Raw genomic sequence first — 113,735 nt, 5'->3', positions numbered from 1 at the left:
CCGCCGGAAGCCGGCTGTCGAGGTCTCCTTCTTGCGCATGATGGTCAGCTTGTGCTGGACAAGCGGGTGGTCGACGACGGTGACGCCCTGCATGGTGCTCTCCTGGAATTCCGGCAATTCGAAAGACCCTAGCGACAATGCGGCGGGCAAGGAACCGCTTGGCCGCCACCGACCACAGTTTTTGCCGGAAATTTGCCGGTGAAAAGATCAGCGTGAAGCGCCGTTGAGCCGGGCGAGAAGCGCCGTCTTCGTCTTCCTGTCGACGAATGCCGCCTCGATTGCCGTCCTGGTGACAGCCGTGAGCGCCTTGTCGTTCAAGGCGAAATGCTCGGCGGCGATGTCGTATTCGCGCTTCAGCGAGGTCCAGAAATAGGGCGGGTCGTCGGAGTTGAGCGTCACCTTGCAGCCTGCCGCCTTGAGCGCCGGAAAGGGATGGTCGGCGAAACTGTCGAAGACTTTCAGCGCGATATTCGAGCCCGGGCAGCATTCGAGCACCACGCCCTGGTCGGCGATGCGGCGGACAAGGTCGGGATTCTCGATGGCGCGCACGCCGTGGCCGATGCGGGAGGGGCGGATGTGGTCGAGCGCTGCCTTGACGCTCTCCCAGCCCATCAGTTCGCCGGCATGGATGGTGATGCCGAGCCCTGCCTCGCGGGCGATCTCGAAGGCGCGGACATAGTCCTCGAAATCTCCCATGCGCTCGTCGCCGGCGACGCCGAAGCCGGTCACCAGCGGATGCCCGCAGCGGGCGGCAAAGCGTGCCGCCTGCTCGATCGATTCGACGCCGACATGGCGCACGCCGGTGACGATCATGCGGCCCTCGATGCCGGTCTTGGCCTTGGCGCGGGCCATGCCTTCGCCGAGCGCGTCCGTATATGCCTTGGCCGACAGGCCGGCCTTTTTGGCGTGATCCGGTGAAGTGAAGACCTCGGAATAGATGGCGCCGTCGCGGGCAAGGCTGGTCAGGTAGTGGTCGGCGAGGCGCGCATAGTCCTCTTCGGTGCGGAACAGGTCGGACGAGAAATCGTAGGCGGCCAGAAAGGAAGTGAAATCGTGCCAGACGAAGGAGCCGTTCTGGATATAGGGCGACGTGTCCTTGCCGTATTTGCGCGCCTGGCTGATGACGAGTTCGGGCGCCGCTGCCCCTTCTATGTGGCAGTGCAGTTCCGCTTTCAATGGCATTCAATCATCCCGTCACGTCGGTCCAGGTCACATAGGCCCACCACCTGGAAGCGCGGCCGAACACCGCGCCTTAAACAATAGCGCCCGCACAATCGATCGGCTATGGTCCCGCCGGTTTTATGACGGATCAAAATAATGTCAGTTGAGAGAACCACGGCCGCGGGCGGCATGGAAACCTCCTATGGTTTCAAGCGGGTAGGGGCAGACGACAAGCAGTCGCTGGTCAACGACGTTTTCCACAAGGTGGCGAACCGCTACGACCTGATGAATGACCTGATGTCGGCCGGGCTGCACCGGCTGTGGAAGGACGCCATGGTGACATGGCTCAATCCGCCGAAACGGCCTGGCTGGAAGGTGCTCGATGTTGCCGGCGGTACCGGCGACATCGCCTTCCGCATCGTCGAGGCGAGCCACGGCAACGCGCATGCCACGGTGCTCGACATCAACGGCTCGATGCTCGCCGTCGGCCGCGACAAGGCCGAGAAAAAGGGCCTGTCCGACAACACCGATTTCGTCGAAGCCAATGCCGAAGAACTGCCTTTCGCCAATGCCACATTCGATGCCTATTCGATCGCTTTCGGTATCCGCAACGTGCCGCGCATCGATGTGGCGCTGGCTGAGGCCTTTCGTGTGCTGAAGCCTGGCGGGCGCCTGCTCTGCCTGGAGTTTTCCGAAGTCGAAATGCCGCTGCTCGACAAGGTCTACGAAGCCTGGTCGTTCAACGCCATCCCGAAGATCGGCCAGGCGGTCACCGGCGACGGCGAGCCCTATTCCTATCTGGTGGAGTCGATCCGCAAATTCCCCAACCAGGTGAATTTTGCTTCCATGATCACCCGCGCGGGCTTCGACCGCGTCACGTTCCGCAACTATTCCGGTGGCATCGCCGCGCTTCATTCGGGCTGGAAGCTTTGAGGCGAGTGCAGCGATGAGCACAGTCGGCGCCGCTTTCAGGCTCGTACGGGCCGGCTGGGTGCTGGTCCGCGAGGGCGTCATCGCCGCCTTGCCGGGCGAGGAGCTTTCCGGCCTGCCGAAATTCGGCTGGCGCATGGCCAGGCTGTTCACCCGCCGCCGCTCGCTTGCCTACAAGCGCGGCGACCGTCTGGCCAAGGCGGTGGTGCGGCTGGGGCCGTCCTACGTCAAGCTCGGCCAGTTTCTGGCGACGCGGCCGGATGTCGTCGGCAACGACATGGCGCTCGACCTGGCCCTGCTGCAGGACAAGATGCATACGTTCCCGCAGGCCGAGGCGATCGCCGCCATCGAAGCCTCGCTAGGGCGCAAGATCGGTGAACTCTACGCCAGCTTCGACGGTGCCGTCGCCGCCGCATCGATCGCCCAGGTGCACAGCGCCGAGACCATCCATGAGGGCGTTGCCTCCAGGGTGGCGGTGAAGGTCATCCGGCCGGGTGTGCGCCGCCGCTTCTTCCACGACCTCGAGAGCTATTTCCTCGCCGCCCGCCTGCAGGAGAAATACATCCCGTCGTCGCGTCGGCTGCGGCCGGTCGAGGTGACCGAGACGCTGGCGCAGACAACCAAGATCGAGATGGATCTCAGGTTAGAAGCGGCAGCACTTTCGGAACTCGGCGAGAACACCAAGGAGGATCCGGGCTTCCGCGTGCCGTCGGTCGACTGGGAGCGCACCGGCCGCGACGTGCTGACCATGGAATGGGTCGACGGCGTCAAGATGAACGACATTGCCGGCCTCGCCGAGGCCGGGCACGACCTCAAGGCGATTGCCGCCAACCTCATCCAGTCGTTCCTGCGCCATACGTTGCGCGACGGCTTCTTCCATGCCGACATGCATCCGGGAAACCTGTTCGTCGAGGCCGACGGCACCATCGTTGCCGTCGATCTCGGCATTGCCGGCCGACTCGGCAAGAAGGAGCGCCGGTTCCTCGCCGAAATCCTCTACGGCTCCATCACCCGCGACTATCTGCGCGTCGCCGAGGTGCATTTCGAGGCCGGCTATGTGCCGCGCCAGCACAATGTCTCGGCCTTCGCGCAGGCGATCCGCGCCATCGGCGAGCCGATCCATGGCCAGCCGGCCGAGACAATCTCGATGGCCAAGCTGCTGACGCTTTTGTTCGAAGTCACCGAGCTGTTCGACATGGCGACGCGGCCGGAACTGATCCTGTTGCAGAAGACCATGGTGGTGGTCGAAGGCGTCGCCCGCACGCTCGACCCGGCCTTCAACATGTGGAAGACGGCCGAGCCGGTGGTCGGTGACTGGATCGCCGGCAATCTCGGTCCGCGCGGCCTGCTGGTCGATGCACGCGATGGCGCCAGAGCGATGCTGGCGCTGGCCCGCCAGGCGCCAGACCTTGCCGTCCGCACCGAGCGGCTGTCACGCGAGATCGACCTGATGGCCGAGCACGGCCTGCGCTTCGACGAAACGACGGCGCGCGCCATCGGCAAGGCAGAGGCGCGCTACACCCGCTCGGGCCGGCTGGCACTGTGGGTCATCGCGCTGACGCTGCTCTATATTTCGTGGCGGATTTTCTAGCCTCATCCTCGACCGCTTGCTCTCATTTGATAGCATTGCTATCATTGCAGGCAGCATAGCCGAGATGAGTGCAATCATATGGCCAGCATCACCATTCGCAACCTCGATGACGAGGTCAAGGATCTGCTGCGGAAAGTGGCGGCGGAGAACGACCGCTCGATGGAGGAGCAGGCACGGGTTATGATCCGCGCCGCGGTCGAAGGCCAGCTCGGTCCGGCCGGTCGCATCGACCAGATCGAACAGACGCTGCGCGAACTGGCGAGCGCACGCAGCGTGGCGGCGCCGGTCGCTGCCGCGGCGAGCAAGGTCCTGCCGCGCGGCGGCCTCTCCGGCAAGCGCATCCTGCTCATCATCGGCGGTGGTATCGCCGCCTACAAGGCGCTCGACCTGATCCGCCGGCTGCGCGAGCGAGGGGCCGCGGTGCGCGTGGTGATGACATCAGCGGCGCAGGAATTCATCACCACGCTGTCGGTCGGCGCGCTTTCGGCCGACCATGTCTTCACCGATTTGTTCGACCGCAAAGACGAGCACGATGTCGGCCATATCCGCCTGTCGCGCGAGGCCGACCTCTTGGTCGTGGTGCCTGCCACCGCCGATTTGATGGCGAAGCTCGCCAACGGCCATGCCAATGATCTGGCGTCCACCGTTCTTCTCGCCACCGACAAGCCTGTGTTAATGGCGCCGGCCATGAACCCAAAAATGTGGTCGCATCCGGCGACGCGCCGCAATCGCGCGACGCTGGGCAAGGACGGCATTGCCTTGATCGGACCGGCGAAGGGCGAGATGGCCGAGAGCAACGAGGCCGGCGAGGGCCGCATGGCCGAGCCGCTGGAGATCGTTGCCGCCATCGAGGCGTTGCTCGACACCAGGCCGAAGCCGCTTGCCGGCCGCAGGATCATCGTCACCTCCGGGCCGACGCATGAGCCGATCGATCCGGTGCGCTACATCGCCAACCGCTCGTCGGGCAAGCAGGGCCATGCGATTGCGGCGGCGCTGGCAAGGCTCGGCGCCGATGTGCGCCTGGTCTCCGGACCGGTCAATATCGCCGATCCGGCCGGGGTCACGACGGTGCATGTCGAGACCGCGGCCGAGATGAAGGAGGCGGTCGAGCAGCTTTTGCCGGCCGACGCTGGAGTGTTCGTTGCCGCGGTCGCCGATTGGCGCACCGCCAGTGCCGCCGGCGAGAAGATCAAGAAGGTGGCGGGTGAGGGACCGCCGGCCCTGCAGATGATCGAAAATCCTGACATCCTTGCCGGCGTCGGCCATCACAAACAGCGGCCGGGGCTTGTCGTCGGCTTCGCCGCCGAGACGCAGGACCTCGTCAGCAACGCCGAGGCCAAGCTCCGGAAGAAGGGCGCCGATTTCATCGTCGCCAACGACGTCTCGCATGAAAGCGGCGTCGGCCCTTCGGGAGTGATGGGTGGCGACCGCAACAAGGTGCGGATCGTCTCCAAAACCGGCGTCGAGGAATGGCCTGAGATGGATAAGGACGAGGTGGCGGCACGGCTCGCCGCCTTGATCGCCGAACGCCTCAAAACCGTTGTGGTCTGAGGTCCTCGATCAGCCGGCAGTCTTCTCCAGAGGCGTCTCCGGTACCGCAATCCTCAAGGCCGCCACGCATCCGACAATGCCGAGCGGCACGAAGGCGATGAACAGCCAGCTGGCGACACTGGCCGCCGCCTCACGGTTCAACCCTTCCGAAAAGCCACTGGCATTGGCGATGATACCGGCCACGGCAGCGCCCACCGCATAGCCGATGCGCTGCATGGTCGGCACCGCGGCCGACGCGATGGTCTGCTCGTCGTCCCGGGCCGAGGCGACGATGACGCGGGTCAGGAACGGCCAGGCGACACCGAAGCCGCCGCCTTGCAGCAGGGCGCACAGCAGGATCAACGGAATGGAACCCACCGGGATCGTATAGGCGAGGCCGGCAATGCCGCAGGCGATCATCAGCGCGCCGACGACGATGATCGGCCGTTCGCGTTCCTGCGGTGCGTTGGCGACGAGGATCGACAGGATAGACCAGGAGATCGACTCGGCGGCGATGATATAGCCTGTGGTCAGGATCGGTATGTCCTGCAGGCTGGTCAGGAGCAGCGGTCCGTAGACGCCAAAGGAGATGGTGGCCACCGAAAAGGCGGCGACCATGGTCATGCCGCTGCCGACCGGCGAGCGCCATGAGAACAGCTTGGCCGGGAACAGCCGCGATTGCGGCTTCAGCCCGTCGATGCGGAAGAACAGCGCGAGGCCGATCAGGCCGAAGCCAAGCAGCAGGGACGAGCGCAGCAGGGCAATGTCGACGCCCGCCATGGCGATCAGCACGACGCTGACGGCGAGGCAACCGAGCGCGACATAGGGGAAGGGCGGCGCCGTGCCGCCGGTTGCCTGCAGGCGGGTAGCCTCCGGCGTGTTGAGTACGATGAGGCTCGCGAGCGCGAGCGCGATCCCGCCCAGGGTGAAGATGCCGACGGCCCAGCGCCAGGACAAAAGCTCGGTCATGATAGCGCCGATCATCGGCCCGCTGAACGCGGCGATACCCCAGATCGCCGACAGGATGCCAAAAAGCTGCGGCCAGATGTTGCGTGGGAACAACCGCTCGACCGACACGAAGGCCAGCGACACGAGCGCGCCGCCGCCCAATCCTTCGATCAGCCGGCCGGCGAGAAACTGGGGCATGGATGGGGCGATGGCGCTGACCAGGGCGCCCGTCGCGTAGAGCAAGGCGGCGATCACCATGTTGGTGCGCAGCGGAACATAGCTGACGAGCCGGCCGGCGGCGGCTCCGGCGACGATGGCGCCAAGCTCGTAGATCGCCAGCGACCAGCCGACCAGCTGCACGCCGTCCAGTTCGCCGACCATGGCCGGCATCACCGTCGCCACCATCGTCTCGTTGGTGGCGTAGAGCAGGATGCCGAGGTTGATGAAGCAGAAACGCGCCAGATCGCCGCTCGCCCACAGCGCCTGCCAATCGACCCTGTTGCTGGTTTCACTGCTCACATCATTCTCCCGACTTGCCGGCCATTGAAAGGGTCGCAGCATGCGTCGAAAACGATGCGCCGCCCGTCGGGAAGCGCTTGTAGAACGTCAACCGCGGTTGAGCTCAAGCGGTTTTTGAGACGCTTGCGCAGCCAAGCTGCGGACGGTCAGTTCGCGGTACTGCGCAGCTGGAACTGGCTGACGCCGATGGCGATGTTGATGCCGGTCTGCGTCTGCAGACTGAGCGGCTGCAGCGTGAAGGCCTGCGAGGAGCCGCCGACGAGGAGATTGGCGCCGGCGCCGACCGTCGCTGTCACTTCGGCGCTGGCGCCGATGTAATCGCCGGCCAGCGCGCCGGGCGCATAGATGTTCTTCAGCGGCGTCAGCACCAGCCACTGCATCACGCTCTGCTTGGTGGTGCCGATGTCCAGCCCGTATTTGTTGACGGCGCCGAAATAGGCTTCCGGCGCGAAGGTCTTGTCGGCGGGGGTGAAGGTGCAGCTCAGATCCTTGCTCGAGCCGAAAATGAAGCCGGTGCCGCCGCCAATGGCGCATTCCAGTGTGCCGAGTTCGATGCCTTGGTCCCGGGCGTGAGCCTGTCCTGTAAGCGCGGCCGCGATCACGGCGACGGCGATGATGGTTTTGTGCAAGGCGATCCCCCAAAAGCATGCGGCGCGGAAACAGTATCCTGTTCCGCGCCGCGCGTAGAGGGATCAAATGCGCTTATTTAAACGAGTGGATCAGCTGGAGCGAGGCCACGGCTACCGTCAGATTGACGCCGGTCTGCGCCTGGACGCTGAGCGGCTCCAGCATGAAGGCGCCGTCCAGCCCGCCGACCAGGAGATTGGCGCCGCCGCCTGTCACGACGCTGGCCTCGGCATTGACGCCGTAATAGCTGCCGGCGAGGTCGCCCTCGTCATGGCTGCGGGTGGCTGCCAGAACCGCCCATGCCAACTGGCCCTGATGCGTCTGGCCGATATCGACGCCGAGCTTCGAGATCATCCCGGTGTACTGCTCGGACGGCCCGTGATTATAGGGACGGAAGGTGCAGGACACGCCCTTGTTTGACGTGATGACATAGCCGACGCCGCCGTCGATGGTGCAATCGAGCGTGCCGAGCCGGAGCGCGCCGGCGCTGACGGGAGAGGCGAGGACCGTGGTGGCCAGCGCTGAGGCACAAACAAGTATCTTGATCATCGGGAAGGTCCCTTTCGCAAACTTCGCAAGCCTCGATTAACGATCGAGGTGCGCGGAGCGTTCCGCCGAAAACTTGGCGCGAACATGGCAAGAGTTAATGTGCCGTTATCGGGGCGTTGGCGACGCGTGGCGAAACGCTGCCTTGAGCCCGTACGAGCTCAAGGTCGGACTGAACGGCTACGATCTTTTTGTTTTGACGCAATTCCGGACGGAAAACCGCTGCACACTTTTCCTGGAATTGCTCTAGCTAGCTGGCGGTGGCGCTTGAGGTGCGGGACAGACCGTCCTTGGCCGGCTGGTAGGTCGGATCGAGATGGACCGCCTCGCGGTAGGACTTGGCGGCTCTCACCTTGTCGCCGCGCCGCTCGTAGATCAGCGCCTGGTTGGCCCAGGCCTCGGCGTTCTTGCCGTCGAGCTTGATGGCCATGTTGAAGTCGGAGAAGGCGTTGTCCTCGTCGTTCATGGCGAGATAGGAAAGGCCGCGGCCGTTGTAGGGCTCGGCGGCGTCCGGGGCCAGCGAGATGGCGGTCGAAAAATCCTCGATGGCGAATTTGTGCTGGCCCTGGCTCTGATAGATCAGGCCGCGATTGTGATAGGCGCGCGCATCGGTCGTATCGAGCTGGATCGCCTTCTGGAAATCGTTGAAGGCTTCGGTGGTGCGGCCTGCCTTGCGATAGAGGTTGCCGCGGCCGATATAGGCGGCGTCATAGTTCGAATTGATCTGGATCGAACGGTTGTAGTCGGCGAGCGCGGCTTCCTGGTTGCCGAGGAAGCGCTGGATCAAGGCGCGGTTCGAATAGGCCTGGTAGAAATTCGGATTGAGCTGGACGGCGGTGTCGAAATCCTTCAGCGCCGCCTGATACTGGCCGCCACGGCCATAGGCCGAGCCGCGCACATTGTAGGCTTCCGGATCCTGGGGATTGCGCTGGATCACGGCCGAGAGCGAGGAGATGTTCTCGGTCGAGCCTTGCGCCTTGTCGATGTTGTTGAATTCGCCGGTCGGGGCCGTCTGGCAGCCGGCAAGCGCCAAGCCGGAAAGCAGGGCTGCCGTCAGGGCGAAGCCGCGCAATGCGGTTCTGCGCTCCACGGAAATTGCGTTCATGTCTGCTCTGTCCTCACTGCCCGCCGCGCCGTCAGGTCCGTTCCCTCTCCGAACCGGGTCGAAAATTGTCGCAAGTGCTAGAGCGAACTTTGTGCGTCAAGGTGGACGCACGTCACTCTAAATAAAAAGGTGGCGGCGATTCCGCATCGCGCCACCTTGGATATCCTTCGAAAAGGACGAAAAATTGGCGGTATCAGCGCGGCGGACGCGCTGCACCGGCAGCACCGGCCGCAACCGGGCGCGGCGTCATCGGCAGCAGGCCTTCGCGCTGGGCGCGCTTGCGGGCCAGCTTGCGGGCGCGGCGCACGGCCTCGGCCTTTTCACGGGCGCGCTTCTCGGAAGGCTTCTCGTAATGTCCGCGCATCTTCATTTCGCGGAAAATGCCTTCGCGCTGCATCTTTTTCTTCAGCGCGCGAAGCGCCTGATCAACATTGTTGTCGCGAACGAGTACCTGCACGGGCAATCCTGTCTTTCGGGTTTGATATCAACAGGCAAGCGGCCATAGCCACGAGCCTCCGCGGCGAGTTGCACCACGAATTGTGGCGGCTGATAGCAGAATCAGGCCGCGCTGTCCACAGCCGAAATGAGGCTGAGCGGTCAAACCGCGGCCGGTCGCCGTCGGATTGGGTTTTCAACCTAGGCAGTGGCCAGATGGAGCTGCTCGAAACCGTCGAAGAACTCGCCGTAGTCGCAGGTTATCTCCTCACCGGCGGCTATGTCGCGGGTCGCGGTCGCGCCGCCATAGCGCGAGAAATCCGTGTTGGGCCTTTCGGCGTGGTTCATGAAACGGCCGTTGTCGACTTCATAGACCATGAAGCCCGGACGGTCGGGGCTTGGATAGGCATAGCGGTCGAGCAATTCCTTGAGGTGCGCGGGTGCCGCCTCGTATTTCTCTACCGGGATCAGCCGGTCGAAATCCGGATCGAGGCGCCAGATCGAGGCGCCCTTGCGGATCGGCTCGGCGGCGAACACGCCGACGCCTTCGATTGCGCTCTGGGCGACATAGGTTCTGATCAGCAGCATGGGTCCCTGCCTGTTTTCGACAGGGAAACGGAATCGCCAAATCGCGCCGAAAAAGCAAGACCGGGGACCTGCGTTGCGGCGACGAACATGCCTGTTCGCCGCGAAAACCCCTTCACGTCCGGTTGATCGAGACGCCGCCATCGGCAAGCAGCGCGGTTCCGGTGGTGAAGCTCGACGCGTCCGAGGCCAGATAGAGCGCCGAGCGGGCGATCTCCTCGGGCTGCGCCATTCGCTTCAGGGCATGCAGGCCCTCGACGAAAGCCAGCACCTCGGGGCCGGCATCCGGCGCGTTGGTGATGCTTGCAGGCGTGTCCGTGCCGCCCGGCATCAGCGCGTTGACCCGCACGCCCTTCGGGCCGTATTCGGCGGCGAGGACCTGCGTCAATCCGATCAGCCCGGCCTTGCTGGCGGCATAGCTCGTCATGCCGGGCATGCCGACTGTGTGGCCAACGAAGGTGCTGGTGAAAATCAGCGATCCGCCGCCACGTTCGACCATTGCCGGCACCTGATATTTCGCCCCAAGGAAAGCGCTGGTCAGATTGGTGTCGAGCGTCTCTCTCCATCCGTTGAGCGACAATTCCGAGATCGGACCCATCTTGCCGACCGAACCGACATTGTTGAAAGCGATATCGAGCCCGCCGAACCTGCCGACCGCCTGCTCGACAAGGGCCTTTGCATAGGCTTCTTCGGTGACGTCGCCGGCAAGGGCGATCGCCGTACCATCGGCGTCCTCGATTTCGGCGACGAGGTCGTCAAGTTCCGCCTGGCGGCGGGCAGCGACGATGATCTTGGCGCCTTCCTCGGCAAAGAGTTTGGCGGTGGCGCGGCCGATGCCGGAACTGGCGCCGGTGACGATGGCGACCTTGTTGGCGAGTGCGAACATTTTCTTGCATCCTTCTGCATGGCGGCGGTCTTGCCGGCAATTGGGATGCTTGATCGCAGGTCGAGGCGATGCGAGCCACCCGATACCCGCGAAGGCATCCAGATGGGTCTTTTTCCCCACGGCGCAAAACGGCAAGCGCCGTCGCAAACAGCGCAAGGGTGGCAGCGCTGTTTCGCTAGTGATACACCTCGCGCGCCGGAGCCTGAACGAATGCCCGGCCGCAATCTGCGAGACCTTTGGCGCGAGGCTGGAACGTGAAGAAATATTCGGTATTCGCCATCGCCCGCGAGGCCATGCGCGGCCATAAGGGCTGGGACGAGCAATGGTCTTCGCCTGAGCCGAAGAAGGAATACGACGTCATCATCGTCGGCGCCGGCGGCCATGGCCTGGCCACCGCCTATTATCTCGCCACGGTGCACGGCATCACCAATGTCGCGGTGCTGGAAAAGGGCTGGCTCGGCGGCGGCAACACCGGCCGCAACACCACCATCATCCGCTCCAACTACCTCTATGACGAAAGCGCCGGCATCTACGACCATGCGCTGAAGCTGTGGGATGGGCTCAGCCAGGAGCTCAACTACAACGTCATGTATTCGGCGCGCGGCGTCATGATGCTCGCGCACAATGTGCACGACATCCAGGTGCTGAAGCGCCATGTCCACGCCAACCGGTTGAACGGCATCGACAATGAATGGCTGACGCCCGAGCAGGCGAAGGAATTCTGCCCGCCGCTCAACATCTCCAAGCAGGCGCGCTATCCGGTTGTGGGCGCCGCCTTGCAGCGGCGCGGCGGCACGGCGCGCCACGATGCGGTGGCCTGGGGCTATGCGCGCGGCGCTTCGGCGCGCGGTGTCCACATCATCCAGAATTGCGAAGTCACCGGCGTCAAGCGCGCGGCGAACGGCGCCGTCACCGGCGTTGACACGACGCGCGGTTTCATCGGCGCCAAGAAGGTCGGCGTGGTGGCGGCGGGTCATTCCTCCGTCATCATGAACATGGCCGGCGTGCGCATGCCGCTGGAAAGCTATCCGCTGCAGGCGCTGGTCTCGGAGCCGGTCAAGCCGGTGGTGCCGTGCGTAATCATGTCGAACACGGTGCACGCCTATATCTCGCAGTCCGACAAGGGCGAGTTGGTGATCGGTGCCGGTACCGACCAGTATGTCTCCTATTCGCAGACCGGCGGTCTGCACATATTGCAGCACACGCTCGATGCCATCTGCGAGATGTTCCCGATCTTCACGCGCATGAAGATGCTGCGTTCGTGGGGCGGCATCGTCGACGTGACGCCGGACCGCTCGCCGATCTTGGCCAAGACGCCGGTGCCCGGCCTCTATGTCAATTGCGGCTGGGGTACGGGCGGCTTCAAGGCGACTCCGGGTTCGGGCCATGTCTTTGCCCACACCATCGCCAAGGACGACCCGCACCCGATCAACGCGCCCTTCACCATCGAGCGCTTCCGCACCGGCCGGCTGATCGACGAGGCGGCAGCGGCGGCGGTGGCGCACTGATGATGACCGAGATGGCTGTCGCGATGCCGCTGGTGCTCGCCGGCGAGCAGGGGATGTTTCATTTTCCCTCGGTCGAAGAGGTGCGCCTGCAGCCGATCAGCCGCACCGAAAACGAGACCGGATGGCCTTTTTCCGTCGATGCGGGCGTGCTGACCTGCGTCTGGAGCGGCGGCCAGAAGGTGGTCAGCTTCCTGGAGAACAGGCCGGCCGATCTTGAGGACCGTGAGACATTCCAGCCGCGCCACGTCATCGTGACGACCGATCCGGTGCTGCTCACTTTCGGCAACATGGCCGATCGCGAGCTGTTCCGCCCGGCAGCAAGCATCGAGGAACGCATCCGGCAGGTCGCGCCCTTCGCGGCGCTCGGCCAGAAGCTTTGCGACCAACCGGCCGGCGCCCATGTCGGCCACGGCGAATTGTAGGAACCAAGTACAATGCTTCTTATCCGCTGCCCCTATTGCGAGGAAGAGCGCCCGGAACTCGAGTTCCGCAACGCCGGTGAGGCGCACATTGCGCGCTCGGCCAACATGGCCGGCGAAAGCGACGACGATTTCGAGAAGTTCTTCTTCATCCGCTCGAATCCCAAGGGCATCATCTACGAGCGCTGGCGGCACATGAATGGCTGCGCGCGCTTCTTCAACGCCGTGCGCGACACCGTCACCGACAAGTTCATCATGACCTACAAGGCCGGCGAGCCGAAGCCGTCGAAGCTGCCTGGAGTTGCCAAATGAGCGGCGCGTTCCGCATTCCCGGCGCCGGGCGCCTCAAGCAGGCGAAGACGGCGCGCTTCAGCTTCGACGGCCAGGCCTACGCCGGCGTCGAGGGCGACACGCTGGCCTCAGCACTGCTTGCCAACGGCGTCCATCTCGTCGGCCGCTCGTTCAAATACCACCGTCCGCGTGGCTTCCTGTCCGCCGGCGCCGAAGAGCCCAATGCGTTGGTCCAGATCGCGCGCGACGAGGCGCGCAAGACGCCGAATGTGCGGGCAACCGTGCAGGAGCTCTATGATGGGCTCGCCGCGCAGTCGCAGAACCGCTGGCCGTCGCTCGCCTTCGACGTCGGCGCGGTCAACGACATCGCCTCGCCATTCTTTTCGGCCGGCTTCTACTACAAGACCTTCATGTGGCCGAAGGCCGCGTGGAAAAACCTCTACGAACCGAAGATCCGCGCCGCGGCCGGCCTCGGCGTGTCGCCGGACCAGCCTGATCCCGACCATTATTCGGCGCGCTTCGCGCATTGCGATGTGCTGGTGCTGGGCGGCGGTGCCGCCGGCATCGCCGCAGCCCTTGCGGCAGCCGAAACCGGCGCCAGCATCATGCTCGCCGACGAGCAGGCGGAGTTCGGCGGTAGCCTGCGTTTCGAGACTGGCGCCAGGATCGACGGCCAGGACGGTTTTGCCTGGGCTCAAGGTGCAATTGCCAGGCTGAAGGCCATGTCCAACGTCCGCGTGCTCTCGCGCACGACGGCGTTCGGCTACTACGCGCAGAATTTCGTCGGGCTGGTCGAGCGCGTCAGCGATCATCTGCAGAACCCGGGTCGCGAACTGGCCCGCGAGCGGCTGTGGCAGGTTCGCGCCAAGCGCGTCGTGCTGGCGACCGGCGCCATCGAGCGCCACATGGTGTTCGCCGATAACGACCGTCCCGGCATCATGCTGGCTTCCGCCGCGCGCACCTATCTCAACCATTACGGCGTTGCCGTCGGCAAGAATGTCGGCGTCTACACGGCCAATGACTCCGCCTATGCGGCGGCGATCGACCTGAAGAAGGCCGGTGTCAACGTAGCTGCCATCGTCGATTTGCGCGACAACCCGACCGGGCCGGTGATCGACGAGGCGAGGGCGCTCGGTATCGAGATCAATTTCGGCCGCGCGGTGGTCCGCGCCGGCGGCAAATTGCGGGTGACCTCGATGACCGTGCAGCCGAAGAATGGCGGCGGCGAGCGCACCATTCCGGTCGACGCGATCCTGATGTCGGCCGGCTGGACGCCGTCGGTGCATCTGTTTTCGCAGTCGCGCGGCAAGGTCGCCTTCAACGACGAGACCAAGCGCTTCGTGCCCGGCACCTATGCGCAGGATTGCGTCTCGGTCGGCGCCTGCAACGGCACCGACGGGCTGGCGGCGACGGTCGACGAGGCCTATGCGGCCGGCGCCAAGGCGGCGAAGGACGCAGGCGCCAAAGCCGCCAAAGGTACGAAGCCGAAAGTCGACGCCGGCGAGAGCTGGTCGCGCGGCATGCTGGGTGCGGCACCTGGCGCCGGGCCGGATACGACGGTGAAGGCTTTCGTCGATTTCCAGAACGACGTCACCGCCAAGGACATCCGCCAGGCGGTGCATGAAGGCATGCATTCGATCGAGCACGTCAAGCGCTTCACCACCAACGGCATGGCGACCGACCAGGGCAAGACCTCCAACATGCATGGTCTGGCGATTGCCGCCGAGACGCTGGGCAAGCCGATCCCTCAGGTCGGCCTCACCACATTCCGCGCGCCCTATACGCCGGTCACCTTTGGCTCGATCGTCGGACACGCGCGGGGTCCGCTCTTCGATCCGACCCGAAGAACCGCGATCCATCCCTGGGCCGAGACCCAAGGTGCCGTGTTCGAGGATGTCGGCCAGTGGAAGCGCGCGTGGTATTTCCCGAAGGGCGGCGAGGACATGCATGCCGCCGTCGATCGCGAATGCGTCGGCGTGCGCAAGACGGCCGGCCTGTTCGACGCCTCAACGCTGGGCAAGATCGAGGTGGTTGGGCCGGATGCAGCCAAGTTCATGGAACTGCTCTACACCAATCCGTGGGAGAAGCTGGAACCCGGCCGCTGCCGCTACGGCATAATGCTGCGCGAGGACGGCTTCATCTATGATGACGGCGTCGTCGGCAGGCTGGCGCCGGACCGTTTCCATGTGACGACGACGACCGGCGGCGCGCCGCGCGTCATGAACCTTATGGAGGATTACCTCCAGACCGAGTTCACGCATCTCAATGTCTGGCTGAGCTCGATCACCGAGCAATGGGCCGTCATCGCGGTGCAGGGACCGAAGTCGCGCGACATCATCGCGCCGCTGGTCGAGGGCATCGACATGTCGGACGAGGCGCTGCCGCATATGTCGGTACGCGAGGGCAAGATCTGCGGCGTGCCGACCAGGCTGTTCCGCATGTCGTTCACCGGTGAGCGCGGCTTCGAGGTCAACGTGCCGGCCGATTACGGCCAGGCGGTCTGGGAAACGCTGTGGGCCGAGGGCCAGAAGCATGGCGCCGTCGCCTACGGCACCGAGACCATGCACGTGCTGCGCGCCGAAAAGGGCTACATCATCGTCGGCCAGGACACCGACGGCACGGTGACGCCGAACGATGCCGGGCTCGACTGGGCGGTTGGCAAGAAGAAGACCGATTTCGTCGGCATTCGCGGTTTGGCGCGCCCGGACCTGGTCGCCAAGGGCCGCAAGCAACTTGTCGGCCTGAAGACCAAGGACCCGAAAGTGGTGCTGGAAGAAGGCGCGCAGATCGTCGCCGACCCGAAGCAGGCTATCCCGATGAAGATGATCGGCCACGTCACCTCGAGCTACTGGTCGGAGAATTGCGGCCGCTCGATCGCGCTGGCGCTGGTTGCCGGCGGCCGCGACCGCATGGGCGAGACGCTCTACGTGCCGATGCCGAACGGGGTGATCGAAGTGGAGGTCACCGGCATGGTGTTCTTCGACGAGAAAGGGGAGCGCCTCAATGGCTAAGGCTGCCGCGAAAACCAATGCATCCGCGATGTACTCGGCCGAGCGCCGTCCGGCGCTCGCCGGGCGCAGCGTATCGGCGACGGGCGTCAAGCTCGAGGTTATGCCGCCGGCCGAGCGCATCTCGCTGCGCGCGCCGGAGGCTTCCGTGGCAGCGCTTTCGAAGGCGCTCGGCGTGACCTTGCCGACAAAGCCGAAGACCTCGGCGTCCAAAGCCGGCCGCACGGCGCTGTGGCTCGGACCGGACGAATGGCTGATCATCGACGAGGCCGGGAAAGACCCGCTCGCCGATTGCGCCAAGGTCAGCGCGCTGCATTCGGCGGTCGGCATCTCGCACCGCAACGTCGCCTTTTCCGTCACCGGTCCGGCTGCCGCCGCGGCGATCAATGGCGGCTGCCCGCAGGATCTGTCGCTTGAAGTCTTTCCGGTGGGCGCTGCTTCGCGCACCATCCTGGGCAAGTCCGAGATCGTGCTGCTGCGCAGTGCGGCGGATGCCTTCCGGGTCGAATGCTGGCGTTCGTTCTCGGACTATGTCTTTACTTTGCTATCCGAAGCAGCGAGCGACGCGGCAGCGTAGCGCGAGTCAGGAACGTTTGCCGCGCAGGCTCGTTCTGCTTCCGCAGGCCGAGGGAGAATGCCGATGCCGCCGAAATCCGCGCCGAAGTCGGCCAGGAAGACCGCTGCCGTCCGTTCGCTCGAACGCGAACGAGATCACGAGGTGAGCCCGGAAGAGGAACTCGAGGAAGGCCTCGAGGACACGTTCCCAGCCAGCGATCCGATATCGATCACCTCGACCTCCATCTCCGGCGCTCCCGCAAGACCCGGCAAGGCCAAGACTGTGGCCGGGCGAAAACAGCGCAAGAAGTAATTCGGCAGGGCAGCGCCCTGACATGAAAACGGGCGGTCAGATTCTCCTGCCGCCCTTTTCTTCATCCGCATAGAGCTGCCACGGCGTCGTCGACCTTGGGGGGAGAGCGCCGCTGCAGCGGTATCAAACCTTTTGTTTGAGCATGATCTTATCCGAAAACCGGTTCCCACTTTTCGGGATCATGCTTTAGAACGTGCTGGGCACGATCCAGGGGTTGATCTCGATGCCGAGACGCGGGCCCTTGGCTGCGTCGGTCTTGGTCGCGCCGGTCTTTTCGACCGAGCCGGTCGTGCGGCAATCGAGCTTCACATTGGTCTTGGTATGGACGCAGGCCGTAGCCGGCGCTTGCTTGGTCGGCTGGGTGGAGCCGGCGAAGGCCGCACCTGAAAACGCCAGCACCGCTACGAGGGTGAGGATTGTCTTTTTCATGGTTTGTCTCCGGTTCAATTTCTTCGTACATGTACGATACGGCGTACATATACGTCTCGGAGATCGGGACTTCAAGTCAGAAATCGTACACGTACGATCAAATTTTTCCTAAAGGCCAAAATGCCGCATGGCGCGGCAAAAACCTGTTCCATCCGGATGAAATCGGGATGGGCTCTATCTCTCTGTTTAAGCTTGATCTTTTTTCCGAACCGAAGGTTAGCGCAGCAAATCCGGTTCTACTTCGGGATCATGCTCCAGACGCTGGCTGGATCAAACGATGTTGGAACGCAGGCCTGTCAGCAGTTGACCGGAGTCTCGGTCAGCGGCTGCACCTCCTGTGTCGACAGCGTGGCCAGAGTGAAATTGCACATCCGCTTCACGAAAGCCTGCGGGTCGCCGAAGGGGTAGAATGGAAAGGTGATCAGCAGCGAGATCGTGCCGTGGCCCACCGCCCACAGCATGGTGGCGATGGCACGCGGATCGCCCTTGAGCTTGCCGGCGGCGACGCAGGCCTCGACCCTGCTGATCAGCGCCTTCATCGCCGGGTTGCTCTCTTCCATCTCCTCGTAGGACCTGCCTTCCGGCGGCTTGGTCTTTTCGGTCATGAAGACGGTGCGGTATTCGTTGGGATTGCCGAGGCCGAAGGCAGCGTATTCGGTCATGACCGCCTGCAATGCCTCGATTGGATCATCGGACGGATGCTCCTCGATCCGGCGGGCAAGCGTCTCGAACGCATCCTCGGCCAACGCGAAGAGGATGTCCTGCTTGTCGGCGAAATAGGAATAGACCGACATCGGCGCATAGCCGACGCGCTTGGCCAGCTTGCGGATGGTCAGGCCTTCATAGCCTTCTTCCTGCACAAGCTTGTGCGCCGCCTCGACCAGTTCGGAGCGCAACTCGGCTTTCTGTCTTTCGCGGCGGTTCTGAACGCTAAGCGGCAATTCCTGCCTGCCTTTGTTGTTGGTTGCCTGACTAAATTATATACGCTGTACGAAAACCGACAAGGGCGGGTTTGGTTCCCTGGCGCTGCGTCAGATCGCGCCAATGCCGCCATCGACGGCGAGCATATGGCCGGTCATGAACGAGTTGGTCGGGTCAGCGGCGAATAAGATGGCGGTGATGATCTCATCCACCTCCGCGACCCGTTTCATCGGCACGCCGCGCGTCAGCTCTGCCAGCGCCTCGGCCTCCGGCGCGCCGCTGCCGCGGACAAAACCGTCGACCATCGCCGTTCGCGTATGGGCCGGGCAGATGGCGTTGATGCGTATGCCCTTGGTGGCGTACTCGGCGGCCGCAGACCTGGTCAGCCCGACGACGCCATGCTTGGCGGCGGCATAGACCGACAGCTTTGGCGCGCCGCCAAGCCCGGCGACGGAGGCGATATTGACGATCGTGCCGCCCTTGCCGCTCTCTTTGAACTGTCGCTCCATGCACGGGATCTGATGCTTCATCGCGAAGAAAACGCCCAAAAGGTCGATCTCGAGCACGCGGCGGGCCTCGTCCGATGCCACCTGCGGCAGGCGCTCGAAGCTGTGGACGATGCCGGCATTGTTGACGGCGACATCCAGCCGGCCGAACCGTTCCGTTGCCAGCGTCACCAAATCTTCCGACAGTTTTTCCTCGGCGATGTTGCCAGCAAGGATCGTCGTCTCCACTCCAAGCGTCTCGGCAAAGGCGGCCAATGCTTTTTCGTCCAGATCCGAGAGCACCAACCGCGCGCCTTCGGCGGCAAAGCCCTTTGCCGCGCCGCGGCCGAGGCCGCCGGCAGCGCCCGTGATCAGCACCGTCGCCCCGTCGAAACGACCCATCGCTCAGCTCTCCCAATTTTCAAGTATTCTTGTCGATCAATCCCACCGCCAGGCCGGCCAGCAGCTTGACCGCTTCGCCATAGGTTCTCGCCTTTTCCGGATTGGAGGCGTTGCCGTCCAGCGCGCGCCGGTAGACGCCCTGGCAGATTGCCGCCAACCGGAAAAAGGAGAAAGCAAGGAAGAAGCTCCAGTTGCCGATGCCGGCGAGCCCGCGCCGCCGGCAATAGGCGTCGACATAGGCCTCTTCGGACGGCAGGCCGAGCGTCGCGCGGTCGATGCCGCCGAGGCCGCGAAACCCCGAGGCGTGCGGCAGCCGCCACTGCATGCACTGATAGGCGAGGTCGGCGAAGGGGTGGCCGAGCGTCGACAGCTCCCAGTCGAGCACCGCCAGCACCCGCGGCCCGTCTTTGGCGAAGACCATATTGTCCAGCCGGTAGTCGCCATGCACCAGCGAGACACGGCCGTCATCAGCCGGCATATGCGTCTCGAGCCAGGCAATCAGCCGGTCCATGTCGGCCACCTCTCCGGTTTCGGAGGCGCGGTACTGGCTGGTCCAGCGGGCGAACTGGCGTTCGAAATAATTGCCGGGTTTGCCGAAGTCGCCGAGCCCAGTCGTTTCGATATCGACGTCATGCAGGGCGGCAAGCGTGGCGTTCATGGCATCGTAGATGGCGGCGCGCTCCTCGTTGCCAGAGGCTTCCGGCAAGGACGGATCCCAGAAGATGCGGCCGTCCAGGAACTCCATGACATAGAACATGCGGCCGATCGGGGAGCCCTCACCGGACAAATGCAGCATGGCGGGCACCGGCACGGCTGTTCCGGCAAGCGCCTGCATCACCCGGAATTCGCGGTCGACCTGATGCGCGGATTTCAGCAATTGGCCGGGCGGCTTGGCGCGCAGCACATAGCGGCCGCTTGCCGCCGTCAAAAGATAAGTTGGGTTCGATTGTCCGGATTTGAATTTCTCGATCGCGCTCAACCCGGCGAAGCCCGGAATATGCGCTTCGAGATAAGGCGCAAGCGCTGCCTGATCGAGTGCAAGCGCCGACTTGTCGTGCGCGTTGGCGTCGCCGCTCATGCCGTCTCTGGCTGGCGCTCGATCAGCGTCAGGGTCAGCCAGCGCGCGGTCAGCGCCGGCTTCTTCGAACCCTCGATCTCGATGGTCACGTCATGCGCCGTCTGCACCCAGCCCGACGGCCGGACCTTGACGTCGGCCAGCACGAAACGGGTGCGGATGCGCGAGCCGGTCTTCACCGGCGCCAGGAAGCGCAGCGAATCGAAACCGTGGTTGACGCCCATCTTGCTGTTTTCGAGCGGCGGCATGGTCTCGAAGGTCATCGCCGAAAGCAGCGACAGCGACAGGAAACCATGCGCGATGGTGCCGCCGAACGGCGTCTCGCGCTCGGCCCGCTCGGGGTCGCAATGGATGAACTGATGGTCGTCGGTGGCGTCGGCGAACTGGTCGATCATGCGCTGGGTGACGACGCGCCACGGTGACACGCCGACTTCCTTGCCGACGCTGGCCAGAAGCACATCGAGACTGATCGGTTCCACGCTGATGTCCTCCACTTCGCCCGCCGGCTTCTCCGGCCGACATGTCATTCCTTGAACAGTTTCAGCCCATGCTGCACCGACTGCCCGCCGTCGATCGGCAGGATGGCACCGGTAACATAGCTGCCGGCACGGCTGCACAAATAAAGGGTTGCGCCAGCAATGTCATCCGGGGTGCCGATACGCCCGATCGGAACATGGTTGCCGACATGTTTTGCCTGTTCCTCGGTTCCAGTGGCGAAAGCGGTCATCCGGCTCTGGAACGGGCCTGGGGCAAAGGCATTGACGGTGATGCGGCGACCGGCGAGCTCGATCGCCAGCGTGCGCGTCAGATGGTGAACGGCGGCTTTTGAGGCGGTGTAGGAATAGGCGTCGTCGGCCAGCGGCTGCGTGCCCATCACCGAACCCAGATTGATCACCCTTGCCGGATCGTCGTCGCTGGCCGCGGCGTCGAGCAGCGGCAGCAGTTCGCGCGTCAGGTGGAAGACGGCGGTGACGTTGACGCCGAGCACCTTGGCCCAGGCCGAATAAGGAAAACTTTCCAGCGGCGCGCCCCAGGAGACGCCGGCATTGTTGACCAGGATGTGTAGTTTTTCCGCGCGCAACTTCACCTCGGCGACCAGAGCCGCAATGCCTGCTTCGCTGGAGACATCGCCGGCAAAGCCCTCCGCGCGGCCCAATGCGCCGAGACCGTTCAGTTCGGCGGCGACCTTGATGCAATCCTCGCCCTTACGCGAGGCGATCATGACGCTGGCGCCCGCCTTGACCAGGGCGGTTGCCGCCATGCGGCCGATGCCGGTCGCGGCGCCGGTGACCAGCGCGGTCTTGCCGGCGACCGAAAACAGCTCATCCAGATAGCTCATCGCATTTCCTCCGCCTTGCCCCTGTCTCGCGGCCGGGCGAAAGGGCTCGCGTTGACAAGGCTACCCGAAGTACGGTCATCCTTGCCACGGGTAAAGGGGCCTGGATGCGCGTTGGAGGGCCGGAGATCGATGGCGGACATGAATCTGGGCATGACCGAGCGGCTGAAGCCGATCCACGCGCGCGTCGCGGCGATGGTGCGCGACGAGATCATGCCGCTCGGCGAGGAATTTTTGGCCGAGATCGGCAAGGGCGGCGACCGCTGGGTCTACACTGACCGCCAGACCGAAATCCTCGAAGGGCTGAAGAAGACGGCAAAGGAGCGCGGCCTGTGGAATTTCTGGCTGACCGGTTCCGAGCGCGGCTACGGGCTTTCCACGGTCGAATATGCCTATCTGGCCGAAGAGATGGGCAAGGCGCATCTCGGCGCCGAGACCTTCAACTGCTCGGCGCCCGATACCGGCAACATGGAAGTGCTGGAGCGCTACGGCTCGGCCGAGCACAAGCAGCAGTGGCTGGAGCCTCTGCTCGACGGAAGAATTCGCTCGGCCTATCTGATGACCGAGCCGGATGTGGCGTCTTCCGACGCCACCAATATTTCGATGCGCTGCGCGCGGCAGGGCGGCGACTATGTGCTGAACGGCGAGAAGTGGTGGGCATCGGGCGCCGGCGACCCGCGCTGCGCCGTCTACATCGTCATGGTCAGGACCGGCGGCAACGACGAGCCGCAGCACCGCCGGCATTCCATGATCTTGGTGCCGTCGGAGGCGAAAGGCGTGACCAAGGTGCGGCCCATGCAGGTCTATGGCGACGATGATGCGCCGCACGGCCACATGCATCTAAGGTTCGACAACGTGCGCGTACCGGCATCGAATCTGATCCTCGGCGAGGGCAGGGGATTCGAAATCGCGCAGGGGCGGCTCGGGCCGGGCCGCATCCACCACTGCATGCGTGCCATCGGCCAGGCCGAGATGGCGCTGGAGATGCTGTGCCAGCGCTCGGTGCGGCGCGAGGCCTTCGGCCAGCCTCTGGCCAAGCTCGGCGCCAATTTCGACATCATCGCCGAAAGCCGCATGGAGATCGAGATGGCGAGGTTGCTCTGCCTCAAGGCAGCCTGGATGATCGATCAGGGCGATGCCCGCGCCGCCGCGCCTTGGATCAGCCAGATCAAAGTGATCGCGCCGCGTGTGGCACTCAAGGTCACCGATGAGGCGGTGCAGATGTTCGGCGCGCAAGGCATCAGCCAGGACACGCCGCTGGCGCGCTCATGGACGCATCTCAGGACGCTGCGCCTGGCCGACGGGCCGGACGCCGTGCATCGCCGGCAGGTGGCGCGGACCGAATTGAAGAAGTACACGCAGGAAAAGGTCTAAGCAGCGGCTCGGCCAACCACCACTGAAATCCGCCGGCAAGTAAGGAGTTCCCGATGGCCATTCCGTCCGAGATGAAGGCGCTGCTGCTTGTCGGCGACGGCTACACCAGGACGCCTTCCGGCTTCGCGCTGGAAGCGATGGAGCCTTATCTCGAGCCTGGCGAGATCGCCGTGCCGGCGCTCGGACCGACGCAGGTGCTGATCAAGGTCAGCCTCGCCTCGATCAACCCGTCCGACGTCGCCTTCATCAAGGGCCAGTACGGCCAGCCGCGCGCCAAGGGCCAGCCGGCTGGCTTCGAAGGGGTCGGCATCGTCGTCGCTGGCGGTGACGAGCCCTACCCAAAAAGCCTGGTCGGCAAGCGCGTCGCCTTCGCCACCGGCGTCACCAATTGGGGCTCCTGGGCGGACTATGCCGTCGCCGAGGCGGTCGTCTGCATTCCGCTCCTCGACACGGTTCGCGACGAGGATGGTGCGGCGATGATCGTCAACCCGCTCACCGCGCTCGCCATGTTCGATATCGTCAAAGAGGTGGGCGAAAAGGCCTTCATCATGACCGCCGGCGCCTCCCAGCTCTGCAAGCTGATCGCAGGGCTTGCCAAGGAGGAGGGATACAGACCGATCGTCACCGTGCGCCGCGACGAACAGATCCCGCTGTTGAAAGAGATCGGCGCGGCCCATGTCCTCAACGAGAAGGCGGCGGATTTCAAGGCTGCGCTGCGCGAGGTGATCAAGGCCGAGCAGCCGCGCATCTTCCTCGATGCGGTGACCGGGCCACTAGCCTCGACCATCTTCGACGCCATGCCGAAGCGTTCGCGCTGGATCATCTACGGGCGGCTAGATGGCGAGGCGACGGTCATTCGCGAGCCCGGCCAGTTGATCTTCCAGCACAAGCATATCGAAGGCTTCTGGCTGAGCGAATGGATGCGCCAGTTCCGCGACAAGCGCGGCCCGGCGATCCTGGAGGCACAGAAGCGCTTTTCCGACGGGCGCTGGTCGACGGATGTGACGGCGGTGGTGCCATTGGCCGAGGCGATGGCGAAGATTCCGGCGGAGCTGGCCAAGCCGAACGGGAAGGTGTTTATTCGGCCCTAAATCAGAACAGCTCGGGTTAGGTGCATGCGGTTAAAGTGGTTTGTAGGAATCGTCCTGGTGTCGATGACAAGTGCCGTTATCGCCGAGGCTGCAGACGAGTTCCCGCCGGCTTGGCGCAAGTCGATGACCAACGATCCGAGTACAAATTATTTCCTCAAGAAATATTCAACCCCTCTGGATGATCCCGCCGGGACCGCAGTCAGAAGCATAATGCTGGCGCGGGTTATCGGCGCCTCATGTCAGTCGTCCAGGCTCAAGAAAGCCAAGGTCAAAGCCTATCGCGACAGGATAATTGGCCCGCTTACGCCTGAGCAACTCAAGGCAGCCGCATTCGCAGGTGGCAGTGCGCTGCGCAGTTTCGCCTACGAGGATCTCGCTCACCTGTGTGCCGGTATCGACTATATGTTCGGACCTAAAGGAGTGTTGATCGCGGGTGCCGTTTCAACTGGCAAGGGTGAACCGAGCTATCCCTACGATCAGAGGAATCCATATATTCTGCTGCCGGATTTCACAGGCCAGTAACCCCGCACAATCTCAGCAAACAGAGATGACTACTCCGCCGGCTCGACATTGGTGTAGGCGGCTTCTTCCAACTCGCGCTTCAGCCGCGCTTCCTCGTGCGTCTTCGGCGTCACGAAGCGGCCGAGCAGGAGATAGGCGACGGGGGTCAGGAACAGGGTCGAAATGGTGGCGAGGCCAAGCCCGCCGACGATAACCCAGCCGAGCGCGATGCGCGCCTCCGCACCGGCGCCGACGGCCAGCACCAGCGGCACGCCGCCGAGCACGGTGCAGATCATCGTCATCATCACCGGCCGCAGGCGGATGATGGATGCCTGCTCGATTGCCTCGCGCACGCCGAACGCGCGGTCGCGCAGCTGGTTTGCGAACTCGACGATCAGGATGCCGTTCTTGGCCATGACGCCGACCAGCAGCACCAGGCCGATCTGGCTGTAGGCGTTGAGGCTGGTGCCTGAGAGCAGGAGCGCGAAGATGGCGCAGGCAAGGCCAAGCGGCACCGTCGCCATGATGATGATGGCGCTGACGAAGCTTTCGAACTGGGCGGCCAGCACCAGCAGGATGATGACCAGCGCGAAGCCGAAGATGGTGATCATGGCGCTGTTTGTCTCGCCCAGCGTCGCGGCTTCCGCGAGCGGCAGGATGCGGCTGCCCGGCGGCAGCAGCGGCGTTGCGATCTCCTCGGCGCGGCTCAGCGCGTCGCCGAGCGCGAAATTGCCGCCGAGGTTCGAGGTGATAGCCACCGACGGCTGTTGCTGTTCGCGCGTCAGCGACGGTGGCACGGCGCGTTCGGTCAGCGTTGCGATGGTCGACATCGGCACGAAGCGACCGTCGGCCGTCTTGAGGAAGATATTTTCCAGATCAGTCGGGTCGTTGATCGGATTGGTCGTCGAGACCAGCTTCACGCCGTAGCTGCGGTCGGCGATGTAGACGTCGACGACATCATTGCCGTCGAGCATGGCCTGCAAAGTGTTGGCCAGCCCGGTTATGTCGATGCCGAGGTCCGACGCCCGCTCGCGGTCGATGGCGACGGCAAGCTGCGGCTGTGTCGGGTCGACGGAGAGCCGCGGCGACTGGAAGCCCGGATCCTTGCGCATTTCGTCGATGACCTTGACCGCCGCTTCGCCGAGCGCCTTGCGGTCATTGCCGACCAGCGCGAATTGCAGGCCGTTGCCGGCGCCGCGGATGCCCAGGCTGTTGGGCTGCACCGGGAAGACGCGCACGCTCGGCACCTGCCGGGTCAGCTGGCTGATCTCGGCCATGATCTCTCGCTGGCTGCGCGTGCGCTCGTTCCAGGGCGCCAGCGTCATCACCATGAAGCCGTTGTTGTAGGCACCGTTCTGGCCGGCATTCTCGAAGGTGCTGCGGATCTCGCCGGAATCGCGCAGCGGCTGGATCAGTTTCTCGATCTTCTGCATCTGCTGCGTCGTGTAATCGAGGCTGACGCCTTGCGGCGCGCTGATGCGCAACAGCACGACGGCGCGGTCCTCGCTCGGCGTCAGCTCCTGGCGGATGGTGCCGAACAGGCTGAAGGCGGTGCCGGCGAACAAAAGCGCCACCAGGATGACGATCCACGGCGCGTCGAGGCAGGCATGCAGGCAGCGCCGGTAGGTCGTGTTCAGCGCGCCTCCGATGCGGGCGCCGATGCCGTTGCCGCCCTCATGGTGGAGCGCTGCGCTGGACAGCATGCGCGAGGCGAGCATCGGGCAGAGTGTCAGCGCCACCACGCAGGACAAGAGCACCGACATGGCGAGCACGAAGCCGAATTCGCGGAACAAGCCGCCGGTCTGGCCGGGCAGGAAGGAGATCGGCACGAAGACGGCGACCAGCGTCAGCGTGGTGGCGATGACGGCGAAGAACACCTCCTGCGCGCCGAGCACGGCGGCGGCGCGCGGGCCCATGCCTTCATTGCGCCGGCGCACGATGTTTTCGAGCACGACGATGGCGTCGTCGACGACAAGGCCGGTGGCCAGCACCAGAGCGAGCAAGGTCAGGATGTTGACCGAGAAGCCGGCGAGATAGATCGCGGCGATGGTGCCGATCATGGCGACCGGCATCGACAGACCCGGAATGAGCGTCGCGCGCCAGTCGAGCAGGAAGGCATAGATGACGATCAGCACGATCGAGACCGACAGGGCCAGTGCGATCTCGACCTCATGCACGGCGCCGTTGACGAAGACGGCATCGTCGCTGGTGACCTTGATCGCCATGCCCTGAGGCAGGTTCTCCTGCAGCTTGGCGACGGCAGCCCTGACGCCAGTCGAGATGTCCAGCGTGTTCGATTCCGCCTGGCGGATGATGCCGAGGCCGATGCCGGTCTTGCCGTCCGAGCGCAATGTGGTCTGGCCGATGTCGGGGCCGAGCGTGACGGTGGCGACGTCGCGGATGCGCGTCTTGCCGCCGATGATGATGTTCTCGAACTCGTCGGGCGTGGTCACGTCCGCCGTCGTGCGCACGATCAGGTCCTGGTTGGTGGTGGTGATCGAGCCGGCCGGCGAATCGAAGGCGACCGAGGCCAATGCTGTTCTAAGATCGGCGACGGTGAAGCCGTGGCTGGCCAGCTTGTTCTGGTCGACGTCGATGCGGAAGATCTTGTCGCGGTCGCCGGAAACCTGGACATCGGCGACGCCCGGCACCGCGGCAAGCTCGTCCTCGATCTGGTCCTGGACGATCACCGTCATGTCCTGCACCGACATGGTGTCGGAGGTGACGGCCAGCCGCATCACCGGTTCGGAATTGGCGTCGGCCTTGACGATGCGCGGCGGATCGGCGGTGTCCGGCATCTGGTTGGCGACACGGCCGACGGCGTCGCGTACGTCGGAGGCGGCGACATTGAGGTCGACGCCGTCGTTGAACTCGATGGTGACGCGGCTCGAGCCGAAGGAGGAGGTCGACGAGATCGACTTGACGCCGGAGACGCGGGCGACCGCGCCTTCGATCGTATCGGTCAGTTCGCGGTCGACGGTTTCGGCGGCCGCACCCTCGAAGACCGTGCTGACGGTGATGACAGGGCGGTCGACATCCGGCAGTTCGCGGATCTCGACGCCGTAGAAGGCGGCAAGGCCGGCGACAGCGATCAGCGTGTTCAGCACCAGGGCCATGACAGGCCTGCGGATGAACAGCGCAGTGGAGCCGGTTTCGCTGGCGGCGTTGGCGGTGCCGGTCATGAGCCGTCAGCGTCGGCGGCGCGCTGCTCCTCGCCGGCGATGCGGACCTCGCCGCCTTCGCTGACGCTCTGGGTGCCCTCGGTCACCACCATGTCGCCGCTGACGATCGGGGCATCGATCAGCACCGTCTCGGTGTTGCGCTGGATGATGCGTACGGCGACGCGTTTCGTCTTGCCGTCCTGCACTGCCCAGACATAGGCGCCATCAGAGCCCCACTGGATCGCCAGCGGGCTGACGGCCGGATAGGAGTCGCCGGGAAACTTCATGCTGATCTGGAACGACATGCCGGCACGCAACGAATCCGCCGGATTGGCGATCGTTGCCTTGACCAGCAGCGTGCGGCTGTTCTCGTCGATGTGGTTGTCGATGGCCGAAATCGTTCCGGTATAGGCCTGTGCCGGGTTGGCGATCGGCGTCGCCGACAGTTGTGCGCCGACCTTGACGGCGGCGGCGAAGCGCTCCGGCACGAGGAAGTCGACCAGTATCGAGGAGCGGTCGTCCAGCGTGGCGATGGCCGACTCGTTGGTCACATAGTTGCCGGCGGCGATCGGCAGGATGCCGACGGTGCCGGCGATCGGCGCGGCGATCGAGCGGCGCTGCAGGGCGAGTTCGGCATCGCGAAGTACCAGTTTGGCGACCGCCAGCACCACTTCGGCATCGGCGACGGCGACCGGTGTCGCGGCGTTGGAAGCCTGCAGCGATTTCACCCGGTCGAGCTTGTTCTGCGAGTCCTGTAAAACGAGCTTGGCACGATCCTGCGCGATCACCTCGGTCTCGGAATCGAGGGTAGCGATGATTTGCCCCTTTTCGACACGGGTGCCGGATTCGACCAGAAATCCGGTGAGGCGACCGGAACTGTAGGGATTGACCGCCACCGAAGCGTTGGCGCGGCCGGTGCCGATCGCCTGCAGACGGTCGTTGATGGTGGCTGTGCCAGCCGGCAACGCGATGACGGTGGCGCGCTGGCCGGCGCCGTTGCCACCGGTTGCCTGCCTTGTCGTGTCGACCGCACCTGTCGTCACATTGGGCGCCGCGGCATAAGCCCAGTCGATACCCCAGCGCGCCAGCACCTCCGGCGCGCCCGGAAAGAAGCGAACCCAGGCGGCAGCCGCGGCCACCAGGACCACAAGCGCAAAAACGATCTGTTTCCAGGCGGCCATCGGCACTCCGGTTGGCAAACGTCTACCGGTTTCCCCAAGCATAAAACGCAGCAACGCACCCGGTTTGTGCGAAGCGACGAAAATATCATGGCTTTATGGCAATTCTGCCGCTGCCATGCACATTAAATCTGCGTAACGTTTGGCGGGCTCGCGACAGAAATTCTGGACTGTCAACGCAGGCTTTCCAGCTCGCGGATGCGCTTGGCGCCGTCGGTCTCGAGCTGTCTCGTCACCGCGCCGATCAGCGTTTCGGCGACGACGAAAAGCGCCGCCGAGGAATCCCAGGCCGAGGGCACGGCGGTGCGGCCGGCAATGACATGGCGCGCAAAGCGGGCGATCGGCGACAGCCACTGGTCGGTGAACAGCACGATGTGCACGCCGCGCTGATGCGCCGTTTCGGCGAAGCGCACCAGGCTGTCCTGGTAGCGCCGGATGTCGAAGATCACCAGCACGTCGCGCTTGCCCATGTCGATCAGCCGGTCGCGCCAGATGCCTTCCTGGCCGGCGAGGTGGTAGACGTCGGGCTGGACGATGGCGAGGTGGGCGGCCATGTATCGCGCCAGCGGATCGGTGAAGCGGCCGCCGATCAGGAAGGTCTTGCCGCGGCGATGAGCAAGTGTCGCGGCAATGTCGGCAAGCTGCCTTTCGGACAGATGCCTGAATGTCTCGCGCATATTGTCGAGGGTCGCCTCCAGCATCGGCGACACCGCGCCGCCCGATGAGGCCGGGTTGAGCGTCCGCGTTGCCGGCGACTGCAATTGCGCCGCCAGTTCGTCCTGCAGTGCCGACTGGAATTCGGGATAGTTCTGAAAACCCAGCCGCGCGACGAAACGCAGGATCGTCGGCGAGGACACGCCTGCCGCTGTAGAGAACTCGGCGACCGTCTTCAGGCCGATCAGCGGATAGTTGGCGATCAGCGTTTGTGCGGCGCGCCGCTCGCTTGCCGGCATCGCGCCGATGCGGTCCGAGATCAGTTCGGCAATGCTGGAAATCATGTTTTCCCCCGCTCACGGCATGTCGGGCGCCGCGTTCTTGAAATCGCGTTTGACAAAGCCGGTCAAACTGTATGAAATCATCCATAGGGACGCAATGAGACAAAATACGTAACATACGATACAGCGCTCCCCCGGGGACGGCAGACTATGGAGACAGCACGGCCCGCCAGCCTTGCATCGCCTGAAACCGTAAGGGTTACCAACCCCGGCGGATCGAGCCCGTTCGTATTCACCTGCGACCACGCTTCCAATTTCCTGCCCGCCGAATTCGGCACGCTCGGCCTGCCGGCCGAGGACCTTTCGCGCCACATAGCCTGGGATCCCGGCGCGCTGCCGGTCGCCCGGCGCATGGCCGAGGCGCTCGACTCTACGCTGGTCGAGACCGGCATCTCGCGCCTCGTCATCGACTGCAACCGTCCGCTCGACGCACCGGACCTTGTGCCGCCGGTCAGCGAGACCACGATCATCCCCGGCAATGCCGGCCTGTCGGGCAAGCAGCGCGCGGAGCGTGTCGCTTTGTCGTGGCGGCCCTTCCATGACACGATCGCAGAGATCGTCGACAAAAGGCTGGCGCGCGGGCAGGAGACGCGGCTGGTATCGGTGCATTCCTTCACGCCCGTCTACAAGGGCAAGAGCCGGCCTTGGCATATCGGCATCATCCATGACGAGGACCGCCGGCTGGCGGCGCCGCTGATATCAGCGCTGCAGCGGCTGACCGGCGTCACGGTCGGCGTCAACGAACCCTATTCGCCGGCCGACCGCGTCTATTTCACGCTGGAACGCCACGCGCGTTCGCGCGGCCTTGCCTGCGCGATGATCGAAATCCGCAATGATGAAATCTCCGGCGAGACCGGGCAGCGGAAATGGGCGGATCTGCTCACGGGTATTTTTTCGGATCTGGAGCCCGAGGAGGCCAAGGGCTCCCGACAGCGTGCAGTGGGAAAGTCAGTTCAATCGGCCAGCTAAGAACTTAAAAAGGGGACTTCAAATGGCAGCACCGGGTTATACCGAAGTTGATAAGGCGGAGGACGTAAAACACCTCCACAGCATGGGCTACGCCCAGGAACTGGAGCGGCGGCTCAGCCGCTTTTCGAACTTCGCGGTTTCCTTTTCGATCATCTGCATCCTGTCGGGCGGCATCAATTCGCTGGCGCAGGCAACCTCCGGCGCCGGTGGCATCGGCATCGGCATCGGCTGGCTGGTCGGCTGCTTCGTCTCGCTGACCTTCGCGGTCGCCATGTCGCAGATCAGCTCGGCCTATCCGACCGCCGGCGGTCTGTATCACTGGGGTTCGATCCTGGGCAATCGCGGCACCGGCTGGGTGACGGCCTGGCTCAACCTGCTCGGACTGATTACCGTGCTCGGCGCCATCAATGTCGGCACCTGGACGTTCTTCCTGGGCGCCTTCGGTCCGACGCTCGGCATCGAGGGCACGCTGACCAACCAGATGATCTTCCTGGTCATCATCACCGGCGCCCAGGCGCTGATCAACCATCTCGGCATCAAGCTGACGGCCAAGCTCACCGACTTCTCGGGTTACCTGATCTTCTTCGGCTCGATCCTGATCGCGATCGTCTGCCTTGCTGCCGCCGAGACCTGGGATTTCAGCCGCCTGTTCACCTTCCACAACTACTCGGGCGACGCCGGCGCCGGCGTCTGGCCGTCCGTGTCCAATGCCTGGGTGTTCGCGCTCGGCCTGCTGTTGCCGATCTACACGATCACCGGCTACGACGCCTCGGCGCACACGTCGGAGGAAACCATCAAGGCAGCCTCCTCGGTGCCGCGCGCGATGGTCATGTCGGTGATCTGGTCGGCGGTCTTCGGCTACCTGTTCCTGGCAGCCTTCATCCTGATGATCCCGAACATGGACGACGCCGCCAAGCAGGGCTGGAACGTGTTCTTCTGGGCCTTCGACCAGCGCGTCAGCCCCGGCATCAAGGAGTTCGTCTACCTCGTCGTGTTCATCGCTCAGCTGCTTTGCGGCCTGGCAACCGTCACCTCGGCTTCGCGCATGATCTTCGCCTTCTCGCGTGACGGCGGCCTGCCGGGCTCAGCGGCGCTGGCCAAGGTCAGCCCGACCTACCGCACGCCGGTGGCGGCGATCTGGACTGCATCGATCCTGTCGGTGCTTTTCGTCTGGGGTTCGTCGGTGGTTTCGGTCGCCGGCACCTCGGCCTACACCATCGTCGTGTCCTGCACCGTCATCTTCCTGTTCCTGTCCTTCACCGTGCCGATCGTGCTCGGCATGATGGCCTGGGGCACGCCGAAGTGGGACAAGATGGGACCTTGGAACATGGGACGCGGCATCTTCATGCTGTTTGCCGTGCTCTCGATCCTGTCGATGATCCTGATCTTCGTCATCGGCATCCAGCCGCCGAACAACTGGGCGCTCTATATCACCGTCAGCTTCTTCATCCTGACGGCGATCGTGTGGTTTGCCTTCGAGCGCAACCGCTTCCAGGGGCCGCCGCTCGGCGACATCATCGCGGCGCGCCAGGCGGCGATCAAGGCAGCCGAACAGGCGGTCGGCGAGACCGGCCACTAACGTCGTCATCTCAATCATGGCCGGCATCGCGCCGGCCATGGTTTCGTTCACCCCTCTCAATCGACAAGCGCTGGAGTGCCACAAGAATGGCCGGAAATTTCTCGTTCGATCAGTTGAAGAAGGCGGTCTCCAGCGGCGAGATTGACACGGTGCTGGCCTGCATCGTCGATCTGCAGGGCCGGCTCGCGGGGAAACGTTTCCTGGCGCAATATTTCGTCGATTCCGCCCATGACGAGACGCATGGCTGCAACTATCTGCTGGCCGCCGACATCGATATGGAGCCGGTGCCCGGCTACAAGGCGGCAAGCTGGTCGAAGGGCTATGGCGATTTCGTCATGAAGCCGGACCTGGCGACACTACGGCGCATTCCATGGCTGGAAAAGACCGCGCTGGTGATCTGCGACGTGCTTGACCACCACACCCATGACGACCTGCCGCATTCGCCGCGCGCCATCCTGAGGAAGCAAGTCAAGCGGCTGAAGGAACGCGGCTATATCGGCTATTTCGCCTCCGAGCTCGAATTCTATCTGTTCAACGAGACCTATGATTCCGCCCGCAAGAAGCACTGGCAGGGCCTTGACACCGCCTCGCCCTACATCGGCGACTATCAGATCGGCATCACCACCAAGGAAGAAGGCGTCATGCGCCGGCTTCGCAACGAGATGGATGCGGCCGGCATCCCGATCGAGAACTCCAAGGGCGAGTGGGGTCCGGGCCAGGAAGAGATCAATGTGCGCTATGCCGAGGCGCTCGAGATGGCCGACCGCCACGTCATCCTGAAGAACGGCGCCAAGGAAATCGCCGAGTCCGAAGGCAAGGCGATCTCCTTCATGTCCAAGTACAATTACGGGCTCGCCGGCAATTCCAGCCACATCCACAATTCGCTGTGGAGCGCCGACGGCAAGACGCCGCTGTTCTTCGACAAGAAGGCCGACTGGACGCTGTCGACGCTCGGCCAGCAATGGGCGGCGGGCCAGCTTAAATACGCCAAGGAATTCACCTGGTTCCTGGCGCCCTACATCAATTCCTACAAGCGCTTCCAGGCCGGCACCTTCGCGCCGACCAAGATCATGTGGAGCGAAGACAACCGCACCGCCGGCTTCCGCCTCTGCGGCGAGGGCACCAAGGGCATCCGCATGGAATGCCGCATCGGCGGCGCCGACTTGAACCCGTATCTCGCCTTTGCGGCGCTGATCGCGGCCGGCCTTGCCGGCATCGACGAAAAGCTCGAGCTGCAGAAGCCGTTTGTCGGCGACGCTTACCAGGCCTCGCGCCTGCCGGAGATCCCGAAGACACTGCGAGACGCCACCGAGACGCTGGCCAAGTCGAAAATGCTGAAGCAGGCGCTCGGCGAGGACGTGCTCGAACACTATGTCCACACCGCGAAGTGGGAGCAGTTCGAATACGACCGCCGGATCACGGATTGGGAACTGCACAGAGGGTTCGAGCGGTATTAAGGTTGCCGGGAACGCCGGCGCCCCTCACCCTAACCCCGTGAACAATGGGCGGACGGCGTCAGCGCCGGAGCTTCTTCCTTCTCCCCATCACTATACGGGGGAGAAGGTGCCGGCAGGCGGATGAGGGGCACACCAAGCCATATGATTTCGATTGTTAGAACGTGCGAGGACTTAGAAAATGACCGAAACGGTCAAACTCAAATCACCCGTCGATGGTTCGATCTATGCCGAGCGTCCGATCGCCACGGACCAGGCCATCAACGCCGCGGTCGAACGCGCCAAGGCGGCGCAGGAAAAATGGGCTGAGACGCCGATCGTCGAGCGCGGCAAGTACATGCTTGCCATGCTGGAAGCGCTGGTCGCCATGAGCGACGAGATCGTGCCGGAGATCGCTTGGCAGATGGGGCGCCCGGTGCGCTATGGCGGCGAGTTCGGCGGCGTCAAGGACCGCACCAACTACATGGTCGAGATCGCCGAATCGGCGCTGAAGCCGGTCATGGCCTCCAACCCGAAAGATGGTTTCCGCCGCTATGTGAAGAAGGTTCCACTCGGCGTCGTCATGGTGATCGCGCCGTGGAACTATCCCTATCTGACCGCCGTCAACACCATCGTGCCGGCGCTGATGGCGGGCAGCGCGGTCATCCTCAAGCACGCGGCGCAGACGCTGCTGGTCGGCGAGCGTTTCCAACAGGCCTTCGACAAGGCGGGGCTTCCCAAGGGCCTGTTCCAGAACGTCGTGCTGAACCACGCCCAGACCGAGAAGCTGCTCGGCTCCGGCAAGATCGATCATGTCAACTTCACCGGTTCGGTCGGCGGCGGCCGCGCCATCGAGAAGGCGGCGGCCGGCACCTTCATGACGCTCGGCCTCGAACTCGGCGGCAAGGATCCGGCCTATGTGCTGCCGGATGCCAAGATGGACCACGCCGTCGCCAACCTGGTCGACGGTGCCTTCTACAATTCCGGCCAGTGCTGCTGCGGCATCGAACGCGTCTATGTGCATGAGAGGGTCTATGACGAATTCGTCGAAGGCTTCATCGCCGAGACGAAGAACTATGTCGTCGGCAATCCGCTGGAACAGGCGACGACGATGGGGCCGATGGCGCAGGCGCGGTTCGCCGACCTGATCCGCGAGCAGAAGGCCGAGGCGCTGCGCAAGGGTGCTGCAGCGCACATCGACATGAAGGTGGCCGACGACAGAGCCGGCTCGCCCTATCTGGCGCCGGAAGTGCTGACCGGGGTTGACCACCAGATGAGCGTCATGCGCGAGGAAAGCTTTGGCCCGATCGTCGGCATCATGAAGGTGCGCAACGACGAGGAGGCGATCGCGCTCATGAACGACAGCCCCTATGGGCTGACCGCCTCGATCTGGACCGGTGACATCGAGCATGCGGTGGCGATCGGCGACCGCGTCGAGACCGGCACGGTGTTCATGAACCGCTGCGACTATCTCGATCCGGCGCTGGTCTGGACCGGGGTCAAGGACACCGGCAAGGGCGCGGCCCTTTCGGCCATCGGCTACGACAATCTGACCCGGCCGAAATCCTATCATCTGCGTGAAGCCATCTGAATTTCGAAAGACAAAAATGTCCAAGCTCATCTCCAAATGGAACTACCCCACCACCGTTCGCTTCGGCGCCGGGCGCATCAAGGAACTGCCCGATGTACTCGCGGCCACCGGCATCAAGCGGCCGCTCTTCGTCACCGACCCGGGGCTGGCCCAGCTGCCGGTCGTCGCCTCGACCTTGAAGATCCTCGACGATGCCAAGGTGCCCTATGGCGTGTTTTCCGAGGTGAAGCCGAACCCGGTGGATTCGAACCTGATTGCCGGCATCGCCGTCTTCAAAAAGGGCAAGCATGACGGCGTCATCGCCTTCGGCGGCGGCTCGGCACTCGATCTTGGCAAGCTGATCGCTTTCCAGGCCGGCCAGACGCGCCCGGTCTGGGATTTCGAGGATGTCGGCGACTGGTGGACCAGAGCCGATTCCGATGCGATCGCGCCGATCATCGCCGTGCCGACCACCGCCGGCACGGGCTCCGAAGTCGGCCGCGCCGGCGTCATCACCAATGAGGCGACGCACACCAAGAAGGTCATCTTCCATCCGAAACTTTTGCCGGCCATCGTCATTGCCGATCCGGAACTGTCGGTCGGCATGCCGGGCTTCATCACCGCCGGCACCGGCATGGATGCGCTGGCCCACTGCCTCGAGGCCTATTGCGCGCCGGGCTATCACCCGATGGCCGACGGCATCGCAGTGGAAGGCATTCGGCTGGTCTTCGAGAACCTGCCGAAGGCCTATGCCAACGGCAAGGATCTCGTCGCCCGCGCCCATATGATGAGCGCGGCGGCCATGGGCGCCGCCGCCTTCCAGAAGGGGTTAGGGGCCATCCACTCGCTGTCGCATCCGATCGGTGCGCTCTACGACACCCATCACGGCATGACCAACGCCGTGTTCATGCCCTATGTGCTGGCCTTCAATCGCGACGCGATCGATGAGCGCATCGCCAGGCTCGCCGACTATTGCGGCATCAAGGGCGGCTTCGATGGTTTCGCCAGGGCGATCATCAAGCTGCGCAAGGAGCTCAAGGTGCCGCATGCGCTGCCGGGCCTGATCAAGGGGCTCGACATGGACAAGAAGCGCAAGGGGCTGATTGCCGACATGGCGGTGGTCGATCCGACCGCCGGCGGCAACCCGGTCAAGCTGACCAAGAAGGCGGCGCTGACGCTGCTCGAAAACGCCATCGCCGGCGCCGTCTGAGGCGGATTTCGCGTCGGAAGTGATCTGGAAAACGAGGGGAAAGGAAAGGGGAAAGGGCTACAGGCAGGGCAAAAACTAGTTAGCCGGAAAAATAGTCGCGAAGCGATTGCTACAGCCGGTTAAAAAGAGTTTACTTTTTCGTACTGCGGGGTGCCGGTTTCACAAAGCTTTCATCTGGCTGTCACACGAAAACGATACCGCATCGCAGGCGTCCAACGGCGTCAGTTCAACGGAGAGAACACATGTTCAAATTCACGGGGAAAGTGCTTTCCCTTTCGGCCGCGGCGCTTTTCGCGTCGACGGTGATTTCGTCCGCGGATGCGCTGGACGATCTCGTCAAGGCCGCCAAGGCCGAGGGCCAGCTCACGACCATCGCGCTGCCGCACAGCTGGTGCGGCTACGGCGACGTCATCGCCGGCTTCAAGGCGAAGTATCCGGGAATCACCATCAATGAGCTCAATCCCGACGCCGGCTCCGGCGACGAGATCGAAGCGATCAAGGCCAACAAGGACAACAAGGGTCCGCAGGCGCCCGACGTCATCGATGTCGGCCTGTCCTTCGGCCCGTCCGCCAAGGCTGACGGCCTGATCCAGCCCTACAAGGTGTCGACCTGGGACTCGATCCCCGACAGTGCCAAGGACCCTGAAGGCTACTGGTACGGCGATTACTACGGCGTGCTCGCCTTCGGCGTGAACAAGGCCGTCGTCCAGAACGCACCACAGGACTGGGCTGACCTGGAGAAGTCGGAATATGCCAACTCGGTGGCGCTCGCTGGTGATCCGCGCACGTCGAACAACGCCGTCATGTCGGTCTACGCTGCGGGCCTCGCGACTGGCGGCACCGCCGGCCAGGACGCCGCCGCCAAGGGGCTGCAGTTCTTCAAGAAGCTCAACGACGCCGGCAACTTCGTGCCGGTCGACGGTGAAGCGGCGGCTGTCGCCCAGGGCACGACCCCGATCGTGATGAACTGGGACTACAACCTGCTTGCCATGCGCGACAAGATGGCTGGTAATCCGGAAATCGAAATCGTCGTGCCAAAGGGAGCGGTGGTCGCAGGCGTCTACGTACAGGCGATCAGTGCCTATGCGCCGCATCCGAACGCAGCCAAGCTGTGGATGGAGTATCTGTATTCCGACGAAGGCCAGCTCGGCTGGCTGAAGGGCTACTGCCACCCGATCCGCTTCAATGACCTCGCCAAGAAGAACGCGATCCCGAAGGAAATGCTGGACAAGCTACCGGCGGCCGAGAACTACGAAAAGGCGGTCTTCCCTACCTTGGAGGAACAGAACGCTGCCAAGAAGGAAATTAGCACGAACTGGGACGCCATCGTTGGCGCCGTCGTGAAGTAATGCATAGGGCGCCGGCCGGTTCGCTGCCCGGCGCCCTATGCCAAATTTCGGGAATTCCATGGCAGACTCGACAATGCCCCAGACAGCCAGCGTCAGTCCGCGTGCGCCGGAGATCAGCCGCCTTCGGCTGCCACTGTATTGGTTAGGCGTAGCTCCGTTCTTCGTTTTCGCGCTGCTCTTTCTGATCTTGCCGACGGTAGGGCTGATCGCGGGTGCGTTCAAAAATGCAGCCGGCGACTATACGTTCGACAACATCATAGCGTTGTCGCAGCCCAAGCTCGCCGCGGCCTATCTGGTTTCCATTCAGATCAGCTTTGTTTCCGCGGTGCTTGGGGCCTTGATCGGCCTGGCAATGGCAGTGGCAGTCGTTCGCGGAGGCTTGCCGTCGTGGTTACGCTCGGCGACCTTGACCTTCTCTGGCGTCGCCTCGAATTTCGCCGGCGTACCGCTGGCATTCTCGTTCATCGCGACGCTAGGTCGGCTCGGAGTGGCGACGATCCTGTTGCGAGACATTTTCGGCATTAACATCTATTCGCTCGGCTTCAGTATCTTTTCGTTCTGGGGCCTTATCCTCACCTACCTCTATTTCCAGATTCCATTGATGATCGTCATCATCACGCCGGCGGTCGATGGGCTGAAGAAGGAATGGGGCGAAGCCGCCGCCACGCTCGGCGCAACCAATTGGCAATATTGGCGCATGGTGGTCATCCCGGTCTTGTGGCCGAGTTTTCTCGGTACGACGGTCCTCCTCTTTGCCAACGCGTTCGGAGCGGTCGCAACGGCCTATGCACTGACGGGACCGTCACTCAACATCGTGCCAATCCAGCTGTTCGCGCAGATACGCGGCGACGTGCTTTACAATCCCAATCTAGGCTACGCGCTTGCATTCGGCATGATCGTCATCACCGGCCTGGCCAACCTCTTCTATATCTTGTTCCAACGGCGAGCCGAACGGTGGCTGAAATGAAGCAAGGCAGTCGCTTTTGGGCTTGGCTCGTTTTTGGCGTGGGAATCACCTATTTTATCCTGCCGCTTTTGGCGACCTTTGAATTCTCCTTGCGCAAGCGGCGCGGGGAATACTCCTTTGACGCCTACCGCTCAGTCTTCGGAGATCCGAATTTCCAGACGACATTTACCTACTCCGTGGTGGTGGCGGTCTTCACCATTCTTTTGGGCGTGCTTCTCGTTGTCCCGACGGCCTACTGGATTCGGCTACGGCTACCGAACCTGCGGCCGGTTGTAGAGTTCATCACTCTGCTGCCGCTGGTTATTCCCGCTATCGTCATTGTCTTCGGCTATATCAGAATGTTCGGTTCGAATTCGGCGTTGCCTTTTCTGGCGACAGCGCGCGGCACCGATGTTCTGCTGGTCATCGGCTATGCGGTGCTGGCACTGCCTTATATGTACAGGGCGGTCGATACCGGTCTCCGGACCATCGACGTCAGAACGCTCACCGAAGCCGCACAAATCCTCGGCGCCGGCTGGACCACCATTATCGCCCGCATCATCCTGCCGAACGTACTGATCGCCGTCTTGTCCGGCGCGTTCCTGAGTTTTGCCATCGTCATTGGCGAATTCACCATGGCCTCGCTGTTGAATCGCCCGGCCTTCGGCCCCTACCTGCAGAACATCGGCGCCAACAGTGCCTATGAGCCGTCAGCACTGGCGATCATTTCGTTTGCCATTACCTGGGGGTGCATGTCGCTGATCCAGATCCTGTCGCGTTTTGCGCCGAAATCGGCGAACCGTCCGAACTGATCGAAAGAAAATGCCATGGCCGAGCCATTCCTCTCAATCCAGCATGTCCAAAAGTCCTTCGGCGCCACCACCGTGGTGCAGGATTTCAATCTCGACGTGCAGCCGGGCGAATTCGTCTCCTTCCTCGGGCCATCGGGCTGCGGCAAGACGACGGTGCTGCGCATGGTCGCCGGCTTCGAGGAGCCGAGCGCCGGCAAGATCGTCGCGGCCGGCAAGGACATCACAAGGCTCAAGCCCAACCAGCGCAATGTCGGCATGGTGTTCCAGGCCTATGCGCTGTTCCCCAACCTGACGGTCGCGCAGAACATCGCCTTCGGGCTGAAGGTCGCCGGCATGCCGAGGGCCGATGCCGACAGGCGCGTCGCCGAGATGCTGGACCTCATCAAGCTGCCGCAGATGGGCGATCGCTATCCCTACCAGCTCTCCGGCGGCCAGCAGCAGCGCATCGCGCTGGCGCGCGCGATCGCGCCGAAGCCGAAGCTCTTGCTGCTCGACGAGCCGCTGTCGGCGCTCGACGCCAAGGTGCGCGTGTCGCTGCGCGAGGAAATCCGCTCGATCCAGAAGAAGCTCGGCATCACCACCATCTTCGTCACCCACGACCAGGAAGAGGCGCTGTCGATCTCGGACCGCATCGCCGTCATGTATGGTGGCAAGGCCGAGCAGGTCGGCACGCCGTTCGAGATCTACAACCGGCCGGCAACCAAGTTCGTCGCCAACTTCGTCGGCACGCTGAATGTGCTCGAAGGCACGGTGACCGACGCCGCTTCGGGCACGGTGCGCGTCAATTCGCAAGAGGTCGCGCTCAAAGGCAAGCTCAACGGTTCCAAGTCCGGCGACACGCTGTCGCTGGCGCTGCGGCCCGAGGCGATTTCGCTCGGCCGCCAGCCCGGTCGCGATTCCAGCCTTTCGGGCGAAATCGCCGAGGTGCATTTCCTCGGCTCGGTCATCCGGGTTCGCGTCGGCATCGGCGGCAGCACGGTCTCGCTCGACACGTTCAACAGCCCGGCAACACCGCCGCCCGCCGTCGGCGAAAAGGCCGAGATTTCGTTCTCGTCGGGCGATATGCTGGTGCTGCACTAGACAAACAGCGGCGGTGTTCCGAAAGGTCGAGGCTGCAAGCCGACGCGATGAATAGCAGCGGAGAATGCTACGGCAATCACGACTGCCTCTGGCGAAGCCTATGATGAAGCAGACAAGGGCATAGCGTCCCCGACAGACCTGGAAGTCATTACGGCAAAAACAGAAGCTGCCATCAACCGGCAGATCGTCTGGGTCATCGGCATCGCCTTAACCGTCATCGACGTTATGATCGCCCCTGAAAATCTGGGCCTGACGGCCCGCTTGGCCAGCCTTCATTTTGCCTCCACGGTCAGGCCGTTTTTGCTTGGCTCCATCGCGACGGCCGCGTTTGTGCTGCTATTGTGGCTGCGGTCGCTTCCGCGCCTCTCGCGTCGTCACCTTGCTTCACAGTGATCTTTCCAAACGACGGACTACTAAATGCGTTCTTGGTTTTGTCGTAGCCCGCACAGCCTTCCTTCCCCGCCCGAATCTTCTCCCATGTGACACAGAGTTTGTTACCCTTGAGCTTCCAAGTGCCCTTTTGCTTCTCTAGCCCGGAGACGATTTCTGACGTTCCGCCCGCCTTATGACGGGCGCAGACAACTCCCGCTTTCGCGGTTATGCACAGTGTCCTTCCAATCAATTCCTCCTCGATTTGCTTGGCGGTCATCGTTTCCGCGAAAGCGTTCGGCACTAACGCGAAGACGAAACTAGAAATAATAATCAAGCGTTGCATCGTTTTCCTCCCATCGAAAGGACTCATTCTTTACGTTGCGGAGCGTTTTGTCAATTTAGAAGTCTGAACGAGAACTATAGAATACGAAATGTGCCCCCTTTAACCAAGTAACGGATACAGGCGCTTTCGCCAAAATCCCGCCCAAGGCGAAGAGAAAATGCAACGATTGCTTTCACCTTACCTCTACCGGGATCGCAACGCCATCGAGCGCACGTTCTGCGGCGCATCGCCACCGTTGCGATCCTCTCGCGCAGAATTTCTTCGCCGTCTGCATCGGCGTAACCGTCAGCTATTGGTTGTGAGTCCGGACCTAGGGACAATCAACAGCATCTTGCCGCATTGCCACTGCCAACTACCCCGCTTCGCCGCTACGATGGGGATATGGCGCTTTTCGAACTGACCCTCGTCCTGCTCCTGATCGCTGTTGCGCTGACTGCGGTGTCGCGGCGTCTGGAGATACCCTATCCATCCCTGCTGGCTCTGGCAGGCGCCGGGATTGCGTTCGTGCCCGGGGCGCCGACGATCGAGATCGACCCGGAACTGGCGCTTGCGCTGTTCATCGCGCCGGTGCTGCTCGATGCGGCCTATGACACGTCGCTGCGCGATCTCAACCGCTACCGGCTGCCACTCGTGGCGCTGGCGCTCGGCGCCGTCATCTTCACCACCGCAGCCGTTGCCTTCGTCGGCTGGAAAATGGCCGGGCTGCCGATAGCCGCGGCGATAGCGCTTGGCGCCATCGTCGCACCGCCGGACGCGGTGGCGGCGAGCGCCGTGCTCGGGCAATTCAAGGTGCCGCATCGGATCACGGCCATCCTGCAGGGCGAGAGCCTGCTCAACGATGCCACCGCGCTCCTGATCTACCGGCTGGCGGTATCGGCAACGCTCGGCTCGATCATGCTGAGCAACGCCATTCCGACGATCCTGCTGTCGACGATCGGCAGCCTGGTCGCGGGTTATGTGCTTGGCCGCTTCTCGCTGCTCACGCTTACCCGCATCGAAGACGCGGCGAGCAGCACGGTGGTGCAATTCGCCGGGACATTCGGCGTCTGGATCCTGGCAGACAGGCTGGGGCTTTCCGCCATCATCACCATCGTCGTCTACGCCATGACCATCGCACGCACCGCACCGCGCCTGATGTCGGCGAGGAGACGCGTCAGCACCTATTCGGTCTGGGAGTCGGCGGTGTTCGTGCTCAACGTGCTGGCCTTCGTGCTGATGGGCCTGCAGGCACGGTCGATCGTCGGCCGGTTGGCCGGGGAAGGGCAGGCCGAAGCATTCGTCTTCGCCGCAACGGTGCTGGCCGTGGTCATCGTATCGCGTCTCGTCTGGGTTATGAGCTACGGTGTGATCATCAGATGGCTCGCTCGCTTCGGCAGTGCCGAGCGGCGAAGGGAAGCGCCAACTGTTCGCGGCGGCGTGCTTATCGGCTGGTGCGGCATGCGTGGGCTGGTGACATTGGTGGCGGCGTTCGCCTTGCCGGCCGATTTTCCCGGCCGCGATCCGATCGTGCTCGCCGCTTTCGCGGTTGTTCTCGGCACGCTGGTGCTGCAAGGCATCACCCTGAAGCCGCTGCTGCGCTGGCTTGACCTCGATCCGGACAGTACGGTCGATCGCGAGGTGGCGCAGGCACGCGTGGCCATCATGGAGGCGGCGCTTAGTGTATTGAGCGGCAAGACATCGAATGCGGCTGCCGCGGTGCGCGAGCAATATACGGCCCAGCGGACGATCGCGGAAAACCCGGAAAACGCGCAGGCGGCGACGGAGTATGACCGGCTGCGTCTCTATGCCATCAACAGTCAGCGCGACGCTCTCGAAGAATTGCGCCGCAACGGCACGATAGGCGACGAGGCCTATCACCGTCTGGAGGAGGAGATCGACTGGTCCGAACTGGCGGCCTCTCCAGCCGGGCGGTTCCAACCGCTGACAACCTAGATCGGGAAAGAGAAAGCCGAACACTGGTCACATCTGGCCCAGCCCCGGCGTTGGTGCGGTCCATTGCAAGGCCTTCGCCGAACCGCTACTGCCATCACGAAATTGAGCCGGATAAGCAATGAAGCTCGTCAGCTACAACATCCAGTACGGCTTCGGCGGCGATGGCCGCTACGACCTCGCGCGCTGTGCCAAGATCGTTGCCGGCGCCGACATCATCGCCTTGCAGGAGGTGGAGCGGCACTGGCAGCGCACAAACGAGGACGATCAGCCGGAACTTCTTTCCCGGTTGTTGCCCGGCTATCACTGGGTCTATGGCCCGGCCTTCGACATGGATGCGAGCCAGGAACGCGATGGCCGCATGGTCACCCGTCGCCGGCAGTTCGGCACCATGCTGCTGTCCAGGCTGCCGATCGTCTGGTCGCGCCTGCACACGCTGCCGCTGCGCCGCACGCTGCGGCCGCTCAACACCCGCAATGCGGCACTCGAATGCATGATCCGTACCCCAGCCGGGCCGGTTCGGTTCCTCTCGCTGCATCTCGCCCACATCGCCGCTGAGGAGCGGCTGGAGCAGATCGACTATCTGCTCAACGAACATCGCCGGGCGCCGTCCGATGGCGGTCCCTGGAGCGGCGCCGACGATGAGCCCGAGCGCAACTGGAGCAATGGCGAGCCCGAGCCGGAGAACCCGCTCGCCGCGATCTGGCTGGGTGATTTCAATATGGAGCCCGGGAGCGCCGAATACCGGCGCATCGTCGGCAGCACGCCGTATCATCGGGGTGCCGCGTATCTCGACGGCTTTGTCGATGCCACCGCCGTTGCCGCCGAGCCAGTGGCGGATTTCCATACGCATGTGAAGACGATCGACGGCAAAGTGACCAAGCGCCGGCTCGACCATTGCTTCGTCGGCGGCACTTTTGCGGATCGCGTGCGTTCGGTCAGGGCCGACATCGGCGAGATCGCCTCGGACCATTTTCCGCTGCGTGTCGACATCGACCTGGAGACGCCGCTCGCCGCTGCGACAGCCGGAGGCGGATGAGGCAGCAATGACCTTGTTCGTCTTCTTCGCGGTCCTTGCCGCCGCCGCCATGCACGCGATCTGGAACGCGCTGGTCAAGGTGCATCTCGATCGCTTCCTGTCGATTACGCTGATGACGCTCGGCATGGGCGCGGCAGGACTGGTGGTGCTGCCTTTCGTCGAGGTGCCGAAGGCCGAAGTGTGGCCCTACATCATCGCTTCGGTGATCTTCCACATGGGCTACCGAACCTTCCTCATCGGCGCTTACAGGGCCGGCGATTTCGCCCAGACCTATCCGCTGGCGCGCGGCACGGCGCCGCTGCTCGCCGCACTCGGCGGCATGGTGGTGGTCAAGGAGGTGCCGGCACCGCTTGCCATCCTCGGCATTCTGCTGTTGTCGGCCGGCACTGTGGTGATGTCGTTTCGCGGCGGCGCGCATCTGGAGCGGCTCAATCTGCGCGCGGTCGGTTTTGCGCTCGGCACCTCGATCTTCATCGCCAGCTATACGCTGTCCGACGGCAGCGGCGCGCGGCTCGCCGCTACCGCACAGAGCTATGCCGCCTGGCTGTTCATCTGCGATGCCATCGGGGCGCTGGTACTGTGCCTCATCTTCCGTGGACGCCAAGCGCTGCCGGTGCTGGCGCGCGACTGGAAGGCGGGTCTGTTCACCGGCGTGCTCAGCGGTGCCGCCTACTGGATCGTCATGTGGGCGATGACCAAGGCGCCGATCGCCTCGGTCGCCTCGCTGCGCGAGACCTCCATCCTGTTCGCCATGTTGATCTCGGTCTTCGCGCTGGGCGAAAAGATGACGGGCTGGCGGGGTGCCGCCGCGCTCAGCATCGTCGCCGGCGTCGTGGCGCTCAGGCTGGGTTAGCCAAGCACCGTCATCACCTGGCCGCGCCGTTCCGGACTGAAGCGGATGACGACGATGATGCAGACCGCGACCATGCCCGCGAAAAGCGCCAGCGCGTAGCCGTAGCTGCCGCCCGGAGCCTCAGCGATGCCTGCCTGGTAAGGACCGCCATAGGAGGCCGCGAGATTGCCGGCCTGGTAGATGAAGCCGGGCAAGGTCGCGCGCACGGCGCCGGGCGAAAGCTCGTTGAGGTGCACCGGAATGACGCCCCAGGCGCCCTGGACCGCGACCTGCATGATGAAGGCGCCGATGGCCAGCATGAAGGGCGTGGTCGAGTAGGCCCACAGCGGAATCGACGGCAAGGCGATCAAACAGGCGATGGTGATTGCATTGACGCGGCCGATCTTCTCGGACAGCGCGCCGAACGCCAGGCCACCGACGATGGCGCCGATGTTGGCGACGATGGTGATCCAGCTCACCGTATGCGGGTCGAAGCCATGCTGCTTCTTCAGGAAGGTCGGGTAGAGGTCCTGGGTGCCATGGCTGAAGAAGTTGAAGAACATCATCAGCACCACCGCATAGAGCGCGACGCCCCAGTGCTTTTGCAGCGTTTCCAGGAGCCCCGGCCTGGCCGTTTTCTGTGCGTCGACGAAGGCCGGTGATTCCGGCACATGGGAGCGGATGAACAGGACGATCAGTGCCGGCAGGAAGCTGAGCAGGAACATGGCCCGCCAGCCGATCGTATAGCCGCCGATCGTTTGCTGATAGAGCAAGCCATAGACCACTGCCGCCAGCAGGTAGCCGGCCGGATAGCCGCACTGCAGGATGCCCGAGACCATGCCGCGTGCGCTGGGCGGGATGGACTCCATGGCGAGCGAACTCCCGAGCCCCCATTCGCCGCCCATGGCGATGCCGAACAAGGCGCGCAACGCCAGGAAGATGCCGAGATTGGGCGAGAAGGCGGCCAGTGCGCCGATCACCGAATAGCTGACGATGTTGAGCATCAGGATCGGCTTGCGGCCGTATTTGTCGGCGAGCATGCCGAAGAAGAATGCGCCGATGAAGCGCGTCGCCAGTGTCAGGAACAGCGCCTTGGAGACGGCCGGCACGTCAGCATGGAATTCAGTTGCAATATCCGTGAGCAGGAATGTCAGAAGGAAGAAATCAAAGGCGTCCAGGGTCCAGCCCAGAAATGACGCCAGTACGGTTTTCTTCTGCTGCGAATTAAGGGGCAAATTGTTCCTCCTTCCATCTTCACGGATGCGAGGAACTATCGGCCAGTTTGCGTAAGGCCGGTGGTCACTTTTTCGCGCGGCTCATGTGATCGAACGCCGCCTGGAATGACAGGTCCGGGACGCAGCTCGAGGATTGGTTCTAGATTTCCAGATCGAAGACCATCAGCCCGTCGGTGTCACCTTCAAGCGCCGCGACCAGGCGAGCGCCGGCGCGCTGATGCGCTTCGTGCACCAGATAGGCGTCGCGGCAGGCGGCGTCACGGAAGTCGATGGTGAAGCCGTGCTAGAAGCCGCGCGCAAACGGTTCGGGGCTAACATTGGCGCTGAATTTTACCACATCCATGCCATCGATCGCCCAGCGCAGCGCTTCGAGATCGGCGTGGATCGCCGCGCGTTCGGCGTCGGCGACATCGCTGCGGAAGCGGACGAAGACACAGTGCCTGATCATATTTTTGTCCCTCCGATTACGCTGCGCGGTTTCCAGAGAAAACAGCCGGCGGCAGCGGCTCGCGGCCAAGGATCAGGTCGGCGCCCTTTTCGCCGACCATGATGGTCGGCGCGTTGGTGTTGGAGGAGGGGACGCGCGGCATTACCGAAGCATCGCAGACGCGCAGGCCGTCGATGCCGCGCAGCCTGAGGTCGGGTGTCACCACGGCCATCTCGTCATGGCCCATGCGGCAGGTGCCGACCGGATGATGATCGGTCTTGGAACTGCGGCAGGCATAGTCGAACAGTTCGTCGTCGCTCTGCAGGGTAGGGCCGGGCAGCACTTCGCGCAGGACATAGGGTTGCAGCGCCTTCTGGCGCATGATCTCGCGCGCCAGCCGGAGTCCCTTGATCGACATGTCGCGGTCATAGGGATCGGACCAGTAGTTCGGGTCGATCATCGGGTGGTCGGCCGGGTCGGCGCTCTTCAGCCGCACCGTGCCACGCGAGCGTGGGCGCAGGAAGGCCGAGTTCAGCGTCACGCCCGGATTCCTAAGCTTCTCGACGCCGGCCTCGATGCCGGAGCCGAGGCCGAGATGGAACTGGATGTCGGGTGAGGCGGCGGTCGGGTCGGCGTACCAGAAGCCGCCGGTCTCGAACAGGCTGGAGGCCACCGGGCCTTTCTTCAATAGCAGATATTGCAGGCCGGCCCATGCCGTGCGGTGCAGCTTGGCGTAGTTGTCATAGGTGTGGTCGCCGGTGCATTCGGCGATGACGAACAGGTCGAGATGGTCCTGCATGTTGGAGCCGACGCCGGGCAGGTCGTGCACCGGCGTCACGCCGACCGCTTTCAGATGATCGGCCGGGCCGATGCCCGACTGCATGAGAAGCTTGGGCGAGCCGATGGCACCGGAAGAGACGATCACCTCGCGCTCGGCGCGCAGGATTTTTGTCTCGCCGCCGGGCTTATCGACGATCTCGACGCCGATGGCGCGGCCCTTCTCGACGACGATGCGGGTGACCAGCACGTCCGTCCTGACGGTGAGGTTCTTGCGGGCGCGGATCGGCTTCAGATAGGCGACCGAGGCGGAAGATCGTCGCGCGTCCTTCTGGGTGAGCTGATAATAGCCGACGCCTTCCTGGCTGGCGCCGTTGAAGTCGGGATTGAAAGGAATGCCCATCTCCTGGCCGGCGCGGAAATAGGCCTCACAGATCGGCAGCGGCGAAATCGGGTTGGAGACGCCGAGCGGACCCTGTTCGCCATGAAAGTCGTTGGCATAGCGCTGGTTGTTCTCGGCGCGCTTGAAATAGGGCAGCACGTCGCGATAGCCCCAGCCTGCAAGGCCTTCCTCCTTCTCCCAGGCGTCGTAGTCGCGGGCGTTGCCGCGCGTGTAGATCTGGGCGTTGATGGAGGAGCCGCCGCCGACCACCTTGGCCTGCGTATACCAGAAGACGCGGTCCTTCATGTTTTTCTGCGGCACGGTCGACCAGCCCCAGGAGGCGATGCCCTTGGTCATTTTGGCGAAGCCCGCCGGCATGTGGATCAGCGGGTGCCAGTCCTTGCCACCTGCCTCGAGCAGCAGAACCGAATTCGAGGGATCCTCGCTCAGCCGGTTGGCGAGAACGCAACCGGCCGGGCCGGCGCCAACGATTATGTAGTCGGTCATGGTCTCATCCGTTCAGAGCCTCGGCACCGAAAGCGCGCCGTCGACATTGATGATCGAGCCGGTGGAAAAGCCGAGCTTGCCGCCGGCAAGGGCGGCCACCACGGCGCCGATATCGCCTGCTTCGCCCCAGCGCTTGGCCGGCACCAGACCGCCGTCGATCAGCTTGTCGTATTTGGCGGCGACGCCTGCCGTCATGTCGGTGCGGATGATGCCCGGCCGCAGCTCGAACACGCCGATGTTCTCGGCGGCGAGCCTTAGCGCCAGATTCTTCACCCACATCGACAGCCCCGCCTTGGAAATGCAGTAGTCGGAGCGTTCCGGCGAGGCCATTTCGGCGCTGACCGAGGTGACGGTGATGATCGATTTCGGATGGCCGCCAGGTGCTGCCAGCATTGCCTTGGCGACGGCTTGGCTGAGGAAGACCGTGCCGCGCAGATTGATGTCGAGCGTGCGGTCGAAATTCTCCGGCTTCAGGTCCAGCAGGTCGCCACGCACCACGGCGCCGACGCCGGCATTGTTGACCAGGCAGTCGATGCGGCCGAAGGCGTTCGTTGCAGCGTCGACCAATGCGGCGTGGCCGTCGAGATTGGCGATGTCGCAGCGATGATAGGCGAATGCCGCGCCACGCGCGGTGATGTTGGCAGCAAGTCCTTCGTCGGCCTTTTCGGCGAGGTCGGCGACAAGAATATCGAAGCCGGCATCGGCCAGCGCTTCGGCGCAGGCCAGTCCAATGCCGCGCGCGCCGCCGGTGACAATGACTGCCGGGCGGGTCATGCGGCAAGCTCCGTCTTGCGGATATGATCGGCGACGCGCAGTGCCTGGGCGGCGATCGACAATGCCGGGTTGACGGCCGCCGAGTTGGGCAGGAAACCGCCGTCGACGACGAACAGGTTCTGGTGGTCGAAAGCGCGGCAGAACGGGTCGAGCGGCGACGTCGCCGGATCGTTGCCCATCTTCACGGTGCCGCACTGGTGCGACGGCGTGCGCTTGTCGAAAGGGCGCGACAGCACGATCGGATAGCCGCAGGCGCGGAAGTTTTCGCGCATTACCTTGGTCAGGCCTTCTAGCGACTGCATGTTGGAGCGCCGCCACTGCATGACGATGTCCTTGCCGTCGACCATGATGCGGCTTTCGGGATCGGGCAGGTCCTCGCACATCAGATACCAGTCGACGGCGTGGCCGGCCATGAAGTCGAGCGCGAATTTCGGCGCCAGTTTCACGTTCGCCCTGAGCATGTTGCCGTCGATCTTGCCGAGAAGCTGGACGTTGCCCAGCGGCTTGCCGCCCTTGCCGTCCGACAGATAGTAGTCGTTGAGCATCAGCGTCTTCTGGTAGACAGCGTCGTTCCTTCGGCGTGGATCGATCGCCAGCATGGCGCTCGAATTGTGGTTCATGAAGTTGCGGCCGACCTGATCGGAAGAGTTCGCGAGGCCCTTGCCATTGGGGGAGGGCGAGCGCAGCAGGATCACGGCGGAATTGACCGCTCCTGCTGAGAGGATGACCAGCTTCGGCGAGATTTTCTTCAGCGCGCCGTTCTGGCGGTAATGGACGGCGGCGATGGTTTTGCTGTCGGCCGAGGCTTCGAGATGCTCGACGTAGGCGCCGGTCTCGAGCCGGATGTTCTCGTCCGTCAGCGCCGCCGTCAGCGGGCCGGACTGCGCATCGATCTTGCCCTGGCCGGTGTTGGGGAAAGCATCCCAGCCCGTCTTGCCGTCCTTCAGCCAGGCGTCGATGTCGACGCCGAGGGGCAGCGAAGCGGGATGCAGGCCGAGTCCCTTCAGTTCGGCGCGTGCTCGCGCGATCGGCGCCTCATCGGGTACCGGCTTGAAGGCATAAGGGATCGAGTGGAAGGGCTCGGTCGGGTCCTCGCCAAGTGTGCCGCGGACGCGAAACAGCTGCTCGGCTTTCGAATACCAGGGCTCGAGCTCGTCATAAGAAAACGGCCAGGCCGGCGAGATGCCGCCGAAATGCTCCATGGCTGAAAAGTCTTCCTTGCGGTAGCGGATCAGCACCGCGCCATAGAATTTCGAATTGCCGCCGACATAGTAGTAGTTGCCCGGATTGAAGGCAGCACCGCCGGCCTCGCGCCACATCTCCTTCGGCCGATAATGGCCGTCGACGAAGATGGCGCGGGTGTCGCGCGTCTCGGGCGTCGCCGGCAGCTTCTCGCCGCGCTCCAGCATCAGGATCGAAGCACCGCTGCCGGCAAGGCCGGAGGCGATCGTGGCGCCGCCGATGCCGGAGCCGATGATGACGATATCGGGGTTTGCCATGGCCGTCAGAGAATGCGCTTCTCGGTCGCCGGGTCGAAGAACACTGCCTTGGTCAGGTTGAAGGCGAGCGGCGTGATGGTGCCCGGCTGGATCTTGGCATCGGCGCGCAGCCGCGCCACCACGGCCTTGCCGCCGAGATTGGTGACCGCAAACGTGTCGGAACCGGCCGGCTCGATCACTTCGATGTGGCAATCGGCGGTGGCTATGTTCGACGCATTGCGCTCGGCGCCTTCCGGATCGGTCAGCGCTTCCGGGCGGACGCCGAAGATGATCGGCTTGTCCTTGAACGCCGACAGGCCTGTCGGCGCACCGGCGAGCGGCAGCGAGATCGGCTCACGCCCGTCGCGTTGCAGCACCACCGACAAGGCAGAGCCATTGCCGCCGATCGTCGCCGGCACCAGATTCATCGCCGGCGAGCCCATGAAGTCGGCGACGAAGATGTTGGTCGGGTTGTTGTAGATCTCGGCCGGCGTGCCGAACTGCTGCACCTCGCCGTCGCGCATCACAGCGATCTTGGTCGCCAGCGTCATCGCCTCGATTTGGTCGTGGGTGACGTAGACGATGGTGGTCCCGGTAGTGGCATGCAGACGCTTGATCTCGATGCGCATGTCGACGCGTAGCTTGGCGTCGAGGTTCGAGAGCGGCTCGTCGAACAGGAACAGTTTCGGATCGCGCACCAGCGCCCGGCCCATGGCGACGCGCTGGCGCTGGCCGCCGGAAAGCTGGCTCGGCTTGCGCTGCAGCAGGTGGCCGATCTGCAGCACCTTGGCCACCTTGTCGATCGCCTTCTGGCGCTCGTCGGCCGGCACGCCGCGCATCTCCATGCCGAAGGAGATGTTTCCGGCCACGGTCATGTTCGGATAGAGCGCATAGCTTTGGAACACCATGGCGATGTCGCGCTTGGACGGGTGGAGATCGTTGATCGCCCGGCCGTCGACGCGGATCTCGCCCTCGGTGATGGTCTCCAGCCCGGCGATGGTGTTGAGCAGCGTGGACTTGCCGCAGCCCGACGGGCCGACCAGCACCAGGAAGCCGCCTTTTTCGAGCTCGACATCGATGCCCTTCAGGATCTCGACCGTCCCGAAACGCTTCCTCAGCCCATCAATTTCCAGAAAAGCCATCAGATTATCCTTTGACCGCGCCGGCCATCAGCCCGCGCACGAAATAGCGGCCGGCGACGACGTAGACGAGAAGGGTGGGAAGGGCGGCGATCATCGCTGCCGCCATGTTGACGTTGTATTCGACGACACCGGTCGAGGTGTTGACGACGTTGTTCAGAGCCACCGTCATCGGCATCGCGTCACCGGTACCGGCATAGGCGGAGGCGAACAGGAAGTCGTTCCAGATGTTGGTGAACTGATAAATGACGGTGACGACGAAGATCGGCATCGAGTTCGGCAGCATGATGCGCCGGAAGATCTGGAAGAAGGAGGCGCCGTCGACCTGCGCCGCCTTGATCAGTTCGGTTGGGAAGGCCTCGTAGTAGTTGCGGAAGAACAAAGTGGTGAAGCCGAGACCGTAGACGACGTGGACGAAGACGAGGTTGACGGTCGGATTGCCCAGGCCGAAGGAGAACCCGGTCGAATTCTGCAGCGTCACGCCGAAACGGCCGAGGCTGCCGAGAATGGTCGCCATCGGCAACAGCACCGACTGGAACGGGATGAAGCAGGCGAACAGCATCAGTCCGAAGACCAGCGTGTGGCCGCGAAAGCGCCACTTGGTCAGCACATAGCCGTTGAGCGCGCCGAGCAGGGTCGACATCAGAACCGCCGGGACTACCATCTTGATGGAGTTCCAGAAATAGCCCTTGATGCCGGCGCAGGTCAGGCCGACGCAGGTCTCTCCCCAGGCCTTGAACCACGGTTCGAGGGTCGGCGACTGCGGCAGCGCCAGCATGTTGCCGTTCTGGATCTCGTCCATGGTCTTGAACGAGGTGACCAGCATGACGAAGAGCGGCATCAGGTAGAACAGTGCGAACAGCGCCAGCAGCCCGTAGATGACGATGCGGTTGACGGTCCTGGCGCTGATGCCGGTGCTGGCCTCGCGGGCAGGTGAGGTGACGGCGCTCATCGCGGTCTCTCCCTGAGTTCGGAATAGAGATAGGGCACGATGATCGCGGTGATGGTCATCAGCATGATCACGGCGCTGGCCGAACCGACCGCCATCTCGTTGCGCTTGAAGGTGAACTCATACATGAAGTTGGACGGCAGCCAGGCCGAGCCGCCCGGCCCGCCGCTGGTCAGCGCCACCACAAGGTCATAGGACTTGATGGCGAGGTGCGCGAGCACGATGAAGGCCGACAGGAACACCGGCCTGAGCAGCGGAATGACGATGCGGCGATAGAGCTGGAAGGTGGTGGCGCCGTCGATCTGCGCTGCCTTCATGATCTCGCCGTCGATGCCGCGCAGGCCGGCCAGGAACATCGCCATGATGAAGCCGGAGGCCTGCCAGACGCCGGCGATGACCACCGTGTAGATGACGAAATCCTTGTTCTTGATCCAGTCGAAATGGAAGCTCGTCCAGCCCCACTGGTGCAGCGTCTGCTCGAGGCCGAGGCCGGGATCGAGGAACCATTTCCAGGCGACGCCGGTGACGATGAAGGACAGCGCCATCGGATAGAGGTAGATCGGCCTCAGTACGCCTTCGCCGCGGATCTTCTGGTCGAGCAGGATGGCCAGGAACAGGCCGAGCGCCAGGCAGATGAAGATGTAGAGGAAACCGAAAATACCCATATTGGTAATCGAGGTGTACCAGCTCGACGGCGGGTCGCTCTCGAAGGTCCAGCGCCACAGCCGCTGATAGGCGCGTGGTCCGGTGATGGCGTAGGACGGGAAGGTCTTGGAATTGGTGAAGGACAGATAGATCGTCCACAGGATGAAGCCGTAGACGAAGATGACGGTGGCGGCGAAACTGGGCGCCAGCACGATCTTCGGCAAAGCGTCCTGCAGCCGCGAGCGGACGGAGGCGCCTGGGCGCGCATTGTGCTCCGGCGTCAGCTTGATCTTGGTTTCGGCAACCGTGCTCATTGGCTCATCCAGTACCGGTTCGTGCGGAGGCTCGCCGGCGCACGAATGCACCGATCAAAGCAGCCTCAAACCCTGCATCGGGGGCCTTCCCCGCCTGCGCGGGGAAGGCCCTTTCAGGTGGCGAAAGCCTTACTTGGCGTCGTCGATTGCCTTGACCAGCTCGGTCACGGCCTCGTCCGAGGTCTTGATCTGACCGTGGACGAACTTCGAGACGACATCCTTGTAGGCATTGGCGACGGCCGGTGGTGCGCCATAGCCCTGGGCCAGCGAGCCGAACAGCGTGCCGCCATCATTGGCGGCCTTAAGGTCGGCCATGCCCTTCTTGCCGCAAGCGTCGAAGTCGGTGTCCGGCACGTCGGTACGGGCCGGAACCGAACCCTTGACGACGTTGAAGGCCGACTGGAAGCTCTTGGACAGCGTGGCGGTGGCCAACGCGACCTGGGCGGCCTTGCGGTCGTCCGGAACGTTGAACATGCCGAACATGTCGGAGTTGTAGATCACGCTGCCGTCGGTGCCCGGGAAGCGATAGCACAGGAAGTCGGTGCCCGGGGTCTTTTTGGCGGCGTTGAACTCGCCCTTGGCCCAGTCGCCCATGACCTGAACCAGCGCATCGCCCTTGATGACCATGGCGGTGGCGAGGTTCCAGTCACGGCCCGAGAAGTTCGGGTCGACATAGGTGACCAGCTTGGCGAGGTTGTCGAACGACTTCTTCATCGTGTCGGACTTCAGCGATTCCTCATCGAGGTCGTTGAAGGCCTTCTTGTAGAACTCCGGTCCGCCGGTCGACAGTACGACCGAGTCGAACATGGTGGCTTCCTGCCAGTTCTGGCCGCCGAGAGCGAGCGGGATGACGCCGCCTGCCTTGGCCTTGTCGAGTAGCGCAACGAAGTCGTCGAAGGTCTTCGGCTCGGTGCCGCCGATCTTGTCCATCACCGCCTTGTTGATCCACAGCCAGTTGACCGAATGGACGTTGACCGGAGCCGCGACCCATTTGCCGTCATAGACCGAGAATTTCTGCAGGGCCGCCGGAACGGACTTGTCCCAGCCTTCCTTCTTCGCGGTCTCGGTCAGGTCGCCCATGACGCCGGCGGCAGCATAGTCGAGCACGGTGTAGCCGAGCATCTGCGAGGCGGTCGGGTAATTGCCGGCCGCGACCATGGCCTTCAGCGCGGTCATGGCAGCGTCGCCGCCACCACCGGCCACCGGCACGTCCTTCCAGGCAAAGCCTTCCTTGGACAGATCCTCCTTGAGGACGTTCAGAGCAGCCGCTTCGCCGCCCGACGTCCACCAATGCAGCATCTGCACTTCCTTGACGTCCTCGGCATGCGCCGAGAACACAAAGCTCGACGCAAGAGCCGTTCCGATAAGCAGTTTGCGCAACATGTACTTCCTCCCTTGTTGCATGCACATAACCGGCGGATGTCCGCCGGGGTCTCCCAACTCAGCCGACCCACCATCCGGTGCGCTGGCCGCGATGAAACTGGATTGTCTTTTCCTCGGTATAGTCCTCGACGGCGCGCTTGCCGAGTTCGCGTCCGAGACCGGACTGCTTGTAGCCGCCGAAAGGCAGTTCGGGATAACCTTCCATGAACGTGTTCACCCAAACGGTCCCCGAACGCACATTCCGCGCCACCGACATGCAGGTGTCGATGCTGGCACTCCACACGCCTGCCGACAAACCATAGGGCGTGTTGTTGGCGATGTGCAACGCCTTTTCAATCGATTCAAAAGTCAGCACGGAAAGCACCGGGCCGAACACCTCTTCGCGCGCGATCGCCATGTCCTCGGTCACGCCGCGAATGATGGTTGGGTCAAGGTATTGGCCAGCATTGGACGCCAGCTGCTTACCGCCGCTGTAGACGCTGCTGCCGTCGCTTGCCGCCGCCGTTACATAGCCGGCTACCTTGGTGAGATGGTCGGACGAGATCATGGCGCCGACCTTGGTGCGGTCATCGAGCGGATCGCCGACGGTCACCTTGGCGGTGAGCGCCTTGACCGCCAAGAGGAAGTCGTCGGCGATCGCTTCATGGACGATCAACCGGCTGCCGGCGTTGCAGCATTCCCCGGCGTTGAAGAAGCCGCCGAATACGGCTGCGTCGGCGGCCGCATCGAGGTCGGCATCCGGGAAGACGATCTGGCCGTTCTTGCCGCCGAGTTCCATCGATACTTTCTTCAGCGAGTTGGCGGCCGAGGCCATGGTCGTCTTGCCGACGCGGGTGGAGCCGGTGAACGACACCATTTCGACCAATGGATGGCTGACCATCGGCGCGCCGACATCGCCGCCCAGGCCAGCGAGGATGTTGACGACACCATTTGGCAGGCCCGCCTGCATCAGGATATCGCCGAGGACGAAGGTCGAGGCCGAGGTCATCTCGCTCGGCTTGACCACGGCCGTGCAGCCGGCGGCAAGCGCGAAAGGCAATTTCTGGCTGACGATCAGGAAGGGGAAATTCCACGGCGTGATGATCGAGACGACGCCGATCGGCTCGCGCAGCACGACGCCCAGCATGGTATCGCCGAGATTGGCGTAGCTCTCGCCGTGCAGCGTGCGGGCAAGCGCGGCGGCATAGCGCCAGATGTCGACGGCGCCACCGATCTCGCCGCGCGCCTGGGCGATCGGCTTGCCGGATTCCAGCGCATCGAGCCGGGCGATGTCTTCCAGTTGGGCCTCGAACAGGTCGGCGGCCTTGAGCAGGATCGCGGCGCGCTCGGAAGCTTTCATGCGCGGCCATGGGCCGGTCTCGAATGCCTTGTGCGCGGCCTGGACCGCCGCCTCGACTTCCGCCTCGCCGGCCTGCGCATAGCGCGAAACAATGAAGCCGTGGCCGGGGCTGTTGCGCTCAAGCGTGCGGCCGTCGCGAGCTTCGACATGCTTGCCGTCGATCAGCAGCCGGTAGCTCTTCGGCGCGGCGGATGCCTCGGCGGGCATGGCGATGTTGAGGGGCGCGTTCATAGGATTTCCACTCTTATCTAGCATCGGGAAAAGGCTGGCTTCTGCTTGGTTTTGAAGGCGCCGACGCCTGCCTTGAGGTCGCTGGTCAGCGCGATGAAACCGCTGGCCAGCGCTTCGGTCGCGGCAGCGCTTTCCTCACCTTCGGCGACCGCAATCATCAGCTTGGCGGCTTCGGTTGCCAGCGGCCCGCGCTCGGCGATTTTTTCTCCCCAGGCCTTGGCCTCATCGAACGCCTTGCCAGTCTCGACAACCTTATCGACAATGCCCAAAGCGAGTGCGTCAGAGGCGAGAAAAACCTCGCCGCCGAGCGCCATGCGCCGCACCGCCTGCGCGCCGAAGCGGCGCACGGCGCGCTGCGTGCCGGACCAGCCGGGAACGACGCCGATCGAAGTCTCAGGGAAGCCAAGCTTCACCTGCGTTTCCGCTACGCGGAAGTCGCAGGCGACCGCCAGTTCCAGCCCACCGCCCAGCGCATGGCCGGACAGAACCGCGATGGTCGGCTGCCTGAGCCGCGCCAGCCGGTCGAAGACGCGGTGGCCGTAGCGGACCCATTGCACCTGGAAATCGGCGGCGCTCATCTGTGCCCAGGCCTCGACATCGCCGCCGGCACAGAAGCCCTTGCCTTCGCCACGCAGCAACACGACGCGAACGCCGTCGGCCATCTCCGCCTCGTCGATCGCCATTTCCAGCGCCCGCAGCATCGGGATATCGAGTGCGTTGAATTTCTCCGGCCGACGCAGCGTGACGATGCCGATGGCGCCGTCCTGCTCGAAGGTGACAAGATGCTCAGCCATGCGTGCCTCCGAGCGAGGCGCCGCCATTGAGCGACAGGCCGATCGGCCGATCCTGATAGAGTGCGGACGGTGTCACCTTGAGGTCGTTGGCGATGCCGAGCGGGATCTCGGCCTGCGCCAGCACATCGCGTTCCAGGTCGATGCCGGGTGCAAGTTCCGTCACCATCAACCCGTCCGGCGTCAGCTTCATCACGCAGCGCTCGGTGACATAGGTGATGTCCTGTCCCTGCGCGACCGCGCGCTTTCCCGAGAACGAGATATGCTCGACCTCGTCGACCACCTTCTTGACTTTACCCTCCTGGTCGATGCGGATGCCGCCATCGGCCAGCGAGAGTTTGGCCCCGGCATTGAAGAAGCCGGAGAAGACGATCTTTTTCGCGCGGGCAGTAATGTCCACAAAACCGCCGGCGCCGGCGGTGACATGCGGCCTTGCCGAAAGTTTTGAGACGTTGACCGAGCCGTGGCGGTCGATCTGCAGGAAGGACAGCAGCGAGGCATCGAAACCACCGGCCTGGAAATAAATGAACTGGTGCGGCGAGGGCATAATCGCCTCGGCATTGGAGGCGCAGCCGAACTTGAAGTCGAGCAGCGGCACGCCGCCGACCGCGCCCTGTTCGATCACCCAGGTGACCTTGCCATGCTGACCCTCCTCCAGGAGGATGCGCGGCACATTGGCCGAAATGCCGAAGCCGATGTTGACGGCCATGCCGTCGCGCAACTCCATGGCGACACGGCGCGCGATGACCTTCTGGACGTTCATCTCTGCATTGCGGAAGGTCGATAGCGGCCGGAAGATCTCGCCCGAGATCGCAGGGTCGTAAGGTGTCAGCGTCGTCTGCAACTGGTCGGGCGCAACGACGATATGGTCGACAAGCACGCCGGGCACGCGCACGTCATGCGGCTTCAGCGTGCCGTTCTCGACGACGCGCTTGACCTGCGCAATGACGACGCCGCCATTGTTGCGTGCGGCGAGCGCCTGCTCGAGGCCGCCGAGATAGGCGCCCTCATGCTCGTAGGTGAGGTTGCCGCGCTCGTCGGCGGTGGTGGCGCGAATGATCGAGATGTTAGGGACGATCGAGCGGAAATAGAGCCATTCCTCGCCGTCGAATTGCTCGACCGAAACGATCGGCTCGCTGGCGGCTGCGTTCATGGCGCAGCCCTGATGGCGCGGGTCGGCGAAGGTGTCGAGACCGACCTTGGTGAGCACGCCCGGGCGCTTGGCGGCGGCCTCGCGGTGCATGTCGAACAATATGCCTGACGGAACGTTGTAGGCGGCGACCGAGTTGTCGCCGATCATCTTCCAGATCTGTGGCGGTTCGGACGACGAGGGGCCGGACGGATAGGAACCGCACAAGGTGCGCTTCAGCAGGCCGGGCTTGGCCAGATGGTCGATGCCCTTGATGCCGTACATGTCGCCGGCGGCGATCGGGTGCAGCGTGGTGATGTTCTGCGGATGGCCCTCAGTGTCGAAGCGCTCGCCGATCGCGGCAAGCACCGCGTCCGGGCAGCCAAGGCCGCTCGATGACGAGACGGAAACGACCATGCCGTCCTTGATCAGGCTGGCGGCCTGCGCGGCGGAAACGACCTTGCTCACGCGGTGCTCCCAAGTTTCGGGTCGATTGCGACCGCCTTGCCTGATTTCGCGGACTGCAACGCTGCCTCGGCCGACGTCAGCGACCAGACGCCGTCTTCACCCGTCGCGGATGGCTGGTCGTCGCCGTGGATGGCGGCATGGAACTGGCGCAGCGACCTCGTGTAGAGATCCTCGCGGTCGAAGTTCAATTCTTCCTCGCCTTTTGCGGTGCGCAGCAGCACCGAGCCGACCGGCTTCTGGGTCATGACGTTGCTGGCGAAAAGTGAGCCATCCGAGCCATGCACCTCGAAGCCGGTGCCGGCGAATTTGGTCGTGAAGCCCTCATGCGACTGGGCAATGACGCCCGACTTGAAGCGCCAGATGCACATGGCGCCGTCCTCCAGCCCGCCATTGGCCATGCCTGCCGATTGCGTAAAGGCGGAAATCTCGACCGGATCGTCGCCGAGCACGAAGCGCAGCGTGTCGGCGTCGTGCACGGTGATATCGAGCACCACGCCGCCGCCCGCCTCCGGCTTGGTGATGCGCCATCCCTGCAGGTTCTCGGGCAGATAGACCGAGTGAAAGACACGTGCGGCGACCGGCTTGCCGATGCGCCCAGTTGCGATTGCCTCGCGCATGGCCCTATGGGAGCCGGCATTGCGCAGATGGTGGTTGGTGCCGAGTACGACGCCCGCCGCCTTGGCGGCGGCGACCATCTTGCGCGCATCGGCGCTGCTCAGCGCCAGCGGCTTCTCGCACAGCACATGCTTGCCCGCCTTGATCGCTGCCAGCGCCTGTTCGAGGTGCAATTCATTGGTGGTCGAGATGTAGACGGCGTCGATGTCTGAGTTGAGCAAGGCATCGAGCGTTGAGACAGCGAGCGGGATGTTGTTTTCCTGGGCGTAAGAAGTGCCGCGCTCCCGGTTGGAGCTCATCACCGCGGTGATATCGCCATCGGCCTGCGCTCGGATGGCATTGATCATGAATTGCCTGGCGATCGTGCTGGCGCCGATCAGACCCCATCTGACGCTCATGCCGCGTCTCCCATTCCTGCGCGGCGATCGGGACCGCAGCTGTCCCTGATCACCAGATTGACCGCGCCGATATGATCCTCGGCACGTGTGGTGCGCGACTGGATCATCTTCAGCATGACATGGGCGGCGCGCTCGCCGAGGCCCGCCGAGTCGACCGCGACGCTGGTTAGCGCCGGCATGTAATGCTCGGCCTCGGCCACGTCGTCGAAGCCGACGACGGCAAAATCCGCACCCGGCTCAAGCCCGCGCTTGCGCAGCGCCAGCATGGCGCCGAAGGCGACCGCGTCGTTGAAGCAGAGTGCCGCCGTCGGCGGCGCGGCCATCGCAAGGGCGGTTTCCATGCAGGCGATGCCGCCCTTGCGACTGGTCTCGCCTTCGAAGATCAGCCTGTCACCAGCGGCGATGCCCAGCGTTTCACAGGCCTCGCGGAAACCGCCCAATCGTTCGTGATAGACCACCAGATCGGAGGAGCCGCCGAAGAAGGCCAGCCGGCGATGGCCCTTGCCGATCAGATGCTGCGTGGCCAGAAACGCTCCGCGATGATTGTCGGGTGCGATTACCGGGATGCGGCTTTCAGGCAAGCGGCGCATCGCGAAGACGACCGGCAGGCCTGCCGTCTCCAGGCGGCGGAACGCGCCCGGCGTGGTGCCGCGCGCCGGCGACACGATCAGCCCGGCGACGCCCTGTTCCATCAGCGACTTCAGCACTTCCTCCTGGCGCACCGGGTTCTCCGCCGTGTTGGCGATGAACGGCACGATGCCGGCCGACTGGAAGACACGCTCCATGCCGACTGCCAGTTCGGCGAAGAAGGGGTTGGTGAGATCGTTGATGACCATGCCGATGACATTGGAGTGGGCCTTGCGCAGATTGGCGGCGCCGCGGTTGTAGACATAGCCGACATCCTCGATCGCCTTGCGCACCTTGACCGCGGTTTCAGGCCGGATCAGCCCGCTGCCCTGGAGCACGAGCGATACCGTCGATTTGGACACGCCCGCCTCGCGGGCAATGTCGAGTATCGTCGCCTTGGCCCGGCTGGCCATCCAGATACGTCCTCCCGGTATTTTTGGTCGAATTTATTGGAACGTTCTAATCACTGCCGAGAATGGGAGTCAATCCGGATTTTTCCCTGCTGCGAAAAATTGATTGACCTCGCTGAAAGATCTTTCCTGACAAGGGTTCCTGTGTTGCGATGCAGCATCCGGTCGCGCTGGGCGCGAATCATAAAGGTTCTTGATTTATTGGAACGTTCCATTTATAGGCGCGACAAAGGGAGAGTTTCATGGACATCACCTTGCCCGAAGAGGGCGGTCGTCGCGCCAGCTACCGGTTGGTCGGCCAGCCTGTGCAGCCGGTGGCCGGCGCGCGGTTTTCGCGCATCGCCTATGCCGCCGCCCATGTCGTGGCAGATCCCCTGGCCATGACCGATCCGTGGTCCACGCCGGCGGTTGACTGGGACAGGACGATGGCGTTCCGCCATCATCTGTGGGCGCTTGGCTTCCGCATTGCCGAGGCGATGGACACCTCGCAGCGCGGCATGGGTTTCGACTGGGCAAGCGCGAAGGAATTGATCCGGCGTTCGATCGCCGAGGCGCGCACGGTGCCGAGTGCCGACCTCGCTTCGGGCGCCGGCACCGACCATCTGGCACCTGCAACCGCAAAGACGCTCGACGATGTAATCCGCGCCTATGAGGAGCAGTTCGCCTTCATCGAAGGCGAGGGCGGCAAGGCCATCATGATGGCCAGCCGCGCGCTGGCGGCCGTCGCCAACGGACCGGACGACTATGCCCGCGTCTACGACCGCATCCTCTCACAGGCCTCCGGCAGGGTCATCCTGCACTGGCTGGGCGACATGTTCGACCCGGCGCTGAAAGGCTATTGGGGCAGCAACGATTTTGAGGCGGCGCTCGACACGGTCGTCGCCATCATCGAGCGGCATGCCGGCAAGGTCGAGGGCATAAAAATATCGCTGCTCGATGCCGGCAAGGAGGTGTTGCTGCGCGACCGGCTGCCGGAAGGCGTCGTGATGTTCACCGGCGACGATTTCAACTATCCAGAGCTGATCGCCGGCGACGGCAGGAGACATTCACACGCGCTGCTCGGCATCTTCGACGCCATCGCGCCGGTCGCCAATGCAGCACTGGCGAAGCTCGCCGAAGGTGATCGTGTCGGTTATGACGCTCTGATGGCGCCGACCGTGCCGCTGTCGCGAAAAATCTTCGAGGCGCCGACCGAATATTACAAGGCCGGCATCGTCTTCATGGCCTGGCTCAATGGCCATCAGGACCATTTCTCGATGGTCGGCGGCATGCAGTCGGCGCGCGGCGTCCGCCACTATGCCGATGTCTTCCGGCTCGCCGATCAAGCCGGGTTGCTGGCCGACCCGGAACTTGCCGTCGCCAGGATGAAACACCTCTGCGCGGTCGCCGGCGTCTGAGCAGGCAGGCTTCGTCTCCGCCTCGGGCCGATGTTCGGATTTGCCTTGCTTGGGCAAATCTGTATTCGGTATGGCCCATGGGGAGGGACGAGCAGGGCATGACCGACAAAGTAGCTTTGATCACCGGGGTGACGGGCCAGGACGGCGCCTATCTGGCACAGTTGCTGCTGCAGAAGGGCTATGTCGTGCATGGCGTCAAACGCCGTTCTTCTTCCTTCAATACAGAGCGCGTCGACGACATCTATGTCGATCCGCATGAGCATGGCGCCCGTTTCTTCCTGCACTATGGCGATCTGACCGACTCGACCAACCTGATCCGCCTGGTGCAGGAGACGAAGCCGGGTGAAATCTACAATCTCGGCGCCCAGAGCCATGTCCAGGTAAGTTTCGAGACACCGGAATACACGGGCAATGCCGATGCGCTCGGCACGCTCAGGCTGCTGGAGGCGATCCGCATCCTTGGCCTCGAAAAGTCGGTGCGTTTCTATCAGGCGTCGACATCGGAGCTTTACGGCAAGGTTGCTGAAACCCCGCAAAGCGAGACCACGCCCTTCTATCCGCGCTCGCCCTATGCGGTGGCCAAGCTCTACGCCTACTGGATCACGGTCAACTACCGCGAGGCCTATGGCATGTTTGCCGCAAACGGCATCCTGTTCAACCATGAGAGCCCAACACGCGGCGAAACCTTCGTCACCCGCAAGATCACGCGCGCCGTCGCCGCGATCCATCGCGGGCTGCAGGACACGCTCTATCTCGGCAATATCGACGCCAGGCGCGACTGGGGCCATGCGCGCGACTATGTCGAAGGCATGTGGCGCATTCTGCAGCATAGCGAGGCGGATGATTTCGTGCTGGCGACGGGCGAGATGCACTCCGTGCGCGAGTTCGTCGAACTGGCCTTCGCCGAGACCGGACGGACCATTCGCTGGCAAGGCCAAGGCGTCGATGAAGTCGGTATGGATGCCGGTTCGGACGCCGTGCGGGTGCGCATCGACCCGCGCTACTTCAGGCCGACGGAGGTCGAGATCCTTGTCGGCGACGCATCCAAGGCGCGAGCCAGGCTTGGCTGGTCGCACACGATTGGCTTCAAGGAGTTGGTCGCGGAAATGGTGCAGGCCGACCTGGTGCGCTCCGTCGACGACATCCGGCGCAACGGCCACCAGTCATAGGACGCCGCGATGACTTTCGAGCTCCTGGGCAAGCGGGTCTTTGTCGCCGGGCATCGCGGCATGGTCGGTTCGGCAATCGTGCGCCGGCTGGCGGCCGAGGATTGCGAGGTCCTGACCGTGCCGCGTCAGCAGCTAGATCTTCTCGACCAGGCCGGCGTGCGGCGCTGGATGGCCGACCACAGGCCGGACGCGGTGGTGATGGCGGCGGCCAAGGTCGGCGGCATCCTCGCCAATGACAGGTTCCCGGTCGATTTCCTGCATGAAAATCTCGTCCTGCAGACCAACGTCATCGAGGCCGCCTTTCGCAATGGAGTGGAGAAACTCCTGTTTCTCGGCTCGTCCTGCATCTATCCGAAGCTCGCGCCGCAGCCGATCCCCGAAGACGCGCTGCTGACCGGCCCGCTCGAGACGACCAATGAATGGTATGCGGTTGCCAAGATCGCCGGGCTGAAACTCGCCCAGGCCTACCGTCGCCAGTATGGCGTCGATTACATTTCAGCGATGCCGACCAATCTTTATGGTCCGGGCGACAATTTCGACCTTTCCACCAGCCATGTCGTGCCGGCATTGATGCGCAAGGCTCATGAGGCCAAGCGCATCGGCGGCAAGACCCTGGAGGTCTGGGGATCGGGCACGCCGATGCGCGAGTTCCTGCATGTCGACGACGCCGCCGACGCCCTGGTCTGGCTGCTGAAAAATTATGCCGGAGACAGCCATGTCAATGTCGGTTCGGGGCAGGAGGTCAGCATTGCGGATCTGGCCCGCACCATCGTATCCGTCGTCGGCGTGGAGGCAGCGATCACGTTCGATCCGACGAAGCCTGATGGCACGCCGCGCAAGCTGTTGGATGTGTCGCGCCTGTTGGCCACGGGCTGGCGTCCGGGCTACCCGCTTCGCAGTGGATTGGAACAGACCTATGCGTGGTTTCTCCAGCATATTGAGAAAGGTGATGTCCGCCTCGGCGCGGTCTGAACCTCGATCGACGCTGATTGCCGCCATGAGAGATGACGGTCTGGGCGGCCGTCCCCTGTCGAAGCTGCGGTCGCGGCTCTGGTAAGCAGGTCTGAGAATCTGACTGTTTGTTTTTGCGCAATTCCGGACGGAACCGCTACGCACTTTTCCTGGAATTGCTTAGGGCCTTCTCCACATCCAGAACGGAGCGATGCCTTCGTCCGGGTGGAAGACGGGCATGACGGTCTGCGCCTCGGCGTTGCGGATCGTTGCTTCGGGATCGTGGCGCGCAAGATCGAGCAATAGCGGCCAAAGCCGGTGCGGATCGACCGCATCCATCGGCGTGGTGTCATGGCTGTCGATATTCGCCGCCAGCCAGCGCAGGGTTCGGACCAGCCCCTGTCCTTCGCCAGCACGATGCTGCCAAAGATCGTCGCCGACCGAGGACAGGATGCGCGCCAGCGTCGTCCAGCCCTGCAAGGTATACAGTGTGTAGTGTCTGGGCCGGGTGCGCGACAATTCCCTTGGCAGCGAGCCGTCGGGCGCGATCTGATCCACCAGTCTCTCCCTGGCGCGACGGCCGATCTCGGCCAGCATTGCGCTTTCCCCCAGAAATGCGGCGATCGACGCCCGCAGCAGGTCAAAGAACACACCGTGGTTGTTGAGGCGCTTGGACGCCGCCACCGCGGCCGGCGCCGTGTCCAGCCATTGGCGGTATGAACCAAGCCAGGATCTGAATGCTTCCCCTTCGCTTGCGTCCAACACGCCGGCACGTTCGATCAGACGAACCGCGTCGAGGAAGAAATAGAGATCCTTGAGCTCGATGATACCTTGCCCGTTCCCTTCGTTGTCGTCGTGACCGAACCGCACCTGCGCGTAGCGCATATGCGGGTTCATTCTTGTCGCGGGATCGATGAACCATGTGCGGATGAGCCCGCCGGCGTGGCCGGCATAGTGCTGTTCGCCAAGCACGGTCGCCGCCAGTGCAAGCACGGTGGTATCGTCCAGCAATCGCTGCAGGCGCGTACGATCGTAGGCTTCGCTGCCTGTTTCATACAATCTGGTGCCGGGCGCGCGCTCGCCGTCGCGCCCGACAAAGGGAAGTCCGTCAGGCTTGTCGGGATCGGGCCACCAATAGGGCGCCGGCTGGAAGTAGTCGTGCGGGTTGCCGCTCGGCGCCACGCCTGTCTTGTCCGTCACACTGAACGGACCGCGGGTCAGCGCCTGGTCGGCGCAGTTGCGCAGATGCCGCTGAAGATCGGCGTCCTTGTTTCTGGAGGCGGCGGCGAGCGCGTCTTCGTCGTAGAAGGCCAGGCGCGACGGATCGAGCCTGGCAGAGACCGCCCTGGCGTCACAGCGGTCGAGCATGTCGACGATCGCCTCGTCGCGGCTGGTCCAGCGGGCGAGGAAGCCCGCCTTGCCGATTTCAAGATGCGAGCGCCCTGAATCCAGGCGCGCGACCCAGCCGGCATTCTGGAAAAGCCCGGCGGTGGGCGAGAGGGGTCGACGCGGGAAATCCCACCGGTCGTCGCGGAACCGGTCCCACTGCCCGGGAACGCCAAGCCGCCACAGCATTTCGACCTTCGGCCGGCGTCCATAGGGATAGTTTTCGTCGAACAGTTCGGTCGTATCGGTTCGAAATATGATTTGCGGCTCTTCGTTAGCCCGCGGTTTGAAGGCCGTGTCGAGCAGAATTGCGTTGTCGACGATGCGCGCCATCGGCACCACGACATAGCGGAAATGCGGGTTTTCTCGGGTTGCCGCCCGGATCTGCTGGTAGGCCGACAGCGTCAGGTAGCTGTTGCCGTCCCACGGCATCAGCCACTTCGCCCGCCCGCGGGCGATCTCAAGAGCCGTGTTGCGCGCGCCGTTGTTGTTCATCACATAGAGGTTCTTGCCGCGCCGGATGTGCGTTTCATAACGCGCGGCATTCGGCTCGGCCGATCGGACGCTGTCCGAAGACCTGAACAGGCCCGTGGCCAGTTCGTCCATGTTCCAGGGAATTTGCCGATAGGCATCGAGGTCGAAAGGGATCCTGTGGAAGTTCTGGTTCCAGCTTTCCAGCAGGCCGATGATGCGGGCCTCTTCCTCGGGGTCCGTTATCCGGTTGACGATCCAGAATTTCTCGCAGTCCGGGAAGGCGGGTTCGTTGTCCAGGATGAACAGGGCGTTGTCGTATGACTGGCCCTTGCGGTGTCGCGGCTCGAGGTCATTGCCGATGATGCGGACAAGCATGAAGCTGTCCTTCACGCGCGAAATCGGCGAGGCCGCGTAGCCGTCACGCGCCGCCTTTATGCGCAGCCTCACGACATGCCGGTGTTCGAGCTTGCGTTTTGCCGAAACCAGCGCATTGCCAAGACTCGTGAGCGGCGACTTGAGATACCTCCTCGACCGCTTGAGCTCGAGGAGTATTCGTTGCCAGGTGGACCGTCGCTCGGCTGGAACTGGGGTCATGGCTGCCCGCCAGGGAGCATGCGGGGACGATCGGGATCGCATGTCATCATGGACCATCCGATTGCCGCCATCTCCTGCTTCTCTCCTGCAAACCTTCAGTCGTCTCCTAGCCTTTTGCACGTCGTGCGTCACGGCTCAATTCGACCTCGGGCGCTATCGGTGCACTTGCCTGTTCGGGCATCGAGAAAAGTTCCGCAGACTATTTTTTCGTTCCTTTGAACCAATCGCTCGCGGCGCGCGACCAAGCGCTGCGTAACAAACGCGGTTATCAAGGAGAGCATCTATGTTTATTCGATCAAGAAACGTCTTGCTTGCCGCCATCGCCGTTTCCGTGCTGGCAGGCTGCCAGACGACGGCGCCAAGAGATTGCGACAAGACAAAGCCGGGTGTCACCCACAACGCCAAATGCTGCGGCATCGGCGACGCGCCGTGCAAGGAAGGCAGGAACGGTGACAAGCACGACAACAGGCCCGATCCACGGCCGCAGTGAAGTAGGGCGATCTGGGAGTAGGGGAATAGGACGAGCGGCACCAATTGCCCTACGGCCCTATTGCCTTACTCCCCACCGGGACGGGCCTCAGGTGTGGCGAGATGCGATAAGGCTTGTCTGGATGGTGGGCGTGACAGGGATTGAACCTGTGACCCCTGCAATGTCAATGCAGTGCTCTCCCGCTGAGCTACACGCCCATCCGAAGCCGCGCATACACCACTTTTGATCCAGCGCGTCAATAGGTCGGAAAGGGAAAGAAAGGCTCGTTTTGTCGCGCCGCCGAGGACGCGCCGGGATCGAGCCGGAAGCGCCTCAGGCGGCCTGCAGCATCTTTTCGACCTCGTTGACGAGGTCGCGCAGGTGGAACGGCTTCGACAGGACCTTGGCGTCCTTCGGGGCCTTTGAATCCGGATTGAGCGCAACGGCGGCGAAACCGGTGATGAACATGACCTTGAGGTCGGGATCGATCTCGGTGGCGCGGCGGGCAAGCTCGATGCCGTCCATCTCGGGCATGACGATGTCGGTCAGCAGCAGCGAGAAAGGCTCCTCGCGCAGTCGCTCATAGGCGCTGGCGCCATTGTCGAAATCGCTCACCTGGTAGCCGGCGCGCTCCAGCGCCTTGACGAGGAACCGGCGCATATCGTCATCGTCTTCCGCCAGCAGAATGCGTGCCATCATATCCCGTCCGAATCACCCGCCCCGACATTGGCGCCGGGCATGCCCGTTAACCATCCTGTATATGAGGAGGTGACGGTAAACATCAAGTGAACGATGGCGGCATTATCCTGACTTTGGCTGAGCTGTGAGGGTGCTGAAATGCTGGACATGCGGCCGGCGAGATGGCAGTTTCAAATCATGATGCAGTGCTGTTTCCGGGTTCGCTCAAATTGAAGACGGCAGCCGAGGATTTTTCGGTCGTTCCACCCTTCGAAATCCGATCGGGCGCCGAGCAGCGCGTTCCCTTTCTCTTCAACTCACCGCATAGCGGCCGCTACTATCCCGACCGCTTCCTGGCCATGGCGCGGCTCGACCGCAATGCCATCCGCCGGTCCGAGGATTGCTATGTCGAGGAACTGTTCGGCGGCGCCGTCACCCTTGGCGCGCCGATGCTGGCGGCGAATTTCCCGCGCGCCTATCTCGACGTCAATCGCGAGCCCTGGGAGCTCGACCCGCGCATGTTCGCCGAACCGGTGCCGTCCTTCTGCAACATCCGCTCGGCGCGGGTGGCGGGCGGACTTGGCACCGTGCCGAAGCTGGTGGGCGAGGGACTCGACATCTATTCCGGCCGCCTGCCGCTGGCCGAGGCCGTGGCGCGTATCGAGACCGTCTACAAGCCCTATCACGAGACGCTGAAGCGGCTTCTGACCAGGACCCATGCGCGGTTCGGCTATGCCGTGCTGATCGACTGCCATTCGATGCCTGCCAGCATCAGGGTCGGCGACAATGGGGTGCGACCGGACTTCATCATCGGCGACCGGTTCGGCATCTCCGCCACGGCGGCCCTGACCGAGACGGCGATCGGCCTGCTCACCGGCATGGGCTATACCGTCGCCCACAACAAGCCCTATGCCGGCGGCTTCATCACCGAGCATTACGGCCGGCCTGCGCGCCATCTCCACGCGCTGCAGATCGAGGTCAATCGCGGGCTTTACATGAATGAGCGGACGTTCCAGAAATCCGCCGGCTTCGATGCGCTTGCCGACGATCTGGCACGGTTCTCGGCCGACCTGATGGCGATGCCCGATCACCATTTCATCGACCTGCCGCTCGCCGCCGAATAGGTTTGGCGACAGGCCGCACAGGTCAGCGCCCGCGCCAGTGTCGCGGCGAAAAAAAGACCGCATCGTTTGCACGACACGGTCGAAGTCTAGGGAGGAAACGCCCAAGGAGGGCATGGACAGGAAGACCTGTCCGAGAACAAAAGTATTGTGCGCTGCACAAATGTCAACCGACTTCAGGTTTTTTTAATTCACTATGAAGTGGAAATTGCGTTTCGACGGCGCTTGCGTGACATTCAGGCAACAGTGGGTCGTGGCGCTGGAGGGCTCCAAGCCCTTGCTCCGGCGCGAAATCACCGGCAATGACATGCTGCAACGCGGGAGAATCAGTTGGATATCAGCATCGATTTCATGCGGCGCATCGCACATGCCGCCGCTGCCGAGACCTTGCCGCGCTTCCGCAGCCAGGGCGCCGTCGCCAACAAGGAGGCGGGCGGCTTCGATCCGGTCACCGAGGCAGACCGCGAGGCCGAGCGGGTGATCCGGGCGCTGATATCGGCGGAATATCCCGATCACGGCATTTTGGGCGAGGAGCATGGCAGTGAGAACATATCCAGCAGGCATGTCTGGGTGATCGATCCGATCGATGGCACGCGTGCCTTCATTTCCGGCCTGCCGGTCTGGGGAACGCTGGTCGGGTTCACGGTCGACGGCGATGCCGTCGCCGGTCTGATGTCGCAGCCCTTCACCGGCGAGCTGTTCTACGCCAACGCCTCCGGGTCCCACTATGAGGGGCCGGGCGGGCCGCGCAAGCTTGCGACGCGCAAGACGACGGAGCTCAGCAAAGCGACGCTGTTCACCACCACGCCGGCACTGTTCAAGGGCGAGGCGCGCACCCGCTACGACCAGTTCGAAAAGCAGGTCCAACTCGCCCGCTACGGCACCGATTGCTATGCCTTCGCCATGGTCGCGGCGGGAAGCGTCGACGTCGTCGCCGATCCCGGGCTGAAGCCCTACGACATCGTGGCGCTGATCCCGATCATCGAAAAGGCCGGCGGCGTCGTCACCACCTTCGACGGCGGTCCGGCCGAGAAAGGTGGAGATATCCTGGCGGCTGCAACACCCGAGTTGCACGCTGCCGCGATGGCGGCGCTGCGCGGCTGAGCCGGGCAAGGCCCCGTCTTTTCGCCATGCCTGCCCAACCCTCCTGACAGGCAGGTGTCAGTATCCTTCCGCTATAGAAGGATTTCACCTGAGGGAGGATCGCACATGCAGACGCAGTCAAAAGCCGGCCGTTCCGACAAAGATCCCGCGGACGGCCGCAACGATTTCGATTTCTTCCACGGACGCTGGTCGGTCAGCCATCGACGGCTGCGCACGCGGCTGGCTGATGATACCAACTGGGACATGTTTGGCGGAACGTGTGACGTGCGCCCGATCCTCGGCGGGCTCGGCAATGTCGACGACAATGTGATTGAATTGCCCGGCGGCGCCTATCGCGCCGCCACGGTACGGACCTTCGATCCGGCGACGAAGCAGTGGTCGATCTGGTGGATCGACGGCCGCAATCCACTGACCATCGACGTGCCGATGCGCGGGTCGTTCGAGGGCGGCATCGGCACGTTCCTGTGCGACGACGTCTTCGAAGGCCGTCCGATCCGGGTCCGCTTCCTCTGGTCGGGGATCACCGAAAAGTCTGCGCGCTGGGAGCAGGCCTTTTCGCCGGATGGCGGCAAGACCTGGGAAACCAACTGGATCATGGAATTCGCCCGTCAGGCCTGATCTCCGAGGGTCCGCGCCTGCGGATTGCTGTCACTCAGGTGTCGTCGCCGGTGCCTGGGATGAAGGCATCGAAGGCGGCGAGGAATTGCTCGCGATACATGTCTGCCTCATGCAGGATTTCATGGTGCGCGCCGTCGATCATCAGCAGCGAGCCGACGCGCAGACGCCTGGCATAGGCCTCCACCGCCTTGGTCGAAACGACTTTGTCGGCGCCAGCGGCGATCACCAGCATGGGGACCTGGATCGCGGCGACAAAGTCCGGATCGCTTACGGCTTCGGAAGCTTCGGCGGCGGCTTTCAGCCAGCGGATCGTCGGGCCGCCAAGCGCCAATTGCGGATAGGCTTCGTAGATCCCCGTGTTGCGGCGGTAGCGCTCCGGATCCGATGTCACCTTGTTGACGGCGAAGGGGGTGGTCTGCTTCGGCCGCGGTCCCCATGCGGCATAAAGCCGGCCGAGACCCAGAAGGCAAAAAAGTGTGCAGACGCGGCGAACGGTCGTGATCGAGACCGGAAGGTCGGGCAAGGTCAGGAAAGGGGCGATCAGCACCATGCGACGTACCCGGTTGACCATCGAGGGCGAGGCAAGCAGGGCGACCACCGCACCGGCTGAATGGGCCAGGATATAATAAGGCCCGCGGCAATCGGGCAGCACGATCTCTTCGAAGAATTGTTCCAGGTCGCTGGCGTAGTCGCGAAAACTGCGGACATAGCCGCGCTGCCGGTCGCGGATCAGCCGGTCGGAGCCACCCTGGCCACGCCAGTCGAAGGTGGCAACGCCAAAGCCTCTTTCGGTAAGGTTGCGGATGGTCTCGAAATATTTCTCGGTGCACTCGTTGCGGCCGGTCAGCACCACCACCGTGCCCTTGATCGGGCGGGTTACGGCGCCAAAAAGGCCGTAGCGGATCAGCTTGCGGTCGTGGGTGGTGAAGTAACCGCCTGCCGCGTTTACCGGTGACGGATTGCCAGGAAATTCGTGGAAGAGGTCCGTCATTCGGCGTTTCGTTTTTCGTGTCGCGCCCTAGCCCTGCGAGGCGCAGGCCCGGTGATAGACGCCAACGCGGCAAAAGCAAAGGGCTTCCGGTTGGAAGGGAAAGGCAGCAACTTCCGGCAACGAATGAGGCCGGAAGCAGCCTGCGGCGTGCTTCCGGCCTCTGTCGATCCGGGAGGAAGGGACGTTACACCCGGTTCGGCCTCGTCGCGGCGCTTTCCAGTGCCGCTTGTTTTTGATCCTGGCCGCACTCTAGCGCTGCCTGGCTGAACGGGCGCCAAAGCAGCGGTTCATCTGCCGTTCATCGAAGCGCGAATTCGCCGGCCGGCAAAAATCTTGAAATGCGCTTTTGCGCTCCCCAAATGTCTGATGCGGTCGCCAATGTCGGGACCGCTGGCCTATCCGGAACGCCGTCTCGGGTTTCGCACCGGCCAAACGCAAACCATGTTGCTCAACAGGAGAACACCTCATGCGTCACGTTGATTTTTCCCCGCTTTATCGCTCCACCGTCGGCTTCGATCGTCTCTTCACCATGCTGGATTCGCTTGCCCAGCCTGAGAGCGCGCAGACCTACCCGCCCTACAACATCGAGCGCACCGGCGAGGACGCCTATCGCATCTCGATGGCGGTTGCCGGTTTCTCGGAAGACGAGATCTCCATCGAGGCCCACCGCAATGTGCTGACCGTGAAAGGTGAGCGCAAGGAGGAGGGCAATGGCGAAGGTTCCGAACTGCTCTATCGCGGTATCGCCTCGAGGGCTTTCGAGCGCCGCTTCCAGCTTGCGGACCACGTCGATGTCGTCGGCGCCACGCTGAAGAACGGCCTGCTCTTCGTCGACCTCAAGCGCAACATCCCCGAGGAGCTGAAGCCGCGCAAGATCGCGATCACCGCGACTTCGGCCAAGGCCAAGCAGATCGAGACCAAGACCGCTGCATAATGCAGGCTGACTACAAACCGTCTCCTCCCGAGACGAAAGCGGCGCCGAAAGGCGCCGCTTTTTGTTTGCCTCGATGTCTGTGCCATCCCCAACCAAGGATACTGGCCCTTTCGCGGCAAGCCTCGCTGAACGAGGTTTTCGTCCTGCGAACGGATCGAGGGCATGTCTGATTTTTCCCTGGCGCTGACGGGCACAATCGCCATCACCTTCCTGCTCGCCGGCATCGTCAAGGGTGTCACCGGCATGGGCCTGCCGACGCTGGCAATGGGGCTTCTCGGCACCGTCATGCCGCCGGTCACGGCCGCGTCGCTGCTGATCGTCCCGTCCTTCGTCACCAATGTCTGGCAGCTCTTCGCGGGCCCGAGCTTTGCATCGATCCTGCGCCGGCTGTGGTTGATGATGGCCGGCATCCTTATCGGCACAGTTGCCGGGGCAAGGCTGCTGGCCAGCGACAACGTCAAATGGACGACCGCTGGCCTTGGTGCCGCGCTGGTGCTCTACGCCGCCTACACGCTGCTGGCACGGCAGCTCAGCATTCCGACCAAGGCAGAGCGCTGGTGGTCGCCGGCCATAGGCTTCCTCACCGGCCTTGTCACCGGCGGCACTGGCGTGTTCGTCGTGCCTGCGGTGCCCTATATCCAGGCGCTGGGGCTGAGCCGGGACGACCTGATCCAGGCGCTGGGTCTTTCCTTCACGGTGTCGACCATTGCGCTGGCAGTCGGCCTCGCCTCGCATGGCGCATTCGAGGTCGAGCATATCGCGATGTCAGCGCTGGCCGTCGCGCCGGCCTTGCTCGGCATGTGGCTCGGCCAACTGCTCGGGCAGAGGATCAGCCCGGAGACCTTCCGGCGCTGGTTCCTGATCTTCCTGATCCTGCTCGGCCTGGAACTGCTGGCACGGCCATTTCTGGCCTAGCCATTTCCTTGCCCGATAAGCAAATGACCGATGTGGTCGACCTCCTCTGTTGTCGTCGCGAAGCTGGCGACGAAACGGTAGATCGCTTCATTGTCGCCGAGGTGGCCGTCGAAGCCTTGGGGTACGCCCCATTCGTAGAATTTGGCGCCGGCCGCCTGCAGCTTTTCGGCACTGGCGCGGTCGAGGATGGCGAATACCTCGTTGGCCTGCGGCAGCCAGGCGAGCCTGCCTGCTGGAGCGTCTTCGATCGTCTCGGCCAGTCGCGCGGCCATGGCGTTGGCGTGGCGCGCCATCCTCAGCCAGAGATCGTCGGTGAAATAGGCTTCGAACTGGGCCGAGATGAAGCGCGCCTTCGAGAAGGTCTGTCCGGCGCGCTGGCGCAGCAGGCGCAGATCATGCCCGATGTCGGGGTTGAGGACCACGACCGCGTCGGCCATCCAGCAGCCGTTCTTGGTCCCACCGAAGGAGATGATGTCGACGCCGCTCTTCCAGGTCATTTCCGCAGGCGAAATGTCGGTCGCGGCAACGGCGTTGGCGAAGCGCGCGCCGTCCATGTGCAGGGGCAGCTTGTGGCGGCGAGCGACCTCAGACACGGCTTTGACATCGTCGACGGTGTAGACCGTGCCGACCTCGGTCGCCTGGGTGATCGTCACCGCCATCGGCTGGCCGGCGGGGGCGAGGTCCTGCGAATAGCGTGTGATGGCGCGGTCGAGAGCCTGCGGATTGATGCGCCCCAATGGCCCAGGGACCGGCGACATGCGCGCTCCGCCGGTATAGAAGCCCGCGGCACCGAATTCATCGACGTTCATATGCGCCTCGGATTGGCAGAAGGCGACGCCGCCGATACGATTGCATGTCGCCATGGAGAGCGCGTTGGCCACCGTGCCGGTGGCGACGAAGAACACCGCGACCTCCCGTTCGAAAATCTCGCTGAAGCGCCGGTAGACGGCGCGGTCGAGTTCGCCGTCGCCATAGGCGGTCGCGATGCCCGCAGCGTGCCGGGACAGATTGGCCGAGATGTCGGGATGGACGCCCGCCCAGTTGTCGGATGCAAAGAACATTGAGAGGTCCGTATCTGGTTTGAAAAACGGGCGGGACCATGGCTGCTTTGGGGTTTGACGCGCAAGGGCCAAGCGCTGGAAAAGCAGTAAAGCCAGCCAAGCCAGGCGGTGCGGGTGGCGACTGAAGGTTACGTTTCTACCCTCTCACGCGTAATTTTCTGTCGTGAAGGGCTCGAGATTTTTGTGAATCGGTCTTGTGCACGCCTGCGATTTCTGTCATAAAAATTTAGGACAGTAGTGCTGTCTTATTTTGTCGCACAAATCAGGCTGGATTGGCGTATCATTTGGGCCTCTCCGGCCGTTGCCGCGAGCGACGGGTAGACGGCTCGGCTCTGGCCTGTACGATACCGGATACGAACCGGGCGGTAAGCCGCATGGTTCGGCAAGGATTTCGCAAGACGTGCAGCAAGGATGAAGGGGAAGCTATGCGCTTCCCGAGGCAAACCAGCGCCTGAAGGGCTGGGAACGGAGGACAGGACGATGACGGAATTGACGCTATCTGCGATCAACGGCCAGGCCGCGCAGACGAAAGCGGCTACCGTCAAAAATACGTCCCTGACCAACGTAGGGCGCACCGCCAACGGCTTCGCCGCCCAGGGTCTTTACGATCCGCGCAACGAGCACGACGCCTGTGGCGTCGGCTTCATCGTCAACATGAAGGGCGTGAAGTCGTACCAGATCGTCAAGGACGGGCTGGCCATGCTCGAAAACCTGACGCATCGCGGCGCCGTCGGTGCCGATCCGCTGGTGGGCGACGGCGCCGGCGTTCTGGTGCAGATTCCAGATCGTTTCTTCCGCGAGGAGATGGCCGCGCAGGGCATCGACCTGCCGCCGGCGGGTCAGTACGGCGTCGGACACTGGTTCATGCCGCACGACGCAGCATTGCGCGCCCATATCGAGGACATCATCGCCGAATCGGCGCAGTCCGAGGGGCTGCCGCTGATCGGGTTCCGTGACGTGCCCGTCGACAACTCGTCCCTGTCGAAGGCTCCTAACATCGTGGCATCCGAGCCGTTCCATCGGCAGGTCTTCATCGGCCGCACGGCAGACATTACCGACGACGAGGAGTATGAGGCCCGGCTCTATCTGCTGCGCAAGGTCATATCGGGCCGCATCTACGCGGAGAACGACAACAAGGACATCGGTTCCTACTGCGTGTCGCTGTCGGCGCGCACCATCGTCTACAAGGGCATGTTCCTGGCCTATCAGGTCGGGGCCTATTACAAGGATCTGATCGATCCGCGTTTTGAGACCGCGCTGATCCTCGTCCACCAGCGATTCTCGACCAACACCTTTCCGTCGTGGAAGCTGGCGCATCCCTACCGCATGGTCGCGCATAATGGCGAGATCAACACCGTACGCGGCAACAACAACTGGATGGCGGCGCGGCAGGCGTCGGTCGATTCCGAATTGTTCGGTAACAACATCTCGAAGCTTTGGCCGATCTCGTACGAAGGCCAGTCCGACACCGCGTGCTTCGACAACGCGCTCGAATTCCTGTTCCAGGGCGGCTACAGCCTCAGCCACGCCATGATGATGCTGATCCCGGAAGCCTGGGCCGGCAACAAGCTGATGGATCAAGACCGCAAGGCCTTCTACGAATACCATGCCGCGCTGATGGAGCCGTGGGACGGACCGGCGGCGGTCGTGTTCACCGATGGCCGCCAGATCGGCGCCACGCTCGACCGCAATGGCTTGCGCCCGGCGCGCTACATCGTCACCGATGACGACCGCGTCATCATGGCTTCCGAAGCCGGCGTGCTGCCGGTGCCGGAGGAGCGGATCGTCAAGAAGTGGCGGCTGCAGCCGGGTCGCATGCTTTTGATTGACCTGGAAAAGGGCCGCATCATCTCCGACGAGGAGATCAAGTCGGAGATCGCGACCAAACACCCCTACAAGAGCTGGCTCGCCAACACGCAGCTCATCCTGGAAGATTTGAAGCCGGTCGAGCCGCGCGCGCTGCGCAAGGATGTCAGCCTGCTCGATCGCCAGCAGGCGTTCGGCTACAGCCAGGAAGACACCAAGCTTTTGATGTCGCCGATGGCCACCACCGGCCAGGAAGCGGTCGGTTCGATGGGCACCGACACGCCGATATCGGCGATGTCGGACAAGTCGAAGCTGCTCTACACCTATTTCAAGCAGAACTTCGCCCAGGTCACCAACCCGCCGATCGATCCGATCCGCGAAGAGCTGGTGATGAGCCTGGTCTCCTTCATCGGGCCGCGGCCGAACATCTTCGACCTGGTCGGCAATTCGCGCCGCAAGCGGCTCGAAGTGCGCCAGCCGATCCTGACCAATGGCGATCTCGAAAAGATCCGCTCCATCGGCCACACCGAGGACCGTTTCGACACCAAGACGATCGACATCACCTACGGCTCGAGCGAGGGCGCTGCCGGCATGCAGGGCGCTGTCGAGCGTCTCTGCGAGCGGGCCGAAGCTGCTGTTGCCGGCGGCTACAACATCATCATCCTGTCCGACCGCCAGCTTGGGCCGGACCGCATCGCCATCCCGGCGCTTCTCGCCACGGCCGCGGTTCACCACCACCTGATCCGCAAGGGATTGCGCACTTCGGTCGGTCTCGTTGTTGAATCCGGCGAGCCGCGCGAGGTGCATCATTTCTGCTGCCTCGCCGGCTATGGCGCCGAGGCGATCAATCCCTATCTCGCCTTCGACACGCTGCTCGACATGCACAAGCGCGGCGAGCTGCCGGCCGAGGTCGACGCCTACGAAGTCGTCTCGCGCTACATCAAGTCGATCGGCAAAGGCATCCTCAAGGTGATGTCCAAGATGGGCATCTCGACCTACCAGTCCTATTGCGGCGCGCAGATCTTTGACGCCATCGGGCTGAAGTCTGACTTCGTCGAGAAGTATTTCACCGGCACGGCGACGCTGATCGAAGGCGTCGGGCTGGACGAGGTTGCTGGCGAGACTGTCAGCCGTCACACGGACGGGTTCGGCAACGATCCGGTGCTGCGCAACAATCTGGAGGTTGGCGGCGAATATCTCTTCCGCATGCGCGGCGAGGCCCACATGTGGTCACCCGACGCGGTCGCCACCTTGCAGCATGCCGTGCGCCAGGGCTCGTGGGAGACGTTCAAGGAGTATTCGGCGCAGATCGACAGCGAGACCGCGCGGGCGCAAGCCATCCGCGGCCTGTTCAAGATCAAGCTGGCGGAAGAGAGCGGTCGCAAGAAGGTCGCGCTCGAGGACGTGATGTCGGCGGCTGATATCGTCAAGCGCTTCTCGACCGGGGCCATGTCGTTCGGCTCGATCTCGCGTGAGGCGCACACCACGCTGGCGCGCGCCATGAACCAGATTGGCGGCAAGTCGAACACTGGCGAGGGCGGCGAAGAGGCCGATCGCTATCTGCCGCTGCCCGGCGGCGGCAAGAACCCGGAACGCTCGGCGATCAAGCAGGTCGCTTCCGGGCGGTTCGGCGTCACGGCGGAATATCTGGTCAACTCCGACGTCATGCAGATCAAGGTCGCGCAGGGCGCCAAGCCCGGCGAGGGCGGCCAGCTGCCCGGCCACAAGGTCGACGCGACCATCGCAAAGGTCCGGCACTCGACACCGGGCGTCGGCCTGATCTCGCCGCCGCCGCACCATGACATCTATTCGATCGAGGATCTGGCGCAGCTGATCTACGATCTGAAGAACGTCAACCCGGCGGCCGACGTCTCGGTCAAGCTGGTCTCGGAAGTCGGCGTCGGTACGGTTGCGGCCGGCGTTGCCAAGGCGCGCGCCGACCACATTACCATATCGGGCTATGACGGCGGCACCGGTGCGTCGCCGCTGACCTCGCTCAAGCATGCCGGCAGCCCGTGGGAAATGGGCCTCGCCGAGACGCACCAGACGCTGGTGCTCAACGGCCTGCGTTCACGCGTTGCGCTGCAGGTCGATGGTGGTTTGCGCACGGGGCGCGACGTCATCATCGGCGCGCTGCTCGGCGCCGACGAGTTCGGCTTCTCGACCGCGCCGCTGATCGCGGCCGGCTGCATCATGATGCGCAAGTGCCACCTCAACACCTGCCCGGTCGGCGTGGCAACGCAGGACCCGGTGCTGCGCAAGCGCTTCAAGGGCACGCCCGAGCACGTCATCAACTTCTTCTTCTATGTTGCGGAAGAGGTGCGCGGGCTGCTCGCCGAAATGGGCTTCACCCATCTCGACCAGATCATCGGCGATACCGATCTCCTGGAGAAGCGCGACGTGGTCCAGCACTGGAAGGCGCGGGGGCTCGATTTCGGCAAGATGTTCTTCAAGCCGGACGCCCCGCATGAGGCCGTGCACTGGACCGAGCGGCAAAAGCACCCGATCGACGACGTGCTCGACCGCAAGCTGATCGAGCTGGCGAAGCCGGCGCTGGAAGCCAAGCAGCCGGTGACCATCGAGCTGCCGATCCGCAATGTCGACCGTTCGGCGGGCGCGATGCTGTCGGGCGAAGTGGCCAAGCGCTTCAAGCACAAGGGCCTGCGCGAGGACACGATCTCGGTCAAGCTCACCGGCACCGCCGGCCAGTCCTTCGGCGCCTTCCTGGCGCGCGGCATCTCGTTCGAGCTGGTCGGCGCCGGCAACGACTATGTCGGCAAGGGCCTGTCGGGCGGCCGCATCGTCATCCGTCCGCCGGATGAGGCCAAGATTGTCGCGGCTGAGTCCATCATCGTCGGCAACACCGTGCTCTACGGCGCGACCGAGGGCGAGGCCTATTTCGCCGGCGTCGCCGGCGAGCGGTTTGCCGTGCGCAATTCGGGCGTTGCCGCCGTCGTCGAGGGCGTCGGCGACCATGGCTGCGAATACATGACCGGCGGCATCGTCGTCGTCATCGGCAAAACCGGCCGCAACTTCGCCGCCGGCATGTCGGGCGGCGTCGCCTATGTGCTGGACGAGGAAGGCGACTTCGCCGAGCGCTGCAACATGGCGATGGTCGAGCTTGAGCCGGTGCCGGAGGAAGACGATCTGATGGAGAAGCTGCTCCATCATGGCGGCGACCTCGACCACAAGGGCCGCGTCGACGTCTCCGGCGACATGACCAGCCACGACGAAGAGCGGCTCTATCAGCTGATCTCGAACCACGTCCACTTTACGGGTTCGGTGCGCGGTCGCGAAATCCTCGACAACTGGACGGCTTTCCGGCCGAAATTCCGGAAAATCATGCCGGTCGAGTATCGCCGCGCGCTGATCGAGATGGAGCGCATGCGCATGAGCGTGGCGGCGGAATAGGCTTTGGGCGTTGCCGGGGAGCAAGGCTTCCCGGCCGACACCTCATCAACAATCCTGACCTCGGACTGAAGGTTGCCATGGCTGCCTTATGAGGTTAACGGGTGCGCCGACGAGCGTGCCTTCGGACAGCAGGGACTGGACTATGGGCAAGGTAACAGGCTTTCTCGAGATCGACCGGCAGGTGCACAAGTACCAGCCGGCCTCCGACCGCATCCGGCATTTCCGCGAATTCACGCTGCCGATGTCGGACAAGGAGGTCGAGAAACAGGCCGCGCGCTGCATGGATTGCGGCATTCCGTTCTGCCACGGGCCGACCGGCTGTCCGATCCACAACCAGATCCCGGACTGGAACGACCTCGTCTACAATGGCGACTGGGACAATGCGATCCGCAACCTGCATTCGACCAACAATTTCCCGGAGTTCACCGGCCGCATCTGTCCGGCACCCTGCGAGGAAGCCTGCACGCTGAACCTCGAGGACATTCCGGTCGCCATCAAGACCGTCGAGCAGGCGATCGCCGACAAGGCCTACGAGACCGGTCATATCCGGCCCTATCCGCCGGAGAAGAAGACCGGCAAGCACGTCGCCGTCATCGGCTCGGGGCCGGCTGGCATGGCGGCCGCGCAGCAGCTCGGTCGCGCCGGTCACGACGTGCATGTCTATGAGCGCGAAAGCCGCCCGGGCGGGCTGATGCGCTACGGCATTCCCGACTTCAAGATCGAGAAGCACTATATCGACCGCCGCATCGAGCAGATGCAGGGCGAGGGCGTGACCTTCTATTGCGGCGTCAATGTCGGCGTCGACAAGCCTGTGGCCGAACTGCTCGCCGAGTACGATGCGGTACTCTATTGCGGCGGTTCGGAAACGCCGCGCGCCGCCAGCATCCCCGGTGACGATCTCGGCGGCGTCTACGATGCGATGCCCTACCTGGTGCAGCAGAACAAGCGCGTCGGCGGCGAGCCGATCCAGTCGGTGGCCTGGCCTTCGCATCCGATCATCGCCAGCGGCCAGCATGTCGTCGTCGTCGGCGGCGGCGACACCGCCTCCGACTGCGTCGGCACCGCTTTTCGGCAGGGCGCGGTCCGCGTCACCCAGCTCGACATACGGCCGCAGCCGCCGGAGAAGGAAGACAAGCTCGCGGTCTGGCCCTATTGGGCGACCAAGATGCGGACCTCGTCGTCCCAGGCCGAGGGTGCGGAGCGCGAATTCCAGGTGGCGACACTCGAATTCATCGGCGAAGAGGGCCAGCTGACCGGCGTCAGGTGCTGCGAGGTCGACGACAAGCGCAAGCCGATCGCCGGCACCGAATTCGTCATCCGTGCCGACCTCGCCTTCATCGCCATCGGCTTTGCCGGGCCTGCAGCCGCTGGCGTGGTCACGGAACTCGACGGGCAGATGAAGATCGCCACCGACAGCCGGCGTTCCAGGAATGTCGAGGCCAATGACCTCGATTACAGGACCAGCGTCGACAGGCTCTACGCAGCGGGCGATGTGCGCCGCGGCCAGTCGCTGGTGGTCTGGGCTATTCGCGAAGGCCGCCAGGCGGCGCGTTCGATCGACGAGGCGCTCATGGGATCGAGCGTTCTGCCCCGCTAAGGAGTGATTGCCGTCGTCTTGTCGGTCACGACGGCAGCCGTGGCGGGCTGGATTTTCGGTGGCGAGGAGAAATCGTCGGCGCGGCCGGGCGAGGCGTCGGGCGCCTTGCCTTCGATGACAAGTTTTTCGCCGGGCAAGTTCGGGTTGCCCTTTACCGGCGGCGCGGCGCCGAGAAGCTCAGAGCCGCCATCGAGCGCCGGATCGCCAAGCAGCATTGGCGGGGTGCGGTCGACCACGATCGGAGCGGCGGCCGGCGCCGGCGCTTCGACCGGGGCGCCAGCGGGGGCGGAGGCTGTCACCGCGCCTCCCGGCGCGGTGATGCCAAGGATCTTCATCAGAGGCTTTTCAGTATAGAAGGCAAGCTTGCGCTTGCCGGCCTTCGACACGTTGATGCCGTCGTCGGAGCGCAGGCGCACCGGCTGGCCGTTAATGTCGGGGCCGCTGGTGACGAAGGCGCCGTTCTCGTCGACGAAACCGTCCCAGACATCGACGAATTCACCGCCATGCTTTTGTGCCGCCGAGTGGTAGATGTCGTTGAAGGCCAGCATGTCGGAGGTCATTTTCGAGACCCGGAACGCGGGCATGCCGACCCACAGGAACGGCACCTTGGCGGCGGCGATGGCGCTGCCGAACGCATCTGTCCGGCGTTCATATTCCTTGGTCCAGTTCTCCGATCGCGGCTGCTCGCGCACGTCGCCGACCTTCATCTGCTGGCGGTCGTTGGAGCCGAGCATGACGACCACGGCCGCCGGTTTTTCGGTCTCGATCAGCGATTTGATCTGTTCCGGCCAATTGTAGAAATCGTCGCGCACGAAACCGGATGAGCCGTTGCTGCGCGCGACGATCCTGACGCCGGGGCTCTCGGCAAAGGCGGTGTCCAGGCCTTCGGCGAGGCCGCTCGCCATGAAATCACCGACCACCAGGACGACGCGGGCATCCGGCGTCTTTTCCACGACAGGCGTCACTGGTTCGACCGGGAGGCGGGGCCGACTTTTTTTCGTCTTGGACTTCGGCCTCGCCTTCTGGATGTCGAGCGGTGGTTCGACCCGCTCGCTGCGGCGCGGAAACAAGAGATCGCGTAGCGACCAGCCGCGATTTTGCTGCTCTTGCGCCAGGGCCGGCGTGTGAAAGGCGCTGGCTGCAGCGACAGCCAGGACGGCGATCGCCAGAAGCAGGATCGGCATGCGGCGAAGGATCACCCGGATACGCGCAACCGAAACCAAGTATTCCCCCGTTTCTAAGTCAGCTCTACTTTTGCCGGAGCCATTTGAGCACTTCCATGCTTGGATAGCCGTCCTGGGTCAAGCCGGTCTTTGCCTGGAAGGCCAGGATGGCGGCTTTCGATCCGTCACCGATCTTGCCGTCGAACTTGCCGTCATAGTAGCCATGCTCGGAAAGCCGCTGCTGAAGCTCCTGCCTTTCCTCGAAGGTGAGCTTGGTGAAAGGCCGTTTCCAGTCCTGCACCAGACCGCCATAGCCGGCGATTTCGTCGGCAAGAAGGCCGACGGCGAGCGCGTATTTGTCGGCGTTGTTGTAGGCTTTGATAACCGAGAAATTCTTGACCATCAGGAAGGCCGGCCCGCCGCGACCGTCCGGCACCTTCAGCGTCGCCTTGTCGGCGCCGTTCTTGAATGGCTTGCCGCTGGCCCTGACAACGCCGAGCGCCTGCCATTGCGCCAGCGTCTTGGAGCCGCCGGGGAGTTTGCCGGCCGGCAAGGTGACCTCATAGCCCCAGGTCTTGCCGGCCTGCCAGCCATTCTTCCTGAGCAGGTTGGCGGCGGTCGCCAGGGCGTCTGGAATCGAATTCCAGATGTCGCGCTTGCCGTTGCCGTCCATGTCGACCGCATAGGCCTGATAGCTGGTCGGTATGAACTGGGTGTGACCCATCGCGCCGGCCCAGGAGCCGCTGAGATGGCTTTCGTCGATATCGCCCCTCTGCAGGATCTTCAGCGCCGCGATCAGCTGGGTGCGGGCGAATTTCGATCGCCTGGGATCGGCATAGCCGAGCGTCGCCAGCGAGCGGATGACATTGCGCATGATGTCGTCGCGCTTGAGGATCTCGCCATAATTCGATTCCATCGACCAGATGGCGAGCAAAATGTTGCGGTCGACGCCGAATCTGGCCTCGATCCTGTCCAGCCACGGCTTCCATTTCCTGGCCATCTGCTGGCCGACGGCAACTGACTGGTCATGGACGCGGTTGTCGAAATAGTCCCAGGCAGGAGCGGTGAATTCGGGCTGGGTACGGGCCTTCTCCAGCACCACCGGGTCGATATCGTTGATGTTCTTGAAGGCCTGGTCGTAAAGCGCCCCGGAAACGCCGCTCTGCACCGCCGTGGCGCGGAAGCTGGCAACCCATTGCCGAAACCCGGCATCGGCGAAAGCGGGCCCAGCGGGCATCAGCAGGGCAAGCGAGAGGCTGGCCGCCGTCACGGCGCTTGCCAGGCGCTTTGCGGTGCTGCGAACGGACATCTTTTCCTCCTTCGTCATATCAGGAAGATCATTCATCGCCGAACCCGGTTAGCATTTAGTTTACCATAGGTGGGGTCGGGAACGAAAAGACGCCTCGATGCTTTACGCAATGCAATATTTGGTCCTGCTCTTGTATGCGTCTCGATTCCGGCGCGAAAATGTCAGAACGGGATTGCGGAGCAGGCCCTCAAACGGATAATTGACAGCATGAAGAGAGTTCGCAAGGCAGTCTTCCCGGTCGCCGGCCTCGGCACGCGGTTCCTCCCGGCCACCAAGGCCATCCCGAAGGAAATGCTGACTGTCGTCGATCGGCCGGTCATCCAATACGTGGTCGACGAGGCGCGCGATGCGGGGATCGAGCACTTCATCTTCGTCACCGGCCGCAACAAGGCGGTCATCGAGGACCACTTCGACGTCCAGTTCGAGCTCTACGACACGCTTGCGCAACGCGGCAAGGACGACCAGCTTGCTCGCCTGCAACGGCTGCAGCCGGCGCCGGGCCAGACCAGCTTCACCCGCCAGCAGGTGCCGATGGGGCTTGGCCATGCCGTCTGGTGCGCGCGCGAGCTTGTCGGCGACGAGCCATTCGCGCTGCTTTTGCCCGACATGATCATGCAGTCGGAAAAGAGCTGCATGAAGGACATGGTCGAGCTCTACGCCGAGACCGGCAACAACATCATCGCGGTGCAGGAATGCGATCCGGCCGAGGCGCATAAATACGGCATCGTCGGCCGCGGCGAGGATACGCATCACGGCTTCCGCATCACCGGCATGGTCGAGAAGCCGAAGACGGGCACCGCGCCGTCCAACCTGTTCATCAACGGCCGCTATATTCTGCAGCCGGAGATTTTCGGCATTCTCGAAGGCCAGGAACGCGGCGCCGGCAACGAGATCCAGCTTACCGACGCGATGCTGAAGCTGGAAAAGCAGCAACCCTTCTACGGCTACCACTATCAGGGCCGCACCTTCGATTGCGGTTCGCCGGAAGGCTTCGTCGAGGCCAATGTCGCCTTCGCCCTGTGGCGCAACGACATGAATGAGAACATGCGCGGTGTCATCCGCACCTTGCTCGATGAGATGAAGCCGTCGGAGCGGCGCGGCGCCGCCCTCTAAGTTACCGCTGCACCTTCACGCCAAGGAAGATGCTGTTTGCGGTGTAGTCGCGGCCGGGCAGGTTGCTGGTCAGTTTCTCGGTCCTGACCCGGGTGGTGAGGCCGGCGTAGCGGTTCAGCCACCAAGTCAGGCTGCTCTCGGCACTCAGCACCAAATCATGACCATCGATGCCGACATAGTCGCGCCAGTCGACGCCGAGTGCCGCGTTCGCCGTCAGATTGGCGCGGATCTGCCGTTCGCCGGTGAGCCGGCCGGAATAGAGGATGTCGCCGCTTTGGGCGGCGGTGGTGGTGTCCTCGATGGTGGTCTGGCCGGTCAGTCCGATCGTGGTGCCGCGCTCGGGCGACCATTTGAGATCGGCATCCACCGTCGGGCCTGAAATCGCTTCCAGGCTATTGTCGTCGATCGCCTCCCGCAGCCAGCCGGCGGAGAATTCGCCGGAGAGCTTGTCGCCCATGTCGAGCTCAAGGCCGGCGCGCGCGGCAAGCCGCGTCGAGGAGCGTTCGAACCCATTGCTGTCTGAGCGCAGATCATAGTCCCTGCGCCCGACCTCGACCTCGGTGAACGGGACGAGGGCTGGAGAGATTTCGTAACCGGTGCGCAAGGTCGCGGTGTAGAGGGTGGAGTCGCGGTCCTTCTGCGACAGCGAGGTGCCGTCTGAAAGCTTGGCGTCGCCATAGAAATCGTGCGTCACCGCGCCGGTCAGCGTGTAGCGCATCTTGCCGACATCCTTCTCGATGCCGAGACTGCCGTTGACGGTCTGCCGCAGCGGCTGCGAGGAGACCCCGGCAATGGCATCCGGCGAGGAGGCCGATTCCGGCACGGCTTCGTAACCGAGCTTGGCGATGGTGCGCAGCTCGTTGTCGAGATCGACGTTGAGCGTTCCCTCGATCCGCCCTTGCGCGTCGGAGACCTCGTCGCCGGATACGGTCTTGCGGAAGCTGCCGTAGCCGTTGATGAGCGCCGAATTCTCGTGCCAGTCGGAGGCGGCGGAAAAACGCAGCGCCGTTTCGGAAAGCAGCGCCGGTGCGCCGCCGCTGCTGGAATCGGCATTGGACGACGACGTCAGGCCTTGCTCCAGCGTTGGCCTGATGAGGAAGGAGCCGACCTTGATGCCGGTCGCGGCGAAGGGGTCGTCCTCGGGTTTCTTGTCCTGCCCTTCGATGGAGCCGGTGCGTTCGGCGCCAGGGTCAAGTTTTTGCCTGTCGGCGCTGTCGACCGTAAGGGCGCGGCGATTGGCGGTGTCCTGCTCGGCGTCGGTGGTCTCGTTGTCATCCGTGGCGGCTGTGCTTGCTGTTGCGTCAGTGGTCTTTTTCGTCTTCTTCTTGTCGGCGGCCTTGGCCTTGTCGTCCTTGGTCTTGTCCTGGTCGGCGGCACGCTGTCTTGCGGTCGAGAGCCGGCGGGGCTTAACCGGAGCCGCCTCGTCGGTCGATGTGTCGTCGGTGGCAGCGGGCTGATCGAAAATGCTGTTGGCCGCGCCTGTCGCGTTGGTGTCGTCAGGCACCGCGCCGGGGCTGGCCGGCTGGTAGGTGTCCGCCGGCGCGTCGTCCGTTGCGGCTGCGTTCGCTTGTGCCTGCTGGTCCTGGGAACTGGCCATGCTCAGTTGCCTGGCCTTGCGCTGCTGGTCGGCCAGGATCGCCGATTCCGAAACCTCGCCGCGCAGCTCGGTTTCCTGGGCGTGGAGCGGTATCGGACGCAGCAAAGCCAGGACGCTGGCCGCCAGCAGCAGAGTGCTGACGGTCGTGTCCCTTAGACCTCTTCTCGTTCCAGGCTGGGCCCGCGACATCGTCACCACTGCTTGCGCTGCGCATGCGCGCCATACTTACCGAACCGTAAATGGGGATGGTTAACGGAGGGTTGAGGCGGTGGCGTCCAGCACGGTCTGGTGGCACGATTTCGAAGTCCGCGCGGTTCGAGATCGGAACGCTAACAGCCATTTCTGTTGGACAGGCGTGGGGCAAAGCGCTAATCGCATCGGCATGCATGCGGGGTCCCCAGAAAAGAAGCAGCCGGACAGGCAGGCCGCGATCGATTCGGCGCTGAGAACGGTGGCGACCGAGCAGGCCGGTGTCGCGGCACTTGCCGCGGCGCTCGAAGACGGACTGGCCGAGCCGTTCGCGCGGGCCGTCGCCATCGTCTCGCGGGCCGATGGCCGCGTCATCGTCACCGGCGTCGGCAAGAGCGGCCATATCGGTTCGAAGATCGCCGCGACGCTTGCCTCGACCGGCACGCCCGCCTTCTTCGTCCATCCGGCCGAGGCCAATCACGGCGATCTCGGCATGATTGCCAAGGACGATGCCATCATCGCCATGTCATGGTCCGGCGAGAGCAAGGAATTGATGGGGATCGTCGCCTATTCCCGGCGCTTTTCGATCCCGCTGATCGCGGTCACATCCGGCGCGACATCGGCGCTGGCGCGCGCGGCCGACGTGGTGCTGCTCTTGCCGCCGGCGCCTGAAGCCTGTCCGCATGGGCTAGCGCCGACGACGTCGACGCTGCTTCAGCTGATCATGGGCGATGCGCTGGCCATCGCACTGCTCGAGGCGCGCGGCTTCACGCCGGATCATTTCCGCACCTTCCATCCCGGCGGCCAGCTCGGCGCCAATCTGACGCAGATCCGCGAGATCATGCATGTCGGCGACAGGCTTCCTCTGGTGCCGACGGGGACCGGAATGCAGGACGCGATCCTCGAATTGTCGCGCAAGGGGTTTGGCTGCGTGGCGATTACGGCCGTGGACGGCGCTCTGATAGGCATCATCACCGACGGCGATATCCGCCGTCATATCGCCAACGATCTCTTGGCAATGAGCGTCGATCAGGTGATGACCAGGAAGCCGAAGACGGCGAGCCCGGACACCCTGGTGGCGACGGCGCTGCAGACCATCAACACTTCGGCCATCACCAGCCTGATGGTGGTCGAGGGCGGACGCCCGGTCGGGCTCGTCCACCTGCATGACCTGCTGCGCATCGGCGCAGCCTAGGCTTGTCGATCTTCAGGTGATGCCGGCCTGACCTGAATCTCAACACACCCTAAACCGTCGACTCATACAGCTTCGACGGTCAGTTCCAGATCGGTGTCGGCAGCACCCGTCACCCGCACCTGCGTGCCGACCGGCAAATCCGGGCCGGAAACACGCCACAGCGTGTCGCCGAGCTTGATGCGGCCGCGGCCGTCCTTGATCGGCTCGGCAAGTGTCGCCATCTTGCCGACCATCTGCGCGCCGCGGCGGTTGAGCAGCGGCTGGTCGGTTGGATCATTGCGACCGCCCACCAGCTTCTTGCCGAAATAGGCGGAAACCAGCGACAGAGCGAGGAAGGCGAGCACCTGGATTTGCCAGGTCCAGAAACCTGCATCCCAGATCAGCAGCGACACGGCGCCGATGATGAGCGCGGCGATGCCGATCCACAGCATGAAAATACCGGGCGCGATGACTTCCATCACCAGCAGGACGAAGCCGAGAACCATCCAGTTCCACGGACCGAGTTCGGAAATGATGCGATCGAGCATGGGAGTGCGCTCCTACGATCTCAATTCTCGCTCGGGCGGACCACCGGCGGGCGGGCGGCCTGCCGCTGCGCGCCGGTCGTGCCTTCGCTGCGAAAGACTTCCTTGGCGATCTCGCCAATGCCGCCGAGCGTGCCGATCAGCGACGAGGCCTCCATCGGCATCAGCACGACCTTGCTGTTGGTGGCCGAACCGATCTTGGTCAGTGCCTCGGTGTATTTCAGCGCGACGAAGTAGTTGAGCGCCTGTACATCGCCCTGGGAGATGGCGTCGGAGACGACCTGCGTGGCACGGGCTTCGGCTTCGGCCGAGCGTTCGCGAGCCTCGGCGTCGCGGAAGGCAGCTTCCTTCCGGCCCTCAGCCTCGAGGATCTGCGACTGCTTGAGACCTTCGGCGGCGAGGATTTGCGCGCGCTTGTTGCGCTCTGCCGTCATCTGCCGACCCATCGATTCGATCAGATTGGCCGGCGGGTTGATATCCTTGATCTCGACGCGGGTGATCTTGATGCCCCACGGGTGCGCGGCTTCGTCGACGACGCGCAGCAGGCGTTCGTTGATGGCGTCGCGGTTCGACAGCAATTCGTCGAGGTCCATCGAGCCCATGACGGTGCGGATGTTGGTCATCGTCAGGTTGAGGATGGCGTTCTGCAGGCCGGAGACCTGGTAGGCCGCCTGCGCCGCATTGAGGATCTGGAAGAAGGCGATGCCGTCGACGCCGACGATGGCGTTGTCGCGGGTGATGATCTCCTGGCTCGGTACGTCGAGCACCTGTTCCATCATATTCATCTTGGCGCCGACACGGTCGACGAACGGCACGATGAGGTTGAGGCCGGGGGACAATGTCTTGGTATAGCGGCCGAAACGCTCAACCGTATAATTGTAGCCTTGCGGGATTGTCCGGATACCCTTGAAAAGCACCAGTACGACAAGTGCAACAAGAACCATAATCGCGATATCGAAACCGCTGAAGCCCATTTCGTTTCTCCCTCAATAGGCGCCGACTTCACGGAATCACTTAAGTGTGTTTCCGCAACGTTACAATCAGGTGATCACGAATATTGGTTAGCGAAGGCTTTTGCGCACCGCTTTCGTGCCGCCGAAGCCCGTCAGACCCAGCCCGCCAGCTCGCGCCGCACCATCGCCTCGATGACGGCCATGCCCTCGGCGCTGTCGTTGAGGCAAGGGATGTGGGCGAATTGCTCGCCGCCGGCGTGATGGAAGGTTTCGGCGGCCTCGCGGCCGATCTCGTCCAGCGTCTCGATGCAATCGACGGAGAAGCCGGGATTGACGACGGCGATCGACTTCACGCCGTCATGCCCGAGTTTCTCCACCGTCTTGTCGGTATAGGGCTGCAGCCAATCCTGCGCGCCGAAGCGCGACTGGAAGGTGGTGATCAGCCTTTCGTCGCTCCAGCCGAGCTTTTGGCGCAGCAGCCGTGTCGTCTCCAGGCAATGGGCCTGATAGGGATCGCCCTTGTCTGAATAAGGCTTCGGAATGCCGTGATAGGAGGTAATGACCACCTCCGGCTCGAAGTCGAGGCTTGCAAGGTGCCGCTCGATCGAGCGGGCGAGTGCATCGATGTAGACAGGCTCGGCATAGTAAGGCGGCACGCTGCGGATGGCTGGTGCCGCCCGCATCTTCATCAGCGCGCGAAACAGCTGGTCGTTGGCGGTCGCCGTCGTCGTTGCCGAGTACTGCGGATAGAGCGGGAAAGACAGGATGCGGTCGCAGCCTTGCTCGACCAGTCTTTGGGCGACGCTCGCCGTCGAGGGGTTGCCGTAGCGCATCGCCCAGTCGACGACGACTTCGGGCAGGTCACCGAGCGCCTGGCCAAGCTTCTCGCTTTGGGCGCGGGTGTAGGTGCGCAGCGGCGACTCGTTCTTCTCCCGGTTCCAGATCCTGGCGTAGTTGGCGCCCGATTTTTTCGGCCTGGTGGTGAGGACCAAAGCATAGAGGATCGGATACCAGATCGCCTTATTCAACTCGATCACACGCGGATCTGAGAGGAATTCCCTCAAATAGCGCCACATCGGCGTGAAGTCGGTGCCATCGGGCGTGCCGAGATTGATCAGCATGACGCCGATCTTGCCCGCCTTGACCGGCGCATGACCCGCCGGGGCAGTCGCCTTCGCGGCTTTGGGGTCGACGGGACTGGAAAGCGTCATGCGGGTCTCCGGGCACCGTGAACCACCGGTGACGCAGCGAAACTAGCGATGCGGCGCCGGTTTTCAATGCTGCGTCTGGCCGCACCTTACCCGAACGCAGAACACCCGCCTGGTTTCCCAGACGGGTGTTGTGAGTTTCTGCGAAAGGACTACTTCGCCGCAGGCGGAATCGTCAGGGTCGCGCCGAGCGGCAGACGGCGCGGCTCGTAGCCCTTGTTGGCTTCGGAAATCGCCTTCCACTTGGTGCCGTCGCCATAGGCGTTCTTGGCCAGATCCCAGAACGTGTCGCCGGCGACGATGACATGGCTGGCTTCGGCTGGCGCGGCCGGGGCAGCCTCTGCCGGCTTGGCGGGTTCCGCGGCCGGGGCAGGGGCCGGTGCTGCTTCTGCGGGTTTGGCCGGCTCCGCCGGTGCGGGCGCCGCAGGAGCGGTTTCGGCCGGGACGGTCGGCGGGGTCGTGGCGATGTCGCCAGAGTTGTCCGGCAAGGCTGGCATCGCCGGCTCGGCTGGTTTGGCCGGCTCGGCCGCGGGAGCCGCCGCGACGGTTGCGGCTATTTCGGTGATGCGGCCGTCGAGCTTCGGCGTATAGGGCCGGTGCGCGCCGAGATAGTCGGCGACCACCTGTTCGAGGCCCGGACCGTAGTCATAGGCATTCTGGGCCTTTTCGGCGAAGACCTTGTAGCCGTCACCGCCCTGGCGGACATAGTTGTTGGTGGCGACCAGATAGTCCTTGTCCGGATTGAGTGGTGTCCAGGCGCCACCCTCCATGACTTCGACCGACTTGACGCGTCCGGCATTGGGCGCGACCGACTTGTCGAAGGAATATTTCAGGCCGGCGACCTGCGGGAAGCGCCCGGCGCCGTCCTCGATCTGGCTGAGGCCACTTTCCAGCCCGGCCACCAGATCCTTGCCCGAGATCTTGAATGTCGCCAGCGTGTTCTGGAACGGCAGCACGGTCAGCACTTCGCCCATGGTCACGGTGCCCTGGTCGATCGAGGCGCGCAGTCCGCCGCCGTTCGAGATGACGATCTCGACGCCCTGGCCCTTGACGCGGTCGAGGATCGCGTCGGAGACGAGATTGCCCATCTCGCATTCGCGGGTGCGGCAATTCTCTCGGCTGCCGTCGATCGGCTTGGTGGTCTCGGCCACCTCCTTGTTCTTCAGTTCCTCGATCGGCGCGCCGAGTTCCTTGATGCGGGCAAGCACGGCGGGATCGGGCGTGATCGACTTGTCGAGAAAGATCGGATCGCCGCTGGCTTCCTTGACGACGCCATTGTCGTCGAACACGACCTTGAACTCGCCGAGATATTTCGAATAGGACGCCGCCTGCACGACCGGCACCTTATAGCCGTCGGGGTTGTCGACCATCGTCGGATAGGGGCCCGCCGCCTTCGGATCGGTGTTCGACAAAAGCGTATGGCTGTGGCCGCCGACCACCACGTCGATGCCGGGGATCTTGGCGATGACGTCGCGCTCGCGGTTGTAGCCGATATGGGTCACCGCGATGATCTTGTTGACGCCTTCGCCCTTCAGCTTCTCGACCTCTGATGTGATCGACTTGACGTCGTCCTCGATGGTGATGTTGGGGCCAGGCGTAGCCAGTTCCGGCGTGTCGTTGGTGACGGCGCCGATGATGCCGATCTTCTGGCCGCCGACTTCGACCACGATCGATGGCTTGACGCGGTCGCCTAGCTTGGATTGCGCGTTGGCCTTCACATTGGCGCCCAGCACGGGGAACTTGATCATGTCGAGGAACGGAGCAAGTGCGGTCTCGCCGTCGTCGAACTCGTGATTGCCGAGCGCCATGGCGTCGAATTTCATCTCGTTGAGGAACTCGCCTTCGACCTTGCCCTTGTAGGTGGTGTAGAACAGCGAGCCCTGGAAATTGTCGCCGGCGCTGAGCAGCAGCACATTCTGGCCTTCCAGCTTCTTGCGCTCCTGCGCGATCGCGGTGATCAGGCGGCCGGCGCCGCCGATGCATTCGCCCTTGGTCTCCTCTTCGGCCGAACAGGTCGACTCGTATTTGTTGTTGCCCTCGATGCGGCTGTGCCAGTCGTTGATATGCAGGATGTTCAGTGTGTAGTCGGCAAAGGATGCGCCGGCCGACAGGCCAAGCGTGGATGCCGACAGGGCGGCAATGGCGGCAAACTTCTTCATATTCGTCTCCCGGATGAACCTGACCAGAGGCATTTAACGCCCTTGCTTGACTGGGGGCATAACAGCCAGCTTTTGCGTCATGTTCACATCGCGTTTTCATCGATGCAAGTGGAAATCAGGACGATGTTTGCCGGCATAAAAAAGACGGCGGCTCGCGCCGCCGTCTTTTGGATGGATCGATGTCGTACCAGGCTATTTCAGCCGCATTTCATAGGATGCCAAGTGAATACACCTGGGCTGCAAAATGCTTTAGGCCCGGCGCGTCAGCACGAAATTCTGCCCGGCCGCGCTGGTGCAGTTGAGCTGGCTGGTGGAGACCATCAGGCAGTTGAAGCTGACCGGCGTCTGGCGGATGAGCGAGGTGCCGTGGATCTCGACCGAGGTGGCGCCGGTCATGGTGTAGCTGCCTTCGGCGAGCTTCTGGCCGGTATCGGTCGCGACGGTGGCGAAGCTGCCGGCCGCGAAGGTCGACAGGCCGGTGCCTTTGGCATCGATCCAGGAGCCTTCGACGCCTTTCGGTCCAGACGCCATCGGCGGCGCCTCGGGGCCGCCCGTCATGCAGCCGGCAAGCATCGTCGCCAGGGCGCCCGCGGCGCCCATAGAAAGAACTTTGCGCGCAATCGTCATTTCTAAAAACCCTCTCCTCAAGCATCGGCCCGAAAATCGATGCGATTTTCGGAAAGCACGATGCGTGCATCCAAAGTGCTAGAGCGTACTTTCCAAATGGAGGCACGTCGCTCTAGGCCGCATCCCTTCAATCGCCCGATTTCCGGGCGATTGCAAGGCAGTCGGACATGCTGGTGGAACCGCTATCGCACCAGGATGTTGCGGAATTGCCACGGGTCGTTGTGGTCGAGATCCTCGGGGAAAAGCCCCGGGCGGTTATCGAGCGGCGTCCAGTCGGTGTAGTAGCCCTTGACCGGCCCGAGATAGGGCGACTGCACTTCCAGGCAGCGCTTGTAGTCCATCTCATCGGCCTCGACGATGCCGACTTCAGGGTTTTCCAGCGCCCAGACCATGCCGGCGAGCACCGCCGACGTGACCTGCATGCCGGTGGCGTTCTGATAGGGCGCCAGCTTGCGCGCCTCGGCCAGCGACAGCTGCGAGCCATACCAGTAGGCGTTCTTGTCGTGGCCGTAGAGCAGGACGCCAAGCTCGTCGACGCCGTCGACCAGCTCGTTCTCGTCAAGCACGTGATGCACGGGTTGCGACTTGCCGGCGGCGCCGAACATCTCGTGCAGCGACAGTAGGGCGTCATTGCAGGGATGATAGGCATAGTGGCAGGTCGGGCGGTACTGCACCTTGCCCTTCTTGCCGCGCACGGTGAAGAAATCGGCGATCGAGATCGCCTCGTTATGCGTCACCAGGAAACCGTATTGCGGGCCGGGCGTCGGGCACCACGAGCGCACGCGGGTGTTGGCGCCGGGCTGTTCCAGATAGATCGCCGCCTTGGAGCCATGCTTGTGCTTCTTGCCGTTCTTCGGCATCCATTTCTCATGCGTGCCCCAGCCGAGCTCGGCCGGCTGCAGGCCCTCGGAGATGAAGCCCTCGACCGACCAGGTGTTCCAGAACACGTTCATCGGCTTAGGCTTTTTGGTGCGCTGGGTGTCGCGCTCGGCGATGTGGATGCCCTTGACGCCGGCCTTCTTCATCAGCCTGGCCCAGCCGTCACGGTCGTCCTGCGCCGGCTCGGGAAACTCGAGGCCGAGATCGGTGGCGAGGTTCAGCAGCGCCTGCTTGACGAACCAAGAGACCATGCCGGGATTGGCGCCGCAGGTCGAAATCGCCGTCGCACCGCCGGGCTTCTCATGCTTTTCCTTGATCATCGCTTCGCGCAGCGCATAGTTGGTGCGGCTGGCATTGTCGGCCTTGGCATCGAAATAGAAACCGAGCCACGGCTCCACGACCGTGTCGATGTAGAGCACGCCGAGCTTGCGGCAGAGCCGCATCAGGTCCACCGAGCCGGTGTCGACCGACAGGTTGACGCAAAAGCCCTTGCCACCGCCATTGGTCAGAAGCGGCGTCAAGAGCTTCTTGTAGTTCTTCTCGGTCACCGCCTCCTGGACGAAAGCGATGCCGCGCTCGTCGAGCAGCCTGCGGTCGGTGTCGCGCGGGTCGATGACCGTCATGCGCGACTTGTCGAACTTGAAATGGCGCTCGATCAGCGGCAGCGTTCCCCGTCCGATCGAGCCGAAGCCGACCATCACGACCGGGCCGGTGATTTCACCGTAAACGGGCCAGTTTTCATTCGCCATTTTATCGAACACTCCTTCAGCACGCGGGGGGAAAAGCCGGGCATTTGCGCCGGACGGCCAAGCGCTACACCACAGATCATTGTCATAAACCAGTGAAAAGCGCCAACCGCCGGCCAGGCCGGCTTGCGCATTTGGTTAAGCCGCCTTGGCCATGTCGTCGAGGAAGGCGACCAACCGGTTGCGGTCGGCGGTCAGCCCCTTGTAGTCGAGCTGGGCCTGGTCAAGCTCCTGAAGCTGCGCGGCGAAAGACACAGCCAGCGCTTGCCTGTCGGGATGGCTGGCCAGCACCTTGAGCGGATCGAGATGGATGCGGATGGTGAACAGCACGTCGCGCGAGACGGTCAGCTTCCTGAGCGTCTGCCGCTCGACGCGGATGAAGGCGTGGGCGTCGACGTCGCCATCAGGGAATCGCGTCGGGCGGTTGCTGGCGCGGTCGATGCGCTCGACGTTGGAGAGGGGATGGTAGAGCGCGTCGCCTGCCTGGATCGACCAGTTGTAGCGCTTGACCGCCTGGCCCTGAAGGCCGTCGAACATACGGTTGATGAGATCGGCCGGTCGCGTGCCCGGCCCGAAACCTGGCACCGGCGCGTGGATCTGCTGCAGCGGCTTGCCGAATTTTTCGGTGAGCGACCATGACGAGGGAAAGCAAAGCGAGCCGGCGACGAGGCGCCAGCCGCTTTCGTCCCGCCGCATCAGGATCAGGTCATCCTGGACCAGCAGCGACGCCGCGATGAGCGGCGCGTATCGTAAGCCTGCATCAGGCCCGCCAAATTTCCCGGCGCCAACCACCTCGATCCCGTCGCCGGAGCGCCGATAGATGTCAGGATGCTTCGTCAGCAGATGCTCGCCGAGCAGGTCGAGCACTTCGCGCTGCGCGTCGCGAGTACCGTCTTCCTCGACAAAGACCCTTTCGGGGATTTCCGCATAGAGCCGGCGTTTCTCGGCGAGATGCGGCAGCAGATGTTCGTCGACCTCGATCCACCGGTCAGGGTCGAGCGGCTTCAGCCCGATGGTGAAGAGTTTGGACGAGCCGTCATAGGGCGTATGGGTGGGCTGGCGAGAGGTCATGCTTCGTTGAAGGCGTCCAACCCGGCGGCGGTCATCCTCGCGGTGAATTCGGTGACGTCGTAGTCGGCGGCACCCGCCTTGGCGAACGGGTCGGCTGCCAGCCTGGCATCCAGCACATCGCGCGGACCGCGCGCGATGATGACGCCGCCAGTCCTTGGGTTCTTCGGTCCGGACGCGACAAAGATACCTTCGACGTAGCAGGCCTTCAGCCATTCGACATGCGCCGGCGCCAGCCGGTCGATCTCGGCGAGCGGCACCTTGTAGTTCAGCGAAACGACGAACATCGCTATCTCCCGCCTGCGTCAGGCCAATCTGGCCGGGATCAGCCCGCGCAGCGAATTGCCGACGTAGATCGCCCTGGCCGATTTCAGATCGTCAAAGCTGTAGATCGCTTCGGCGGCGCGGCCTTCGTCCAGGAACTCGCCGCGCAATACGCCAGGCAACAGGCCGCAATCGAGGCGGGGCGTCATCAGCACGCCGTCGCCGAAGTCGGCGAAGAGATTGGTGATCGTGCCCTCGCAGAGTTCACCGCGCTCGTTGGCTAAAAGCACCTCGTCGGCCTGGGTGATGAGATATTCGGCGCGGGCATGGATGTAGGTCTGTCGCCGACTGGTCTTGTGGCGCAGCAGCGTATCGCTGGAATCGAGCCGCACCCGCGCCAATTGCAACCTCCAGACCTTGTCGGCTGCCAGCGGTTCGTAAGGCTGCACCGAGGCCGTCGCCTCGCCATTGCGCGCCAGGACAAGGCGGGTGCGCAATGCCGTCTCCTGTCGGCCAACCGTATTCATGAGCGCTTCGCCGACCCGTTGCGGATCGCATGCAAAGCCCAGCTCCGCAGCCGAGCCATAAAGCCGTGCGAGATGGCGATCGAAGCGCAGGAACCCCGCGCCGGGTTCCCAGCGCATGGTCTCGATCAGCTCGAAATCGGCGGCGTTCCCGTCGCGAAGCGTGCTTTCAGCAGACACTCCCGATACTCCTCCTCGGCCGTGGAATCGAAGACGACGCCACCGCCGACATTGTAGACGGCCTCGCCGCTGGAAAAGAGCGAGATGGTGCGGATCGCCACGGAAAAGCGCATCGTGCCGCCGGGCGCGATCCAGCCGATGGCGCCGCAATAGACGTCGCGCGGCACGCCTTCCAATTCGTGCAGTATCTCCATGGCGCGTATTTTCGGCGCGCCGGTGATCGAGCCGCAGGGAAACAGCGCAGCCAGGATCTGGCGGATGCTGACATCCGGCAGGAGCTTCGCCCGCACACGGCTCACCATCTGGTGCACCGTCGGATAGGTCTCGATGCGGAACAGTTCGGGCACCTCAAGCGTGCCGACCTCGCTGATCAGCGAAATGTCGTTGCGCAGGAGGTCGACGATCATCCGGTTCTCGGCCTGGTTCTTCTCGTCGTTGCGCAGGAACGCCTTCAACTTGGCGTCCTCGGCCTTGGTCGCGCCGCGCGGCGCCGTGCCCTTCATCGGATGCGTCTCGATCATGCCGTCGGCGTAGATCTCGAAGAACAGTTCGGGCGAGCGCGACAGCACGATCGGATCGCCGAGCGCAACCAGCGCGCCGTACTTCACCGGCTGGCGCTCGGTCAACGCATTGAAGGCGGCGAGCGGATCGCCCGACCATTGCGCGTTGACTGGAAAGGTCAGGTTGCCCTGATAGCAGTCGCCCTTGCGGATGTGGTCATGCAGCCGTGCGAAGCGTCTGGCGTAATCTTCGGCGGACCAAGCGGCCCTGGCGTCGAAGATCGGACCATTGGTGGCCGGCGCAGTGTTTTGCGGCAAGGCCTGCTCGAGCGGGGCATCGAAAACGCCGAGGCAGACCAGCGGCGCGCGCCGGCCCTCGGGCAGCAGCGGCACCAGTTTCGGCTCGAGCAGGTAACCCGCCTCGTAGGAGAAATAGCCGGCCAGCCATTTGCCTGCGTCGCTCGCCGCCTGCGCGGCTTCCAGCGCCGGCAGGAAATCGCGCGCTTCATGCGCCGTGATGATTTCGGCCGGATGGTCGAAGACGAGCTGACGCGCGCTCGCATCATTGCGGAAGATGGCGGAGGGCAGGGACATTGGGGCTCGGATGCTGCGGTCTGTGACGCCAGCGATCGCTCTATATGGGGGCTCGCCCGCGTGCAATCGAGGGAGCGGCGTCCAAGGACGCAAAGGTTGCACGGCTACAAAAACAATGGCGGCACGGGGCGCCGCCATTGTGGCCCGCAGGCTGAATACGCTCAGGTGTTGTTGGCGGTTCCCGCGGTCGGGAAGCGTCGGGCGAATCCATTTTCGTCGCCGGCGGCCAAAAGCTTCGCCTGGTCGATCCATTGCTCTCGCGCGATACGGCCGTCGAAATTCAGCACGTCCTCGATCCGCTTGACGTCGGCTTCCGTCCAGGCGGCGATCTGGGCGTAGGAGGTGACCCCCAGGCCCTTGAGTAGCTTTTCGTTGACCGGGCCGATGCCGATCAAGCGGCGCAGATTGTCGGGCTTGCCAGCTGCCGCCTTGGCCGAAGCCGGTACTGCTTTCTTCGCCGCGGCCGGTTTGGACGCAGCAGCCTTGGGGGCGGCGGCTTTCGCTGCCGGCTTTGGCACGGCCGCGGTCTTGGCAGCGGAGGGTTTCTTAGCCGCAGCGGCTGGCTTGGCGGAGGCTGGCTTGGCAGCGGGCTTGGCGGCGGCGGGTTTGGCCGGAGCCGTTGCGGGTGTCGACATCAGCGCGGCCGGTGCCTGCCCGGCGGCCTTCGCGGTGCCGGATGCGGCGGGCGCTTCGCGCAGCTGGCGCTCGAGATCGGCGCGGGCGCGGCCACATGCATCCAGCTCGGCACGAAGCTTGTCACGTTCGCTGCGCGTGCGGTCCAGATCGCCGCGCAAACTGTCGAGCTCGCCGCGCAGGCGACCCCAGAGGAACCAGCCAACCAACACACCTACAACGAACGCCAGGAGCATGTAGAAAAAAGTGCCCATTGTCTCTCTCCACTCCGATCCGTCTGCCGTGGCCGGAGTGATGACCTTGGCGCAAGGATCATTCAAAGGTGGTTCCGCGGTTGACGGAACTGCCGGCTTCATCGACCTGTCGGCGATCGGGTTTTACACACCCATGGCCAACGGCCGCCATCGCATTCGCCAAGGCGCCACGACCGGCCGAGAGTGTCCCTGGCCTGAGCAGTGCGTCCGGCTGAGCTTGAGGCGGGACGCTATCATACGGCCTGCGGAAAGCTAACGGAAAAATTCCACCGAGAGTTGTTCAAGAACAGATATTTAGGACAAGAATAGAACGGTCCCAACATGCGCTTCGGCTAATCTATTTTGATTAAGCCGAGTGTCGAGACCGCCTGTCACTTGTCCAGCGCTTCCAGTTCGTCGATCAGGCCGCCGATCACGCTGAGCCCGATTTGCCAGAAGGCGGGATCGGTGGCGTCGAGGCCGAAGGGCGCCAGAAGCTCGGAATGATGCTTGGTGCCGCCGGCGCGCAGCATCTCGAAATACTTCTCCTGAAAGCCGCGCTCGGCATTCTGGTAGACCGCATAGAGCGAGTTCACCAGGCAATCGCCGAAGGCATAGGCATAGACGTAGAAGGGCGAATGGATGAAGTGCGGGATGTAGGTCCAGAACACTTCGTAGCCATCGCGCAGCTTGATCGCCGGTCCGAGGCTTTCGGCCTGCACCTCCAGCCAGAACTGGCCGAGCCGGTCGGAGGTCAGTTCGCCGTTCTTGCGCTCGGCATGCACCTTGCGCTCGAATTCGTAGAAGGCGATCTGGCGCACGACGGTGTTGATCATGTCCTCGACCTTCTGGGCGAGCATGGCCTTGCGCTCGCGCCTGTCGGTGGTCTGGTTGAGCAGCGAACGGAAGGTCAGCATCTCGCCGAAGACGGACGCCGTCTCGGCGAGCGTCAGCGGCGTCGAGGCCATCAATGCGCCCTGGCCACCGGCCAGCACCTGGTGGACGCCGTGGCCAAGCTCATGCGCCAGCGTCATCACATCGCGCGGCTTGCCCATGTAGTTGAGCAGCACATAGGGATGCGCCGACGGCACGGTCGGATGGGCGAAGGCGCCGGGCGACTTGCCCGGCCTGACCGGTGCGTCGATCCAGTTGCGGTCGAAGAAGGTCCGGGCGATTTCGGCCATGTCGGGCGAAAAGCGCTGATAGGCCGACAGCACCGTGTCCCTGGCGTCGTCCCAGCGGATGACCGCCTGCGGGGTCTCGGGCAAGGGCGCGTTGCGGTCCCAGTGGTTCATCACCTCCATGCCCAGCCAGCGCGCTTTCATCGCGTAGTAGCGGTGCGACAGGCGCGGATAGGCTTCGCGTACGGCCAAGGCCAGCGCGTCGACGACGCTGCGCTCGACGCGGTTGGCGAGATGGCGTGAATCGGCGATGTCCTCAAAGCCACGCCAGCGGTCGGAGATCTCCTTGTCCTTGGCCAGCGTGTTGGTGATCAAGGTGAAGGTGCGCAAATTCTTGCGGAAGGTGGCGGCCAGCGCTTCGGAAGCCTGGCGCCGCAGCTCGCCGTCGGCGTCCTGCAGGCGGTTCAGTGCCGGCTCCAGCGCCAGCTCCTCGCCGCCGACGTCAAAGCGCAGATCCGTCATCGTCTCGTCGAACAGCCGGTTCCAGGCGCCGCGCCCGGTGATCGACTTTTCGTGGAAGAGCTGCTCGACCCGGTCCTCGAGTTGGAACGGCTTGTCCTTGCGCAGGTCGAGCACCCAGGGCCGGTAATGGGCGAAGCCAGCGTCGGCTGCGAGCGCGCTCTCGATCACGGCATCGTCGATCAGGTTCAGCTCGAGCGCGAAGAACAGAAGATGCGCGCTGGCGTCGGTCATCTTCTCCTGGATATCGCCATAGAGCTTGGCGCGCTGCGGATCGGCCGTGTTGCCGGCATAGACCAGCCCGGCATAGGAGACGATGCGGCCGATCAGTTCCTCCAGTGCCTCATAGGCGCGCAGCGCTTCGCCCAGCCTGCCGGCGCTGCCGCGCTCAGCCTCGGCTGCCAGCGTTCCCTTCCAGCGGCTCTCGAAGGCGGTGGCATCGCTTGCGGCGCTCGCAATGTCGCGCTTCAGTTCGGGAGCCTCCATGCCGGAGTAGAGATCGGCGAGGTTCCATTCCGGCAGATCGCCCAACTCGGACGCGCCGTGACCGATTGCTGGCGCCGCAAGCCGCCGATCGAACATCATGCGCATCAACAATACCTTCCGGAATCAAGGGGAAAGGAGAAGCCGGTCAAATCCTAAGGAATTCGTTCACCGGGTTTTTTGAAACCTTGTTTAGAACCCTGTGCCAAGATGATCCATGGGGAATTTCTCAGGCGGGCATCCAAGACAGTCATGACAGGTTCCATACTCATAGTCGATGACGATCCCGTGCAGCGCAGGCTGCTCGAGGCGGCGGTGACGAAATTCGGCCACGGCGCGATCGTCGCCGACGGCGGCGAAGCCGGTCTCGGCGTCCTCGACGGGCCCAATGCACGCGAGGTCTCGGTTGTCATCCTCGATCTGGTCATGCCGGGCCTCGACGGTATCGGCGTGCTCAAGGCGATGCGCGAGCGCGGCATCCATGTGCCGGTCATCGTGCAGACCGCGCAGGGCGGCATCGAAACCGTCGTTTCGGCGATGCGCCATGGCGCGTTCGATTTCGTGGTCAAGCCGGCCTCTCCCGACAGGCTGCAGACAGCGATCGGCAACGCGCTCAAAGTCGAGGCGGTCGAGGACGAGATGAAGCGAACGTCGCGGCGGCGCGGCGGCCATCTGACCTTCAAGGACATGATCACCCACAGCCCGGCGATGGACCGCGTGATCCGCCTCGGCCAGAAGGCGGCGGCGTCCAACATCCCGATCCTGATCGAAGGCGAATCGGGCGTCGGCAAGGAACTGGTGGCGCGCGCCATCCAGGGCAGCGGCGACCGCCGCTCGAAGCCTTTCGTCACCGTCAATTGCGGCGCCATCCCCGACAATCTGGTCGAATCGATCCTGTTCGGCCATGAGAAGGGCTCGTTCACCGGCGCCACCGAAAAACACACCGGCAAGTTCGTCGAGGCGCATTCGGGCACGCTGTTCCTCGACGAGATCGGCGACCTGCCGCTCGACGTGCAGGTCAAGCTGCTGCGCGCCGTCCAGGATGGCGAGGTCGATCCGGTCGGCGGCCGCTCAACCGTCAGGGTCGACATCAGGTTGATCTCGGCGACGCACCGTAACCTCTTGCAGCAGGTCAAGGACGGCAAGTTCCGCGAGGATCTGTTCTACCGGCTGAACGTCTATCCAATCTTCGTGCCGCCGCTGCGCGACCGCCGCGACGACATTCCCTATCTGGTCAGGCACTTCATGGAGAAGGTCGCGCCGGCCGATCCGCGCCGTCGCCTGCACGGCATTTCGGCCACGGCGCTTGCCATGCTGCAGGCCTATGACTGGCCGGGCAACATCAGGCAACTGGAAAACGCCGTCTTCCGGGCCTCGGTGCTCGCCGAGGGCGATGTGCTGACGGAAGAGGAATTCCCGCAGATCCGCGCGCAACTGGAAGGCACGGTCAATCTCGATGCCGAGCTCGCGATGCCCGGTCCCGGCCCGGCTTCCGACGATTCGCCACGCGCCAACGGTGTTGCGGCCGACGATGAAGGGTTTGCGGTCGGCGAAGCTGATCCGCCTACCAGGCTGCAGCCGCGTTTCGGTACGCTCAGGGCGCTGGACGAGCGCGGCAATGTGCGCGCGCTGGCCGATGTCGAACTTGAAATGATCAAGCTGGCGATCGATCACTATAACGGCCAGATGAGCGAGGTCGCGCGCCGTCTCGGCATCGGCCGCTCGACGCTGTACAGGAAGCTCAAGGAATACGGCATCGACCCGGAAAGCGGCCGCATAGAACGGCTCGCTTCCTGACGGGAAGGCCTTGTCCCGCAGGGTCCGGACCAGCTTGCACACCTCGTTGTCGTGACGAGATCGACGGTTTCGACCGGGCAATGCGCTGGGCATAGTGGCGGTTGCGTTCACGCATTAAGGCTGGCGGTAACAGATCGTGTTTCGATCGGAGGCGGAATCATGATCTAAGCCAGCAGTTTACCAAGAAACCCCGTGCATTATTTTTGACGGGATATCGCCACGGTGTTACCGCATTTCGGCTTCAATAAGCGATGATTAACCATTAGGATCGATATTCGGATGTGATCAACCACGCATCCGTTTGGGCAAATCCGGGGACAAACGGCAGCCTGCAAGGCCTTTTGATTTGAACAAAGTCGAACGACACAAAGACGGGCGGCACTATCACATGAGCGTCTGGCCGAGATGGCTGGCAGCGGTGATCCTTGCTGTTTCGTTCCTGTCCGCAGCCGCGACCGGCGCAAGCGCCGATACACGCTCGCTGAAGCTTTATCACCTCCATACGCACGAAAAGGCCGAAATCGTCTACAAGCGAAATGGCCGCTACGTTCCGGAGGGTTTGCGAAAGATCAACATCATCCTGCGCGACTGGCGCCGCAACGAGCCGACCAAGATGGACCCGCGCCTGCTCGATCTGGTGTGGGAGGCCTATCGGCAGAGCGGTGCCACCGACTATATCCAGGTGGTCTGCGGCTATCGCTCGCCGTCGACGAACTCGATGCTGCGCAGCCGCAGCCGGGGCGTTGCCGAGAAAAGCCAGCACATGCTCGGCAAGGCCATGGACTTCTACATTCCAGGCGTGCCGCTGAAGAAGCTGCGCGACATTGGCTTGAGGATGCAAGGCGGCGGCGTCGGCTATTATCCGTCGTCGGGCTCGCCCTTCGTGCACATGGATGTCGGCAATGTGCGTCACTGGCCGGGCATCAGCCGCCAGGAACTCGTGCGCGTGTTCCCCAACGGCAAGACGCTGCATGTGCCGAGCGATGGCAAGCCGCTGCCTGGCTATCAGCAGGCCTTGGCCTCCTACAAGGCGCGCAAGGGCTCCGGCTCTCCCGCCATCGAACTGGCCAGCGCCGGCGGCAGCTACAAGAAATCCGGTGGCTTCCTTTCTGCCTTCTTTGGCGGCGGCGACGACGAGGCCGACGACAGTGCCGATGTGGCGAGCGCGGCGCCCGCGCCCAAACCGAAGACCGCAAAGCCGGCGGCGAGCGCCAAGACGAGCAATTTGCCTGGCATAGCCATCGTGTCGCCGAAGGATGCGCAGCGCGCCGACATCCCGCAGCTTGCCGACGAGAACGCAGCCGAACCCGAGCCGCAGCAGGATACGCCGGAGACGATCATCGCGGCGCTGCCGGCCAAAGAGATTCCGCTGCCTGACTTCGCCCCGCGTCCGAAGGCCGACGTTGGTGCGCAGACACCTGAAAACGTTCCATTCGGCACGGCGGAAACCACCGCCAGCACCGAGCAGACGGTGGCGACTGCGCATGCGCCGGTCAATGTTCCGTTCGGCATAACCGACCCGGCCAATGCAACCGATGCCAATGCGACTGCCGCCGACCCGGCACAGGTTGCGGTCAACAACATTCCGCTGCCGTCCTGGCGTCCGGACCTGCCGGCCGATCTCGCACCGCAGGACAAGAATGTTCTGCTGGCGCTGGCCGATACGGCCCAGCACAACACGACCGCGACCGATGCGTTCTCGGTCTTGCCGTCCGCGCGTCCGGATGAGGTCAAGCCGGATCAGGTCGGGCAGGATGAGGTCAAAGCGGTTCTCGAGCGGGTCAGTGCAACGAGCGATGCCGCTGCGGGCGGCGACTATCAGGTCGCCTCGCTCTCTGGGCCGCGCTCGGCATTCAACGATCCGGCCGGTGTCGATGTGGCATCGCCGCGCGATGCCATTGTTGCCCGTCCCGCCGGTACCGATCCCGCACTGGCGATCGGCGCTGGCGTGAAGACGACGCGCAAGGAAGCCAGGGCCACCGCCCGCGATCTGAAGCCCGGCCCGAAGGCGGTGGTGGTTGCAGCCGCGCCGCAGGCGGCGCGCTGGGCGCTGAACAGCAACGAATACGTCGCTACCGTTTCCAGCCCGACGACCGCGCCGCGCTATGCCTACAACATCGTGCACACGCCGCCGAGCGAGGTCTATACGGCCGGCTTCCAGCCGGACAGCGAGACGGTGGATCCCAACCGGTTCACCGGCAACGCGGTCAAGTTCCTTTCGGTCGCCCGCTTCCAGACCAAGTAGCCGATCGATCAAACCAACCAAAGCCGCGCCGGGCAACCGGCGCGACTTTTGCTTTTTCGGGGTGCGGCCTGTTGTTGCAAACAGGGAGAACGTCACGGCCTCACGCTGGCTTTCGTTGCACCGGGATGCTAACCAGCAGGCACCATTCATCCCGCTTCGTCTAATGGTAGGACAGCGCCCTTTGAAGGCGTGAATCGTGGTTCGAGCCCATGAGCGGGAACCAGCCGGCAACAGCGATCATCCAAGGCCGACCGAAGTCTGAGCCGGCAAGATCACGGCGGACTAAACTTCTCGTGAAGGCGGAACGGCGCGCTCTTTTCCGGGTTAGGATGCGTGCGTTCCAACTTTGGGGATATTCATGAAGAACATTCTATTGGCGTCAGTTCTGGCTCTGGCTGCTGTTTCCGCGGCTGTCGTTCCCACGCAGGCCGAAACGGTGATCATCAAGACCGGCAAGCATCACTGCAGGACCAAACTGGTCACGCACTGGGTGCATCACCACAAGGTCGTTGAAAAGGTCAAAGTCTGCCACTGATCCTGTTCAAAGCAGCAAAATCCTGGCCCGGTCGGCGAAAGCCGGCCGGGTTTTTTCATTCCTTCGGGAGAAGAGCGCTATCGGTTGAGCTTGCTTGCCGCACTCGCCAGGACTTCGATCTCGTCCCACTTGCCGGCCTTGACCAATTCGTCCGGCGCCACCCAGGAGCCGCCGACGCAGATGACGTTGGGCAGGCTTAGATACTCGGCGGCGTTCTTGCCGGTGATGCCGCCGGTCGGGCAGAATTTCACGTCGGCGAGCGGCGAGGCGAAGGCTTTCAGCGAGGCGATGCCGCCGGACTGTTCGGCCGGGAAGAATTTCAGGAAGCGCAAGCCGGCTTCGCGCGCGGCCATGATCTCGCCGGGCGTGATGGCTCCGGGCAGCAGCGGCACGGCACTGTCCTTTGCCGCCGCCAGAAGCTGGTTCGTGATGCCGGGGCTGACGATGAATTTCGAACCGGCGCTGGCCGCTTCGTCGAACTGACGGGCATCGAGAATGGTGCCGGCGCCGACGACGGCGCCCTCGACTTCGCCGGCCACGCGGCGGATCGCTTCCAGCGCGTCGGCGGTCCTGAGCGTGATCTCGATTGCCGGCAGGCCGCCTGCGGTGAGTGCACGTGCCAGCGGCACGGCGTCCTTGACGTCGGCGATCTTCAGCACCGGGATGACCGGCTGGCCATTGAGGAGCGACAGGAGCTTTTCGGTCTTGCTGGGCATTCGCTTGTCTCTCCGGTATCGATGATTTCAACCGATTAGCAGAAGGCAGATTCCGAGTCCACGAAACGAGGCGTGTCGCGATGTCACGCGCACCGGGCCGCTTGCAACGCCCAAGGCTGTGCCGTTCGCTCTGCCTTGAATTGGCTTTCAGCAGAGTTTAGTGGCTTGGCGATGACAAGGTCCACCCGCAATCAACCTGTTCGCGTCGCCGCGCTCTACCGTTTTGCCCGACTCGACGGCTTCGAAGCGCTGCGCGCGCCGCTCGCCGCCTTCTGCTGCGGGCGCGGCATCAAGGGCACGCTGCTGCTTGCGCATGAGGGCATCAACGGCACGGTTGCCGGTAGCGAGGCCGATATCGCCGCGCTGATCGATCATCTGCAATCGATCGAAGGCCTCGCCGGCCTCGAGGTCAAATACAGCAGCTCCGCCAGTATGCCTTTCCACCGCATGAAGGTGCGGCTGAAGCGTGAGATCGTCACCATGGGCGTTGAGGATATAGACCCGGCAGCGAGTGCCGGCACCTATGTCGCGCCGGCCGACTGGAACGCGCTGATCTCGAACGCCGACACCGTCGTCATCGATACGCGCAATGCCTACGAAGTGTCGATCGGCACCTTCAAGGGCGCCGTCGATCCGGCGACATCGAGTTTTCGTGAGTTCCCGGCCTGGGTCGAGAAGCACCGGGGAGAGCTGGAAGGCCGCAAGGTCGCCATGTTCTGCACCGGCGGCATACGCTGCGAGAAGGCGACGGCCTATGTGAAGTCGCTCGGCTTCGAGGACGTGTTCCACCTCAAGGGCGGTATCCTGAAATACCTCGAAGAGGTACCAGCCGAGGAGAGCCTGTGGCAAGGCGAATGCTTCGTCTTCGACGAGCGCGTCTCGGTATCGCATGGCCTCGCCGAGGGCGAGGCTGAGCTCTGCCGCGCCTGCCGGCATCCGCAGGTCGCGGAGGACCTGCTGTCGCCGCGCTATGCCGCCGGCATCTCATGCCCGCATTGCTTCGACGCGCGCTCGGATGAGGATCGCGCCCGCTATGCCGAGCGTCAGCGCCAGGTCGAACTCGCGCAAGCGCGTGGTGACGGTCCGCATATCGGCGGATAGCGGCTAGAATCTGAGACTTGGTGCCCGGGCAGAGACACCACCGGAGGCCCATATGCCGTCGCCGCGCCGATGCCAGCTGGCGGAAATGTCTCTGGAGGTAGATTGGCGCCCCGTATACGCTGCGCGCCTCGGGTTACGAACATGGGAGTAGAGCGATGCGTGACCCTGCCTATGCTGCGTTTTCCGCGCTCGATCCTTTCTTTGACATCGTTAGGCAGGGCCTGGCAGGCCTTGTCGACGGTGATCACTACTTCGACACGATCGCTGCCGATGCGGTGTTCGAGTTTCGCTATCGATTTCGTGGTTGGCCAACAAAGCTAGTGGGCCGTGAAGCCCTCATGGCCCTGTATGCGGGTTACGGGGAGGGCATGGTGTTGCATGGCGCGGACGCGCTCGTGGTGAACATTTCCCAGACTCCCGGCGTCGTCATCCTCGAGTACGAAGTTCAGGGCAACGCAGTCGGCTCCGGCAAGCTCTACGAAAACCGCTTCATCTCGGTTGTCACGATTGAAGATCGGAAGATTGTGGGTTGGCGCGACTACATGGACTCGCTGGCGGCGATGTCCGCGCTTACCTAGAAGGCTACAACCGAGTAGCGATCGATGACCCACAGCCATGTGCCGTCGTCCTGCCGGCGGGCGACCTCGGTGGTTATGCTCCCGTCAGGTAGCTTGGTTGAGGTGAGCGCCAGGTCGCCATTGATGAGGGCGGGGCGCTGCTCTCCGGCGGCGAATTTCCGGCCCGCCGCGGTGATCTCCGCGAAGAGCGTTCGGATTGCCTCCCGGCCACGCGTCAACTGACCTTCGCCGCTGTCGACAACGGCGTTGGGTTCGAACAGCGCCACCATTCCATCGATGTCGCCCACCCATTGGCGGGCGATCAACAGGCGCTCCAGATCCTGCGGATCCCGCGCCGGCGCGCGGTCTGGTTCAACGGTCACGGCAAACTCCTCCCTCGTCGACAGGGCCGGAACACTAGCCGAAGCCGGAGCCGGTTTCGACACCGGGTTCAATTTGCGCCGCCGCCGGCATTTCCGACAAAGCGCCCGCCCGTCATTGTAATGTCAATGTGCGGGCCCTACCTCTTCGACGTTCGAAACCTGCCCGTTCGGCCGGGCAAATTCTGGAGGCACTGATGTTCGATCCCAAGAAGCTCCTCGACGATCTGCTGGGCTCGCAAATCCCCGGCACAAGCGGCACCGTCCGCGACAAGGCGGGGCAGGCCGTGCAGATGGCCAAGGACAATCCGCTGGCAGCCGGCGCGCTGGCTGCGGTGCTGCTTGGAACCGGCGCCGGCCGGCAGGTCACCGGTACGGCCGTGAAGCTCGGCGGAATGGCCGCCATTGGCGGCCTCGCCTACAAGGCCTACCAGAATTACAAGGCCGGCAACGCGCCGGCGCAAACGCCCGCCGCCGGCGAGCCGGAATTGCTGCCGCCGCCCGCCGACACCGCTTTCCATCCATCACAGGCGCCGCAAGGCGAGGACGAATTCACGCTGACGCTGGTGCGGGCGATGATCTCGGCGGCGAAAGCCGACGGCCATGTCGACGACGAAGAACGCCAGAAGATCGCCGGCAAGCTCAGCCTGTCGGGCATCGGCACGGAAGCGGAGCAATTCCTGATGACGGAACTGGAAAGCCCGCTCGACCTCGATACGCTGGTCGCCGGCGCCAAGACCGATGCGCAGAAGCTCGAACTCTACACGGCCTCGCGCCTCACCATCGATCCCGACACGCGCGCCGAACGCGGTTATCTCGACCTGCTCGCCGGACGTCTCGGCCTGCCGGACGCGCTGGTCGATCATGTCGAGGCGACGGTGTCGGCGGCGAAGGTGCCGGCCGGAACTTCGCCCAATCCGCGCTGGTAGCTTCGGGCGAGCACTGCTGGCCGCCGAGGTGGACGCCATTGCGTTAGTGCCTCGTTAACCGAGCAAGCGCATCATTCTAAGCAGTCGGACCGGCTTCTCCTCCTCCCAAGCCCGGTTCAGATCAGGGGCGGTCGCCAATGACCGCCCTTTTTGTTGAACCGATCACGAATGGTTCGGCTTGCCATGGGAGCCGTCATTTGCGATGGCACATGTTCTTCCAGCCATGATCAGGGAGGACGGCGATGACAGCCATCACAGAGAAAACCGCCATCGTCACCGGCGCCGGCACCGGCATCGGCAAAAGTGTCGCCACGGCATTGCTCAAGGCGGGCTGGAACACGGTGTTCTGCGGCCGCCGCAAGACGGTGCTGGAGGAGGCGATCGCTGAAGCCGGGAAAACGGACGCCAAGGCGCTGGCGGTTGCCTGCGACATCAGCAAGGCCGACCAGGTCGACGATCTCTTCGAGACGGTGTTGGAGGCGTTCGGCCGTGTCGACCTGCTCTTCAACAATGCCGGCATGGGCTACAAGTCGACATTGATCGACGAGATCCCGGTCGAGGTGTGGACCGATATCGTCGGCGTCAATCTCACCGGCTCGTTCCTGTGCGCGCGCGCCGCCTTTGGCGCCATGCGCCGGCAGCGGCCGATGGGTGGCCGCATCATCAACAACGGCTCGGTGTCGGCCTATGCGCCGCGGCCTGGCTCGGTGCCTTACACCGCGACCAAGCATGCCATCACCGGGCTGACCAAGACGCTGGCGCTGGACGGAAGGCCCTATGACATCGCCTGCGGCCAGATCGACATCGGCAATGCGCTCACCGACATGGCGCAAGCGATGACGGTCGGCGTGCCGCAGGCCAACGGCTCGATCGCCGCCGAAGCGGTGATGGATGTCGAGCGCGTCGCCGATGCCGTCGTCCACATGGCGACCCTGCCGCTCGACGCCAACGTGCTGTTCATGACGGTGATGGCAACCAAGATGCCGTTCGTCGGGCGTGGGTGAGCGGCTGAAGTCCTACTTCGCCAGGAACGCCTCGATCCGCTCCAGCGCACGCAGGATGTTCTCTTCCGAATTGGCGTAGGAGAGCCTGATATAGCCTTCGCCGAGAATGCCGAAATCGGGACCGCCGATCAGCGCCACGCCGGCATCCTCAAGCAGCGCCGAAGCGAGTTTCTTGGCCTTCCAGCCGGTCTTGGAAACGTTGGGGAAGGCGTAGAATGCACCCTTCGGCGTGATGCAAGAAACGCCGGGCAAGGCATTCAGCCCCTCGACCACGACCTTCCTGCGATTGTCGAAGGCGCGCATCATCTTGTCGACGTCGTCCTGCGGCCCGTCGATGGCGGCGATGCCGGCGAACTGGCTCGGCGCGTTGACGCAGGACCAGCAATTGACCGCCAGCTTGCGCACCTTGTCGTAGAGATGGGCGCCCTTGTCGCCGTTCGGCCAGATCGACCAGCCCATGCGCCAGCCGGTCATCGCCCAGGTCTTCGACCAGCCGTTCAGAACGATCAGCCGGTCGCGGATCCCGGGGAAGGTGAGCAGCGAGCAATGCGTCTCGCCGTCATAGGTCATCACGTCGTAGATCTCGTCGGAGAGGATGGCGACATGTGGGTGGGCTTCCAAGCCCTTGACCAGCTTCTCGATCTCGGTACGCGGCGTCACGCCCCCGGTCGGGTTGGCCGGCGAATTGAGGATCAGAAGCCTGGTCTTCGGCGTGATCAGCGCCAGCGTCTCGTCGGCCGAGAAGGCAAAGCCGTTCTCCTCGCGGATCGGCACCGGAATGGGGGCCGCGCCGGTGAACTCGATCATCGAGCGATAGATCGGAAAGCCGGGGTCGGGATAGAGGATTTCCGTCCCCGGTTCGCCGAACATCAGGATCGCCGCGAACATGGTCGGCTTGCCGCCGGGCAGGATCATCACGCTCTCGGGCGACACCTCGACGCCGGTGGTGGTCAGCGTGCGGCGCACCACCGCCTCGCGCGTCGCCAAGAGGCCATTGGCCGGCGTGTAGCCATGGTGGCCGTCGCGCAGCGCCTTGATCGCTGCATCGACGATGTGCTGCGGCGTCTTGAAGTCGGGCTGGCCGATGCCGAGATTGACGATGTCGCGGCCTTGATGGGCAAGTGCCGTTGCGCGCGCGAGCACCGCGAAGGCATTTTCCTCGCCGAGACGGTCGAAGGCCGAAATCGTGTGGAGCATTTTTCCCGTCCCTGTGGTTCTTTCACTCAGCGTGCGTTTTTGTGAGCGTCCGGTCACAAAAGTCAAACGGATTGGAGCCTTGCGTGTCGGATAATCTCAAGAATTGGCAGCCGCGTCCGCGGCCCGAACGCAAGGTGCTTGAAGGCCGCACTGTCAGGCTCGAGCCGCTGAGCGCCGCAAAGCATGGCGACGGCCTCTACGAAGCGTCGTCTGTGCCTGACGTCGGCGGCCGCTTCGCCTGGCTGCCCGATTATCCGCCGGAAACCCGCGCCGCCTTCCAGCCATGGCTGGACAAGGTTGAAGCGAGTGAAGACCCCTTGTTCTTCACCGTCATCGACAAGGCCAGCGGCAAGGTCGCCGGCCGCCAGACGCTGATGCGCATCGATCCGGCCTATGGCGTCATCGAGATCGGCAACATCTATTGGGGGCCAATCATCTCGCGCAAGCCGGCGGCGACCGAAGCGCAGTTCCTGTTCATGAAGTACATCTTCGACGAGCTCGGCTATCGCCGTTACGAATGGAAATGCAACAACCGCAACGAACCGTCGAAGCGCGCGGCCGAGCGTTTCGGCTTCAAGTTCGAGGGCATTTTCCGCCAGCATCTTGTGGTCAAGGGTGAAAACCGCGATACCGCGTGGTACTCGATCATCGACAAGGAATGGCCTGATCTGCGCAGAGCCTATGAGGCATGGCTCGATCCGGCCAATTTCGATGCTGAAGGCCAGCAGAAGCGGCGGCTCGAGGACTTTCGCGCCGAGTTCGGCGCCTGAACCATGATCCCGAAAAGTGGAAACCGGTTTTCGGACAAGATCATGGTCAAACAAGAAGATAGAGCTTCCATCCCGATTTTGTCGGGATGGATCAGGCTCTAGCAGGAGTTTCATGTATGGCTCATAGCCACGATCATGGTTCGCAGGGGCACGCCCACAGCCACGGCGCCGGCCATGTGCATGGCTCGACCGACAAGAAACGGGTGCTGATCGCCGCCTGCCTGACGGCTGGCTTCATGGTGGCGGAGGCGCTTGGCGGCCTGCTGACGGGGTCGCTGGCGCTGCTGGCGGATGCCGGCCACATGCTTGCCGATTCGATCGCGCTCGGCCTGGCCTGGTATGCCTTCCATCTTGCCGGACGGCCGGCGACGGTCCGGCTCACCTATGGTTTCGGGCGGGTCAAGACGCTGGTCGCCTACACCAACGGCATCGCCATCTTCGCCATCGCACTGTGGATCGTCTACGAGGCCTGGGGCCGCCTGCTGACGCCGGCGCCGGTGCTCGGCGGACCGATGCTGGTGGTGGCAATCGCCGGCCTGCTGGTGAACATCGGCTCGTTCTTCGTGCTGCATGGCGGCGATCGCGACAGCCTCAACATGCGCGGCGCCATCCTGCATGTGCTGGGCGACCTGCTCGGCTCGGCGGCGGCCATCGTTGCGGC

The 113,735-nt window shown here is 63.6% G+C and carries 101 protein-coding genes and 2 tRNA genes (2 of these 103 only partly in view); 47 read left to right on the top strand and 56 right to left on the bottom strand.

What is annotated here, in order from left to right:
• A protein-coding gene (upp, locus tag AC04SI_RS09250; RefSeq protein WP_006203161.1) for a uracil phosphoribosyltransferase crosses the window boundary here: on the bottom strand, positions 1 to 93 show its 5' end (the start). It extends 537 nt beyond the left edge of the window; 93 of the gene's 630 nt are visible here — the first part of the coding sequence; the start codon lies at positions 91 to 93; its stop codon lies beyond the left edge, outside the window.
• A gap of 114 nt (positions 94 to 207) precedes the next feature.
• A complete protein-coding gene (locus tag AC04SI_RS09245) occupies positions 208 to 1,182 on the bottom strand; it encodes an adenosine deaminase (protein WP_404276410.1) in 975 nt (324 codons plus the stop codon).
• 135 nt (positions 1,183 to 1,317) lie between these two features.
• Between AC04SI_RS09245 and ubiE the strand changes: the two genes are divergently transcribed.
• The 3 genes from ubiE to coaBC all read left to right on the top strand — a co-directional run bounded on the left by ubiE (position 1,318) and on the right by coaBC (position 5,233).
• Entirely contained in the window at positions 1,318 to 2,094 is a 777-nt protein-coding gene (ubiE, locus tag AC04SI_RS09240; RefSeq protein WP_488474146.1) for a bifunctional demethylmenaquinone methyltransferase/2-methoxy-6-polyprenyl-1,4-benzoquinol methylase UbiE, read from the top strand.
• A gap of 13 nt (positions 2,095 to 2,107) precedes the next feature.
• Positions 2,108 to 3,682 carry a 2-polyprenylphenol 6-hydroxylase gene (gene ubiB / locus AC04SI_RS09235; RefSeq protein WP_488474145.1) on the top strand — a complete coding sequence of 525 codons (1,575 nt, stop codon included), beginning with the start codon at positions 2,108 to 2,110 and terminating at the stop codon, positions 3,680 to 3,682.
• A gap of 78 nt (positions 3,683 to 3,760) precedes the next feature.
• Positions 3,761 to 5,233, top strand: a complete 1,473-nt coding sequence (gene coaBC, locus AC04SI_RS09230; protein WP_404276404.1) for a bifunctional phosphopantothenoylcysteine decarboxylase/phosphopantothenate--cysteine ligase CoaBC — start codon at positions 3,761 to 3,763, stop codon at positions 5,231 to 5,233.
• A gap of 9 nt (positions 5,234 to 5,242) precedes the next feature.
• Here the strand turns inward: coaBC and AC04SI_RS09225 are convergent, their stop codons facing one another.
• From AC04SI_RS09225 to AC04SI_RS09195, 7 genes are all read right to left on the bottom strand, one after another.
• Positions 5,243 to 6,679, bottom strand: a complete 1,437-nt coding sequence (locus AC04SI_RS09225; RefSeq protein WP_488474144.1) for an MFS transporter — start codon at positions 6,677 to 6,679, stop codon at positions 5,243 to 5,245.
• 146 nt (positions 6,680 to 6,825) lie between these two features.
• Positions 6,826 to 7,308 (bottom strand): DUF992 domain-containing protein, encoded by a 483-nt coding sequence (locus AC04SI_RS09220; protein ID WP_404276402.1) that lies wholly within the window; start codon positions 7,306 to 7,308, stop codon positions 6,826 to 6,828.
• A gap of 73 nt (positions 7,309 to 7,381) precedes the next feature.
• Positions 7,382 to 7,855 (bottom strand): DUF992 domain-containing protein, encoded by a 474-nt coding sequence (locus AC04SI_RS09215; protein WP_404276400.1) that lies wholly within the window; start codon positions 7,853 to 7,855, stop codon positions 7,382 to 7,384.
• A gap of 247 nt (positions 7,856 to 8,102) precedes the next feature.
• On the bottom strand, positions 8,103 to 8,957 hold the full coding sequence (locus AC04SI_RS09210) for a tetratricopeptide repeat protein (protein ID WP_404276398.1): 855 nt from the start codon (positions 8,955 to 8,957) through the stop codon (positions 8,103 to 8,105).
• A 193-nt stretch (positions 8,958 to 9,150) separates the two neighbouring features.
• Positions 9,151 to 9,414 carry a 30S ribosomal protein S21 gene (gene rpsU / locus AC04SI_RS09205; RefSeq protein ID WP_008874389.1) on the bottom strand — a complete coding sequence of 88 codons (264 nt, stop codon included), beginning with the start codon at positions 9,412 to 9,414 and terminating at the stop codon, positions 9,151 to 9,153.
• A gap of 179 nt (positions 9,415 to 9,593) precedes the next feature.
• Positions 9,594 to 9,980 carry an SET domain-containing protein gene (locus tag AC04SI_RS09200; protein WP_404276396.1) on the bottom strand — a complete coding sequence of 129 codons (387 nt, stop codon included), beginning with the start codon at positions 9,978 to 9,980 and terminating at the stop codon, positions 9,594 to 9,596.
• A gap of 112 nt (positions 9,981 to 10,092) precedes the next feature.
• Positions 10,093 to 10,863, bottom strand: coding sequence for an SDR family oxidoreductase (locus AC04SI_RS09195; protein WP_404276394.1), 771 nt, complete (start codon positions 10,861 to 10,863; stop codon positions 10,093 to 10,095).
• A gap of 254 nt (positions 10,864 to 11,117) precedes the next feature.
• On the opposite strand from AC04SI_RS09195, the gene AC04SI_RS09190 reads away from it, so the two are divergent.
• The 6 genes from AC04SI_RS09190 (at position 11,118) to AC04SI_RS09165 (ending at position 16,957) form a co-directional block, all read left to right on the top strand.
• Positions 11,118 to 12,371: a sarcosine oxidase subunit beta gene (locus AC04SI_RS09190; RefSeq protein WP_404276392.1), complete on the top strand. Its 1,254-nt coding sequence runs from the start codon at positions 11,118 to 11,120 to the stop codon at positions 12,369 to 12,371.
• The gene (locus AC04SI_RS09185) at positions 12,371 to 12,793 is read left to right on the top strand and encodes a hypothetical protein (protein ID WP_488474143.1); all 423 of its coding nucleotides are present in this window, start codon (positions 12,371 to 12,373) and stop codon (positions 12,791 to 12,793) included. The genes AC04SI_RS09190 and AC04SI_RS09185 overlap by 1 nt, the downstream gene beginning before the upstream one ends.
• A gap of 12 nt (positions 12,794 to 12,805) precedes the next feature.
• The gene (locus AC04SI_RS09180) at positions 12,806 to 13,102 is read left to right on the top strand and encodes a sarcosine oxidase subunit delta (protein WP_488474142.1); all 297 of its coding nucleotides are present in this window, start codon (positions 12,806 to 12,808) and stop codon (positions 13,100 to 13,102) included.
• A complete protein-coding gene (locus tag AC04SI_RS09175; protein ID WP_404276386.1) occupies positions 13,099 to 16,092 on the top strand; it encodes a sarcosine oxidase subunit alpha in 2,994 nt (997 codons plus the stop codon). The genes AC04SI_RS09180 and AC04SI_RS09175 overlap by 4 nt, the downstream gene beginning before the upstream one ends.
• Complete coding sequence (locus AC04SI_RS09170) at positions 16,085 to 16,666, top strand: sarcosine oxidase subunit gamma (RefSeq protein ID WP_488474141.1); 582 nt, start codon at positions 16,085 to 16,087, stop codon at positions 16,664 to 16,666. Before AC04SI_RS09175 ends, AC04SI_RS09170 begins: the two co-directional genes overlap by 8 nt.
• 63 nt (positions 16,667 to 16,729) lie before the next feature.
• Positions 16,730 to 16,957: a hypothetical protein gene (locus AC04SI_RS09165; RefSeq protein WP_488474140.1), complete on the top strand. Its 228-nt coding sequence runs from the start codon at positions 16,730 to 16,732 to the stop codon at positions 16,955 to 16,957.
• A 186-nt stretch (positions 16,958 to 17,143) separates the two neighbouring features.
• Here the strand turns inward: AC04SI_RS09165 and AC04SI_RS09160 are convergent, their stop codons facing one another.
• The 6 genes from AC04SI_RS09160 to AC04SI_RS09135 all read right to left on the bottom strand — a co-directional run bounded on the left by AC04SI_RS09160 (position 17,144) and on the right by AC04SI_RS09135 (position 21,608).
• Positions 17,144 to 17,386, bottom strand: coding sequence for a DUF680 domain-containing protein (locus AC04SI_RS09160; RefSeq protein WP_488474139.1), 243 nt, complete (start codon positions 17,384 to 17,386; stop codon positions 17,144 to 17,146).
• Between the two features lie 296 nt (positions 17,387 to 17,682).
• Positions 17,683 to 18,327, bottom strand: coding sequence for a TetR/AcrR family transcriptional regulator (locus AC04SI_RS09155; protein WP_488474138.1), 645 nt, complete (start codon positions 18,325 to 18,327; stop codon positions 17,683 to 17,685).
• Positions 18,328 to 18,417: 90 nt separating this feature from the next.
• Complete coding sequence (locus AC04SI_RS09150; RefSeq protein ID WP_488474137.1) at positions 18,418 to 19,194, bottom strand: SDR family NAD(P)-dependent oxidoreductase; 777 nt, start codon at positions 19,192 to 19,194, stop codon at positions 18,418 to 18,420.
• A 19-nt stretch (positions 19,195 to 19,213) separates the two neighbouring features.
• Positions 19,214 to 20,272: a phosphotransferase family protein gene (locus tag AC04SI_RS09145; RefSeq protein ID WP_488474136.1), complete on the bottom strand. Its 1,059-nt coding sequence runs from the start codon at positions 20,270 to 20,272 to the stop codon at positions 19,214 to 19,216.
• Complete coding sequence (locus tag AC04SI_RS09140) at positions 20,269 to 20,796, bottom strand: MaoC family dehydratase (RefSeq protein ID WP_488474135.1); 528 nt, start codon at positions 20,794 to 20,796, stop codon at positions 20,269 to 20,271. Before AC04SI_RS09140 ends, AC04SI_RS09145 begins: the two co-directional genes overlap by 4 nt.
• Positions 20,793 to 21,608 (bottom strand): SDR family oxidoreductase, encoded by an 816-nt coding sequence (locus AC04SI_RS09135; protein WP_488474134.1) that lies wholly within the window; start codon positions 21,606 to 21,608, stop codon positions 20,793 to 20,795. Before AC04SI_RS09135 ends, AC04SI_RS09140 begins: the two co-directional genes overlap by 4 nt.
• Positions 21,609 to 21,737: 129 nt before the next feature.
• On the opposite strand from AC04SI_RS09135, the gene AC04SI_RS09130 reads away from it, so the two are divergent.
• Genes AC04SI_RS09130 through AC04SI_RS09120 form a run of 3 tightly spaced genes read left to right on the top strand, consistent with a single transcriptional unit; the run spans position 21,738 to position 24,592 of the window.
• The gene (locus tag AC04SI_RS09130; protein WP_488474133.1) at positions 21,738 to 22,979 is read left to right on the top strand and encodes an acyl-CoA dehydrogenase family protein; all 1,242 of its coding nucleotides are present in this window, start codon (positions 21,738 to 21,740) and stop codon (positions 22,977 to 22,979) included.
• A 53-nt stretch (positions 22,980 to 23,032) separates the two neighbouring features.
• On the top strand, positions 23,033 to 24,070 hold the full coding sequence (locus AC04SI_RS09125; RefSeq protein WP_488474132.1) for a zinc-binding dehydrogenase: 1,038 nt from the start codon (positions 23,033 to 23,035) through the stop codon (positions 24,068 to 24,070).
• Positions 24,071 to 24,127: 57 nt separating this feature from the next.
• Entirely contained in the window at positions 24,128 to 24,592 is a 465-nt protein-coding gene (locus AC04SI_RS09120; RefSeq protein WP_488474131.1) for a hypothetical protein, read from the top strand.
• A gap of 29 nt (positions 24,593 to 24,621) precedes the next feature.
• Here AC04SI_RS09120 and AC04SI_RS09115 read toward each other — a convergent pair whose 3' ends face one another.
• The 3 genes from AC04SI_RS09115 to AC04SI_RS09105 form a co-directional block, all read right to left on the bottom strand.
• Complete coding sequence (locus AC04SI_RS09115; protein ID WP_488474130.1) at positions 24,622 to 27,753, bottom strand: efflux RND transporter permease subunit; 3,132 nt, start codon at positions 27,751 to 27,753, stop codon at positions 24,622 to 24,624.
• Entirely contained in the window at positions 27,750 to 28,913 is a 1,164-nt protein-coding gene (locus tag AC04SI_RS09110; RefSeq protein ID WP_404276364.1) for an efflux RND transporter periplasmic adaptor subunit, read from the bottom strand. The genes AC04SI_RS09115 and AC04SI_RS09110 overlap by 4 nt, the downstream gene beginning before the upstream one ends.
• A 170-nt stretch (positions 28,914 to 29,083) precedes the next feature.
• On the bottom strand, positions 29,084 to 29,908 hold the full coding sequence (locus tag AC04SI_RS09105; protein WP_404276362.1) for a MurR/RpiR family transcriptional regulator: 825 nt from the start codon (positions 29,906 to 29,908) through the stop codon (positions 29,084 to 29,086).
• Positions 29,909 to 30,055: 147 nt separating this feature from the next.
• On the opposite strand from AC04SI_RS09105, the gene AC04SI_RS09100 reads away from it, so the two are divergent.
• The 9 genes from AC04SI_RS09100 to AC04SI_RS09060 all read left to right on the top strand — a co-directional run bounded on the left by AC04SI_RS09100 (position 30,056) and on the right by AC04SI_RS09060 (position 40,853).
• Positions 30,056 to 30,874 (top strand): N-formylglutamate amidohydrolase, encoded by an 819-nt coding sequence (locus AC04SI_RS09100; RefSeq protein ID WP_404276360.1) that lies wholly within the window; start codon positions 30,056 to 30,058, stop codon positions 30,872 to 30,874.
• 22 nt (positions 30,875 to 30,896) lie between these two features.
• A complete protein-coding gene (locus AC04SI_RS09095; protein ID WP_404276358.1) occupies positions 30,897 to 32,453 on the top strand; it encodes an amino acid permease in 1,557 nt (518 codons plus the stop codon).
• Positions 32,454 to 32,539: 86 nt separating this feature from the next.
• The gene (locus tag AC04SI_RS09090; protein WP_006206238.1) at positions 32,540 to 33,910 is read left to right on the top strand and encodes a glutamine synthetase family protein; all 1,371 of its coding nucleotides are present in this window, start codon (positions 32,540 to 32,542) and stop codon (positions 33,908 to 33,910) included.
• Positions 33,911 to 34,088: 178 nt separating this feature from the next.
• Positions 34,089 to 35,477: an aldehyde dehydrogenase family protein gene (locus AC04SI_RS09085; RefSeq protein ID WP_404276356.1), complete on the top strand. Its 1,389-nt coding sequence runs from the start codon at positions 34,089 to 34,091 to the stop codon at positions 35,475 to 35,477.
• Positions 35,478 to 35,493: 16 nt separating this feature from the next.
• The gene (locus tag AC04SI_RS09080; protein ID WP_488474129.1) at positions 35,494 to 36,666 is read left to right on the top strand and encodes an iron-containing alcohol dehydrogenase; all 1,173 of its coding nucleotides are present in this window, start codon (positions 35,494 to 35,496) and stop codon (positions 36,664 to 36,666) included.
• A gap of 242 nt (positions 36,667 to 36,908) precedes the next feature.
• Positions 36,909 to 38,015, top strand: coding sequence for an ABC transporter substrate-binding protein (locus tag AC04SI_RS09075; protein WP_404276353.1), 1,107 nt, complete (start codon positions 36,909 to 36,911; stop codon positions 38,013 to 38,015).
• 73 nt (positions 38,016 to 38,088) lie between these two features.
• Positions 38,089 to 38,982 (top strand): ABC transporter permease, encoded by an 894-nt coding sequence (locus AC04SI_RS09070; protein ID WP_404276351.1) that lies wholly within the window; start codon positions 38,089 to 38,091, stop codon positions 38,980 to 38,982.
• Positions 38,979 to 39,773, top strand: coding sequence for an ABC transporter permease (locus tag AC04SI_RS09065; RefSeq protein ID WP_404276478.1), 795 nt, complete (start codon positions 38,979 to 38,981; stop codon positions 39,771 to 39,773). The genes AC04SI_RS09070 and AC04SI_RS09065 overlap by 4 nt, the downstream gene beginning before the upstream one ends.
• Positions 39,774 to 39,788: 15 nt before the next feature.
• Positions 39,789 to 40,853 (top strand): ABC transporter ATP-binding protein, encoded by a 1,065-nt coding sequence (locus AC04SI_RS09060; protein WP_404276350.1) that lies wholly within the window; start codon positions 39,789 to 39,791, stop codon positions 40,851 to 40,853.
• A gap of 289 nt (positions 40,854 to 41,142) precedes the next feature.
• Here AC04SI_RS09060 and AC04SI_RS09055 read toward each other — a convergent pair whose 3' ends face one another.
• The gene (locus AC04SI_RS09055) at positions 41,143 to 41,568 is read right to left on the bottom strand and encodes a hypothetical protein (protein WP_488474128.1); all 426 of its coding nucleotides are present in this window, start codon (positions 41,566 to 41,568) and stop codon (positions 41,143 to 41,145) included.
• 381 nt (positions 41,569 to 41,949) lie between these two features.
• On the opposite strand from AC04SI_RS09055, the gene AC04SI_RS09050 reads away from it, so the two are divergent.
• From AC04SI_RS09050 to AC04SI_RS09040, 3 genes are all read left to right on the top strand, one after another.
• The gene (locus AC04SI_RS09050) at positions 41,950 to 43,500 is read left to right on the top strand and encodes a cation:proton antiporter (RefSeq protein WP_404276346.1); all 1,551 of its coding nucleotides are present in this window, start codon (positions 41,950 to 41,952) and stop codon (positions 43,498 to 43,500) included.
• A 118-nt stretch (positions 43,501 to 43,618) separates the two neighbouring features.
• Entirely contained in the window at positions 43,619 to 44,536 is a 918-nt protein-coding gene (locus AC04SI_RS09045) for an endonuclease/exonuclease/phosphatase family protein (RefSeq protein WP_404276345.1), read from the top strand.
• 7 nt (positions 44,537 to 44,543) lie between these two features.
• Entirely contained in the window at positions 44,544 to 45,389 is an 846-nt protein-coding gene (locus tag AC04SI_RS09040) for an EamA family transporter (protein WP_404276343.1), read from the top strand.
• On the opposite strand, the gene AC04SI_RS09035 is transcribed toward AC04SI_RS09040, so the two are convergent.
• From AC04SI_RS09035 to AC04SI_RS08970, 14 genes are all read right to left on the bottom strand, one after another.
• A complete protein-coding gene (locus AC04SI_RS09035) occupies positions 45,386 to 46,603 on the bottom strand; it encodes an MFS transporter (protein ID WP_488474127.1) in 1,218 nt (405 codons plus the stop codon). The genes AC04SI_RS09040 and AC04SI_RS09035 overlap by 4 nt on opposite strands.
• 283 nt (positions 46,604 to 46,886) lie before the next feature.
• On the bottom strand, positions 46,887 to 47,051 hold the full coding sequence (locus tag AC04SI_RS09030) for a Dabb family protein (RefSeq protein WP_404276341.1): 165 nt from the start codon (positions 47,049 to 47,051) through the stop codon (positions 46,887 to 46,889).
• Positions 47,052 to 47,067: 16 nt separating this feature from the next.
• Positions 47,068 to 48,696, bottom strand: coding sequence for a GMC family oxidoreductase (locus tag AC04SI_RS09025; RefSeq protein ID WP_488474126.1), 1,629 nt, complete (start codon positions 48,694 to 48,696; stop codon positions 47,068 to 47,070).
• 12 nt (positions 48,697 to 48,708) lie between these two features.
• Positions 48,709 to 49,470, bottom strand: coding sequence for a 3-ketoacyl-ACP reductase (locus tag AC04SI_RS09020; protein WP_488474125.1), 762 nt, complete (start codon positions 49,468 to 49,470; stop codon positions 48,709 to 48,711).
• Entirely contained in the window at positions 49,467 to 50,969 is a 1,503-nt protein-coding gene (locus AC04SI_RS09015) for a GMC oxidoreductase (protein ID WP_404276336.1), read from the bottom strand. Before AC04SI_RS09015 ends, AC04SI_RS09020 begins: the two co-directional genes overlap by 4 nt.
• Positions 50,970 to 50,974: 5 nt before the next feature.
• Positions 50,975 to 52,090 (bottom strand): ABC transporter ATP-binding protein, encoded by a 1,116-nt coding sequence (locus AC04SI_RS09010; RefSeq protein ID WP_404276334.1) that lies wholly within the window; start codon positions 52,088 to 52,090, stop codon positions 50,975 to 50,977.
• Between the two features lie 4 nt (positions 52,091 to 52,094).
• Positions 52,095 to 53,039, bottom strand: a complete 945-nt coding sequence (locus AC04SI_RS09005; protein ID WP_488474124.1) for a carbohydrate ABC transporter permease — start codon at positions 53,037 to 53,039, stop codon at positions 52,095 to 52,097.
• Complete coding sequence (locus AC04SI_RS09000; RefSeq protein ID WP_120014963.1) at positions 53,036 to 53,995, bottom strand: carbohydrate ABC transporter permease; 960 nt, start codon at positions 53,993 to 53,995, stop codon at positions 53,036 to 53,038. Before AC04SI_RS09000 ends, AC04SI_RS09005 begins: the two co-directional genes overlap by 4 nt.
• Positions 53,996 to 54,124: 129 nt before the next feature.
• The gene (locus AC04SI_RS08995; RefSeq protein ID WP_404276333.1) at positions 54,125 to 55,378 is read right to left on the bottom strand and encodes an ABC transporter substrate-binding protein; all 1,254 of its coding nucleotides are present in this window, start codon (positions 55,376 to 55,378) and stop codon (positions 54,125 to 54,127) included.
• 58 nt (positions 55,379 to 55,436) lie between these two features.
• The gene (locus tag AC04SI_RS08990) at positions 55,437 to 56,948 is read right to left on the bottom strand and encodes an aldehyde dehydrogenase family protein (RefSeq protein ID WP_488474123.1); all 1,512 of its coding nucleotides are present in this window, start codon (positions 56,946 to 56,948) and stop codon (positions 55,437 to 55,439) included.
• Positions 56,949 to 56,965: 17 nt separating this feature from the next.
• On the bottom strand, positions 56,966 to 57,742 hold the full coding sequence (locus AC04SI_RS08985) for an enoyl-CoA hydratase/isomerase family protein (RefSeq protein WP_404276329.1): 777 nt from the start codon (positions 57,740 to 57,742) through the stop codon (positions 56,966 to 56,968).
• A complete protein-coding gene (locus AC04SI_RS08980) occupies positions 57,735 to 59,336 on the bottom strand; it encodes an acyl CoA:acetate/3-ketoacid CoA transferase (RefSeq protein ID WP_488474122.1) in 1,602 nt (533 codons plus the stop codon). Before AC04SI_RS08980 ends, AC04SI_RS08985 begins: the two co-directional genes overlap by 8 nt.
• Positions 59,333 to 60,349 (bottom strand): Gfo/Idh/MocA family protein, encoded by a 1,017-nt coding sequence (locus AC04SI_RS08975; protein WP_404276326.1) that lies wholly within the window; start codon positions 60,347 to 60,349, stop codon positions 59,333 to 59,335. Before AC04SI_RS08975 ends, AC04SI_RS08980 begins: the two co-directional genes overlap by 4 nt.
• Positions 60,346 to 61,389 carry a LacI family DNA-binding transcriptional regulator gene (locus AC04SI_RS08970; protein WP_404276325.1) on the bottom strand — a complete coding sequence of 348 codons (1,044 nt, stop codon included), beginning with the start codon at positions 61,387 to 61,389 and terminating at the stop codon, positions 60,346 to 60,348. The genes AC04SI_RS08975 and AC04SI_RS08970 overlap by 4 nt, the downstream gene beginning before the upstream one ends.
• Before the next feature lie 239 nt (positions 61,390 to 61,628).
• On the opposite strand from AC04SI_RS08970, the gene AC04SI_RS08965 reads away from it, so the two are divergent.
• The 3 genes from AC04SI_RS08965 (at position 61,629) to fcl (ending at position 64,924) form a co-directional block, all read left to right on the top strand.
• The gene (locus AC04SI_RS08965; protein WP_404276323.1) at positions 61,629 to 62,783 is read left to right on the top strand and encodes a dihydrodipicolinate synthase family protein; all 1,155 of its coding nucleotides are present in this window, start codon (positions 61,629 to 61,631) and stop codon (positions 62,781 to 62,783) included.
• 98 nt (positions 62,784 to 62,881) lie between these two features.
• Entirely contained in the window at positions 62,882 to 63,952 is a 1,071-nt protein-coding gene (gmd, locus tag AC04SI_RS08960; RefSeq protein ID WP_404276321.1) for a GDP-mannose 4,6-dehydratase, read from the top strand.
• Positions 63,953 to 63,961: 9 nt separating this feature from the next.
• Positions 63,962 to 64,924, top strand: a complete 963-nt coding sequence (gene fcl, locus AC04SI_RS08955; protein ID WP_488474121.1) for a GDP-L-fucose synthase — start codon at positions 63,962 to 63,964, stop codon at positions 64,922 to 64,924.
• Positions 64,925 to 65,083: 159 nt separating this feature from the next.
• On the opposite strand, the gene AC04SI_RS08950 is transcribed toward fcl, so the two are convergent.
• On the bottom strand, positions 65,084 to 67,357 hold the full coding sequence (locus tag AC04SI_RS08950) for an alginate lyase family protein (RefSeq protein ID WP_404276317.1): 2,274 nt from the start codon (positions 67,355 to 67,357) through the stop codon (positions 65,084 to 65,086).
• A gap of 283 nt (positions 67,358 to 67,640) precedes the next feature.
• Between AC04SI_RS08950 and AC04SI_RS08945 the strand changes: the two genes are divergently transcribed.
• A complete protein-coding gene (locus AC04SI_RS08945; protein ID WP_404276315.1) occupies positions 67,641 to 67,847 on the top strand; it encodes a hypothetical protein in 207 nt (68 codons plus the stop codon).
• A gap of 122 nt (positions 67,848 to 67,969) precedes the next feature.
• On the opposite strand, the gene AC04SI_RS08940 is transcribed toward AC04SI_RS08945, so the two are convergent.
• Positions 67,970 to 68,044: transfer RNA gene (locus AC04SI_RS08940), tRNA-Val, on the bottom strand.
• Positions 68,045 to 68,159: 115 nt separating this feature from the next.
• Positions 68,160 to 68,522, bottom strand: a complete 363-nt coding sequence (cpdR, locus tag AC04SI_RS08935) for a cell cycle two-component system response regulator CpdR (protein WP_006199474.1) — start codon at positions 68,520 to 68,522, stop codon at positions 68,160 to 68,162.
• Positions 68,523 to 68,686: 164 nt separating this feature from the next.
• On the opposite strand from cpdR, the gene AC04SI_RS08930 reads away from it, so the two are divergent.
• From AC04SI_RS08930 to AC04SI_RS08920, 3 genes are all read left to right on the top strand, one after another.
• Positions 68,687 to 69,628 (top strand): N-formylglutamate amidohydrolase, encoded by a 942-nt coding sequence (locus tag AC04SI_RS08930; protein ID WP_404276300.1) that lies wholly within the window; start codon positions 68,687 to 68,689, stop codon positions 69,626 to 69,628.
• A gap of 327 nt (positions 69,629 to 69,955) precedes the next feature.
• Positions 69,956 to 70,729 (top strand): histidinol-phosphatase, encoded by a 774-nt coding sequence (gene hisN, locus AC04SI_RS08925; RefSeq protein ID WP_404276298.1) that lies wholly within the window; start codon positions 69,956 to 69,958, stop codon positions 70,727 to 70,729.
• A 105-nt stretch (positions 70,730 to 70,834) separates the two neighbouring features.
• Positions 70,835 to 71,347 (top strand): DUF1579 domain-containing protein, encoded by a 513-nt coding sequence (locus tag AC04SI_RS08920; RefSeq protein WP_404276297.1) that lies wholly within the window; start codon positions 70,835 to 70,837, stop codon positions 71,345 to 71,347.
• Between the two features lie 34 nt (positions 71,348 to 71,381).
• Here the strand turns inward: AC04SI_RS08920 and AC04SI_RS08915 are convergent, their stop codons facing one another.
• Complete coding sequence (locus tag AC04SI_RS08915) at positions 71,382 to 72,338, bottom strand: alpha/beta fold hydrolase (protein WP_404276295.1); 957 nt, start codon at positions 72,336 to 72,338, stop codon at positions 71,382 to 71,384.
• 466 nt (positions 72,339 to 72,804) lie between these two features.
• On the opposite strand from AC04SI_RS08915, the gene AC04SI_RS08910 reads away from it, so the two are divergent.
• Positions 72,805 to 73,272 carry an Hsp20 family protein gene (locus tag AC04SI_RS08910; protein ID WP_404276294.1) on the top strand — a complete coding sequence of 156 codons (468 nt, stop codon included), beginning with the start codon at positions 72,805 to 72,807 and terminating at the stop codon, positions 73,270 to 73,272.
• Between the two features lie 162 nt (positions 73,273 to 73,434).
• Positions 73,435 to 74,187, top strand: a complete 753-nt coding sequence (locus AC04SI_RS08905; protein ID WP_488474120.1) for a sulfite exporter TauE/SafE family protein — start codon at positions 73,435 to 73,437, stop codon at positions 74,185 to 74,187.
• Here AC04SI_RS08905 and AC04SI_RS08900 read toward each other — a convergent pair.
• Positions 74,184 to 75,248, bottom strand: coding sequence for a threonine aldolase family protein (locus AC04SI_RS08900; protein ID WP_404276292.1), 1,065 nt, complete (start codon positions 75,246 to 75,248; stop codon positions 74,184 to 74,186). The two genes, AC04SI_RS08905 and AC04SI_RS08900, sit on opposite strands and share 4 nt — an antisense overlap.
• A 480-nt stretch (positions 75,249 to 75,728) precedes the next feature.
• Here AC04SI_RS08900 and gltB point away from each other — a divergent pair, with 480 nt between their 5' ends.
• Positions 75,729 to 80,465: a glutamate synthase large subunit gene (gene gltB, locus AC04SI_RS08895; protein ID WP_404276291.1), complete on the top strand. Its 4,737-nt coding sequence runs from the start codon at positions 75,729 to 75,731 to the stop codon at positions 80,463 to 80,465.
• A 142-nt stretch (positions 80,466 to 80,607) separates the two neighbouring features.
• Positions 80,608 to 82,062, top strand: a complete 1,455-nt coding sequence (locus AC04SI_RS08890) for a glutamate synthase subunit beta (RefSeq protein WP_404276290.1) — start codon at positions 80,608 to 80,610, stop codon at positions 82,060 to 82,062.
• Here the strand turns inward: AC04SI_RS08890 and AC04SI_RS08885 are convergent.
• Together AC04SI_RS08885 and AC04SI_RS08880 are read right to left on the bottom strand one after the other, a co-directional pair.
• Positions 82,059 to 83,285 carry an SGNH/GDSL hydrolase family protein gene (locus tag AC04SI_RS08885; RefSeq protein WP_404276288.1) on the bottom strand — a complete coding sequence of 409 codons (1,227 nt, stop codon included), beginning with the start codon at positions 83,283 to 83,285 and terminating at the stop codon, positions 82,059 to 82,061. The genes AC04SI_RS08890 and AC04SI_RS08885 overlap by 4 nt on opposite strands.
• A gap of 25 nt (positions 83,286 to 83,310) precedes the next feature.
• The gene (locus AC04SI_RS08880) at positions 83,311 to 84,534 is read right to left on the bottom strand and encodes a lytic murein transglycosylase (RefSeq protein WP_404276286.1); all 1,224 of its coding nucleotides are present in this window, start codon (positions 84,532 to 84,534) and stop codon (positions 83,311 to 83,313) included.
• Positions 84,535 to 84,741: 207 nt separating this feature from the next.
• Between AC04SI_RS08880 and galU the strand changes: the two genes are divergently transcribed.
• On the top strand, positions 84,742 to 85,647 hold the full coding sequence (gene galU, locus AC04SI_RS08875; RefSeq protein WP_404276285.1) for a UTP--glucose-1-phosphate uridylyltransferase GalU: 906 nt from the start codon (positions 84,742 to 84,744) through the stop codon (positions 85,645 to 85,647).
• 1 nt (position 85,648) lies between these two features.
• On the opposite strand, the gene AC04SI_RS08870 is transcribed toward galU, so the two are convergent.
• Complete coding sequence (locus AC04SI_RS08870; protein ID WP_488474119.1) at positions 85,649 to 87,433, bottom strand: outer membrane beta-barrel protein; 1,785 nt, start codon at positions 87,431 to 87,433, stop codon at positions 85,649 to 85,651.
• A 193-nt stretch (positions 87,434 to 87,626) separates the two neighbouring features.
• On the opposite strand from AC04SI_RS08870, the gene AC04SI_RS08865 reads away from it, so the two are divergent.
• On the top strand, positions 87,627 to 88,628 hold the full coding sequence (locus AC04SI_RS08865) for a KpsF/GutQ family sugar-phosphate isomerase (RefSeq protein ID WP_404276476.1): 1,002 nt from the start codon (positions 87,627 to 87,629) through the stop codon (positions 88,626 to 88,628).
• 62 nt (positions 88,629 to 88,690) lie between these two features.
• Here the strand turns inward: AC04SI_RS08865 and AC04SI_RS08860 are convergent, their stop codons facing one another.
• The 12 genes from AC04SI_RS08860 to AC04SI_RS08805 form a co-directional block, all read right to left on the bottom strand.
• Positions 88,691 to 89,155, bottom strand: a complete 465-nt coding sequence (locus tag AC04SI_RS08860; protein ID WP_404276283.1) for an NfeD family protein — start codon at positions 89,153 to 89,155, stop codon at positions 88,691 to 88,693.
• 20 nt (positions 89,156 to 89,175) lie between these two features.
• Positions 89,176 to 90,126 (bottom strand): SPFH domain-containing protein, encoded by a 951-nt coding sequence (locus AC04SI_RS08855; protein ID WP_404276281.1) that lies wholly within the window; start codon positions 90,124 to 90,126, stop codon positions 89,176 to 89,178.
• A 131-nt stretch (positions 90,127 to 90,257) separates the two neighbouring features.
• The gene (gene hemH, locus AC04SI_RS08850; RefSeq protein ID WP_488474118.1) at positions 90,258 to 91,316 is read right to left on the bottom strand and encodes a ferrochelatase; all 1,059 of its coding nucleotides are present in this window, start codon (positions 91,314 to 91,316) and stop codon (positions 90,258 to 90,260) included.
• Positions 91,317 to 91,465: 149 nt separating this feature from the next.
• On the bottom strand, positions 91,466 to 93,472 hold the full coding sequence (locus AC04SI_RS08845) for a 5'-nucleotidase C-terminal domain-containing protein (protein WP_404276277.1): 2,007 nt from the start codon (positions 93,470 to 93,472) through the stop codon (positions 91,466 to 91,468).
• A 249-nt stretch (positions 93,473 to 93,721) separates the two neighbouring features.
• Positions 93,722 to 94,099: an outer membrane lipoprotein Omp10 gene (gene omp10 / locus AC04SI_RS08840; RefSeq protein ID WP_404276276.1), complete on the bottom strand. Its 378-nt coding sequence runs from the start codon at positions 94,097 to 94,099 to the stop codon at positions 93,722 to 93,724.
• A 182-nt stretch (positions 94,100 to 94,281) separates the two neighbouring features.
• Entirely contained in the window at positions 94,282 to 95,727 is a 1,446-nt protein-coding gene (locus tag AC04SI_RS08835) for a homospermidine synthase (protein ID WP_404276274.1), read from the bottom strand.
• Positions 95,728 to 95,862: 135 nt separating this feature from the next.
• Positions 95,863 to 96,795, bottom strand: coding sequence for a heme-dependent oxidative N-demethylase family protein (locus AC04SI_RS08830; protein ID WP_404276273.1), 933 nt, complete (start codon positions 96,793 to 96,795; stop codon positions 95,863 to 95,865).
• Positions 96,792 to 97,079: a YciI family protein gene (locus AC04SI_RS08825; protein WP_404276271.1), complete on the bottom strand. Its 288-nt coding sequence runs from the start codon at positions 97,077 to 97,079 to the stop codon at positions 96,792 to 96,794. Before AC04SI_RS08825 ends, AC04SI_RS08830 begins: the two co-directional genes overlap by 4 nt.
• Before the next feature lie 18 nt (positions 97,080 to 97,097).
• A complete protein-coding gene (locus AC04SI_RS08820) occupies positions 97,098 to 97,760 on the bottom strand; it encodes an aminotransferase class IV family protein (RefSeq protein ID WP_488474117.1) in 663 nt (220 codons plus the stop codon).
• Entirely contained in the window at positions 97,709 to 98,854 is a 1,146-nt protein-coding gene (locus AC04SI_RS08815; protein ID WP_488474116.1) for an aminodeoxychorismate synthase component I, read from the bottom strand. Before AC04SI_RS08815 ends, AC04SI_RS08820 begins: the two co-directional genes overlap by 52 nt.
• 161 nt (positions 98,855 to 99,015) lie before the next feature.
• Positions 99,016 to 99,741 (bottom strand): proton-conducting membrane transporter, encoded by a 726-nt coding sequence (locus AC04SI_RS08810; protein WP_404276265.1) that lies wholly within the window; start codon positions 99,739 to 99,741, stop codon positions 99,016 to 99,018.
• Positions 99,742 to 100,112: 371 nt separating this feature from the next.
• Entirely contained in the window at positions 100,113 to 101,951 is a 1,839-nt protein-coding gene (locus AC04SI_RS08805) for a M3 family oligoendopeptidase (RefSeq protein WP_404276263.1), read from the bottom strand.
• Between the two features lie 144 nt (positions 101,952 to 102,095).
• On the opposite strand from AC04SI_RS08805, the gene AC04SI_RS08800 reads away from it, so the two are divergent.
• The 4 genes from AC04SI_RS08800 (at position 102,096) to AC04SI_RS08785 (ending at position 106,420) form a co-directional block, all read left to right on the top strand.
• Positions 102,096 to 103,640: a sigma-54-dependent transcriptional regulator gene (locus tag AC04SI_RS08800; protein ID WP_404276262.1), complete on the top strand. Its 1,545-nt coding sequence runs from the start codon at positions 102,096 to 102,098 to the stop codon at positions 103,638 to 103,640.
• 388 nt (positions 103,641 to 104,028) lie between these two features.
• A complete protein-coding gene (gene mepK / locus AC04SI_RS08795; RefSeq protein WP_488474115.1) occupies positions 104,029 to 105,885 on the top strand; it encodes a peptidoglycan L,D-endopeptidase MepK in 1,857 nt (618 codons plus the stop codon).
• A gap of 149 nt (positions 105,886 to 106,034) precedes the next feature.
• Positions 106,035 to 106,108 (top strand) — tRNA-Gln (locus AC04SI_RS08790).
• A gap of 135 nt (positions 106,109 to 106,243) precedes the next feature.
• The gene (locus AC04SI_RS08785) at positions 106,244 to 106,420 is read left to right on the top strand and encodes a hypothetical protein (RefSeq protein WP_404276260.1); all 177 of its coding nucleotides are present in this window, start codon (positions 106,244 to 106,246) and stop codon (positions 106,418 to 106,420) included.
• Positions 106,421 to 106,497: 77 nt separating this feature from the next.
• On the opposite strand, the gene AC04SI_RS08780 is transcribed toward AC04SI_RS08785, so the two are convergent.
• Positions 106,498 to 107,136 (bottom strand): 2-dehydro-3-deoxy-phosphogluconate aldolase, encoded by a 639-nt coding sequence (locus tag AC04SI_RS08780; RefSeq protein ID WP_404276259.1) that lies wholly within the window; start codon positions 107,134 to 107,136, stop codon positions 106,498 to 106,500.
• Positions 107,137 to 107,307: 171 nt separating this feature from the next.
• Between AC04SI_RS08780 and trhO the strand changes: the two genes are divergently transcribed.
• A complete protein-coding gene (trhO, locus tag AC04SI_RS08775; protein ID WP_404276258.1) occupies positions 107,308 to 108,237 on the top strand; it encodes an oxygen-dependent tRNA uridine(34) hydroxylase TrhO in 930 nt (309 codons plus the stop codon).
• Between the two features lie 155 nt (positions 108,238 to 108,392).
• A complete protein-coding gene (locus tag AC04SI_RS08770; RefSeq protein ID WP_404276256.1) occupies positions 108,393 to 108,815 on the top strand; it encodes a nuclear transport factor 2 family protein in 423 nt (140 codons plus the stop codon).
• Here the strand turns inward: AC04SI_RS08770 and AC04SI_RS08765 are convergent.
• Positions 108,812 to 109,177: a YybH family protein gene (locus AC04SI_RS08765; protein WP_404276254.1), complete on the bottom strand. Its 366-nt coding sequence runs from the start codon at positions 109,175 to 109,177 to the stop codon at positions 108,812 to 108,814. The genes AC04SI_RS08770 and AC04SI_RS08765 overlap by 4 nt on opposite strands.
• 194 nt (positions 109,178 to 109,371) lie before the next feature.
• On the opposite strand from AC04SI_RS08765, the gene AC04SI_RS08760 reads away from it, so the two are divergent.
• Both AC04SI_RS08760 and AC04SI_RS08755 read left to right on the top strand, forming a co-directional pair.
• Positions 109,372 to 110,103: a tellurite resistance TerB family protein gene (locus AC04SI_RS08760; RefSeq protein ID WP_404276253.1), complete on the top strand. Its 732-nt coding sequence runs from the start codon at positions 109,372 to 109,374 to the stop codon at positions 110,101 to 110,103.
• 242 nt (positions 110,104 to 110,345) lie between these two features.
• Positions 110,346 to 111,107 carry an SDR family oxidoreductase gene (locus tag AC04SI_RS08755; RefSeq protein ID WP_404276251.1) on the top strand — a complete coding sequence of 254 codons (762 nt, stop codon included), beginning with the start codon at positions 110,346 to 110,348 and terminating at the stop codon, positions 111,105 to 111,107.
• A 12-nt stretch (positions 111,108 to 111,119) separates the two neighbouring features.
• On the opposite strand, the gene AC04SI_RS08750 is transcribed toward AC04SI_RS08755, so the two are convergent.
• Entirely contained in the window at positions 111,120 to 112,304 is a 1,185-nt protein-coding gene (locus AC04SI_RS08750; RefSeq protein ID WP_404276249.1) for a pyridoxal phosphate-dependent aminotransferase, read from the bottom strand.
• Positions 112,305 to 112,387: 83 nt separating this feature from the next.
• On the opposite strand from AC04SI_RS08750, the gene AC04SI_RS08745 reads away from it, so the two are divergent.
• Together AC04SI_RS08745 and AC04SI_RS08740 are read left to right on the top strand one after the other, a co-directional pair.
• Entirely contained in the window at positions 112,388 to 113,074 is a 687-nt protein-coding gene (locus AC04SI_RS08745; RefSeq protein ID WP_404276247.1) for a GNAT family N-acetyltransferase, read from the top strand.
• Between the two features lie 116 nt (positions 113,075 to 113,190).
• Positions 113,191 to 113,735, top strand: partial view of a cation diffusion facilitator family transporter gene (locus AC04SI_RS08740; RefSeq protein ID WP_404276245.1) — the 5' portion only. It continues 442 nt past the right edge of the window; 545 of the gene's 987 nt are visible here — the first part of the coding sequence; it begins with the start codon at positions 113,191 to 113,193; its stop codon lies off the right edge, out of view.

This window comes from Mesorhizobium sp. CNPSo 4689 (assembly GCF_057784325.1).
The sequence above is the reverse complement of the archived record's forward strand: the minus strand, read 5'-3'. Positions and strand labels throughout refer to the sequence as shown.

Coding starts and splice junctions, on each gene's coding strand:
- AC04SI_RS08905 (WP_488474120.1), top strand. CDS start 73,435: ATGTCTGATTTTTCCCTGGCGCTGACGGGCACAATCGCCATCACCTTC.
- AC04SI_RS09175 (WP_404276386.1), top strand. CDS start 13,099: ATGAGCGGCGCGTTCCGCATTCCCGGCGCCGGGCGCCTCAAGCAGGCG.
- AC04SI_RS08805 (WP_404276263.1), bottom strand. CDS start 101,951: ATGCGCATGATGTTCGATCGGCGGCTTGCGGCGCCAGCAATCGGTCAC.
- ubiB (WP_488474145.1), top strand. CDS start 2,108: ATGAGCACAGTCGGCGCCGCTTTCAGGCTCGTACGGGCCGGCTGGGTG.
- AC04SI_RS09105 (WP_404276362.1), bottom strand. CDS start 29,908: ATGATTTCCAGCATTGCCGAACTGATCTCGGACCGCATCGGCGCGATG.
- AC04SI_RS08990 (WP_488474123.1), bottom strand. CDS start 56,948: ATGAACGCGCCCCTCAACATCGCCATGCCCGCCGAGGCATCCGCCGCG.
- AC04SI_RS09185 (WP_488474143.1), top strand. CDS start 12,371: ATGATGACCGAGATGGCTGTCGCGATGCCGCTGGTGCTCGCCGGCGAG.
- AC04SI_RS08970 (WP_404276325.1), bottom strand. CDS start 61,389: ATGGCCAGCCGGGCCAAGGCGACGATACTCGACATTGCCCGCGAGGCG.
- AC04SI_RS09010 (WP_404276334.1), bottom strand. CDS start 52,090: ATGGCTTTTCTGGAAATTGATGGGCTGAGGAAGCGTTTCGGGACGGTC.
- AC04SI_RS09000 (WP_120014963.1), bottom strand. CDS start 53,995: ATGAGCACGGTTGCCGAAACCAAGATCAAGCTGACGCCGGAGCACAAT.
- AC04SI_RS09125 (WP_488474132.1), top strand. CDS start 23,033: ATGGCCATTCCGTCCGAGATGAAGGCGCTGCTGCTTGTCGGCGACGGC.
- AC04SI_RS08910 (WP_404276294.1), top strand. CDS start 72,805: ATGCGTCACGTTGATTTTTCCCCGCTTTATCGCTCCACCGTCGGCTTC.
- AC04SI_RS08870 (WP_488474119.1), bottom strand. CDS start 87,433: ATGTCGCGGGCCCAGCCTGGAACGAGAAGAGGTCTAAGGGACACGACC.
- gltB (WP_404276291.1), top strand. CDS start 75,729: ATGACGGAATTGACGCTATCTGCGATCAACGGCCAGGCCGCGCAGACG.
- AC04SI_RS08810 (WP_404276265.1), bottom strand. CDS start 99,741: ATGGGCACTTTTTTCTACATGCTCCTGGCGTTCGTTGTAGGTGTGTTG.
- AC04SI_RS08800 (WP_404276262.1), top strand. CDS start 102,096: ATGACAGGTTCCATACTCATAGTCGATGACGATCCCGTGCAGCGCAGG.
- AC04SI_RS09115 (WP_488474130.1), bottom strand. CDS start 27,753: ATGACCGGCACCGCCAACGCCGCCAGCGAAACCGGCTCCACTGCGCTG.
- AC04SI_RS09090 (WP_006206238.1), top strand. CDS start 32,540: ATGGCCGGAAATTTCTCGTTCGATCAGTTGAAGAAGGCGGTCTCCAGC.
- AC04SI_RS08920 (WP_404276297.1), top strand. CDS start 70,835: ATGCAGACGCAGTCAAAAGCCGGCCGTTCCGACAAAGATCCCGCGGAC.
- fcl (WP_488474121.1), top strand. CDS start 63,962: ATGACTTTCGAGCTCCTGGGCAAGCGGGTCTTTGTCGCCGGGCATCGC.
- omp10 (WP_404276276.1), bottom strand. CDS start 94,099: ATGACGATTGCGCGCAAAGTTCTTTCTATGGGCGCCGCGGGCGCCCTG.
- AC04SI_RS09130 (WP_488474133.1), top strand. CDS start 21,738: ATGGCGGACATGAATCTGGGCATGACCGAGCGGCTGAAGCCGATCCAC.
- AC04SI_RS08950 (WP_404276317.1), bottom strand. CDS start 67,357: ATGACCCCAGTTCCAGCCGAGCGACGGTCCACCTGGCAACGAATACTC.
- AC04SI_RS08755 (WP_404276251.1), top strand. CDS start 110,346: ATGACAGCCATCACAGAGAAAACCGCCATCGTCACCGGCGCCGGCACC.
- AC04SI_RS09070 (WP_404276351.1), top strand. CDS start 38,089: ATGCCCCAGACAGCCAGCGTCAGTCCGCGTGCGCCGGAGATCAGCCGC.
- AC04SI_RS08945 (WP_404276315.1), top strand. CDS start 67,641: ATGTTTATTCGATCAAGAAACGTCTTGCTTGCCGCCATCGCCGTTTCC.
- AC04SI_RS08930 (WP_404276300.1), top strand. CDS start 68,687: ATGGCAGTTTCAAATCATGATGCAGTGCTGTTTCCGGGTTCGCTCAAA.
- AC04SI_RS08890 (WP_404276290.1), top strand. CDS start 80,608: ATGGGCAAGGTAACAGGCTTTCTCGAGATCGACCGGCAGGTGCACAAG.
- AC04SI_RS09160 (WP_488474139.1), bottom strand. CDS start 17,386: ATGAAAAAGACAATCCTCACCCTCGTAGCGGTGCTGGCGTTTTCAGGT.
- AC04SI_RS08995 (WP_404276333.1), bottom strand. CDS start 55,378: ATGTTGCGCAAACTGCTTATCGGAACGGCTCTTGCGTCGAGCTTTGTG.
- AC04SI_RS08855 (WP_404276281.1), bottom strand. CDS start 90,126: ATGGGCTTCAGCGGTTTCGATATCGCGATTATGGTTCTTGTTGCACTT.
- AC04SI_RS08785 (WP_404276260.1), top strand. CDS start 106,244: ATGAAGAACATTCTATTGGCGTCAGTTCTGGCTCTGGCTGCTGTTTCC.
- AC04SI_RS09165 (WP_488474140.1), top strand. CDS start 16,730: ATGCCGCCGAAATCCGCGCCGAAGTCGGCCAGGAAGACCGCTGCCGTC.
- AC04SI_RS08780 (WP_404276259.1), bottom strand. CDS start 107,136: ATGCCCAGCAAGACCGAAAAGCTCCTGTCGCTCCTCAATGGCCAGCCG.
- AC04SI_RS08900 (WP_404276292.1), bottom strand. CDS start 75,248: ATGTTCTTTGCATCCGACAACTGGGCGGGCGTCCATCCCGACATCTCG.
- coaBC (WP_404276404.1), top strand. CDS start 3,761: ATGGCCAGCATCACCATTCGCAACCTCGATGACGAGGTCAAGGATCTG.
- AC04SI_RS09025 (WP_488474126.1), bottom strand. CDS start 48,696: ATGACCGACTACATAATCGTTGGCGCCGGCCCGGCCGGTTGCGTTCTC.
- AC04SI_RS08750 (WP_404276249.1), bottom strand. CDS start 112,304: ATGCTCCACACGATTTCGGCCTTCGACCGTCTCGGCGAGGAAAATGCC.
- AC04SI_RS08825 (WP_404276271.1), bottom strand. CDS start 97,079: ATGTTCGTCGTTTCGCTGAACTACAAGGTGCCGCTCGCCGAGATCGAC.
- AC04SI_RS08760 (WP_404276253.1), top strand. CDS start 109,372: ATGTTCGATCCCAAGAAGCTCCTCGACGATCTGCTGGGCTCGCAAATC.
- AC04SI_RS09215 (WP_404276400.1), bottom strand. CDS start 7,855: ATGATCAAGATACTTGTTTGTGCCTCAGCGCTGGCCACCACGGTCCTC.
- AC04SI_RS09170 (WP_488474141.1), top strand. CDS start 16,085: ATGGCTAAGGCTGCCGCGAAAACCAATGCATCCGCGATGTACTCGGCC.
- AC04SI_RS09065 (WP_404276478.1), top strand. CDS start 38,979: ATGAAGCAAGGCAGTCGCTTTTGGGCTTGGCTCGTTTTTGGCGTGGGA.
- AC04SI_RS09150 (WP_488474137.1), bottom strand. CDS start 19,194: ATGGGTCGTTTCGACGGGGCGACGGTGCTGATCACGGGCGCTGCCGGC.
- AC04SI_RS08830 (WP_404276273.1), bottom strand. CDS start 96,795: ATGACCTCTCGCCAGCCCACCCATACGCCCTATGACGGCTCGTCCAAA.
- AC04SI_RS09040 (WP_404276343.1), top strand. CDS start 44,544: ATGACCTTGTTCGTCTTCTTCGCGGTCCTTGCCGCCGCCGCCATGCAC.
- AC04SI_RS08975 (WP_404276326.1), bottom strand. CDS start 60,349: ATGAGCGTCAGATGGGGTCTGATCGGCGCCAGCACGATCGCCAGGCAA.
- AC04SI_RS09145 (WP_488474136.1), bottom strand. CDS start 20,272: ATGAGCGGCGACGCCAACGCGCACGACAAGTCGGCGCTTGCACTCGAT.
- AC04SI_RS08815 (WP_488474116.1), bottom strand. CDS start 98,854: ATGTCCCTGCCCTCCGCCATCTTCCGCAATGATGCGAGCGCGCGTCAG.
- AC04SI_RS09245 (WP_404276410.1), bottom strand. CDS start 1,182: ATGCCATTGAAAGCGGAACTGCACTGCCACATAGAAGGGGCAGCGGCG.
- gmd (WP_404276321.1), top strand. CDS start 62,882: ATGACCGACAAAGTAGCTTTGATCACCGGGGTGACGGGCCAGGACGGC.
- AC04SI_RS08865 (WP_404276476.1), top strand. CDS start 87,627: ATGCATGCGGGGTCCCCAGAAAAGAAGCAGCCGGACAGGCAGGCCGCG.
- AC04SI_RS09075 (WP_404276353.1), top strand. CDS start 36,909: ATGTTCAAATTCACGGGGAAAGTGCTTTCCCTTTCGGCCGCGGCGCTT.
- AC04SI_RS09060 (WP_404276350.1), top strand. CDS start 39,789: ATGGCCGAGCCATTCCTCTCAATCCAGCATGTCCAAAAGTCCTTCGGC.
- AC04SI_RS08860 (WP_404276283.1), bottom strand. CDS start 89,155: ATGCTCGATCGCATCATTTCCGAACTCGGTCCGTGGAACTGGATGGTT.
- AC04SI_RS09110 (WP_404276364.1), bottom strand. CDS start 28,913: ATGGCCGCCTGGAAACAGATCGTTTTTGCGCTTGTGGTCCTGGTGGCC.
- AC04SI_RS08835 (WP_404276274.1), bottom strand. CDS start 95,727: ATGGCGAATGAAAACTGGCCCGTTTACGGTGAAATCACCGGCCCGGTC.
- AC04SI_RS08880 (WP_404276286.1), bottom strand. CDS start 84,534: ATGTCCGTTCGCAGCACCGCAAAGCGCCTGGCAAGCGCCGTGACGGCG.
- AC04SI_RS09200 (WP_404276396.1), bottom strand. CDS start 9,980: ATGCTGCTGATCAGAACCTATGTCGCCCAGAGCGCAATCGAAGGCGTC.
- ubiE (WP_488474146.1), top strand. CDS start 1,318: ATGTCAGTTGAGAGAACCACGGCCGCGGGCGGCATGGAAACCTCCTAT.
- AC04SI_RS09045 (WP_404276345.1), top strand. CDS start 43,619: ATGAAGCTCGTCAGCTACAACATCCAGTACGGCTTCGGCGGCGATGGC.
- AC04SI_RS09135 (WP_488474134.1), bottom strand. CDS start 21,608: ATGAGCTATCTGGATGAGCTGTTTTCGGTCGCCGGCAAGACCGCGCTG.
- AC04SI_RS09095 (WP_404276358.1), top strand. CDS start 30,897: ATGGCAGCACCGGGTTATACCGAAGTTGATAAGGCGGAGGACGTAAAA.
- AC04SI_RS09030 (WP_404276341.1), bottom strand. CDS start 47,051: ATGATCAGGCACTGTGTCTTCGTCCGCTTCCGCAGCGATGTCGCCGAC.
- AC04SI_RS09195 (WP_404276394.1), bottom strand. CDS start 10,863: ATGTTCGCACTCGCCAACAAGGTCGCCATCGTCACCGGCGCCAGTTCC.
- AC04SI_RS09210 (WP_404276398.1), bottom strand. CDS start 8,957: ATGAACGCAATTTCCGTGGAGCGCAGAACCGCATTGCGCGGCTTCGCC.
- hemH (WP_488474118.1), bottom strand. CDS start 91,316: ATGACGCTTTCCAGTCCCGTCGACCCCAAAGCCGCGAAGGCGACTGCC.
- AC04SI_RS09080 (WP_488474129.1), top strand. CDS start 35,494: ATGTCCAAGCTCATCTCCAAATGGAACTACCCCACCACCGTTCGCTTC.
- AC04SI_RS09005 (WP_488474124.1), bottom strand. CDS start 53,039: ATGAGCGCCGTCACCTCACCTGCCCGCGAGGCCAGCACCGGCATCAGC.
- galU (WP_404276285.1), top strand. CDS start 84,742: ATGAAGAGAGTTCGCAAGGCAGTCTTCCCGGTCGCCGGCCTCGGCACG.
- AC04SI_RS09180 (WP_488474142.1), top strand. CDS start 12,806: ATGCTTCTTATCCGCTGCCCCTATTGCGAGGAAGAGCGCCCGGAACTC.
- cpdR (WP_006199474.1), bottom strand. CDS start 68,522: ATGGCACGCATTCTGCTGGCGGAAGACGATGACGATATGCGCCGGTTC.
- trhO (WP_404276258.1), top strand. CDS start 107,308: ATGACAAGGTCCACCCGCAATCAACCTGTTCGCGTCGCCGCGCTCTAC.
- AC04SI_RS08965 (WP_404276323.1), top strand. CDS start 61,629: ATGGACATCACCTTGCCCGAAGAGGGCGGTCGTCGCGCCAGCTACCGG.
- AC04SI_RS08845 (WP_404276277.1), bottom strand. CDS start 93,472: ATGAAGAAGTTTGCCGCCATTGCCGCCCTGTCGGCATCCACGCTTGGC.
- AC04SI_RS09020 (WP_488474125.1), bottom strand. CDS start 49,470: ATGACCCGCCCGGCAGTCATTGTCACCGGCGGCGCGCGCGGCATTGGA.
- AC04SI_RS09085 (WP_404276356.1), top strand. CDS start 34,089: ATGACCGAAACGGTCAAACTCAAATCACCCGTCGATGGTTCGATCTAT.
- mepK (WP_488474115.1), top strand. CDS start 104,029: ATGAGCGTCTGGCCGAGATGGCTGGCAGCGGTGATCCTTGCTGTTTCG.
- AC04SI_RS09055 (WP_488474128.1), bottom strand. CDS start 41,568: ATGCAACGCTTGATTATTATTTCTAGTTTCGTCTTCGCGTTAGTGCCG.
- AC04SI_RS09140 (WP_488474135.1), bottom strand. CDS start 20,796: ATGACATGTCGGCCGGAGAAGCCGGCGGGCGAAGTGGAGGACATCAGC.
- AC04SI_RS08985 (WP_404276329.1), bottom strand. CDS start 57,742: ATGGCTGAGCATCTTGTCACCTTCGAGCAGGACGGCGCCATCGGCATC.
- AC04SI_RS09050 (WP_404276346.1), top strand. CDS start 41,950: ATGGCGCTTTTCGAACTGACCCTCGTCCTGCTCCTGATCGCTGTTGCG.
- AC04SI_RS08915 (WP_404276295.1), bottom strand. CDS start 72,338: ATGACGGACCTCTTCCACGAATTTCCTGGCAATCCGTCACCGGTAAAC.
- AC04SI_RS09100 (WP_404276360.1), top strand. CDS start 30,056: ATGGAGACAGCACGGCCCGCCAGCCTTGCATCGCCTGAAACCGTAAGG.
- AC04SI_RS09015 (WP_404276336.1), bottom strand. CDS start 50,969: ATGGCAAACCCCGATATCGTCATCATCGGCTCCGGCATCGGCGGCGCC.
- AC04SI_RS08770 (WP_404276256.1), top strand. CDS start 108,393: ATGCGTGACCCTGCCTATGCTGCGTTTTCCGCGCTCGATCCTTTCTTT.